Consider the following 115,343-nt stretch of genomic DNA (forward strand, 5'->3'; position numbering starts at 1 on the left):
ACCCGCATGAAACCGCTTCCCCATCAAACGGCCCTGCATGTCAACCAGACAAACCAATACCGTATCAATCTCGCCAGACGAAACCTCAGCCTTCAAATGCTCAAATGTCAGTGTCGCGCTCACGATGCGTCCTCCCTGATCGTGATACCGTTCAGCGCCGGTTCAAGCAGCGCCAGTATGTCCCGGGACATGTTGGCAACCTGTATTTCATTGCCCAAAAGATCATTGCGTACTTCGATCATCACACTGGCCAGCCCCCGGCTCAGCGCATGAAGACGGAGCGAATGCGTTACACCGTCAGCGGGGCCATAGGGCTGATTACGTTCCGTGCGGCGATGCGGGATCTGATCCATATGATCCAGCATGGCATCGACCAGACGGCTGTCCTCGTCATGGAGAAGTCCAAGTTCAACCGCGCGCGGCTTACCAAAATAGACTGGCGTGAAGGAGTGAATAGTCACAACGACTGTATCCGGACCGCGCGCATCCAGAACCTGTGCTACAGCCTGGCAGAACGGGGCATACACTGCCTGGGTACGTGCATCGCGTTGCGATTGATCGAGGCCCACATTGCCCGGCACTTCGATCAGTTCTGATTTCTCGGGCATTGCGCTTGCCGCCTCGGGCGGACGGTTGCAATCATAGACCAATCGCGAGACGGTCGAGGCCACGACCGGAGCATCAAGCGCTGTCGACAGCGCCCGTGTCAGCGCCATTGCGCCCGGATCCCAAGCAGCATGGCTGACGCGCGCGGATGCGGACAACCCCAAATCATCAAACTCTGCCGGAATGCGGTTGCTTGCATGTTCACACAGCAGAACGACGCGCCCAATGCCCGTCTCGTTCAGGATTTCGACTGAATCCGTCACCCTTTGACCTCAGTATCAGCGTCCTGCTCCATCTGTGGGAATTCTTCGATCAGGCGGGTTTCAAGCAACTGCCCGTTGCGATACAGGATCGGATAGGCGACGGCCGCGATGTGACTGTTGAATTCGCGAAAGGCGCGCAGCGTTTCGAGGTGGATGTCGCTGGTTTCAAAGCTTTCTGCGCTGCCATGTTGCAAGCGTTTAAGGTGGCGTTTGCGACTGTCACGCTCGGCCCGCTTGATTTCGGTTTTTTCCAGGCTCAGCAGACGCGCGCTTTCCAGATCGTCCGAGATCAGCACGTTCGAGGCCAGTTTCAGGTTGGCCACAATCCCCTCGTGCATTTCGACCAGCTCTGACCAACCTTCTTTCGAGAACGCGGCCCCCTTTTTGCGCATGTCATCCGCCAATGCCGTCAGGCGTTTGGCCACCACGTCGCCCGCGGTTTCCAGGCGAATGGCATATTCCATTAGGTCCCGCGCAATCTTGGCATTTTCCTTGCCGAACGCATCAGCGGGGATAGCCGCCACATATTGCCGGATACCAGAAAGGCAATCGTTCACATCAGTATCCATGTCCCGAATGGCCCGGATCTGCTCCTTGTCGCCGCTGCGATAAAGCTCCAGCGCAGGCCGGAACATCGAGCCAACCATGTCGCTCATCCGCAGAAGCTCGCGTTTGAGGTTAGACAGGGCCTGATTGGGTCTGCTGAGGGACTCGAGATCAAGTGCGCTGATCGGTTGCCCGGGCTGCGCGCTGCTTTCAGGACTTTTCGGATCGGGCAGCAGTTTTTCGAATGGCGCGCGCAGCATGCCGCAGAACGGCAGGGCCAGAACCAGAAGCGAGGCGTTGAAAATCAGATGTGCATTCACCAGCATCTGCCCGCCTTGCAGATCGCCCAATACTCCGGTTCGCAGCGCCAGGTTGGCAGCAAACAGCGAGACAATTGACCAACTGCCCCGCAGCGCCAGATTAGCGAAGGGAATGCGCCTTGCAGACAGGGCCATGCCGCGTGTCAGCCAAACCGGGATGAAGGCGGACCCGAAATTAGCACCCAACACCAGCGAGAGCCCGGCGGCAAACGGGATCGCCCCGATTTGCACCAGGGTCACACACATCAAGATCGCAGCGACCGAAGAATGCATGACAAAGGCCAGCGCTCCACCGACTAGGAACGCTGTGATGTAATCACGCGCAAGATACTCGGCGATGGCGGGTAGAAAGGCGCTGTCACGGATTGGGTCCATCGCCTCGCGCAGAAAACGCAGTGAGATCAGTATAAATGCGACACCCATCAGAATACGGCCCAACTGGCGCGGTTTCTTGGCCTCTGTCTTGACGAACAGATAGCCGCCGACCGCAAGCAGTAGCGGCACCAACCAATCCAGTTTGAAGGACAGAACCTGAATGATCAGCGCCGAGCCGAGATCGCCACCCAGAACCATCGCGAGCCCGGTCGGAAAGGCCAACATCCCGCCCGCCGCAAATCCGGAGGTCAGCAATGCAACCGCGGCCGAGCTTTGCAAGACGACGGCCATTGTAAGCCCTACCATCGAGGCCTGCACATAGCTGCGCTGCCCCGTCATCACCCGCTGAAACGATGCACCATAGCTACGCTCGATGCCCGTGCGCACCATGCGCACAGCGTAGAGCAGCAGCATCGTTGCACCAGCCAGACTTATGAGGAAACTGACAATCGCCATTCCGTTATCCGTTCACCAGATCAAGCAGCTCGGAATGCAGTTGCGGCGTGGCCGCCGATATGACTCGGCCGTCGGAGTTCAGACCTAGCGGCTTACCCTCCCAATCGCTCATGATCCCGCCCGCAGCTTCAACTACGGCGGAAACCGGCAGATAGTCATAAGGCTGCAGATCATAATCGATGACCGCATCCACATGGCCCATCGCAAGTAGTGCATGCGGGTAGCAGTCATAGGCGAAGCGTCGGGTCTGTCCCGAATTCATCAACCGATCAAACAGGGCCGGATGATCCCGGTAAATCTTGTCGCCTTCGTTGACGAAAAAAACTGCGTCGCTCAATTGGTGTGTAACGCTGACCGAGACAGGCTTGCCATTCAGTGTGGCCCCTTGACCTTTCATGCCGATCAGAAATTCGTTCAGGGCAGGCATGCCGATGACCCCCAACCGGGGAACACCATTCGTGAGATATCCCAACAGGAACCCAAACAACGGATGCCCCGACAGGAATGATCGGGTGCCGTCAATGGGATCTACAATCCAGACATTCTGCCGATCCTGACCTTCGAACCCCTGTTCTTCGCCAAAGATACCGTCATCTGGAAAGTTCTCAGCCAAATATTGTCGCACCACGGCCTCGACACCCTTGTCCGCCTGTGTGACCGGGCTTTCGTCCGCCTTGAACTCAACCCCCAAACGTCCCCGAAAGTACCCGCGCGCAGCCTGCGCAGCGATATTGGCGATTTCGGCGGCGTGAATCGCGATATCTGACGTACCTTCGGGCGTTGCAACGGTATTAGGTGGGGTTAGCATCTGTTTTTGTCCATCATTGCAATGCCTTAAGCAGTATTCAGAGACGCCGTCATGGTACAGGTAAACTGGATGACTAACGGATCGCCATTGCACATGGGTGTTCCGGTTGTATCGTCACTCTGCGATGCTGCATTACGCAACATCTTTTAAGCATCAACGTCACAAAACCCCACACAGCACAGCAACATTAACCCACAAAAAACAACTTATTCAACCAAATTATTCCGTTTTTGGTTGATTAGCGGTTTCGTTTGTGGATTTTTGAGCGGTGGGTATCGCCATTCCGAGGCAAAGCAGGCAATACCGCCGCGTAGTTTTGGCAGGAATACACGCGCAGGGCCAAGGATTCGGTTCAGCGATCAGGAGCACCGGGATATGACAGACAAACACAACGTCCTGTTTATCATTACCGACCAGATGCGGGCGGATTGTTTGTTTGGGGCATTGGAGGCCCATGTTGACCTGCCTCACATGCGCGCGTTGATGGAGGACAGTGTTTCTTTCACGCGGCACTTTTCCGTTACCAACCCCTGCGGGCCATCGCGCGCCTCATTGCTGACCGGGCAATACGCGATGAACCACCGGTCGGTACGAAACGGCACGCCCCTGCGCCACGATGCACCGACCATCGCCAGCGAGATGCGCAAGGCAGGGTATCTGCCGATGCTGTTTGGATATACCGACACATCACAGGACCCGCGCGTGTTTGATGCAAAAGACCCGGCGCTCAGGTCATATGAATTCCACATGGCCGGTTTTCAGGAAATGCTGGAAATGCGGTTGGAGATGTCATTCCCATGGCGTTCTCATCTGAAAAACCGTGGATATGAGTTCGAAAACTATATTGACGTGTTCAAACCGGTCGCACCCGATGGCGGCCAGCCTGCACTGAATGACCCGGCCTTCTACGCAGCCGAGGATAGCGATACCGCCTTTCTAACCGATCGGTTTCTGGAATCCATGCCGGCGTATGCGGATGATGACAGGGGATGGTTTGCACATCTGACCTACATTCGCCCGCATCCACCGCTGGTAGCCCCGGCACCATATAACCGAATGTATGACCCTGCCTCGCTACCATTGCCATCGCGACTGCTAACCGCCGAGGCCGAAGAGGCGTTGCATCCGTTTTTCGCTCCGGCACGGGCCAACAGCACGGTTGCCGGGTTTGTTGAAGGTTTCCCGGACCTTGAACCGACGGACGAGGTAGTGCAGACGCTGCGTTCGATCTATCTGGGTCTTGCCACGGAGGTAGATCATCATATCGGCCGCGTGGTTTCGTTTTTGAAAGAGACAGGGCAGTACGACAACACAATGCTGGTGGTCACCGCAGATCATGGCGAGATGCTGGGGGATCGGCACAGTTGGGGTAAGATGTCGGTTTATGATGCGGCCTATCATACACCCTTGATCGTGCGCATGCCCGATGGAGCCCGTGGTAAACGGGTCGAGGCACCCACGGAATCGATTGATATCGTTCCGACGATTCTCGAGTGGATCGGGCAGACAATACCGGATTCCATGAATGGGCATTCGCTGTTGCCCTTCCTTCAGAGTGAATCCTCAACCCCGGCTGACTGGCGCCGCTATTCATTCTCGGAGTTGGACTTCGCTGATCCGCTGAACCCAACCCGCTGGCAACGCGAACTGGAAACGGGGTTAGAGGACAGCTGCCTGAGCATCCTGCGCGACAACCGGTTTACATTGGTTGAGTTTGCGGCTGATCTTCCGCCCATGCTGTTTGACGGTGAAGGGCAGGGTGAGATGGAGAACGTGGCAGAACATCCTGAACACGCCGCCACATTGGCACGCATGACACGCGACATGTTGCGCCACCGGATGCGGAAAATGGACAAGACCCTGTCAAACTGGATGATCACCCCGGATGGTCCGCGCCATCCGTGACGTTCCTATATGGCTGAGGATCGTCAACCACCCCAGGTTACAGTCATCAGCATATCCTCGAACTCTGCGGTTTCGAAAAACAGCACGATCTCACCCGTTGGGCCTGCGGGTAACGGAACCGTCGCCAACTGACCAACCGCCAGATCGCCCAGTTCCGGACGGCGGGTCAATGTGTCCTGAACCACACCTCCGTCGCTGGTATCAGAACGATCAGACACCGTGATTGTTGCCGGAGCAGCATCCAGACTGCTTTCAGCAAAAAGATCGCACCGTTTGAGCGTCGTGAGGCGACCAGCCGACCAATAGGGATAGTGCTCGGGTCGGAGTGTCAGCCGCAGCTCGTGACGCCCACCCGCAGCGGGTGTTTCGCGGCGGAAGCGTGCCCATTCTGTCGGGAACTCGTGCCGCAGTGAGAATAGCCGCACATTGCCCACAGTCCCGTCTGCCGCGATATCGGCTTTCAGATGATCAACCGCCGCATTGCGCACGGGTCCACCGCCATCCCGCGCAGTGTAGCGCAGGTGCAAGACGACGTCCGAGATCGTGTCATAGTCGAACTGTTGCGGATCGCCCTGCGTTGGGTCCGCCGGCAGCTCTAGCCGCCATTCGCTGACTGCGCCCACATTCTCGAATGGTAAATAGCGATCATCAGGCATGCCCTCGAACTGACCGGTTTCCATCTGTGCCGCACTGAACACATTGCTTTCCGCACTGTGGTTATCGGCAAAGCGGTTGTCTTCGGGTCCCGTGCGAACGTAGCCATCCCCGATGTCCGGTCGCTGCCGGATGCTGCTCTTGAGATGCACAAGTTTCGCATGGGTCCCGATATAGGGCCCGGAAACACAGGGCAGGCTGAGCGCAACACTCTTGATCCGGCGGAAGTAGTGGCCCGGCCCATCCAGATCGAACTGCGCCTCGGGGATTTTAAAGGTACACCGACCTGTTCTTCGCAGATTGACCAGAGCCAACGGATCGATTTGCAGCAGGCTGACATGTTTGGTCAGCTCGTATTCGTTGCGATTGTGCTCGTGATACGCAAGCTCCATCCGCTTGACGTCCAGCAGCAGCGCCTCGCCTGAAAGAAGCCCCTTGCGACCGCCATCCCAATAGTTGAACTGCACCAGAGTTTTCTGATCCAGCTCGGGCCGCATCAGTTCGGCTTTCATGGTCTGCTCGGCGCGTCGCGCGGTATCGAAGGCAAAGCGGTAGTACTCGTAATACAGCTTTGACAACTCGCCTTGCAGCCAGCCATAGAGCTCTTCGTTGGTGTACTTGTCCTGCAAGAAATCGCGGGTTTGCTCTGATAGACGGATTGCCTTCTTCAAGTTCAGATATTCGCGATGCTGCGCCTGTTCCGCGATCAACGATGTCAGAATCTGACGCCCGATCTGCATCACATCATGGGCCGCCAGATTGTGCTGCAATATCCATTCATCGGCGCGACGTTCATAGGCGGCAGTGCGGGCCGCCATCCCGGCCTGATCACGGTTCCAGTCCGCGATCATCCCGGAAACATCCCCCGCGATCCGCATGACCGAGGACAGCACGGTTCCCACCTTAAAATCGATGGTGCCGCCGAGACCCCAATAGTGCAGATCAAGTTTCGGGTCGGGGATCGGGGTAAGGGTTGCTGAAATTGAGTGGAATACCGATTTGGCCAGCGTTGTGTCACGGGCTATTGGCAGCAGAGTATTAAGCTCTTCATCCTCTTTCTTAGACAGGTGAAGGTCTCCGCCCCCGGTCTGACCCGACGTTTGTGCGCCGTCGCCATCGCCCGGGCGCTCAAGATCGGGAAACTCGAGCCGCTGAACCGGGACGTCATATTGCGCAACAAGCGCCTCATACGCTTCATCAAAATTGGCCTTTGTCAGGGTTTGACGGGTCAACTCAAGGGTTTCAGGCGCATTTGGATCAGCCTCCTGACCCAGCAGGCGCTTGTAGTAGTTCAATCGCTCAAGCGCCGCGCCACGACTGCCGATCAGGGCTTGCGTCGCTGCCTCGGTGTTTTTCCATTGAAGGTAACGAAGATCGACCTGCAGTTTCTGCAAGCTGACTTCGTGACCTTGCCGCAACAGGGCAAGTGCCTCGGCGTCGCGTTTTTCCAAGGCGGTCAGCAAGGCCGACCCGATATTGCGGACCTCTCCGGCCAATTCCGCCGCCTTCTCGATCAACACGCGCGAGCGGACGGGGCTGACCGGTTGATTCAAACCCGAAACGACAGAGCCGATATCCAGCCCAGCCGCCGCCGCCTTGACCAGCATTCCGGGATCGATCGGCGGGTCGAACAGGGCAAGCGGACGAACCTGCCCTTCGATATCCATACAGTTGCGGATTTTGAACAGACGGTCGGCAACCGTATCCCAATAACCCAGCAGCTTTTCATTATGCGGGATGCAGAAATACAACGTGCGGGCCATACCGAATAACGGCGCAGCGCTGTCGCTGGTGCCCGCACCTGTTGGCGTTGTGAAATTGAAGGGGAACGCGCCTTCAAGCTCGACCAATGCATTGCCCATCGGATCAAGCCCTTGCGCCCGAAGCTGCGCAAAGGTGCGTGGCGTGGTTGTTCCACCCGCAGGTGACCGCTGCGGCTTGTCGCCCAACAAGTTCGAGGCGAGCACATAGATCTGCAGCGCTTCCATGATGGCTTCGCGCGTGAATTGCTGGAACAGGTTGTCACCCCAGGCAATCAGATTGTCGAGGTACTTCATCACCACGTGCATCATGAATGAAATCGTCCGTGTGCGCGCGACTGCAAAGGGCTGAAACGGGGTGTTTCGCACCGCTTCATACCCATTTAGGATCGCTTCTTTCTCGGCCAGCTCCGCGTCGGTGCATTCGTCGTTTGGTTTGCTGAGCACGGTCAACAACGTATCGATGGATTGAGCTTCGCCCTCGCGAAAGGCAAGGAAACGCCAATAGCGTGTGGGCACCGGTACATCGGGGTCATTCTCGGTCGGATCGAAAATCAGATGGAACCAGCGTTGCGCTTCGGCGAAACGTTGGGTCTTGGACAAGTGCACCGCAATGGTCAGCGGCACATGGAACATCAGTTCCCAATTGTAGTTGGCATAAGGCCCACCCATCCGCGTGTCGATTTCCTTCGGGAACGAATGGATGTCGATCTTGTCGGTTTCCTGCGGGGAATAGAGGGAATTGAAGAATGACTTGCGCAAGCTTTTGTGAAACTCCGGGGACAACATCCCGGGCACACCCTGTATGTTCAGACGCTCGATCAACTCCGACACGAAGGGGTGGAAGAAGTTTTCAAACGTGTAGTTCCAGTGTTTTTCATAGCTGATAAGCTTGATCTTCTGGGGGCCGAAAATGTCCTGATCAAGCAGGTGATGATAGCCGTAAGTGCTGATCTTGCTGGTATCCATGATCAAAGTCCTTTCCGGATCAAGTGCGACGCATGCGGACGGTGCTGCCCATCGGGCCGATGTCGCGGTCGCCAAAGCGGACCGTGCCACCGGTGCCCAGCGCTGTATGGACAAAGGCGTCTTCGGTCACGAATGCACGAAGAGTGCTCAGGTCGGCGCTGCCAAAGCCGGGGATTGCAGTCACCCGTTCAATCCGGTCGGGCTGCTCGGCAAACGGCTCAAACGCCAGCACCATGGTATCGATTGTCGGGTCAACTTCGGCCACGCGGCCAAAATCAAGCCAGGTCACAACTTCGACGATCCGCTGCTTCGTGGACACGTAGAACACATGTCGCGGGTCGGCATAGAAGAACGGCGACTCCCAGGCTTCTCCATTGGTCGGGTGATGCGGCTGTGTGGCCTGATCGGGCGCCTTATTGGACAGCAACCGATGCGTGATCCCGTCATTGGAATAGATCGCTGTAAGGCGGTTTGACCCGGTCGACGTAATACGTTTCGGCAAGAAATGCGGCGCCTTCTTGGGTGAGCGCGTATCGGGTGTGCTAAACGTGTTGTACATAAAGAACGAAACGCCCAGCCAATCCTTGTACGAGATCGATATCCGCATCCCGTTGGTCCATGGGAATGAAGACAGGCGGATGCCTTTGCGGAAATTGCGCATCTCTCGGGCTGGCACGTTTTCGCGCAGCAACAGGGGCTCATCAGGATCCGAACTGCGCGGCGGTTGCCACACGCCATCCACCCGTTCAGTCCAGTTCAGCATGACCTTGACGTCAAAGGTGGGTTCATCAACATCCATCAACGATGACGCCTCAACCTCGGCCAGCGGGCCTGATCCCGCATTGGGTGTTCCTTGTGCCGTGTTTTCCGGCATCATCTTGATCCAGAACAGGAACAGACGATTGTTCCAGACCAGCGGCATGACCGGATTATCCTCGATATCCAGCGGGATTTTCCCCCACGCGCTCCACGAGCCGTAGGCACGGGTTCGGTGATAATAACTGCGCTTGGCCCCGGCGGTCCGCCCGATGACGTGCAGCACATCGTCTGCTGCACCCGGATCGCCCTCGATCTGGTAGAGACCGCATACTTCCAGTTTGGCGACCTCTTCCAGTTTCTGCAGATACCCGATCAGCGAGGTGGCTGCGCGTTCCTCGGTGATGTCACCCTGCAGCAATTCACTCATCGCCTCGCGGAAGAAGGGTGACTGGTCGTCGCGCAATTCCGGCTCCATCCAGTTTTCAGGGTACAGGAAGATTTTCCGGTTTGCCTCCCACACGCGGTAACGCTTCATCCACTCCCAATGCTTGGATCGAAGGCTGGATGCAGCCGCACGGGGTTCAAGGTTCATCAGGCAGCGCTCGGTAAAGATCTGTACCGAGGACAATGCGTGACGAACCCGCGAAGTGAGCATGCACGGCTCCATCTGCACGTCCATCAGGAAGTATTCGAACAATTTTTCGGGCGTGTTGATATGCGCCGCATCCGGACGCCCGCGCAGATCGTGCAGGATATGCGCCACCAATGCATCACGCTGGCGCTTGCGCAGGCGGTCATTGATCGGTTGCAGGATTTTGAGCCAGTCATCCGGGCTGTAACGCGCACGAAGGGCGGCGCGGAAATTCCGCACAATGGGTCCGGTTGGGGCGGGTGTTGCGGCAGCGATAAGCGCTGTCGCCGGAATCCCAAGTGCCGTCAGCCATTCGGCGATGTCATGAAGCCGCTCCAGAACGGCCAGATCGCCAATATCGGCTGGGGTGAGTCCGAAATGTACCAACAGGGCGGCGATATCCACGGGATCCCAGCGCGTGACTTGGAACAACTCAGCCTCGGCGTCGGCTATGGCGACTGCTGGATTCTCGGCTATCGAGACCAGCCGGGCATTTTCAGGGGCATAAGCCGCCTTTAATCGCGCCATGCGCAGGTGGGCCGTTAGCACCCCCATCAGCGCGGCAGAGGTCGGATCATCAGGTGTGCCGGTGACGGGCAGGCTGTTTGGCCAGGCCGCACCCGCAATCTGCAAATCGCCATGTGTCGTCAGGTGCAAGATCTCAGCGACGTCAAGTTTCAGCGTTTCGGACAACCGGGCAATGCGGCGCGTGCGCAAGTAGGCCGCGCCCAGATGCGATACCGGATCAGCCGGGTAGAGATGCGAAGCGCCGATGACCTCAGTTCCTCGGCCCGGTGCACTCCAACGCAACGCCAGTCGGTCGGTCACATTGGCCACGCCCAGCGCGATTTCGACCAAAGTGCCTGCGCGAAGCTCGATCGCGTTGGTGTTTGACCATATGCCGCCCGCCTCGGTCAGAGGAACAGGTTCGCCTGCGATGCTGAGTGTCACGGTCGCGCCCGCATCAGCTTCGACAGCAATGTTGAAGAATCCGTTTTCAGGCGCTTCCAGATATCCCCGTAACTGGATCGAAATCGAAGAACCTGGTGTGGTTTGATTGTCTGGCAGCACTGTTCCAGTGGAGGCGAAATCAATCGCGCCAGATAAGGTTTCGACCCGCGCAGGCGGTGCAGTGTGGGCCGGGCCATCGCTGATTTCAGCACTCAGACCCCCGGATTCGAGCATCAGGGCATCCTCAAGCGCGGAGCTGGCCGGATCAGTCGCCGCATGGAGAACCTCGGCCTTTTCGAACAGGACGGCTGCCAGATCAGCCTCAACCTCGATCGCGGTACCCAGAAGCTGCAGCGCTACCTGGCGTTTCCGTCTTGAGATCAGCTGCGGCAGGATTCCTTCAAGCAGGGCACGATAGGCCTCGGCCTTTGACGCAGTTGAGCTGCGGTATGCGTCGTGAAGCGGGAGCAGCTCGGGGAAGCGGGTGAAGAATGGCTGTGATTGTGCCTCGCTGGCGTTGAACAAAGCGTCAATTGCTGGCGCGAAGGCAGCAGGTGTCCCGGCGACGGCCTGCAGGGCATCTCTGACAGTGGTCGACATCAGCCCGTTGAAAACCAGAACCTTGCGGAAATCGTCATAAGCGATTTGATCGGGCGCCTCGGCCAGGATCACCGGCTCTAGCGCAGGGGCAGAATGGTCATAGGTAACCTCGGCCGAGGATGTGGCTTCCAGATATCCGAAGAACTGCTCGGTCGCTTCGGCCCCATAGACCAGAGCCATGTGGGACCGGGCAATACCGCCATCGGGATCGTCCACCAGAACAAAGTCATTGGTGATCGCCGCAAACCCTGCACGCAGATCGCGCGCCAGGGTCGTGATGTTTTCTGCGGGCGGTGTCGTCTGGCCACTTGGGTCATGGTTCAACAGCAGCGCCAGCGCTGTTTCCAGCGACAGGCCTAGCTCGGACAGGCGATGCACCAGATCGATAACCGTCAACAGAGCGGGTGCAGTGGCGTCTTGCGGGCCATAAGGGTCAAGACCGGTGGCTTGCAGCAAACGCTCCAATCCCGGCACGCTTTGCTCAAGCACGCGCGCCAACCAGCCGCGACGGTAGATTGCGCTGACCGTCTCGATGGTCAGGGGTGTCGTGTCATCGAACCCCAAAACAGCGACGATCCGGTTAAATTCCGGACCCGTCAATGAAAAGGCCGCGCGCAAGGTTTCAACCTCGGGCAGCAACAGGGCCGCAGGGTCTGTAAGCACACCGCCAAAACCGTCCTCGGCAAAGGCGGGGTTTTCGCGAGCAGGCCGCTGGAACATTTCACGGAATAGCGCGGCGGTTCCATTGGTGCTGATTGGTCCAAAGAGGGCCAGGATCGGGCGCAGCGCGTCCTCGGGCCTTAGCTCCAGCGCATCAAGGGCCGACATGGCGATGCCCAACTGTGGCAGGAGCTCGGCAAAACCGGCGTCCATGCGAGCCAGGTCTACCTGCGCGTCGGCACCGTCCGGCATCTGGTTCGTCGGATAAAGCGCCGAGATGATAGCATCCGTGTCGGCAATGCTAAGTTCCAGAACACGCCACAGGCGGACGAACCGGTTAATCCGGTTAAAGTCATTCCATTCAAGGCGGTTGGACAGCGGATCAGGGTCTGGGTGACGCAATTCAAGCGCGCTTAGGTCGCACATATCCGACGGGTCTTGCGGATTTGTAAGCACGATCAGACCCATGATCCGGTCGAAAGTAGTGTCATCAAGCAACCATGCCTCGATATCACCCCCAAAGCGTTCAGGCTCGACCCCTGCCGCCATCCGGCTTTGTAGTTCTGCGAAGTTGATCGCGCCGTCCCGGAAGGCCCGGATATCGTCGAAGCCCAGGCCAAGATGCTCAAGCTTCGGGATCAGCGCGGCTCCGGGGTTCACGAACTCGGTCTTTAGGATGTTCACGAGATCAACCGGCGTGATCTCGGTGCGGCGGCACAGGTCGCGCACGCTTTCCAAGCCATCACGCACTTCGGCTGCGCTGGCACCCGCATCAAAACCATAAAGCGAACGCACTGTCAGATCGGGTCGCGCTGACCCGGCAACCGACACGCTTTCGGTCAGGACGGCGTTGAGACCGCGCGAGATGTTCAAGCGCTGCAGCCAGATGTCGCGCCATCCGTACGGTGCATCGTCCAGCGCGTCTGACGAACGCAAGTCGGCCATAACCCGATGTAAAGGCGCGTCGAAACGATTGAACAGGGCCTTCAGTGCCTCCAACGAACGGTCAAACGGCAATGGGGTGGGGAACTGGGCGGTGGCCAGCGTGGCATAGGCGGCATCGCGTACAAATTGAGGGCTGGCCAACAACTCTTCAGGCGGTGTTTGACCATCGGTCGAATGACCCTGATATCCACCCAAAGACATGCCGTTGACAACGAAATGCTCAAGCACCTCGTTCACCAAGTCGATGTATGGCACAGGCGTCAGAGTGTTTTCGCAAGTCAGAGGCAGGTGTTGAATATCAGGCCGCCGATCAAGCAACACATCAAGTGGATTGGTGAAGCCGTTCGGAATCTCGGTCGCGGGGCGATCGAGAAACAGCAGAAGATCGACAAGATAGGCTGCGGGGCTGAGGACTGACCGGCAATGCTCGCATCCGCAATAATCCATCGAACCGAAAAGCTCTTCTAGTGTGGAGTATGCGAGCACATCGCCAAAATTGTCCGACCCGCCCGGGGTAGGGTTCAAAAACCCGTCAGCAGCGCCCACGCTGGGGCCGATCGCTGGCATCATCCGGTGAGTCATATAAGCGGTGGCCAGATTCAGAACCGCCCCATGAACCTGTTCGGCCTTGCGGTAGATCTGCATCGCGACGGCCTCGTTCAAAACGGCCTTGTGGGCGCGCAGGAACTCATCTTGTGGCAGCGCCACGACCGCATAGGCCGAATCCAACCCTGCAGCCAGCATGGCATTCATACTGCTGTCGTCGGGCGAGATCTGATAGACCCGCTGAATGCGTGAGATTTCGCGCACCACTTCTGGCGGTTCGTCCAGCGCATTTTTTGCAATAAAGCGCGCAACGGGCTGCTGACCTATCTGGAAGGTATCGGCATGTTTTGCGAGGAAATCATGCACGTTATTCGACAGCCCTGTATCGACCAATGGCGTCTCATGCGCCCGGACCATTTCCGCAACAACCGCAGTCGGGAAAGACAGCCGCACCTGAGCGGCCATGAATTCTGCATAGTTGGCGCGTCTTTCGGCGGCATCCCGGCCCTGAACTGCCTCTGGCACGGGGTCGGTATCATCCATGATCGCGGCCCAGGCATCGGCTTTATGAAAACCCGCCTTCACTAGGCCTCCCAACGTACCGTCCGCATCGCCATTGGTGTCACGGTGCAAGCGTTCGACCAGCTTGGAGTTGTTGAGCGTCAGATAGGCAAGCTTGCCATCGGTCTGCAAACGGGTGGCTTTGTCCTGACCCAACTTACCCTCTACCTCGGTCCAGAATGTATCGAGATCATCACCATGCGCCGCATGGAGCGCGGCAAAAGTTTCACGCTCGTCATCCCGCGTCAGCGAAAGTGCAAGCAAAGGCTGCATTCCGGCCAAAGCCCCGGGAGGGGGCGTATCCAGCCGCACGCGCGCGGAAACTTCGGTAAATCGGGCAAGGGAGGCATCTATCTGATCCGCCAGTTTGGCGTCGATCAATCCTTCATCCAGCGCGGATTTCCAGATTTGCGCCACTTTAGCAGGGGGCGTGCGGAAAACCGCGGTGTCATCGGCGGGAACACCTGCACGTAAAAGCGCATAGAACAGGCCAGAGTCGATGCGTTGACCACGCCGTCCAGCGGTCTTGTCAGACAACTGTTGGGATAGCGACGCCAGTGCCACGGCGCGCGCGTCCCAACCTGTTTTATTGGCCAGATATGTGATGTCCTGACGGGTGTCGCTTTCTTCAAGTTTCGACAAGGCACCGTTGAACTGACCAGAGAGCGCCTTGGTCAGTGTGGCGTGTTCTGACAACAGTTTTGCGGCACTTTCAGCAGGCAGAACCACGGAAAGCTCGGAATCCGGTCCGGCGTCATATTCCACCGCCGAAGCGGCAACCACATCGTCATTCAAACGCACCTGCACCTGAAGGTCTGGTGCATCCTTGCCGCGCTTGGTGATCTGATCTCCGGCAAACACAATCTCGAAGGCACCGCGTTTACCGGTTGTAGCCTTCCCCAGTTCAACGTCGCCGCCGACACCTTTGTCGACAACAACAACAGCAAGGCCATCAACAGCCGCACTTTGCGCACTTATGACGCGACCGCTGACACGGTAGGTGCCAAAATCCGTCGGTGTGTCCAGTCGAGCGACCAGATCGTTAATCACAGCCGCCGTTCTTTTGTCGACACTGCCGGTCGGGGACAGATCGGCCTCTTTCTGAACTAGGCGAACGGCTTCAGTTGTGCCCTTTCCGTAGGTCGGTGTGCGGCCATCCTTTTCGCGCGACACGATATCGGCCAGCGCTCGTCGCGCGCTGATATCATTGGCCAGCAGCAAGCCTTCACGCAGCAATGCCAGCAAAGCGGATTGCAGATCGCCCACCGTAGCGCGGCGCATTCTGGGCTTTAGCGGATGCGTAACTTTGGTCATGAGGAGGTACCCTTTCTGACAACTGCGTTCACCATTTCAAATGGCCTTTGATGCCCTGGCCTTGCAGGATCGACATCGTGCCTGCCGCGCCCAGGCCAAGGTATCCAGCGGACCGTCGGAAAAAGCCGCCAACGCCGCCCTGACGATGGCCTGCGTCGATTTCGTCCACCCAAAAATCGGCCGCTTCGCGTGCGGCGGTTTTTTCGCCTTTGATTGCGGAGCGAGCTTCGGTTCCGGCCAGTGCAATTGAGCCGAAAGCTGCGAGTCCGGCGGCAAGGACCGATCCGGCACCACCACCCGTGACGAGCTTGCCCGACACCGAGACCACGTTGAGAGTGCCCGAGGCCGTGCCCTCGACCACATTTGCAGTGCCAACGCCGGTCTCGCCTTCGGCGATTTGAGTGATCCCTGTGCCAACCTGAATGCCGCTGGCCGCCATACCGATCACCATGAGCCCACGGCCCATGACCCCTAGGATGGCGCGGCCCCCGGACAGGGTCTGCGACACTGCCTTGCTACCCCGCATTGCTTTGGCGAGCTTGGAGATTGAGGTGATTTTGCCTTGCTTGTTCACCATGTTCATGGTGTCGACTTTTTGCACCATCGACGCAGTGTCAGGCGCAGCGCCCGGGCGGTAGACTTGCACGGTGCCCTTTATCATGCCGGTATTGGTGTCGAATGAGGTCAACATTCCGTTTCCCTGTTTCGGGATCTCGATCAGCGTCCAATTGCCGTTGCCATGCGCCACCAGGTGAGACCGGACTCCGGCGACCTTCACACCCTGGGCATGGGTGGTGTTGACGTCTGCAAAGGAAACCATGGCAGTGGGCGGGTGCGTGTGTGCGATAGCCGTCGTTCCCTTTGGAATCGAGACCTCGGGCTTGGTGGCCGTGCCCTTCAATATCTTGAACGTGTTGTTCTCTTTGATAAGGGCGAACTCCTGCACGCTGCCTTCGGTGTTCCTGACCTGAGTCGCCAGCGCATCAAGCGTCTCAAGACCCTTCTGCAACGATGCAACTTCAAGGCCTCCGTTGGGCACAGTGGGCGGCGCAGTGCCCTCGGGATCGTTGAGCGTTACCGGGTTGTTATAGGCATAGGCATAAAGGTTCAGCCCGCCTTCAATTCCGATGGGATCGGCGCTGATCCATCGGCCGAGCCAAGGGGCGGCATAGCGGGCACCATGATGGTTAAGCCCGGTTTCGGCATCCCGCTCCATCGCGGTATATCGAAAACGTTTCGGACCTAGGCCAGCGGTGGCAACGCCTTGATAGGTGGTACTGCCAAAGGGGCTGTATTCCTCGTAAGACAGAACATTGCCGTTCTCGTCCAGTTCGATCCCCACACTGCCCACATGGTTACTGTGCTGATAACGAATGACGCGGCTGACCGCACCACCGGCGATCGTCGTCTCAACCAATGCAATACGGCCAGCTTCGTCCCCCACATGCAGGGTCTCTCGGGTCCGCGGGTTTGCACCCGGTTCGCGGATAATGTCGAACCCGCCCAGCGAGATCGTCTCGCGACGGATGGCTCCTGCAGCGGTTTCTGTCACTTTTCGGATGCGGGTCCCGTCAGATGCGTAAACAAAGAATGTGCGGTCCCCCTGATGGGCAAGGCCGTCCGTATCACCCGGTCCAACTGCCTGACGGCGACACATACGCAGCTGGTTGTCGTGATCCCATTCAATCTGATCGAGGTGGGAAAGCCGCAACATGTTACCCATCGCGTCATAGCCATCGCCGCCCTGACTGATGATATCATTCAAGGCACCGACCGATGTTTGACTTAAGCGGTTCGAGGATACCCCCGCGGCCAGATCGCTGTCCTCGCCATAGGTGTAGGTCCGCGTCCAACCGGGCGCCACGGGATCAGAGCCCCGGTGGCGCATCTCAATCAAGTTGCCCGCAATGTCATAGTGAAAACGCTCAAGATAACGGCCAAGGGCGAAACCATCACTGCGGTGTGGCAGCCGGGTTCGCGCGGCATCGTTATAGCTGTGGGCACCGGGTGCGCCGCCTTGCTGGCCCAGATGTTCGCGGCCCGTCGCCTCGATCAAACGATGCAGGGCATCAAACGTATAGTCGTTAGAAGCATCAACACGGCGATTGCGGAAAAAGATCTGCTGTTGCGCGCTGTCGCGGATGTGGGTCACGTGGCCAGACACATCGTAGATCATGTGCTGCGCCTGCAAGTGGCATCCTGGCCAGCCTGCAACTGGCGGTGTCGGACAGTCCGAGCCAAATCCGATTGCATCGCGCCGGGTGATGATGCGTTCGGTGAGACGGGTCAACGGATCATGTAGGATTTCTGTTTCAACCGCGTTGCCATAGGTGATGCGTTCGCGGTCGCCCCAAGGGTTGTATGCAATGCCTGTGACCACGGCATGATCCGCAGTGGCGGGATCCAATAAAGTGTCAGGTGCCGCGGGTCGTGCGTGCCAGGTGTCCACCCGATCAAGCCGCGAGGACGGGTTATAGCGGTACTGCACAACCTGGATGCGCGCGCCCGGCCCTTGCGGTTGCAGCGGCACCAGTTGGACCGGACGGTCCAGCGCGTCAAAGCGGGTTTGCCCTGCGAAAATCTCGGGCTCAGTCGCCACGGATGCGGCCCAATCGAGCGTGGTGCGAAACTCCTGCGCCAGTTGCCGCTGGCTGCGGATTGGGTTGCCTTTGAAATCATGGGCCAGAATTTCCATCGTGCCGGATTGGTCGCGGCTGATCGCAATGCGTTTGCGGCGGTTCAGGGCTTCGGGTGTCGTCAGCGATTCTCCGTAGATCGTTTCATCGATCCGCAGTTCAGGACCCGCATTGATGCTTAGATGCGTGGCGATGGGTCGGCGCAATATATCGAATTCGTGGCGCAGCCGGTGGTCGCGCGCATCCCACGTAAACGCCGTTTCGCCACTTACATCCGTTAGCCGCCAACGGGTACCGCCCTCCATACTGTCGGTCCGAATGGCGGTGCTGAGCATGTCGAAAGCGGTACGCTGAACCTCGCGCCCGAGCTCATCCCAAGTGCGGTGCGTATTGCCTTCGATATCGATTTCGGTCGCAACGCGGTGGGGTGTCTCGGTCGGTAGGGTGCCCGGGGCCGCGTTGCTGTAGAGCGTGCGGTTCGTGGTGAGGCGCGCGATCAGCGCACCACGGGTATCCGCCAAAGCCCGCATCGGTGTGTCATGATAAAGCGCCGATTTCGATGCAGCCTCAGTGGCGCGCTGCCGGTCTTCGGGATCGGGGAAACGGGTAGCCAACGCCTGCACTTGCGCCGGATCGGTTCGCAGCGCGTGCCAAGTGGGTAAATAGGCAGCCTGCGGCAACCTGCGGAAATGGTCGCCAAGATCGGGGTCTTGGGCGGGATCCGAAATCAGTACAGTATCGCCCGGGTCCCATGTCGTCTGCTCCCAAACAGAAAACCGGTGTTTGCTCCATGTATGATCGGGGTTCAGAATCCCGATCTCACGCCCCAATGCGTCGTAGAAGAAAATTGGGCTTACACCAATGCGGATGTCGGACTCATAGGTCGGGCGATCTGTGAAGAACGGTTCGAACTGTCGAACAATATTGCCCTTGTTGTTACGCACTTGCCAGCCGGTACCAACCCAGCGTGGCGACGGCGATGCGGACATAACCGGTCGACCGTCAGGACCCAACAGGATGTTCCCCGAGCCATCACGCGTTGGGACCGGACCGTCTTCGGCCTGAATCTTGCGTTGAATTTCCTGCCCCATCCCATCTGTAAAGGTAAGTTCGGCCAGGAACGGGGTGGTTTGACCCGGCAAAAGATCACTGTCGTGAACCTCTCGATGCAGGGAAAGACCGATGACGGGTGATGGGACAGGATCCCCACGAGAGTGATAATAGGCCCAGGGATCATAAACATAACGCATTGTCGCGCGCCCAAGTGCTGCCAGAGCTTCAGGTCCACGCGGATTAGTCAGCACTTGGGTGCGTGCTGCAGGCACCAGTGTCGGATCAAAGCCATCCAGCCTGTCACCTTCGTCGGGCCCATCGACCTTGCCCATTCGGGCCATGCCGGTCACGCGGCCATAGGCGTCAAAGACCACCTCGCTGCGATTACCGTTCTCATCGGTCAATACCGAGGCTTGCAAAACGCGATAATCCTGTCGGCGTTCGGTGTTTGCGCCAGCTGGACCGGTCGAGCGTACCCCTGCCGACATGCGATTGCCCAATGCGTCCTGCGTTTCCTCGATCAGCAGGTCGAAAGCGTCATAGCGGGCTGTTGTTTCCGTAGGTGTCGCAGGCTGATGGAACGGGTCCCGCAGGCGATGTGGTCGAAAGAAATGCTGACGTGCAAATGCCAGCTCTTGCGCGGGCGTATCACCACTTGAGGGCGACAAAAGCTGACGGTCCGATGGCCGCCACCACTGGCCGTCACCGTCAATCTCGGTGTATCCCGCCTGCGCCATCTCGGCCGCACCAACGCGGCCTCCATAAACCTGCGTGACAAGACCCGGCGTGAAGGCCAGTTGGAAGCTTTGATGGAAAAGCCCCAAACTGCCCATCTGGCCAAGCGGCAGTGGGCCGGCCAGCGTATCATCCCGGAAATACTGACGGCGGTGTTCGATCAGACGACGCTGCACCTGACCCGCGGTTGGGGTCGCTTCATAAGCAAGATCGGCTGCAGCGTTCGCCTCTGTCTCGATCTCATCAAAGGACAAACGCGTACCCGGCGCTGGGCTTAAGCCGGTAAGCTCAAAGCTTTGTTCTTCACATGACACCGGGGCGCGGTAGGTTTGATCTGTCGTGATCAGGTCCGTGACGCGCCGCGTGTGTAATACCGCATGTAACAGCGCCTGACGCGCCTGATCTTCAGGCGTCAGCGTCGGATCAGGTGTTTGCCGGCCATACATGAGATCGACGCGGCGCAGTTCAGTCCCAAACGGGTCAACCTCCAGTATGACCTGATGCTGAAGGCGCGGGTCATCGGGGATCCGCTCATAATGCGCGGTTAGACTTTCCCGGGCATGGGTTAGAAACACGGCATGACGGTTGGGTCCACGGGACTGCAGAAGATGCACAGTCTGCGTTTGCTCGACCACCTGATAGGGGTGACCGTTGGGATAGCCGGGCTCCGCCCTGCCATCGAGCGCATAGGTTTCACGCCGAAGCACCGTGCCGCGAAGCGCGCGCGCAGCCTCGCGGGTTTCTCCGGTTGTCAATCCGGGTGGCAACACCGTGTCTGGCAAAAGCCGCCGTCGCGCTTCAACATCGTCGTCACGCCAAGCGGGTGCGCGCCAGTATTCCCCACGATCCTGCCCATCAAGCAGACCAGCCAAGACATCGGGCAGACTACCTTGGTCGAGATACACGCCGGTATGAAACCATGTTCTGGTCAGTACGGGCGGAACATGAGATGCCGGGTCTTCGTTTGATGCCAGTGGCCCCAGCGCATCTGACGAGAGCGTCGCAAATTCCTCGGTGTCCCATTGTTCGACCATGCCGAACCCGCGAAACTCGCGCTCGACCCCGTCGAAATGACCATGGTGAAAGGCAAAGCGAGATACGAACCGGGTTTGCGCCACACGATCATGTGTAACGATGCGATCAACCACCTGCACCGGGAACGGCAGGCGCGTGGCCCAAGGGCGTCCTTCATAAAGGTCTTGCAGGTAAAACCGCGACGACGAGGCATAGTGCAACTCGGTCTCGCCACCGAAATTGTTGACATATCGGGTCATAAGATGCGGTTTTTGTCCGCCCATCAGATCGACGTAACGCAGTGGCTGACCTGCGTCGCGGGACAAAGTAGAGGACCACACAAGACAGGCGGTGCCCGTTCCAAATAGATCGAGCAGATCAACCGAAGTTTCGGTATCAAGCGGCGGCACATTCCCTAGGCGTCGACGCGGTGCAAGCCGGTTGCCAGACATGTTGAAATAGAGGTCGATACCTTCTGCACCCAGATAGACAATGTCGGTGGTGCCCGAGCCGTCGATATCCGTCAGGCGCAGGCGGCTGCGGTCGAACATTTCGGGGCGATCAAATTGTGGCGCGTCGTCCATCGCCACTTTGGTGCCAAAACGCCCATATCCGCAATTGGGCCAATAGGCGACTTCACCACAGCGGATACGAACCAGATCAGACAATCCGTCGCCGGACATATCCGCCAGAAAAATTGCAGCCTCCGGATCGGAAATCACAAGTCGGGGTCCGTCAGTGTCGTTCCATGGCTGCGCTTGCCTGCGCGCGGGGCCAAACCCGGCCTCGCCTTCAGAGGGGTGCCAGACAAAAGCGGTGTCCTCGGTCAGAAGAATGTCAGCAAGGCCATCGCCAGTCAGGTCAACCATCTTCATGCTGTCATTGGACGCATCTATATGTGGCCAATATTCAAACGCGCGGAAGTCGGACCAACCTGATTGCGCGTCGCGCTCATGGAACCCCGGGGTTGTCCGGTCCATTACCACCAGATCCGGGCGACCATCCCCAGCAAGGTCCATCCATTGACCTGACTCAGCAAATGCAGGCCGCTCGGCAACCAGCACGGGGGCAGCAAAGCGCGCCGTGCCGTTCATTGGCCCAAGGTTGCGAGTGTAATGCCAGGCACCTGGGGTCGAAGTCAAAATTCCACCAACACCGTCACCGTCCAAATCAACCCAGTTTGCCGGATCGGTAAGTCCGGCCGGAGCACCTTCGGTCTGCTCGCGGTCAAGGCCGTGCACAATATCGTTCACTTCAGCTCGGCTATAGGTGAATTCCACCGGTGGAATTGCCTGTCGTCTGTAGGCGAGGAACGTGGCTCCGTTCACATCGAGCGGTGCAACCGTATCGTCCGGAGCGAAGCCCGACTGCGCGACCGCCATGAGGAATGAGCCATAGCGCGTACTGCCGGGGTGCTGACGCTCGTCATCAGTGTCAGCACCGGGAGGGGTGAAATCGTCATAGGAAAACTCGGTTGCCTTCACGAGACCGCGATAGCCCGGTTCGCCCGTCGGCAAGTCGGGGATATCATGAAAGGTCAGAATTCGATGGCAGCGGCGATAGCGCCGAACCTCAAAGCCCGCGCGGTAGCTTGATGTGGGGTCCGGGCGCACTTGCCAATTTCGGCCGGGATCAGCGGATGCATGGACAAGCTCATGCTGCGCGTCCGCCGCCACGTTGGGATCAGGTGCGATTGGCAACAGGTGGTCTTCGCCATAATCGAATACGACCGTGAACAGCCATCCAGCTGCATTCACATCCGGATCAACCAAACGAGAGACTCGATTGCCGTAGCGGATGCGTTTCAGGTACCGCTCGGCTGTGCGGGACCGATTGGCTTCGTGCGCCTGCGCCTGATCGATGCCAACTGCGTCTTCGGCGACATGCTCGTATCGGATGGCGTTGCCTTTGTCGTCAAAGGTCTCGGACAACAACCAGCGAAATACACGGGCGGGGTCGTCCGGGTCTGCCACCCTTGATAGGCCTGACGCGCCATAGATCGAAGTGACGTTTTCGCGCGACGTGACACGCCAATGCGCGATACCCGACGCCTCGTCTGTCCACCGCTCAATGCGGGCAAAAGTGCTTTCGATCCGTGGGCGGAACCTGTGGATGGTCACACCTGGAAACCGCGCGCGATCTTCCCATTGTGGCCCCTGAGAATCGAGCAGCGGCACCAGATCTTCAGACCCAGAAATCAGGAAGACATCCGATCCGGCGGCATCGTCGTATTGGGGCAGGCCTTTTTCCGTTTTTCGCGTGATCTCGGGCAGCGAAAGCGACCATCCAAAGCCGAAGATGCCGCTGCTGGTACCCGCCTCATAGGTCAATTGCAGCTCTGGTGTGAAACCACCACGCCCGGGACTGACAGGAACCGGAATCGTCAAGGACGCAGATCCGGTCACCGGGTTCGAGCTGATCTTTTCGCCTATACCAGAGATTGCACCACCGCCTTTCGGCAGATTGAGCGACAGCACATCTTTGCCAGCGCCATTGTCACCTGAAATGGCGGAAGCTTCCGACCTTTGGGGTCGGGAAATGGGAGTGGAGCCTAACATTCGGCCACCATAAATTCGTCATAAAAATATCAGCGCCACAGGGGTGCTTTACGTAGGGTAAGCAATCGGAAACCGCTGGGTCAATGCAATCAGATGGGATCGGCGATTGTCTGCCATACCGTTCTGGTTGTGTTGTTAAGCACAACCTCGCAAGCCTTGGACAAGGCTACGAAGTTTCATTGCGCCGGCAGTTTATCACCGGGGTTGCGGGACCTGCAGAAACAATAAACCAGTAGGGGTAAGGGCAGGGTACGCGTGCGAATCCGGTTCATGTGGGCCAGCTAGAATCAGCGATCCGACTAACGGACGCGCCTGAGGTAAACGTAATAGGCGCCATCACCGCCATGGCTGATATGTGCGGGTGTTACCTGCAGCACTGCTTGTGCAAGTGGTGGAATAGATAACCAGTGGGGCACCTGATTGCGCAAGACCCCACGCGGCGTTGGAATGGGTCCCGGTTCGTCCCGGTCCTTGCCCTTGCCGGTTATGACAAGCACCAGCCGTTTGCGCTGTGCCTGTGCGGTCAGGATGAACCGAACCAATGCGGGATGGGCTGCGTTCATGCGCATCCCGTGCAGGTCCAGCTTGCCTTCGGGCTTGAGCTTGCCGCGTTTCATGCGACCAAAAGACTTGGTGTCCATCTGCACCGGATTTGTCCGTAAACCTTCGGTGATTGATGGCTTCAGGTTATTCCGTGACGGTTTGGTTGGCGCAGTCTGACCCAGTTCAAAGGCTTCTATCCGCGCCTTGGGCGTTTTGGTCGGTTTGGGCTTGGGCAAGGTAGTGGGGTGCACAGTCTGAGGCAGTTCGGGGTGCAAACGCTCAGCCTGTTTGGCGACCTTGCGCCACAAATCGATCTCTTCCGCAGTCAGTTTGCGCCGGGTCATCAGAACTCATCCGGTAACAGGGCGTAGGCCCTCTGGATCGGCAACAGCACAACCATACGGCCGGGATCCTTCAAGCGACCGGCGGCCTGCCCGGCATCATCCCCTGTGCCAAAGAAAATGTCGGCACGTTGCGCACCCTTGATCGCCGATCCGGTGTCTTGTGCGATCATCAATCGGCGCAGCGGGTTTTTGCCATCCTTTTCTACCCAAACTGGCGCGCCCAAAGGTGTATAAGCCGGATCTGCCGCGATACTGCGCATCGTGGTCACTGAGCGGTTCATGGCGCCTAACGGCCCGAACTCGGGCGCGACACGCGTCACTTCACGGAAGAAAACATACGAAGGGTTGTGTAGTAACAGCTCAGCCCCGGCTTCAGGGTTTTTGCGTACCCAGGTCCGGATCATCTGAGCGCTGACCTGGTGCGCGCCCAGCGCACCCCGTCGGACCAGTTCCGCGCCGATCGAGCGATAGGGATGCCCATTCGCACCGCCATATCCAACCCGCAATGCACCACCATCGGGCAGACGTATCCGGCCCGAGCCTTGAATTTGCAGAAAGAACAGCTCAACAGGGTCATCGACCCACGCTATCTCAAGGCCCCGACCTGTCAGGGCGTCACCGGTCAGCAGGTCACGGCGACTGAGCCACTTGCCCGCCTCTCGCGCCTCGGGCGGCATCCGGTAGAGTGGATAGCGGTATTTGTCAGTTGGGGTTTTCGACCCATCCAGTTCAGGTTCAAAATATCCGGTGAAAAGGGCGTCATCGCCGTCTTCGACCAGAACAGGACGAAAGAACAGCTCGAAAAAAGCCCGCGCCGCGCCAGGTTCATAACTCTGAGCCACGCCACACAGCGCCTGCCAATCAGGATCGTCCAGATCACCACAGGTGTTCAGAAAAACCGAAAGGGCCGCCCCGTGATCGTCGGCGGCCCAGCCATCGAGGTCATCGAATGACAGGATGGATCGCGTCGCCTCGGCTCCGGCGGCGCTGGCAGTGGTCATGACGACCCCCAGAAATAGCGACCGGAGCGCTGCAATCATGCGTCCGTGGCAACAAGCAGCCAGTTCGGATCGTCCGCGCCCATGACACGGGCAAAGGTCCAGCTGTCCTTTTGGCGTTTGACGGTGTTCGGGTTGCCTTCGACAATATCCCCGCCGCGATCGCGCACGACCGACGTCAGCTCACCGATAAAGCGCATGGTGATCTCGGCCTGATTGGTATCCTTATCGAAGCTCGCATCGACCAGAGTGGTTTCACGCACCCCGATGAATTCGGCTTCGATGGTCAGACCTTTGTCTTCACGATCCGCAACAACCGATACAAAACTGTCGAATACTTCTTCGGACAGGAACGGCTGGATTTCGTCCAGATTGCCCTTTTCAAAGCCCATCACGATCATCTCATAGGCGCCGCGCGCGCCCTGTACAAATTCGCTGACAGAAAAACTGGGTTCGACCCGCTTCATTGCGGCCAATGTTTGCGCCTGTTCACTGTCTTCGGCCACATGGTCGGTGATGTCGTGATCTGGCCCGCCTTCAATCACTTCGAAATCACGGCGCGCGCCATTGGTATCAGGCTGTTGCTGAAGGGGCGGTTTCTCAAAACCTTCGCGTGTACCCAACACGCTTTTCAAGCGCAGGATCAGGAAAATGGCAATTCCGGCCAGCACCAGAAGCTGGATCAGGGGTGAGTTCATTTCGTCCTCTTTTCAGAACCCGGGCTTTGTATACGCTGCCCTCTGCCACTATGTAGGTGACAGTCGGGGCCAAGTCCACAGCCCGGACCATGCTAAAGGATACCGCAAATGTACTTGTTCTTGGCTTTTTTATTGGTTCCGATCATCGAGATCGCCCTGTTTATCCAGGTTGGCGGTCTGATCGGGCTTTGGCCGACGCTTGCAATCGTGGTTCTGACCGCCGTTCTGGGCACGGTTCTGGTGCGGACACAAGGTCGCATGGCGCTGGCGAATTTGCAACGATCCTTTGCCGAATTGGACGACCCAACCGAACCGCTGGCCCATGGGGCGATGATCTTGCTGTCTGGTGTTTTGCTGCTGACACCAGGGTTTTTCACCGATGCCATTGGTTTTGCGCTGCTTGTTCCCGGCATCCGGGTCGCAGTGTTCCGCTATCTCAAGTCCAAGGCGACCATCACACATTTTCAAATGGGCACCGGCGCACAATTCAGGTCGGGGCCAAACCCGTTTGATCAGGACGATGTGATAGATGGCGAATTCACCGAGGTTCGCCCTCGCCAGAACTCCGGAAAGCCGTCGAAGTGGGTGGAAGGCCCGCACCAGCATTGAGCTATCCGGCCCAAATTGCTAAGCAGTGCCGAATTTCAATTCCGGAGAAGTTTCATGGCTGACGAAAGCCCTGCAGAAAACACCGCCGCACAGGCAGCCCCTCAGATCCAGATGCGCGTTCTGGGACAGTTCATTCGCGACATGTCCTTTGAAAACGTCATGGCGCAAAAAGGCGTCTCGGGTGACGTACAGCCCGAGATTTCAGTTCAGGTCAATCTGGACGCAAAGAAACGCACGACCGAGCACCAGTATGAAGTCTCGATCAAGCTAAAACTGACATCCAAGGCCAAGGGCCTAGAAGACGTCCTGTTCCTGTGCGAAATCGACTATTGCGGCCTGTTCCACGTGGAAGGTGTGCCCGAAGATCAAATGCATCCGTTCCTGATGATCGAATGCCCGCGCATGCTGTTCCCGTTCCTGCGCCGCATCGTCAGCGACATCACACGCGACGGTGGCTACCCGCCGGTCAACCTGGATAACATTGATTTCGTGGCGCTCTATCGCAACGAACTGGCGCGCCGTCAGGCGGCCGCACAAGAGCAAAAAACCGACGCCTAAGGTTTTGGTCCGCGTCTGGTTCGGGTCAGGCGCGGGTCCACAGGGCGTTCTCGCCCAGCTTTTCAACAAATTTCTGATGTGCTGCGCGCTCATCCTCGGTGATCCGGGATGGCAGGGCATCGGGTCGCGCTGTCGGGCGCCATTCCTCACCACCGCCAGACGCTGCGCTTGCCGACGTTGACAATCCAAAGTCGGGCTGACGGCCTCCGATCAGCTCCAGATACACTTCGGCCAGAATTTCCGAGTCAAGCAGCGCGCCGTGCAGCACCCTGTTTGAGTTATCGATGCCAAACCGGCGGCACAACGCATCCAACGAAGCGGGTGATCCAGGAAACCGCTTACGCGCAATGGCCAGCGTGTCGATTGCCTGATCCATCGGGATCAGCGACACCCCCATCCAGCCCAGTTCGGCGTTCAGAAACTTCATGTCGAACGAGGCGTTGTGGATCACCAGCTTGGCGTCACCCACGAATTCACGAAACCCTTGCCCAACCTTGGCAAAGACAGGTTTGTCCTTCAGCGTCACTTCGCCCTTTTCCGGCGGGCGCGGGTTTTCCAGCAGGTCGGGGCCGATGCCATGCACACCAAATGCCTCTTCCGGCATAGAACGCTCGGGGTTGATGTAGACGTGATAAGTTTCTCCTGTGGCAACGTGGTTCCACAGCTCAACCGCGCCGATCTCGACGATCCGGTCGCCGCTTTCGGGATCAAACCCTGTGGTCTCGGTATCGAGTACAATCTCACGCATCTGCCAACCCTGCCCGTATCTGCCTGACGATATCCTGCACCTGCGCGCGAGCATGGTCCAGAGTATCCGTGACAATCACGAAATCCGACCGCGCGCATTTCTCTTCGTTTGGCATTTGCTTGGAGCGAATCAGCTCAAACTGCGCCTCATTCATTGTGCCGCGCGCCATGACCCGTCTTTTTTGTTCTTCAGCAGAGATTGAAACACAAGCAACAGCATCCATCGCCGCATCACCACCGGTTTCAAACAACAGCGGAATGTCGAATACCAAGATATCGGCGGACGACGAAGATCGAAATGAGGCGCGATCCGCCGCTACCAGAGGGTGTACGATTTTTTCTATTGTTTTTAGCGCGTCAGGATTATCCGCAATGATTTGCTTCAATGCATCCCGGCTGACCGCATCCTCGGCAATGGCGGTGGGAAACGTAATCCGCATGGGCTCAACCGCCGCACCGCCCTTTGCATAGAGCCGATGCACCGCAGCATCCGCATCCCAAAGCGCACAGCCTTCATCTGCAAACATCTGAGCGGTCGTGCTTTTTCCCATTCCGATTGATCCGGTGAGCCCCAGCGCAAAACTCATGCCAAGGCCGCCGCGCGGGTTTCAGCGTCCACTTCGGGGCGAACACCGAACCAGCGTTCAAACCCGGGAACAGCTTGATGCAGCAACATTCCCAGCCCGTCGACCGTTGTACATCCAACCTCTTCCGCCTGTTGTAACAGATGCGTTTGAAGCGGCGCGTATACCAGATCGGTGACAACAGCGCCGGGTTGCAATCCATCCAGTGGAACGCGTAACTCTGGCTGCCCTTGCATACCCAAAGACGTAGTATTCACGACCAGTTCTGCATCTTCGATCACATTTCCCGCCTGCACCCAGTCAACGACCGTAATCCGTTGGCCGAACTCTTCTTTCAAATGATCCGCACGGGTGCGGGTGCGATTGGTCAGCAGGATTTCAGGCACTCCGGCTTCTGCCAGCGCTTGAAGCACCGCCCGTGCAGCACCGCCCGCACCAAATACAACCGCAGGCCCATCCTGCGGGTTCCAATCAGGCGCACCGCTGCGAAGATTGGCCATGAACCCGTAGCCATCCGTATTATCCGCGTGAATTGAACCATCCTCGCGGAATACAAGCGTATTTGCCGCCCCGATGACTGAGGCACGGTCCGAGACATGATCCGCCAACCGCAAAGCAGCCTCTTTATGCGGTACGGTCACGTTGGCCCCAACAAACCCAGCCTTGGGTAGTGTCCGCAGAACGGTTTCCAGATCGGCCGGGGCGACATCCATTGGGATGTAGTGCCCCACCAATCCATAGGTTTTCAGCCAATGCCCGTGCAGTTTTGGCGAGCGGGAATGTGCAATGGGTTGCCCAATCACGCCGGCCAGAGGAACGCGATGCTCCGTCATTGATCGATCACTCCCTTCACGGCCAGAAAATTGAGCAGCTCTAACAGGGGCATACCCAAGACGTTAAAGTAGTCGCCGTCAATGGTGGCAAACAGGCGCACGCCTTCTTCTTCCAGTTTATAAGCCCCCACTGCGTGCCGAATACTGTCCCAGTTCCGCGCCACGTAATCACGTAAATAAGCATCCGAGCTGGCCCGCATCCGCAAACGCACCTGACCTACATGCCGCCAGATGGGCTCACCATCCTGATAGATCACCGCCGCCGACAGCAACATATGTCGCTTGCCGCGCATTGCTTTAAGCTGCGCCAGTGCTTCTTCCGGCGTTTCCGGCTTCGACAGCATCTGACCTTCGAAATCCAGAACCTGATCGCAACCCAGAACCATAGTGCCGGGCACTTTGTCACTGATCTTACGTGCTTTCATTTCGGCAAGCGCATCGGCAACATCACGGGGCGAAGCTCCCTCAGCCATCAGGGCGCGTTTGGCTGTGTCTTCATCCACCCGCGCGATCTGAACCGAAAACGGGACGCCTGCGTTTCCGAGCAACTGCGCGCGGATCACGGACCCTGAGGCAAGGACTATGGGGACAGTCATGTGGAAAACCCCGTGTGCAAATCAATGAGTAGTCTCGAATGGTTTGTATGGCTTTCCGGTTGACACGCAACCCCGGGAATTTGGCGCAAGACTTCCCCGAGTCGCCCGGATCCTGTCCAGACGGGACAAGGATAAGTTGGAATACTCGGATAAGCATCCCGTCCCGGATTGTTCCAATGGTTATCCACAATTCAGTCCGAGCTTTTATCTCATAATTTATTGTTATTAATCATTTTTATTCTTGATCAACAGATTCTGCGCCGATGTGCTTCACTTTTTCCACCTGGGGAAAAAGGCAGGACAAAAAAGTAATCCACCGAATTTGACCTCCCTACAAAACCATCATCCTTTTTCTTTCTTATTTTTTTTATTAGGAGGGTTTCAGGTAAGCCCGGAATACCCAATGACCGATATTCTTTTCGCAATATACCCTTGGGTGAAATCGCTGCACATCATGGCCGTGATTTCATGGATGGCTGGTTTATTCTATCTGCCCAGATTGTTCGTGTATCACGTTGAAAAGGCGCAAGCCGTAGAGGGTGCGCAACAGATTTTCTTTGAAATGGAAGAAAAGCTGCTGCGTGTGATCATGCGCCCCGCAATGGTCGTGGCCTGGATTTGCGGGCTGATCATGGTTTTCACGCCTGGTATTGTCGGATGGGACTGGAGCTGGCCCTGGGTCAAAGGCGCAGCAGTGATCGGCATGACATGGTTTCACCATTGGCTTATGGCTCGGCGCAAGGACTTTGCTGAGGGGCGAAATAAGCTGACTGGGCGGCAGTACCGCATGATGAATGAGGTTCCGACCGTTTTAATGGTTGTTATCGTTTTAGCGGTCGTTGTGAAGTTCTGAGGGCCTGTTTGACTCTTCTTAGGTAAGCGCTTATCTAACGCGTAACGCGCCCGTCCGGGCGAGGTATCTTCCGTTCTGAAATTCCACTCTGGTGCCGCGATCCAAGCGGCCGAGGTTCGTATCATCATGACAACTGAATCCCTGAATCTGGCCGATCTGAAGGCCAAAAGCCCCAAAGACCTTCTGGCGATGGCCGAAGAGCTTGAGGTCGAAAACGCCTCAACCATGCGCAAAGGCGAGATGATGTTCCAGATTCTGCGCGAACGTGCGGATGAGGGTTGGACTGTTGGCGGCGATGGCGTTCTGGAAGTGCTGCAGGACGGGTTCGGTTTCCTGCGCTCACCCGAGGCGAACTACCTGCCGGGCCCGGATGACATCTATGTTTCGCCTGACATGATCCGCAAGCACTCGCTACGCACCGGGGATACGGTTGAAGGTGAGATCAAAGCGCCCGATGAAAACGAGCGTTACTTCGCGCTGACCAACGTCACCAAGATCAACTTTGAGAATCCGGAAAAAGCCAAGCATAAGATCCTGTTCGACAACCTGACGCCTCTGTACCCAGATGAGCGTCTGAAGATGGAAATCGAAGATCCAACCATCAAGGATAAGTCGGCCCGCGTAATTGATCTGGTTTCTCCGATCGGTAAGGGTCAGCGTTCGCTGATCGTAGCGCCGCCGCGGACCGGTAAGACGGTGATCTTGCAGAACATCGCGCATTCCATAGAACAGAACCACCCGGAGTGTTATCTGATCGTCCTGCTGATCGACGAACGCCCGGAAGAAGTGACGGACATGCAGCGTTCGGTGAAGGGTGAAGTTGTGTCTTCAACCTTCGATGAACCCGCGACCCGCCACGTGGCCGTATCTGAGATGGTGATCGAAAAAGCCAAGCGTCTGGTCGAGCATAAACGAGATGTTGTTATTCTTCTCGATTCAATCACAAGACTTGGTAGGGCGTTTAACACTGTGGTGCCATCCTCGGGTAAAGTTCTGACCGGTGGTGTGGACGCTAATGCTCTGCAACGACCCAAGCGGTTCTTTGGCGCGGCGCGGAACATCGAAGAGGGTGGTTCGCTGACCATCATCGCCACCGCCCTGATCGATACTGGCAGCCGGATGGACGAAGTGATCTTTGAAGAATTCAAAGGCACCGGTAACTCGGAAATCGTTCTGGATCGGAAAATCGCCGACAAGCGGGTATTCCCAGCGATCGATATCCTCAAGTCCGGCACAAGGAAAGAAGACCTGCTGGTCGACAAGGGCGATCTGGCCAAGACATTCGTTCTGCGCCGCATCCTCAACCCGATGGGCACAACAGACGCAATCGAGTTCCTGTTGTCGAAGTTGAAACAGACCAAGACAAACGGCGAGTTCTTCGATTCGATGAACACCTGATAGGGTCTGGCACTGACGCGGGGGCTATCAATGGATACGATATTCGCCCTGGCCAGCGCCCAGGGCAAAGCAGGTGTCGCAGTGATCAGGTTGTCTGGTCCGCAGGCGCTTTCGGCCGCTAATGCGCTGGCCGGGGGTGGTTTACCCCTGCGCGGCATGACGGTCCGAACCCTACGCGCGCCTGATGGTTCGCGGCTGGATGAAGGGCTGGTTCTGACTTTTCAGGCTCCGTCTAGCTTTACCGGCGAAGACGTGGCCGAGCTGCAGATTCACGGAAGTATGGCGTCGGTCAACGCCGTGCTGGCATCGCTGTCGGATATGGATAATCTCCGTCTAGCAGAACCGGGTGAGTTCACGCGTCGTGCGTTGGAAAACGGAAAGATGGATCTGGCGCAGGTCGAAGGCCTTGCCGATCTGATCGATGCAGAAACGGAAGCGCAACGGAAACAGGCACAGAAGATTTTGGCTGGTGCCTTGGGCACATTGGCCGAAGGATGGCGGCGGGATCTGATCCGTGCAGCGTCTTTGTTGGAAGCCGTGATTGATTTTGCCGATGAAGAAGTTCCGACAGATGTAACACCAGAGGTTCGGACATTGATCTCGGGTGTGATGGCAGAATTGACCCAGGAAGCCAAAGGTGTTCGGATCGCCGAGCGCATTCGCACCGGCTTTGAGGTCGCCATTGTTGGTCTTCCAAATGCAGGCAAATCGACCTTACTGAATGCGTTGGCAGGCCGGGAAGCCGCGATCACCTCGGAATATGCCGGGACAACCCGCGATGTGATCGAAGTTCGCATGGATTTGGACGGTCTCCCTGTTACGCTGTTGGATACGGCTGGTTTGAGACAGACCGAAGATCACGTTGAAAACCTTGGAATTGAACTGGCGCGCAAACGGGCAGAGGCGGCCGATCTACGAGTATTTCTGTCGGATGAGCCTGATCAGCTAGGTGTACCGATGCAGGCAGATGACATTCATGTTCTGCCAAAATCTGACCTGCGTGAGCCCTTTTCCGGCGGTATATCGGGGAAAACCGGGCACGGGATTGACCAGTTGATAGACAACATATCGCGTGTACTGACTGTTCGAACAGCTAGCCATGGTATTGCAACGCGGGAACGTCACCGTATTGCGATGACTAAAGCATCGGACGCACTTGCGGCTGCGCGAGATGTTCTGGAATCAGGTCCGGACATGTATGATATAGCTGCTGAAGAGTTGAGAACGGCAATTCGGTCGCTTGAATCTTTGGTTGGCAGGATTGATGTCGAAACCCTTTTGGATGAAATCTTCGCAAGTTTCTGTCTGGGAAAATAGGGAGTGTTTCACGTGAAACATTCGAAATTTGATGTTGTCGTCATCGGTGCCGGACATGCAGGTGCAGAAGCCGCACATGCAGCAGCACGGATGGGTGCGAGCACAGCACTAGTCACTCTTTCCGAACGGGACATCGGTGTCATGTCTTGCAATCCGGCAATAGGTGGGTTGGGCAAAGGGCATCTAGTCCGCGAGATCGATGCACTAGACGGGGTCATGGGGCGCGTGGCGGACCGTGCGGGTATCCAGTTTCGCTTATTGAACCGGCGAAAAGGACCGGCCGTTCAAGGGCCGAGGGCGCAGGCGGATCGAGCCCTTTATCGGGCAGCAATGGCGGGGGAAACGCAAAAACAAGACAATCTGTCGGTGATTACCGGGGAAGTGGTTGATTTCCTAATGGATGGCGACCGCGTCACCGGTGTTAAACTGGCAGATGAATCCGAGGTCCCCGCACAGACAGTTATCCTGACGTCAGGTACATTTCTGCGCGGCGTGATCCACATAGGGGACGTTTCAAAACCAGGTGGCCGCATGGGGGATCGCCCATCGATCAGGCTGGCTGAACGCCTTGATGCCTTTGGTTTGCCTACGGCACGACTAAAAACAGGTACGCCACCGAGGTTGGACGGACGAACCATAAATTGGGATATACTTGAACGACAGGATGGCGATGCAGAGCCAACACTGTTTTCATTCATGTCCCAAGCGGTGACAGCGCCGCAAATTGCCTGTGGAATAACTCATACCAATGCTCAGACGCACGGAATAATCGAGAAAAATCTATCGCGATCAGCAATGTATGGAGGTCATATTGATGGTGTTGGTCCCAGATATTGCCCTTCAATCGAAGACAAAATCGTCAGATTTGCGGAAAAGGAGTCACACCAGATATTTCTGGAACCGGAAGGCGTGCGGGATCATACGGTGTACCCAAACGGGATTTCAACGTCTTTGCCCGAAGATGTACAAGTCGAATATGTCCAATCCATCATAGGATTGGAAAACGCGGTAATCTTACAACCCGGATACGCAATTGAATACGACTACGTTGACCCGCGCGTTCTATCTGCGTCTTTGTCTGTGCCCGATGTTCCTGGTCTATATCTTGCAGGACAGATCAATGGGACCACAGGATATGAGGAAGCGGCCGCGCAAGGCCTCGTTGCAGGTTTGAATGCAGCTCTGGAAACACAGGGGCGTGCGCCAATACATTTTACACGCTCAGACAGCTATATTGGCGTAATGATTGACGATTTGACAACACGAGGCGTTGCCGAGCCTTATCGGATGTTCACATCCCGTGCGGAGTTTCGCCTATCACTTCGCGCTGACAACGCAGATCAAAGACTGACCCCGATTGGTGAGCAGTTGGGCTGTGTGGGTGAACTCCGCCGCAAGGTTTTTGCTGAGAAATCAGAAAAACTTGTAAAGGCAAAGAACAAACTGACAGAGACCACATATACGCCAAAGCAAATTCGCGAAGCTGGTATCAGCATAAATCAGGACGGAAACCGGCGCGATGGAATGGCGGTTCTTGCTTTTCCAGAAGTATCGTTTGAAGACATGGTTTTACTCGAACCCGATCTACAGAATACAGACGATGAAATTCGCCGTCAGGTCGAGCGCGATGCGTTGTATGCAAACTATATTGCGCGCCAACAACGGGATGTCGAAGCAATGAAGCGCGATGAGGCGCATGAAATTCCTCGGGATTTCAATTATTTTGCGCTTGATGGTCTGTCGAATGAAATGAAGCAAAAGCTATCGCAGGCGAAGCCTGCGAATATTGCGCAGGCGAGTCGGGTTGAAGGTGTCACACCTGCGGCTTTAACCCTCGTCCTGGCGAAGCTCAGACGCGATGTGAAAGCCAGAAAAGCATGAGTTATCAGAACGCCGTTTCTGCGGAGGCTCTGGATGTTTCACGTGAAACATTCGAACGCCTGGTGATCTATGTATCTCTGCTTGAAAAATGGAACCCAAAAATCAATCTGGTTTCAAGAAATAGTCTTGAAGAGATTTGGATTCGCCATATCAAAGATTCCATTCAAGTTTTTCAGAACGCAGATCGCGTAGATCATTGGGTGGATTTAGGCAGCGGAGGCGGCTTTCCCGGCATGGTCTGCGCCATCATGGCAATTGAATTTGCGCCTGAAACGCGTTTCACATTAGTCGAAAGCGACCAACGTAAATCCGCATTTCTTCGAAGTGCGACCAGAGAGAGTGGCGCCAATTGTTCCGTGATCTCTCGTCGAATTGAAGCCATTGATCCCTTGCATGCGGACGTGCTTTCAGCTCGGGCTCTGGCTGATCTGACCACACTAATGTCATTTTGTGACAGGCATTTAGGTAAAAACGGTACAGCGTTGTTGCCAAAAGGCGCAACCTGGAAAAAAGAGCTGGAAGATGCGCGCAAAGAATGGAAATTCGAGGCTGAACCCATTAAGAGTTCAACAGAACCCCAAGCCGTTATCCTGAAAATCAAAGGAGTTGCACGTGGTTGATCTGTCTCGTCCTGCTGGGCCTCGGATTATCGCGGTTGCTAATCAAAAGGGCGGGGTCGGGAAAACCACTACCGCGATCAATCTGGCAGCCGGATTGGCCGAGGCCGGATGCAAGGTTCTTGTGGTCGATCTCGATCCTCAGGGAAATGCCTCTACGGGTCTAGGGGTCGAAGATCGCGACTGGACGACATATGATCTTCTTCTCGACGATGCACCATTGGAAGCTGTGGTGCAGGAGACCGAGATCGGTAATCTTTTTGTGGTTCCGGCGACCGTAGATCTCAGCTCGGCAGATATTGAGCTGATCTCGAATGAAAAGCGCAGTTATTTGCTGCATGACGCGCTTCGACAGACTGCAATTGATGCCTTCAATCTGGACTTTGTGCTGATTGATTGTCCGCCGTCCTTGAACCTGCTCACCGTAAACGCAATGGTAGCAGCGCATTCCGTCCTTGTTCCATTGCAAAGTGAGTTCTTTGCGCTGGAAGGGCTGTCACAATTGATGTTGACCATTCGCGAGGTTCGTCAGACCGCTAATCCTGACCTCAGAATCGAAGGTGTTGTGTTAACGATGTATGACAACCGCAACAACTTGTCCCGTCAGGTCGAAAAGGATGCGCGTGACAATCTGGGTGAGATGGTATTTAAAACCAAGATACCCAGAAATGTGCGGGTCAGCGAGGCACCATCTTACGCGCTTCCTGTGCTGCAATATGATTCGGGTTCGCTTGGGGCGATGGCGTACCGGCATTTGGCCCGAGAGGTTATGCACAAGAACAACAAGGTAGCCATTTAGGTGGCCGTGAGGAGGGCAACATGAATGCCAGGAAAGGAAAACCCCGAGGATTAGGTCGCGGGCTATCTGCGTTGATGGCTGATGTCGCACCAGAAGCTGACGGTCGGATTGTATCTGAACCCCGCCGTCCGGATCTCACGGTACCGATCGAAAAACTGCAGGCGAACCCAGATCAGCCGCGCCGCCGTTTCGCGCAAGAGCAATTGGATGAGCTTGCGGCCTCGGTCAAGGAAAAGGGTATTATCCAGCCGCTGATTGTCCGCAGCATCGATGGCGGCCAATACGAAATCGTTGCGGGTGAACGGCGCTGGCGTGCTGCGCAGATGGCGCAACTGCATGATATTCCAGTTATTGTTCGCGAATTTGATGACACCGAAGTGCTTGAGGTCGCGATTATCGAGAACATTCAGCGCGCAGATCTGAACGCGGTGGAAGAGGCGGCAGGCTTTAAGCAATTGATGGATCGCTTTGGTCACACGCAAGAAAAGCTGGCCGAAGCGCTTGGTAAAAGCAGAAGCCATATCGCTAATCTGCTGCGTCTTTTGTCACTCCCATTGGACGTGCAATCCCTTGTAATAGAAGGAAAATTATCCGCCGGTCATGCAAGGGCGTTAATCACGGCAGAAAACCCATCGGAGCTGGCGAAACAGGTGGTTCGTGAGGGCCTTTCGGTGCGTGCGACCGAGGCATTAGTGAAAAAGCAGCAAGGTGGGACGGATAAGCCGGCTCCGAAATCCAGAAACCTGAATGCTGGGAAGGACGCAGACACCCGAGCGCTTGAAAAGGATTTGTCTGCGATTCTGGCGATGAAGGTGACAATCAACCATAAGGCCGGATCTGAATCCGGGCAGGTTGTGTTGGCTTATGAGAACCTGGATCAGTTGGATGATCTGTGCGCAAAGCTCAGCCGTTAGGTCGGGTCCAGATAAACAGCATCACAGCGCTGAGAACAATGGCCTGAATGATCAGGACGTGAGAAGGAACCGACAGCAGAACCGATAAGCCAAATACGGCGGCAACCGAAAGGGTGGCCGCCTTTTTTGCACCGGGTCTGATCGCGCCAGAGCTTTGCCAATCGATGATCATAGGGCCAAAGGCTCGATGGCTCAGCAACCAGTTATGCAGCCGTGACGATGAGCGAGCAAAAAAGAACGCGGCCAACAGAAGAAATGGCACCGTCGGCAGCAGCGGCAGAGCGACTCCGATCATGGCAAGCGCAACGCATAATAACCCCAATCCGGCCCAGAGAAATTGCATCTGTTACTCCAACAGCTCTCGGATTACCGCGTTGAGCACGGCGCGCCCGTTTGAAGTGGCGCGCAATTGATTGCGATCAAGGGTTAGCATGCCCAGATCGATCAGCGAATCAAGTTTGTCATGCGAAAGCTCTTCACCTGCAAGCAGAGTGTATCTGTCTATATTTAGGCCCTCGACCAAACGTAGACACATCATAAGGTATTCTGAGGCTTGTTCACGTTGGCTAAGCTCGAACCGATTGCTTTCGCCGTGCCCATTGGAGGCAGCCGTCAGCCATTTGTTTGGTGAAAGATGAGTTTCCGTCGCGAATTTCCGGCGATCCAGGGTGATCCGACCGTGTGCGCCGGGTCCAATACCGATGTAGTCACCATAGCGCCAATAGATGAGGTTATGCCGTGATTCCGCTCTGGGCCGGGCGTGGTTTGAGATCTCATAGGCAGGCAGCCCATGCGCTTCGCAGATTTCCTGCGTCGCCAGATACATATCCGCAGCGTTGTCGTCCTCGGGCAGACCGCGCAGCTTGCCCAGGGCATAGCGATCACCAAAGGCTGTGCCTTCCTCAATGGTCAGTTGGTATAGCGACAGGTGATCAACTGCCATCGATAGCGCCTCGGTCAGCTCAGCACGCCAGGCGTCCAGAGTTTGATGCTGGCGGGCATAGATCAGATCAAAGCTCACACGGTCAAAGCAAGAGCGCGCGATATCGAAGGCAGCGCGAGCCTCGGCAACCGTGTGAATGCGCCCCAGACGACGCAGGTCATCGTCGTTCAAGGCCTGAACACCCATCGAGATGCGGTTCACGCCCGCATCATGATAGGCCGCGAACCGTCCGGCCTCGACCGAGCCTGGATTGGCCTCAAGCGTGATTTCCATATCGTTGGCCGATCGCCAAAGGGCGCGGGCCTTTTCGATGATGGTGGCGACGGTCTCGGGGGCCATCAGTGATGGAGTTCCGCCGCCAAAGAAGATTGTGTTCAAAACCCGGTCAGGAGTTTCGATGGCCGAGCGGCTCAGTTCACTGAGATAACACTCAAGCCATTGTTTTTGATTAATATTCTTGGAAACGTGGCTGTTGAAATCGCAATAGGGGCACTTGGCCTCGCAAAAGGGCCAATGCACATAAAGGCCAAAGCCCCCGTTTCGCCAATCATCCGCCAAAGCAGCCTTTCACGAACATCTCCACCGCGCGCCCGCGATGGCTGATCTTGTTCTTTTTCCAGCGATCCATTTCGGCAAAGGTAATGTCGTGCCCCTCAGGGACAAACATGGGGTCATAGCCGAACCCGTCCTTGCCACGGATCGGCCAAGTCAGGTGACCGGGCGCGATGCCCTCGAACACTTCGTCATGCCCGTCGGGCCAGGCCAGAACCAGTGTGCAGCGAAACTGGGCCATACGCGGGTGGGGGGCGTCTTTCGCCTCTAGCTCATTATGGGCGCGAGTCATCGCCATCAGGAAATCGCGGCCACTGCCGGTTTCGGCCCAATCGGCGGTGTAAACACCGGGTGCGCCGTCCAATGCATCGATGGTGATCCCGGAATCGTCCGACAAGGCAGGTAGGCCGGTCGCCTTTGCAGCTGCGTGGGCCTTGATCCGGGCGTTACCGACGAAAGTGTCCTCGGTCTCTTCCGGTTCTGGCAGGTTCATTTCGCCCGCGCCGACAACCGTTACGCCAAAGGGCTCAAGCAGATGCGCCATCTCCTCGAGCTTGCCTTTGTTGTGGGTGGCGACCAGCAGTCGATCACCTTCGAACCTGCGAGTCATGCGGTTGCAGCTTTCTGGGCAGCAGCAAGTTCACCCACGCCTTTCTCGGCCAGATCCATCAGTTGATCCATTTGCGCGCGGCTGAAAACGGATCCTTCGGCGCTCATCTGCACTTCGATCAGCTTACCCGAGCCGGTCATGATGAAATTGCCGTCAACGCCAGCTTCGCTATCTTCGGGATAGTCCAGATCTAGCACGGGCTGACCGGCATAAATTCCGCATGAAACGGCGGCAACAGGGTCTAATAAAGGGTCAGAGATCACATCGCCTGTTTTCATCAGCTTGTTCACGGCCAGACGTAGCGCTACCCAACCGCCAGTGATCGAGGCACAGCGGGTGCCGCCGTCGGCTTGAATGACATCGCAGTCGACGGTGATCTGACGCTCACCCAACGCAACCCGATCCACACCGGCGCGGAGGGCGCGGCCGATCAGGCGTTGAATCTCAACCGTGCGGCCACCTTGCTTGCCGCTGGCAGCCTCGCGCCGCATCCGCGTATTGGTCGCGCGGGGCAGCATGCCATATTCAGCGGTGACCCAGCCCAGGCCCGAGCCTTTGATGAACGGTGGCACGCGATCCTCGATTGTGGCGGTGCATAGCACATGGGTGTCGCCCATCTTGATCAGGCAAGAGCCTTCGGCATGTTTGGTGAACCCCGTTTCAATTGAAACGGCGCGCATTTCGTTTAGGTCACGTCCTGAGGGTCGCATGAGAAATCCTTTATCTGCTGGGTTGGGGATACCGTCCTGCGGCGTTACGATGCAAGCCCGATTGACCTTTCATTTGCCTGCGATTTAATGACGATCCAGCAGAGGGCCGCCGATGAGCGAAGCAAGCAAAATTCTGGATGAGATGAATGACCGGTCGCGCGAGGTGTTCCGGTTGATTGTCGAAAGCTATCTGGAAAGCGGTGAACCCGTGGGCAGCCGGACTCTGACGCGCACATTGTCCGAGAAAGTCAGTGCTGCGACCGTACGCAATGTGATGCAGGATCTTGAATTTCTGGGTTTGCTCGACAGTCCGCATGTCAGCGCTGGTCGAATTCCAACACAGCAGGGGCTGCGCATGTTCGTGGACGGATTGCTAGAAATGGGCGATCTGGGTGCGGATGATCGGCAAAAGCTGGACGAAACACTAGGCTCTAACGCAGGCGATGTGGGTGGTATGCTCGATCGCGTCGGCGCGGCGCTATCACACGTGACACAAGGGGCTTCGCTGGTTCTGACGCCAAAGCATGAGGCCGAGATCAAGCATATCGAGTTCGTCTCGCTTGGTCATGACCGGGCCTTGGTGGTTTTGGTGTTTTCGGACGGGCAGGTAGAAAACCGGCTGTTTACACCTCCGCCTGGGCAGACGCCAAGCTCGATGCGCGAGGCCGCAAATTTCCTGAATGCACTGATCGAAGGACGTACGCTTGGCGAAGTGCGGCGGCAGATGCTGTCGCAGATCGACGCGCGGAAACAGGAAATCGATGTTCTGGCGCGTGAGATGGTCGAGAGCGGCATTGCCGCTTGGGACGGGGACGGCGGCGACTCGGCCCGGCTGATCGTGCGCGGGCGGGCGAATCTGTTAAATGAGCCGGGTCAGGCAGAAGAACTTGATCGAATCCGCACCCTGTTTGACGACCTTGAACGCAAACGCGATATCGCCGAATTCCTTGAATTGACCGAAGAAGGCGAAGGTGTGCGCATTTTTATTGGCTCTGAGAACAAACTTTTCTCACTTTCGGGTTCCTCTTTGGTGGTGTCTCCATATATGAACGCTGATCGTAAGATAATCGGTGCGGTTGGGGTCATTGGACCCACACGTCTGAATTACGGGCGAATCGTACCAATCGTGGATTATACGGCGCAACTGGTCGGCAAGCTGATTTCCGACCGGAGCTAGAGGGTAAGAGATGGCAGAGCCCAAGAACGAAGATTTTCTGGACGACATCATGTCCGCCGAGGCGGAAGAGTTTGCCGAAGATTTTGCTGAGATCAGCGATGAGGCGCTTGAGGTCGATCAACTGCGTGCTGAGCGCGATGATTACAAAGACAAGTTCATGCGTGCGCTGGCCGATGCCGAAAATGCGCGCAAGCGTGGCGACAAGGCGCGTCGGGATGCGGAACAATATGGCGGGTCAAAACTGGCCCGCGACATGCTTCCGGTTTACGACAATATGAAACGCGCGCTTGAGGCCGCGACGGATGAGCAGAAAGAGGTTGCCGCCGGCTTGCTGGAAGGTGTCGAGCTGACCATGCGCGCGCTGAAGGATGTGTTCCAGAAGCATGGGATCGAGGTGATTACGCCACAGGTCGGGGACAGGTTCGACCCGAATGTACATGAGGCGATGTTCGAGGCCCCGGTGCCCGGAACCAAAGCCGGCGACATCATTCAGGTGTCGGCAGAAGGCTTCATGCTGCACGACAGGTTGTTGCGTCCGGCGCAGGTTGGGGTGTCGTCAACGCCCGCAAGCTGAACAGTTCCTGGGTCAACCGGGTTCGAGGCGGTCAGGATCTGGCCGCCTCTTTCAGTTTGTAGATCAAGTCCAAGGCTTCGCGGGGGCTGAGTTCATCTGGAAGGATGGTTTCCAGCATATCAGCAACGGGCGAGGTTTTTGGCGCAGGGGGAGGCGGCGGCGCAGCTGAAAACAGGGGCAGATCGTCGATCAGTGCTTTCTGCTTACCGCCTTCACGTTCGGTTTTTTCTAATTGATCCAACACGATACGGGCGCGGTCCACAACCGAGGCGGGCAAGCCAGCCAATTGTGCAACCTGGACGCCGTAAGACCGATCGGCAGCGCCTTTATGTACCTCGTGCAGAAAGATGACTTCACCCTCCCATTCTTTGACTGCAACGGTCGCGTTTTCTACACCGTTCAGACTTCCAGCGAGTGCAGTTAATTCGTGGTAGTGGGTGGCGAACAATGCGCGGCATTGGTTTGCCGCGTGTAGGTGTTCCAGTGTGGCCCAGGCAATGGAAAGGCCGTCGTAGGTCGCGGTGCCTCGGCCGATCTCATCAAGGATTACGAGCGCGCGGTCGTCGGCCTGATTCAGAATAGCTGCGGTTTCGACCATTTCGACCATAAAGGTCGAGCGGCCCCGCGCCAGATCGTCTGACGCTCCGACGCGGCTGAACAATTGACTGACTAATCCGATTTGCGCCCGTTCCGCCGGAACATAGCTGCCCATCTGCGCCAGTAGGGCGATCAGCGCATTCTGGCGCAGGAAGGTTGATTTACCGGCCATGTTGGGGCCGGTGAGCAACCAAATTGCAGCGCCTGCATCGGCGCTCAGATCGCAGTCGTTGGCGATGAAAGCATCGCCGCTTTGCTGCCTCAGGGCATGCTCGACCACCGGGTGACGGCCTCCTTTGATGTCGAATGCGCGTGACCCGTCGACCTTTGGACGGCACCAGCTTTCGCCGCGAGCCAGATCGGCGAGTGCAGTGGTCAAATCCAGCTCAGCCAGTCCGCGCGCGGCTTGATTCAATCGGGCGGCAAGATCCAGAACGGCCCCAGAAAGCCTTTGATAGAGCCGTTTTTCGATCTCTAGCGCGAGATTTCCGGCATTCAGAATCCTTGTTTCGATCTCGGACAGCTCCACCGTGGTGAAGCGCACCTGATTGGCGGTGGTTTGGCGGTGGATATAAGTCTCGCTAAATGGCGGGTTCAACATTTTCTCGGCATGGGTTGCCGTGGTCTCGATGAAGTAGCCAAGCACATTGTTGTGTTTGATCTTCAGTGAAGTGATGCCGGTATGCTCGGCGTATTTCTGTTGGAAACCTGCGATGAACGAACGGCCTTCGTCACGCAAGGTGCGCGCTTCGTCCAATTCGCTATCAAACCCGGGGGCGATAAAGCCGCCATCGCGGGCCAGCAAGGGTGGATCGGCAACCAATGCTTCGTCCAGCAAGGTCAACAGATCGTCAAATCCGACAAGGTTCTGGACAGCAGTGGCCAGCAGAACAGGCAGATCCTGTGAGGCACAGGTTTCGGCAATTGTTGCGGCTTGTTCCAATCCATTGCGGATAGCAGCCAGATCACGCGGGCCGCCCCGGTCCAGCGAAAGCCGGGACAGGGCACGATCCAGATCAGGTGTTTTGCGCAAAGCTTCGCGCAGGTCCGAGGCGATCAGGCTGTCTTCGACTGCGAAAGATACCGCGTCCAGCCGGGCGTGGATCACGTCCAGATTGCGTGATGGGCTTGATAGACGCTGTTCTAGCAGCCGCGCGCCACCTGGCGTAACGGTGCGATCGACCACCGACAGCAACGACCCGGCGCGCCCGCCCGAGAGCGACCGGGTCAGTTCCAGATTGCGCCGCGTGGCAGCATCGATCTGAACCACACGATCTTCGGATTCCTTTAAGGGCGTTTGCAGCAGGGGCAGTTTGCCCTTTTGCGTGATCTCCAGATAATCGATCAGCGCGCCCATGGCCGAAACCTCGGCGCGCCCGAAGTTCCCAAATGCATCCAGAGCGCCCACGTGAAACAACCCGCAGATGCGTTTCTCGGCTGCAGCGCTGTCAAAACTGGCGCGTCCGACAGGCGTAAGCGATATGCCAAGGTCCATGACTGTTTCATGCAGCTTTTCCTCGGACCCATCGGCCACGATCAGCTCAGATGGGGCCAGCCGAGCGAGTTCAGGGCTCAACCGGATTGACGTCAGCGGCATCACGTGAAACGCACCGGTTGAGATATCGGCCCAGGCCAGTGCGGCTTCGTCCCGAACCTCGGCATAGGCGGCCAGAAAGTTGTGCCGCCGCGCCTCTAGCAGGGCATCTTCGGTCAGTGTGCCGGGCGTCACCAGACGCACAACACCGCGCTTTACCACCGATTTAGAGCCTCTTTTCTTGGCTTCCGCCGGGCTTTCCATCTGCTCGCAGACCGCGACGCGGAATCCTTTGCGGATCAGGGTCAGCAAGTAGCCCTCGGCAGAATGCACCGGCACGCCGCACATCGGGATATCGTCGCCATTGTGTTTGCCGCGCTTGGTCAGCGCGATATCCAACGCCTCAGCCGCGTTCACCGCATCCTCGAAGAACATCTCGTAGAAGTCGCCCATGCGGTAAAACAGCAGTGCATCTACATGAGCCTCTTTGATCTCAAGGTACTGCGCCATCATCGGCGTGACTGTGGACAAATTCGGCCCCCTTCTGGCGTGTTCCGGGCGCGACCTTACAAATCCCGCATCTTCAGTAAAAGGTGAAAACTCATTCTCGTTGAGGCGCGGCCCCGCCTGCGTTATGAGGCAAAAGCCCCAAAGTCATGGAAACGACCTGTAAGATGCCCAAAGCGAAGATCACCAAAGAAGAGGCGCTGGCCTTTCACCTAGACCCGACCCCCGGCAAGTGGGAGGTGCAGGCCACCGTACCCATGACCACGCAGCGCGATCTTTCGCTAGCTTACAGCCCTGGCGTTGCGGTTCCCTGTGAAGCCATCGCTGAAGCACCAGAGACGGCGTATGACTATACAAACAAAGGCAATCTGGTTGCCGTGATCTCTAACGGTACCGCCGTTCTGGGCCTTGGAAATCTGGGTGCGCTGGGCTCAAAACCGGTGATGGAAGGCAAATCGGTCCTGTTCAAGCGGTTCGCTGATGTGAACTCGATCGATATCGAGCTGGATACCGAAGACCCTGACGAGTTCTGTCGCGCTGTGCGCCTGATGGGTCCGACCTTTGGCGGTATCAATCTGGAAGATATCAAAGCACCCGAATGTTTCATCATCGAACAACGCTTGAAGGAAGAGATGGATATCCCGGTCTTCCACGATGATCAGCATGGCACAGCAGTGATTTGTGCGGCGGGCCTGCTTAACGCATTGCACATCTCGGGCAAAAAGATCGAAGATGTAAAAATCGTCCTGAACGGGGCTGGCGCTGCAGGAATTGCCTGTATCGAACTGCTCAAGGCCATGGGTGCACGGCACGAGAATTGCATCGTCTGCGACACCAAAGGCGTGATTTATCAGGGCCGGACCGAGGGCATGAACCAGTGGAAGTCGGCCCATGCCATCACGACTGATCTTCGCACTTTGGAAGAGGCCATGAAGGATGCGGATGTATTTCTGGGCGTGTCGGTCAAAGGGGCGGTGACACAAGACATGGTCGCCAGCATGGCTGACAATCCGGTGATTTTCGCCATGGCGAACCCTGACCCGGAAATCACCCCGGAAGAGGCGCACGAGGTGCGCGTTGATGCGATCGTCGCGACGGGCCGTAGCGATTATCCGAATCAGGTGAATAACGTTCTGGGTTTTCCCTACCTGTTCCGTGGTGCGCTGGATATTCATGCCCGTGCGATCAATGACGAGATGAAAATCGCCTGCGCCCACGCTCTGGCGCGATTGGCGCGTGAAGATGTTCCGGATGAGGTCGCAATGGCGTATGGCAAGTCGCTGACTTTTGGGCGCGACTACATCATTCCAACGCCTTTTGATCCGCGCCTGATCCACCGTATCCCGCCTGCGGTTGCCAAGGCTGGTATGGATACCGGCGCGGCGCGACGTCCGATCATCGATATGGACGCTTATGAGCTGAGCCTGAAATCCCGCATGGACCCGACGGCCAGTATCCTGCGCGGCTTGAACGCGCGGGCGCGTCAGGCGCAAAGCCGGATGATCTTTGCCGAGGGTGACGATCCGCGCGTATTGCGCGCGGCCGTAATGTACCAACGCTCGGGCTTTGGTAAGGCTTTGGTTGTGGGCCGGCCAGACGACGTAAAGGAAAAGCTCGAATCCGCTGGTCTTGGGGACGCGGTGCGTGAAATTGATGTGGTGAATGCCGCCAATACCGCGCATCTCGAGGCCTATAAGGATTTTCTGTATCAGCGCCTGCAGCGTAAGGGCTTCGATCACAAAGATATTCACCGACTCGCTGCACGGGATCGGCATGTGTTTTCGTCTTTAATGCTGGCGCATGGTCATGCGGATGGTCTGGTGACAGGGGCCACTCGTAAGTCGGCGCATGTGCTGGACCGTATCAACCATGTGTTCGATGCGGATGCCGCCCATGGCGCGGCGGGGGTTACCGCATTGCTGCACAAAGGACGGATCGTTCTGATTGGCGACACGCTGGTGCATGAATGGCCGGACGAAAATGATCTGGCCAACATCGCAGAACGTGCCGCTGCCGTGGCGCGCCACATGGGGCTAGAGCCCCGGGCGGCCTTTGTCAGTTTCTCGACCTTCGGTTACCCGGTGTCTGAACGTGCTGAGAAGATGCACCGTGCTCCGGCGGTGCTGGACGAGCGCGGCGTCGATTTCGAGTACGAGGGCGAGATGACGGTTGATGTGGCCCTGAATGTTGATCAGCAGGAAGCCTATCCGTTCCAACGACTGACCGGACCAGCCAATATCCTGATTGTTCCTGCACGACACTCGGCCTCGATTTCGACCAAACTGATGCAGGAAATGGGCGGCGCCACCGTGATCGGCCCGATCCTGTCCGGCGTCGACAAGCCGATCCAGATCTGTTCGACGGTCTCGACCGCAAATGACATTCTGAACATGGCCATCCTGGCCTCCTGCGATATCGGGTAAATCATGACAATCTGGAACCTTGGCTCAATCAACGCGGATATGGTCTATGCCCTGCCGCATTTGCCCGAAGCGGGTGAGACACTGGCGGCCAGCGGGCTACAGAGGTTTCTGGGTGGCAAGGGCGCCAACATGTCTGTGGCGTCTGCACGAGCTGGATCGCGGGTATCCCATATCGGCGCGGTGGGCGCGGATGGCCTTTGGGCGCGGGATCGGCTGACCGAGTATGGCGTGGACACGCGGCATATTGCCGAGGTGGATGTGCCGACCGGTCACGCCATCATCGCAGTAGATGCGCAGGGAGAAAACCTGATCGTTCTGTATCAAGGCGCCAACCATGCCATCTCGAACGACCAACTTGGGCAGGCATTGTCCTCGGCGGTTTCAGGTGATCTTCTGGTGATGCAGAACGAAACCAATGCGCAGATTGAGGCCGCTAAACTAGGTTGCGAAATGGGGCTGACTGTCTGCTACGCCGCCGCCCCATTTCAGGCAGACGCAGTTCAAGTGGTTCTACCTTATTTGGATTTTCTGATCCTCAACGAAGTCGAGGCCGAGCAATTGCAGGATGCAACGGGTCTCGCCCCTTCAGACCTGCCGGTCGAACATGTGATCGTCACCTTTGGCTCAAAAGGTGCGCGCTATTATCAGCAAGATCATCAACCCCAAGCGTTTCAGGCCCATAAGGTCAACGCTGTGGATACCACCGGGGCAGGTGACACATTCACCGGCTATGTGTTGGCTGGAATGGACCGGGGTATGCCGATGGCGCAGGCGATTGCCCAAGCAAACCGCGCCGCGGCCCTGATGGTCACGCGGCACGGCACCGCAGATGTCATTCCTGATCTGAAAGAGGTGCGCGAAGCGCAGTTTGACTAGGACCCTGCAAAGGGCGCTTCGTTGCCCCACAATTGTTTGACCCGCGCATCGCGGCCGCAGGCTTCGCGGTAGGCCTTATAGGCGTTCTTTTGGCGCTTGGGACCAAAGCGGGTCAGTACCAGCTTGCTACCTTTGTAATAATCCTGGTGATACGCCTCGGCTGGATAAAACGTTCCGGCTTGCAGGATCGGCGTGACCACAGTCTGCCCCAGCGCGTTTTGTGCGCTGGTCTTGGCTTGCTGCGCCTGCGCCTTTTCCCCTTTATTAGAGACGAATATTGCTGTGCGATAGCTGTCGCCGCGATCGCAGAACTGGCCACCCGCATCCGTGGGATCGACTGAGCGGAAGAACATGTTCAGCAAGGTTGCACGGGAAACGCGGGCGGGATCGAATGTGATCTGGACCGCCTCGTAATGCCCTGTTCCGCCTTTCGAGACCTGATCATAGGTGGGGCTATCCGTCTTGCCACCGGTATAGCCCGAGACCGCGCCGATCACGCCGGGCACGGACTCGAAATCGGATTCCACACACCAGAAACAGCCACCGGCGACTGTTAGCGTTTCAGTGCCAGCGGCCGGAGCAGGTAAGGCGCGCAGCATTGCTGCCAACAAGATCAGCACAAACAGAAGTGAAGGTTTCAGGCAATCAAGGTAAGTGATCCGGGTCATGGCAGGTCTCCTTCCGAAACCAAGCTGCCCGCAGATTTTTGTGCTTGCAATGCGCTGACATGATTTGTCACGCGCTGGTGAGACGAGTTTATCAGCCCAGCAGTTGCCCCAGCTTCATCGCAACACCCATGTTGCCCGAGATTTTCAGCTTGCCCAGCGCAACCCCGGTCATTGGGTTCAGCTTACCGGTCAGCAACTTAGAGAGGTTCTCGCGCGAGATGCGGATGGTGCAGTCTGTGTCCCGATCCTGGGTTGAGGCAGTATTCTCCGCCAGAACGATCACGCCCTCGTCGCCACAATCGAACTTAAGCGATCCGTCAAAGTTTTTGCCGTTCAAACCCTTTTGAATTCCGTCGGCGATGTCTTGCAGCATTATTCGTCCTTCCCTGATTGACGTATGCGTAAAGACAATCGCCTGATCCGGGCAAGCCCGACCCGACGGAAACCCGGCAAAGAAAAACCCCGGTGCCTGATCAGACACCGGGGCCAGATCTAAAATTCTAAACGCTTACTTGCTCAGCCGTTTGTCACGCGCGGCCAGAAGCTTTAGGCGCAGTGCGTTCAACTGGATGAAGCCTGCCGCATCTTTCTGGTCATATGCACCGGCGTCTTCCTCAAAGGTCACGTGCGCCTCGGAGTACAGCGAATGATCCGACCAGCGGCCCACGGTTGAGGCAAGACCTTTGTACAGTTTCACGCGAACGGTGCCGGTGACATGCTCTTGCGACTTGTCGATCGCCGCCTGCAGCATCTCACGCTCGGGGCTGTACCAGAAGCCGTTATAGATCAGCTCGGCATATTGCGGCATCAGCTGGTCCTTCAGATGCATCGCGCCGCGGTCCATGGTGATGGACTCGATCCCACGATGCGCTTCCAGCAGGATGGTGCCGCCGGGGGTTTCGTAAATACCGCGCGATTTCATGCCCACGAACCGGCCTTCAACCAGGTCCAAACGACCGATGCCGTGCTTGCCGCCAAATTCGTTCAGCTTGGTCAGGATGGTCGCGGGGCTCATCGCCTCGCCATTGATGCTGACCGCATCGCCTTTTTCAAAACCGATCTCGATAAATTCCGGCTCGTTCGGCGCCTCCTCGGGGTGGACGGTGCGCTGATAGACATAGTCTGGTGCCATATCGGCGGGGTCTTCCAGCACTTTGCCCTCGGACGAGGTGTGCAGCAGGTTGGCATCGACCGAGAACGGGGCCTCACCACGCTTGTCCTTGGCGATCGGGATCTGGTTGGCCTCGGCAAATTCCAACAGCTTGGTACGGCTGGTCAGGTCCCACTCACGCCACGGCGCGATCACCTTGATGTCGGGATTCAGTGCGTAAGCGGCCAGCTCAAAACGTACCTGATCGTTGCCCTTGCCTGTTGCGCCATGGGCGACAGCGTCAGCACCGGTCGCTTCGGCGATCTCGACCAGACGTTTCGAGATCAGAGGCCGTGCGATCGAGGTGCCCAGCAGGTACAGCCCTTCGTACTGTGCATTGGCGCGGAACATCGGGAAGACAAAGTCGCGGACGAATTCCTCGCGGATATCTTCGATATAGATGTTCTCGGGCTTGATCCCCAGCAGCTCGGCTTTCTTGCGGGCGGGCTCCAGCTCCTCGCCCTGACCCAGATCGGCGGTGAAGGTTACGACCTCACAGCCATACTCGGTCTGCAGCCATTTCAGAATGATCGAGGTATCAAGGCCACCGGAATAGGCTAGAACAACTTTCTTGGGCGCGGACATCTGACTTCCCTTTATGCGTAGAACGACTGGCCCCTAACGGGTTTTGGGCGTGGGGGCAAGCTGTGTGGATTGACGCAGCCCGGGAATTGGGGTGAAACGGGCGGATAGAGAACAAGGATTGGTTGAGAGGGCGGTATTTATGCTGGGATTAGAGATTTTCGTGCATTCGGTGAGGATGGTTCTTAGGAACCTGACGCAGGCGCTACAGATTTCAGTCGTACCGGCGCTCATTGGCGGCTTTTTAGCCATCGGCCTGTTCTTCCTGTTTGGCATCCCTTTCGAAGAATTCAACAGTGAAACCAATGGCTTCCCTGAAGGCGTAACGGCCGCGTCCTTCACCGGATTTCTGCTCTGCCTTATGGCCGTTGTCTTTGGGGTCATGCTGTGGATTGTCGTGTCGTGGCACCGTTTTGTTCTACTTGAGGAATATCCAAGCGGTTTGGTTCCGCCTTTCAGGTTCGACCGTGTGCTCGCCTATTTCGGACGCCTTCTGATGCTCGGCCTAATCGCTCTTATCATCATGATACCGGGAGCGCTGATCATGGGCATGATGGCGCAATCCTCTGTGGCGCTGGGAATTCTGGTTTGGCTGGGTTTGATCATCTTTCTCACGATCGGATTCTATCGGGCCTCCCCGATTTTACCCGGCGCAGCGATCGGAAAACCAATAAAGCTGTCTGAAGCGTGGCAAGCAACCTCGGGCGCAAGCGGAGCCATCGCACTTCTGGTTGTCTTGTCCATCCTCTTCCAAATATTGCTTCAGCTACTGGCGTCTTTGCTGCTTTTCGTCCCGATCATAGGTGTCTTGATTGTCTTGTTTGCGAGCATGCTGATCGTCCCCTTGATCAATGTCAGTATCCTGACGACGATCTATGGTGTGTTCATCGAAAAGCGCGAGCTGGCCTAAGCCCGTACACATATGTATTCCTTGCCCTTTCGACGATGATGGGGCAGGGAATCCAACATGACTGATTTCACGACCCGCGCCCGCGCTGCCGAAAAGGCAATGCGCTCAGTGTTTCCAGCAACTCCGTTGCAGCGGAATGCTCATCTATCCGATCGATACGGCGCGGATATCTGGCTCAAGCGCGAAGACCTCAGCCCGGTGCGGTCGTATAAAATCCGCGGTGCGTTCAATGCGATGCGCAAGCAGCAGGGGCAGGACCTTTTCGTTTGCGCCAGCGCTGGCAACCATGCGCAGGGCGTGGCCTATATGTGTAAGCATCTGGGTGTGCGGGGTGTGATCTTCATGCCGGTGACCACGCCGCAGCAGAAGATCCAAAAGACGCGCATTTTCGGCGGCGACAATATCGAGGTTCATCTAATCGGTGACTATTTCGATGACACGCTGGCTGCGGCGCAAAGCTGGTGCGCAGAACAGGGCGGGTATTTCCTGTCTCCGTTCGATGATGCGGATGTGATCGAGGGGCAGGCCTCATTGGCGGTTGAGATCGAAGAGCAATTGGGCCAAGTGCCCAATCATGTAATTCTGCCGGTTGGCGGCGGCGGTATGTCTTCGGGGGTGGCGACCTGGTTCGGGGACCGGGCGCATTGCCTGTTCGTGGAACCGGCCGGCGGGGCGTGTTTGCGCGCGGCGCTGGCAGCGGGGCACCCGGTGGCGCTGGATCATGTGGATACATTTGTCGATGGCGCAGCAGTAGGCCGGATTGGTGAGAAACCGTTTGAATTGCTGAAATCGCGGCATCTGTCGGATGTGCTGACTTTGTCCGAAGACCGCATCTGTACCACCATGATCGAGATGCTGAATGTCGAGGGCATCGTTCTGGAACCTGCCGGTGCGTTGGCGGTTGAGGCTGTGGGTGACGTGCAAAGCTTTGTGCGTGGCAAGACGGTGGTCTGTGTCACCTCGGGCGGGAATTTCGATTTCGAACGCTTGCCCGAGGTCAAAGAGCGTGCGCAGCGTTATTCCGGGGTCAAGAAATACTTCATCTTACGCCTGCCGCAGCGTCCTGGCGCTTTGAAAGAATTTCTGGGTATTCTGGGGCCCGAAGACGATATCGCACGGTTCGAATACATGAAGAAATCGGCGCGCAATTTTGGTTCGGTGCTAATCGGGATCGAAACCCGCAAGCCAGAGAATTTCATGCGCCTGTTTGCGCATCTGGATGAAACCGGGTTTACTTATACGGATATCACCGAAGACGAGACGCTGGCACAGTTTGTGATCTAGCGCAGGTTTTCGGCCAGACCGGCCTGAAACAGTTTTTTCGACTCGTCGTAGGCCGCGATAATCGCCAGCAAATCAACGGCGGCGCTTTCACCTGCGGCTGCGCGTCGCTCACCGTCTTGGCACAGTTTCGAGAAACTATCAAAGCCAAGACTCAGCGCGCTGCCCTTCAGGAAATGCAGGTTCTGTTCGATCTCGGACCGGGTAGTGTCATCGCGTAGCTTAGTGATAACTTCCTGAACCTCGTCCAAAAAGATTTCGACAACCTCGGTGAACTCGTCTGCGCCGACTTCATCACGTAACTGTCTGACTCTGGACCACTGAATCATGCCACCCTCTTGCGATTGCATATTGTTAGACCGTCGCGGGTAAAGATGGGGTTAAATCGCGGCGATTTGGTTTTTCATAGGATGTTAAGCTGAGAGGCATAGCGTTGCGACAACTGGAGAGTTGAGCAAGTACAGGGACTTCATGGTGCCGGATGCCAGTCAAGTAGAGGCCCGGGTCGAGCTGGATTTTGGCGCGATCCGCAAGGTTCTTGTTGTGGACGACAGCCGTCTGCAGCGGCGCATTCTGGTGGCCTCGCTAAAAAAGTGGGGATTCGAGGTTCTTGAAGCCGACAGTGGTGAAGCCGCGATAGAGCTTTGCACCTCGGACCCACCTGATCTTGTTCTAAGCGACTGGGTCATGCCAGGTATGGGCGGGCTTGAGTTCTGTCGCGCCTTCCGAGAGCTGGACAGTGAGCAATATAGCTATTTCATTCTTCTGACCTCAAAAAGCGAAAAGCAGGAGGTCGCGCGCGGTCTGGATGCTGGGGCAGACGATTTTCTGATCAAGCCGCTTGAGGCTGATGAGCTGCGTGCGCGCATATCGGCCGGGGCGCGTATTCTTGACATGCAACGCGAATTGTCCCGAAAAAACCAGTTGATCGAAACAGCGCTGAACGAACTGAAGCTTGCCCATGATGCGATCGATAAAGATCTGATGCAGGCCCGAAAGATTCAGGACTCGCTGGTGCCCGAATTGAAGGGAACCTTTGGCAACTCACAGGTCAGCCTGCTTCTGAAACCTTGCGGTCATATCGGCGGTGATCTGGTGGGGATGTTCTCGCCCGGTGTCAATCGGCTGGGGTTTTACAGCATCGATGTCTCCGGCCACGGGATCACCTCTGCGATGATGACGGCACGGCTGGGCGGGTATCTGTCCAGCACGCATTTCGATCAGAACATTGCGATGGAGCGTCGTTTCAATAAATTCTACGCCCTTCTGCCACCCGAAGAGGTTGCGTCGTTGCTCAACTCGCGTCTGATCGCCGATGCCGGGATCGAAGAATATTTCACCATGGTCTATGCCATCATCGATCTGCGCAACGGACATCTGAAAATGGTGCAGGCCGGACACCCGCATCCGCTGTTGCTGCGCCGTGATGGTAATACCGAATTTCTGGGAGAAGGCGGGTTGCCCATTGGTCTGCTGCCCGAGGCGCAGTTTCAGCAGACGGAAACCTATATGCAACCGGGCGACAAGCTGCTCTTGCATTCGGACGGGTTCACCGAATGCCAGCTCGCCGACGGCAGTTTGCTGGATGATGACGGGTTGAAGGCGATGGCTGTTGAATGCGCCGCCGATCACGGTGGACCGGAATTCCTGGATGATATGTTCTGGCGTCTTACACAGGTGATGTCACCGGACAGCGGAATTGCGGATGATGTCTCTGCAGTGTTTTTTGAATATAACGGACCTTAAAGCCCATGCAGGTGGCGCTGGGCGAAATGGGCGTCGCCCTCGTTGCCCAACAGATGAACGGCATCTGCGGTCTCCATCCAAATGGCCTCGTGAAGGTCTTCGGTCGGAGGGCCTAGGCGTCTGACCGGGTGGGCGCGGTAAATCAGGCAGACCTTCTCGGCCCACAGATCGTATTCCGGCATGTAGGTATATCGACGAAACGCACCCACTCTCCGGGGCGCGGCGATCAGCCAGCCGGTTTCTTCGTAAACCTCACGGTGAAGCGCTGTAATGGGTGATTCCCCCGGATCGATGCCGCCGCCCGGCAGCTGCAGATCGGGTCCGGGTTCCAGCTGACAGGTCAGCAGCAATCGGTTGCCTTGTGGCAATAGGGCATAAACGCCGGCCCGCCGGGTGTATTTTCGCTCTGCCTCGGGGCTTTCACCGAACCGTCTGATCATGTAAGGCCCCTTTCAACCCAAACTGTTCAACCTATATGGTGGCGGTATGCCAACCTGTGGCGCTTAAGGAAACCCCATGTCTATTGGAACCAAAATCGCGTGGGACGATACCGTCCTGCCCTTTCAACTCGATATACCCGACATGCGAGGCCGCGTGGCCCGGCTGGACGGCGTGTTGGGCGGCATCTTGAAACAGCACGACTACCCGGAGGTGGTCGAGGCGCTGGTGGCCGAGATGGCCCTGCTGACTGCATTGATAGGGCAAACAGTATCGCTGCGCTGGAAGCTGTCTCTGCAGGTGCAATCCAAGGGCGCAGTGCGGATGATCGCAACCGATTATTATGCGCCACAGGTCGAGGGTGAACCCGCGCAGATCCGCGCCTATGCGAGCTTTGACCGCGACCGGCTGACCGATGCAGCCCCTTTCGATCAGGTGGGTGACGGGTACTTCGCCATCATGATTGACCAAGGTGAAGGTACACAGCCTTATCAGGGCATCACCCCACTGGCCGGGGGATCACTGAGCGCGTGTGCGGAAGCCTATTTCGCGCAGTCCGAACAGCTGCCGACCCGGTTTTCGCTGAGCTTTGGCAAATCGACCGAACCCGGCGTCGGTGAACACTGGCGCGCTGGCGGGATCATGCTGCAGCACATGCCCAAAGCCTCGCCCTTTGCCGCTTCCGGGGAGGGCAGCGGAGAGATCCTGTCTGCCTCGGATTTGGTGGATGGTGAAGAGGGCGAGAACTGGGATCGCGTCAACATCCTGCTCGACACCGTGGATGATCTGGAGATGATCGGGCCATCCGTCGCGCCAACCGACCTTCTGGTGCGTCTGTTTCACGAGGAACAGCCTCGCGTCTATGATGCACAGCAGGTAAAATTCGGTTGCACTTGTTCCGAAGATCGCGTGCGCCAAAGCCTGTCGATCTATTCGGCGCAGGATATTGCGACAATGACCACGGACGAAGGCACCGTCACAGCAGACTGCCAATTCTGCGGTGCGCACTATGTGCTGGACCCTGCGACCGTCGGGTTCGAGGCCGAAGGCCGGGATGGCGCGTGATCTGATCACAGACCTGACCGAGGCGCTGAGCCGTGACGGGTCCGGGTCCAGTGACTTTGATCTGAACCCGGAAACGGTGCTGCCGGCGGGGCGCAAACTGCGCCCTGCAGGCGTGTTAGTGCCTGTTTCCGTAACGGGAGACGCACCCAGATTGATCTTGACCAAACGCTCTTCGGCGTTGAAACACCATCCGGGCCAGATCGCCTTTCCGGGTGGAAAACAGGATGAGGGCGACATCGACGTTACTGCGACAGCTTTGCGCGAAGCACAGGAAGAAATTGGTCTTCCGCCAGAACTACCCAGTATTCTGGGTCATCTGCCGACTCATGAAACCGTGACGTCCTTTTCGGTCACGCCGGTTGTTGCGATCCTTGAAGCCAGTTTTGAACCAGTCGCCGAACCGGGCGAGGTGGATGAGATCTTCTTCGTTCCGCTTGCGCATGTCCTGAACCCAGAGAATTATGTCGTCGAGTCGCGCCGTTGGCGTGGACAAAGACGGTATTACTATGCTGTGCCCTATGGCCCCTATTATATCTGGGGTGCGACGGCACGGATGCTGCGGGGATTGGCAGCGCGGATGAGTGAATGAAGCGGATCACAGAAGATTGGTTAACCGACCAAGCCACGCAGGATGTATGCACCGCCCTGACCAACGGCGGGGCGCAGGCGCTATTCGTCGGTGGTTGTGTGCGCAATGCTCTGCTGAAGGCGCCGGTTTCTGACATTGATATCGCCACAGACGCTAGGCCTGAACACGTCGTGGAACTGGCGCAGAAAGCTGGGCTGAAGCCGATACCAACAGGGATAGACCATGGCACCGTGACGATTGTCAGCAAAGGTATCCCGCACGAGGTCACGACGTTTCGCCGTGACGTCGAAACGGATGGTCGGCGTGCTGTCGTCGCCTTTTCCGACAAGGTCGAAGAAGACGCCGCGCGTCGTGATTTCACCATGAACGCGCTTTATGCCAAACCTGACGGCACAATCCTTGACCCGCTGAACGGTCTGCCGGATCTACAGGCGCGTCGCGTGCGGTTCATCGGGGAGGCCTGTGATCGCATCCAAGAAGACTACCTACGATCGCTCAGATATTTCAGGTTTCATGCTTGGTACGGGGATGCGGACGGTGGCTTTGACCCCGCTGCACTGGATGCAATAGCTGCAAATTTGGACGGGTTAGAGACACTTTCGCGCGAACGGGTCGGGGCCGAGATGCTTAAACTGCTCGCAGCGCCTGACCCCGCGCCGTCGGTTGCCGCCATGCGCGTCACTGGCGTTTTGGCGCAGCTTTTGCCCGGGGCTGATGACCGGGCGCTGGCGATCCTGGTTCAGCTGGAACAAGACGCCCATGCAGCGCCCGAAGCGATTCGTCGTTTGGCCGCGATTGCATCGCCCGAAGTGGCCAAAACCCTGCGTCTTAGCCGCGCGCAACTGCAGCGTCTGGCTCGGATGCGCGACGAAGCGATGGCGACGACCAGTGTCGCAGAATTGGGTTATCGCTATGGGTCGGAAGGCGGATTGCACGAGACACTTTTGCGTCATGCATTTCTTGAACAGCCTTGGTCCGAAGACCTGAACCGAGCTTTGCAAAAAGGGTCCGCGGCCAGTTTCCCGATCAAGGCGGCGGATTTGATCCCCGCCTTCTCGGGCCCCGCGCTGGGCGCAAAACTGGCCGAGCTTGAGGCGCGTTGGATCGCGTCGGATTTCGCGCTTAGCCGCGAAGAATTGCTGGCCGACTGATTTGAAGTCTCAAAAAGGGATGACAAACCCGATTTGATTTGGCAGGGTGCGCCTGACTCATATGGAGGGAGGAATGCGAATGTATTACGGGATCTGGTTCGGCTAAAGCCCGGAACACTTTGACCCGTAGGGGTGGTGTTCTGGCGCCATCTTTCTTCGCATGACCTATTTTCTGCTCAATCGGAGCACTCTCCATGTTTCGCTACTTCGAAAATCTCATTGACCCTTTTGTTGCCTATGAACAGGTTGACAAGCCACCGACGCGGCTGTGGCCTTTCATGCTGGGATACTCGCAGCCTTTCAAACGCGTTTTTGTATTGGCCGCGCTGATGTCCGTGGTCGTTGCTGCTGTCGAGGTCGGGCTGATCTTTTATATGGGTCGCGTTGTGGACCTGTTGGGCAGTTCTCCTGCTGAATTCTGGCAGGCGCACGGGACTGAATTGGTCGTGGTTGCCGCCTTGATCCTGTTTATTCGTCCCATCCTTCAGCTTGTTGACGTTTTGCTGCTCAACAACACAATCCTGCCGAACTTTGGCACTCTGATCCGTTGGCGGGCGCATAAACATGTTCTGCGTCAATCGGTTGGCTGGTTCGAGAATGACTTTGCCGGGCGCATCGCAAACCGGGTTGTTCAGACCCCGCCCGCCGCGGGCGAGGTGGTGTTTCAGGTCTTTGACGCGATTTCATTCTCGATCGCCTACATGATCGGCGCGGCCATTTTGCTGATGGCAGCTGATCCGCGCCTGTTGCTGCCGTTGCTGATTTGGCTGGTGTTCTATGGGGCCTTGGTGCGGTGGACCGTCAAGCGGGTCGGCCCCGCGTCGCAGGCGGCGTCGGATGCAAGATCTACCGTGACGGGCCGGGTGGTGGATAGCTATACCAACATCCACTCCATCAAGATGTTTGCCCATGACACTCAGGAACAGGACTATGCGCGCGAGGCGATTGCGGAAACCCGCCGCACTTTCCAGATCGAGATGCGGATTTTCACCATTATGGATGCCGCGCTGGTTGCATTGAACGGTGTGCTGATCGTGGGAGTCGTTGGTTGGGCGATCTTGCTTTGGACGCAAGGTAGCGCAACGGTCGGTGTGGTGGCCGCCGCCACAGCCTTGACGCTGCGGCTGAATGCCATGACCGGGTGGATCATGTGGGCGCTGACCAGCTTCTTTCGCGAATTGGGTATCGTTGCCGAGGGTATGCAGACCATCGCGCAGCCCATCGATCTGTTGGACGAACCTGATGCGAAACCTTTGCGGCTGGGTAATGGCCAGATCGAAATACGCGATCTGTCTCATCACTATGGACGGGAAACCGGTGGTTTGGATCACGTCAACTTGACCATCCGGCCAGGCGAAAAGATCGGCCTGATCGGTCGCTCAGGTGCCGGAAAATCGACCCTAGTAAAGCTGCTTTTGCGGTTTTACGACGTCGAGAAGGGTGCGATCCTGATCGATGGCCAGGATATCTCGAAGGTCACGCAGGACAGTTTGCGCAGCCATATTGGCATGGTTCAGCAGGACAGTGCTCTGTTGCACCGCTCGGTTCGGGCCAATATCCTCTATGGTCGGCCTGATGCGACCGAAGAACAGATGATTGCCGCTGCGAAACAGGCCGAAGCGCATGAGTTCATCCTCGATCTGCAAGACCCGGAGGGCCGCACTGGCTATGATGCGCATGTGGGCGAGCGGGGCGTGAAACTGTCGGGCGGTCAGCGGCAGCGTGTAACGCTGGCGCGGGTGATCCTGAAAGACGCGCCGATTTTGCTATTGGACGAGGCGACATCTGCCCTAGATTCCGAAGTCGAAGCCTCGATACAGGAAACACTCTACGGCATGATGCAAGGCAAGACCGTGATCGCCATCGCGCACCGGCTCAGCACGATTGCTCAGATGGATCGCATCCTTGTGATGGATGGCGGCCGGATCGTTGAACAAGGTGGTCATTCCGATCTGTTGGCGCAAGGAGGGCTTTACGCTCAGTTCTGGGCGCGGCAATCTGGAGGCTTCCTAAACCCGGAGGCCGCTGAATGAGGATTGCCGACCTCATCCAACCGTTCAAAGACACAGAAACGCCCCCGCCGCAAACGCTGGGGGCGTTCATCCGTTGGAGCTTGTCCGGCGCCTGGCCGATGCTGTTCGTCGCAGCCGCCTTCTCGGCGATCGCGGGTGCGATGGAGGCTGGCACCGCCTGGGTCCTGGGCCGCGTCATTGATCTGACCACCAACAGCAGTCCCGAGACGTTTCTGACCGGCGGCAATCTCGCGATCATTTTGGGTGCTGTCGCATTCTTCATGCTTCTACGCCCCGCACTGTTCGGCCTGTCGTCGGTGGCAAATAACTACATCGTCATGCCCAACATCACGCCGTTGGTTTTGGCAAAACTGAACCGCTGGACGCTGGGCCAGTCTGTGACCTATTTCGATGACGATTTCGCCGGACGTATCGCCCAAAAACAGATGCAGACATCGAACGCCATGACGCAAGTGGTGTCCGAAACAATCAGCGCTATTGTCTTTGCTATTGCCTCACTTGCAGGCTCATTGCTTTTATTAGGGTCTATTCACCCGCTTGTGATGCTGCCATTTGTTGCCTGGCTTGTTGTCTATTTCCTGCTGGTGCGCTGGTATCTTCCACGCATACGCGTACGCTCCGCCGCGCGGGCGGGGGCGCGGGCGATGGTGTCGGGGCAGGTGGTCGATACGATCACCAACATCAAGACCGTCAAGCTGTTTGCCCATTCCGAGTTCGAAGATCATACCGCCCGAAATTCCATGGTCGACCTGCGTGAACGGTCGCTGGAATTCGGCAAGCTATCGGCCAGTTTCCGGTTCATCCTAATGACTCTGGCGGGGGTGCTGCCGGTCCTGTTGATCGGCGCGACACTGTGGTTGTGGCAGGCGGGCATCGCGACGGCCGGGGACATCGTGGCGGCCGGGGCCGTGGCGATACGCATCTCGCAAATGACCGGCTGGGTCAGTTTCACACTGATGGGCCTTTACGCAAATGTCGGTGAGATTGAAAACGGAATGCACACACTGACCAAGCGCGTTCGGGTCGAGGATGCTCCGAACGCATCGACACTTGTGGTCTCAGAGGGCGAGATTGCCTTTGACAACGTCAGCTTTGCCTATGGCCGCGATATCGGTGGTGTTGCTAATCTTAATTTCACCGCCGCACCGGGTGAAAAGTTGGGCATAGTCGGGGCCTCAGGTGCTGGGAAATCCACTTTGGTTTCACTTTTGCTAAGGCTTTATGACGGGGAACATGGCGTTATTGCCATCGACGGGCAGAATGTCTCTCACGTGACTCAGGACAGCCTGCGGCAACAGATTGGGATGGTCACGCAGGAAACCGCGATGTTCAATCGTTCGGCGCGCGAGAACATCCTCTATGGTCGTCCTGACGCGACTGAAGATGAGCTGATAGAGGCCGCGACCAAAGCCGAGGCGCATGAATTCATACTCGGTCTCGAAGATGCGCAAGGACGCAAGGGCTATGACGCGCATCTGGGCGAACGCGGCGTGAAGCTGAGCGGCGGGCAACGACAGCGGATCGCTCTGGCTCGCGCTATCCTGAAAGACGCACCGATATTGGTTCTGGACGAGGCGACGTCGGCATTGGATTCCGAGGTCGAGGCAGCGATTCAGACGGCACTGCACCGGGTGATGCAGGGCAAGACCGTGCTGGCTATTGCCCACCGCCTGTCCACGCTTAGCGAGATGGATCGGATTATTGTTCTGGACCACGGTCACATCGTTGAAAGCGGGACGCACGAGGCTCTGCTGGAGCGTGGCGGGTTGTACGCCCGGTTCTGGCATCGCCAATCGGGCGGCTTCATTCAGGCCGAGGCTGCAGAATAAAGGGTTTTGTTGCGCTCAAACCCCAGTTATCAGGCCTCCATGACGCAGCAATACATAATAAACCGCCTTGGACATCAGGGCGACGGAATCGCCGATGGTCCGATCTATGCGCCACGCACTCTGCCGGGTGAAGTGGTCAGCGGTACGTTGCTGGGTCAGTTTCTGAACGATATTCGGGTCAAAACACCCTCGGATCAGCGGGTCAAGGCACCCTGCCGTCATTACAAGGCCTGCGGCGGCTGCCAGTTGCAACATGCGACCGATAATTTTGTCGCCGAGTGGAAAATTGAGGTGGTGCGCAACGCGTTGGCCGCGCAGGGGCTCAATGCCCTGATGCGGCCCATTCACACTTCGCCTGAACGATCCCGCCGTCGGGCCACCATCGCCGTACGGCGCACCAAGAAGGGTACGTTGGCCGGGTTTCATGGTCGCGCTTCTGACACGATTACCGAAATCCCGGATTGCCATTTGCTGCACCCAACCTTGATTGCGGCCATCCCGGTGGCCGAAGCCTTGGCGTTGTTGGGTGGCAGTCGGAAAGGTGTGTTGGCCGTAACGCTGACCCTGTCCGAAGGCGGTTTGGATGTTGCGGTCAAGGGCGGCAAACCGCTGGATGGACCGTTGGAGCTGGCGCTCGCGCAAGCGACCGAGCATCACGGCCTAGCCCGGCTTAGTTGGGATGATGAGGTTATCGCCATGCGTGTACCTCCGATCCAACGCTTTGGAACCGCTGGCGTCACCCCACCGCCCGGAGCGTTTTTACAAGCCACAAAAGACGGAGAACAGGCTCTATTACAGGCTGTTTCCGACGCTACGTCGGGGGCAAAGCGGATTGTCGATCTGTTCGCCGGATGCGGGACATTCTCTCTGCCGCTGGCACAGACTGCTGAAGTTCATGCAGTCGAAGGTGAGGCCGAGATGACGAAGGCCTTGGATCAGGGCTGGCGCAACGCGCAAGGTTTGAAACAGGTCACAGTCGAGGCCCGAGACCTGTTCCGCCGCCCGCTCATGCCCGATGAACTCAAGAAATTCGACGCCGTTGTGCTTGACCCGCCGCGCGCTGGGGCCGAGGCGCAGGTGGCCGAGCTGGCGCAGGCCATGCGCCCGGTGGTTGTTTATGTCTCGTGCAACCCGATCACCTTTGCCCGTGACGCAAAAATGCTGGTTAACGCCGGATATGCCCTTGAATGGGTACAGGTGGTTGACCAATTTCGATGGTCGTCACACACCGAACTTGCCGCTCGGTTCATTTTGAACAAATAACCCTGAGATAAGGACCGCCCGCATGGTGATCGCCCAACGACTGCTGCCCATCATCGAAGCACCGGCTTTCGGGAAATTCATCACCGGTGTGATCCTGTTCAACGCGGTACTGCTGGGGATGGAGACATCGCCCACGCTGATGGACGCAGCGGGCCCGCTGATCGTGACGTTGGACAAGCTGTGCCTTACCATATTCGTCATCGAAATCGTCATGAAACTGATCGCCACAGGGCGCCGGTTCTTCACCAGCGGCTGGAATGTGTTTGATTTCGTGATCGTGGGCGTGGCCCTAGTTCCCAGTGCAGGGGCGCTTTCAGTTCTGCGAGCACTGCGTATCCTCCGGGTCCTGCGCGTCATCTCGGTCGCGCCGCGCCTGCGCCGAGTGGTCGAAGGCTTCATCTCAGCCCTGCCGGGCATGGCCAGCGTGTTCCTGCTGATGGCGATCCTGTTTTACATCGGCGCTGTGATCTCAACCAAGCTTTTCTCGGGCACGTTCCCCGATTGGTTCGGCGATCTGGGTCTGTCGGCCTATACGCTGTTCCAAATCATGACGCTGGAAAGCTGGTCCATGGGCATTGTCCGCCCTGTGATGGAGGTGTATCCCTACGCTTGGCTTTTCTTTGTTCCCTTCATCATGGTGACCACCTTTGCGGTGGTGAACTTGCTGGTCGGTCTCATCGTGAACTCGATGCAGGATGCCCACCATGCCGAGGATGAGGTCAAGACCGACGCTTATCGTGACGAGGTTCTTGAAAGGCTGGAATCGATCGAACGCCGCCTGACGGAACAGTCGAACAGCAAAAAGTGATTTAAGTTTCGCGAAAATCTGGCATAATAATTGACAAAAAAGAGCATCAGGCAGTGAAAATAATGGATCGTCGAGCATTCGGAATGGGCGCAATGGCAACGCTGAGCCTTTCAGCGTGTGCCTCAGCCAAACCCAGATTTCTTTCTTATCGCGGGCCCGAGGTGACCTCGATGGTCATCAACAAAGGTGCACGCAAGCTGTATTTGCTCCATAACGAGCAGATTTTGCGGGAGTATGATATCGATCTAGGATTTGCGCCCAACGGCACGAAAAACAAAAAAGGCGATGGTCGTACGCCCGAGGGTACCTATCTGATCGACCGCCGCAATCCGCGCAGCAGGTATCATCTATCGTTGGGTATATCGTATCCCAATTCGGAAGACTTGGCTAAAGCCAAGGCCGCAGGTGTTGATCCGGGCGGCGACATCTTCATTCACGGACAACCCAATCTGCGATCCGAGTTCAAGCGGGCTAAGAAGACCCCGGATTGGACGGCAGGTTGTATTGCGGTCAAGAATGATGAGATCGAAGAGATCTACGCCATGGTGAATGAAGGAACCGTGATTACCCTGCGCCCCTAAGCAAGGTTCAAAGCGGTTTCCAGTCACCAAATCCAAATACAGTATAGTCGCGCTGGTATGCTTCCTTCGCCAGCGCTTCAAGCCGTGCGTCGTAAATCTGATCAAGTGCAAACGGCGCGTCCGGCTTGGCCCTGTTTGGGGTTGGCGGGGCTGTATGCCCAACTTTGTAGGCAAGGTCGGGCAAGGCGGTTTCCATCTCATCCTCGCGCAGGATCAGGTCGGGCATGGTGAAACCGGCCATGCCTTCCAGCGTCTGCGCCTGTCCGCACCATTCCCCATCCACACGGATCGGGGTTTGACCCGCCAGAATACTGCGCAGCATGCCCAGAAAGGCCGCGAACGCCTCGGAATGCTGATCGCGGGTATAATTTCTGAGATCACCCTTGGCAGGCAGCGGCACCTTGTACCGTCGGCTCAGCATATTGCGAATGCTGACATATGCGCCGGGACCTGTGTGCAGAATACGGTCGCAGAACACAGCGTGCGCGCGCGCCAGCGGATGGCGCAGCACCGTGAATTTGCGGTGACCGGGATGATCCTGCATCCATTGACGGGTCTGTTTTTGATTGCGGCCGGTGATCAGGTCGGCTTGAGACACCCCGTCTAGATCGGCAATCCACTGCACCACTTCAGCCTCGGGGCCGCCGCGCACCGGAAGGTACATCAGCGAAGTTTGCGCAGCACCCACATAGCGCGAAACAGCCGGCCCGCGGTGCGGCTCGTAACTTGGGATATGGTGTAGCTTGAAGCGGTCACGTTGCGACAGGGCCAGCTCCATATCATCCGGATTGGTCACTTTCGACAGGGCAGGCGCCGGGTTTTGGCGTTTGAGATGCTGGTTCAGTTCTTCAAGACGTGCGCTGACGCCCAGCCATCCGGCAAGGCCGTTCAGAACGTCCAGATTATTCAGATCGTCATAGTCGATATAGAACGGTGTTTGCCCGGTGGTCTGCAGATGTTTGAGCACTGTTTGTTGAAATGCTTGCCGCTGGTCGAGCTGTTCGGCGAATTCTTCGGCATCGAAGGTGATTTGCGCCTCCCGCCGTTGCTTGATGTTCACCAACCGCCACTGCTTTGTTTCCAAGGCGATTTTCCACGATATGTAGCTATCCAGAGGGTTGCGCATCAGAATGATTTTGGCGCAGCGCGGATCATCCAGCGCCGGTGGCAGCGCCCGCGCATCGTGGTCGCTGAAAAAGCGAAAGCCGTTCATCTCGCCCGGCGCGTTTCGGATGGCGTCGATCAGCGCCATCGGGTCGCGTTCACGATCTTCCAGGGTAAAGCCCAGAACGCTGTCCAGTTTTGGCAGGCCGACGAAATAGGGGTTAAACGCTTCTCCGTGACACGTGACGCCATCCAGCGTGTTCAGCTGTAATTCAAGCAGGTTCGAACCGGTCCGCATATCGGCCAGAACGATGAAATAATCGAAGCGGCGGGTCATTTTATGTTACTGCACCAAATAGGGCTTCTTAAACGATTTGGACTGTGCGCCAAACACGTCATTCACAGGGAAATCCCCCATCAGATAGGGATGCATCCCCTGGTTCTTGAGGTTTTGCAGGAACTTTCCGAACCCGGTCAGATCGACCATCGTTGGTGCCTCGGTCAGATGCGTGGGTTTGGGCGCGCCCATGTCTTCCAGAACGGTCTGCAGTTGCTCCATCGGGGATTCCACAAACTCCGCCATTGTCCATATTCGAATGCGCGTCTTTGCGCGGGCGGCATCCAGCAGCTTGAGCTGTTTGCTTTCGATCTGTTGTAGGCGGGCAGCTTCGCACCGGATATCGGCAAAATTCAGGTTCGAACGGAACAATGGAACCGCCCAGGCCCCCGAGATGACCGCAATATGTGCATTCTGGTCTTGCGTCAGGAATTCATTGATTTTCTGAAAATCCGTTGGCCCGAATTGAAAGCACTGACGCTCGCCTCGTGTATTCCAGATGAGGTTCGACAGAAAGGCCGAGGGGTTATAGTCGCGTAGCGTGGCGCAATCGCTGAGCGCACCGTTGATGATCGTCTCATCTTCGGCAAATTGCGCCCGTTCGGGACCGAACAGGTGCCCATGCACCCGCCCGCCGATGGCGTTTGTCAGCCAAGGTTCGAAATCCTCGAACAACTCGGTAAAGCCTTGAAACACCGAATAGGGAAAGGCTGTCAGGCTGCGCTCCGTAGCCGCGCGAGGGAAGCGGCTTTGCATATAAAGACCATCACGACCGCGAACGCGCCGCTCGACCGCTTTGGAAAACACCCGGTCGATCTTGCCGGGGTTGGGCTCGGCCGGGGTCAGTGCGCCTTCGTGGTCGGTCAGGAAGGTCTGATACAACCGGTTCGCGCTGTGCCAGACTTTGCGCGCCACGAAACAGTCGGACCGGCGCAGCAATTGTAGGTGATCGTCGTAGAACATGTGCGGCCGACCTTGATAGTCGAACTTCGACAGAGTCAGCGATCGGCTTTCGATATGGGTGGAATAGAGCCGTGCCAGTGTCTGAAAATAGCTTTCATCGGGAATCCAGACCTGGCGGAAATAGCGATCATATTCGGCGCGCTTAGGATCCTGAAGAATGGCCGACAAGGTTTGGCGGGTCAGACACCACCACTGGCTGCCCATATGGGGCACCAGACCGTCTGGAATTCTGCGGCGCAGACCGAGGGCGCGTTGCAATCGCACGTAATTGTCAAACAGTTTTCGTTGCCTGCGCCATGAGAAGGGGAACCTCAGGGTGAAACGCTCCAGGTCCAGGCCGCCGATCGTCCAGCTCACGTCGCGCGTGGTGGCGCTTTCGATGAAATCGACACGGGGTCGGTCGGCCAGATAGTCGATCAGATCAGCGACCGGACGCAGCGGCAGACACGCGCCTGAAGACAGATATACATGCCGGACGTTCGGAAACTTCTCCAACATAAGCGATGCGGCGGATTGTGATGCGGCGACAATACCCCAGCCGCCCCATTCACAGACATGGCGTTTTGAAAACAGGATCAGCGGTTCATCCGAACAAGCGGCGACAAAACCGGAATAAGCCGGATCGCCGACTTTCTGATCTACATGAATGACCACAGGACAGCCCGAGGCGGCCCAATGGCGTGCCACCTGCTCAACCCGATCCAGCGCGGTGTGCACCAGCATTACGATGCCCAAGGTGCTCATGCCCAGTTCCCCTTGGACATCAGGCCGAGGATCTCAATCTGTCGCCAGTTGATGTATTTCTCGGACCATTTGTTCCAGAAAACCGGATTATCCTCTAACTGCTTGGCATAAGCCTTGTACTCGCCCGACGCAGCATAGTGCTGTCCGCGCAGCAACTCTTCTTTAGCTTTTTCCCCAAGCGTATTGATCAGCTTTGCATGCAGCAGCGCCCCGCTGGTTTTTTCACCGCCCTGCTCTTCATAGACCTGATTGAGCCCGCGCGGCAGCAAGGCGTGGGTTGAGCTGACATAGGCGTAGCGCCGGTGCCATTTCACAAGAGGTATCTTGTTCAGGGCCGGAGCCTTCAGGGGATTGTTCTGAAAGAAAACCCGTGCGCGTGCACCGCCTTGAATCCACAGATTCCCATAGGTCGGGTTGCGGGTAATCATGAAGTTGCCTGAATCGAACCAAGGCGCGACTTCAAAGGGGTTCTGGCCCTCATGATAGGGCGCATCCATGATTCCGGTTTCGGGATACATGTCGATCAGCATGGTGCCGAAACTGCGCACACCAGTATCGTCCAGCCAGTCGGTCAGGGCGCGGATCGGGCGGGTATCGCAAAAAGGATAGATAAAGAATTCATCCGGATCGACCGTCAGAACCCAGTGCTTATGCGCATAGCGGCGCAGCAGGTAGTTGGACCAATCCAGACCAAAGGTCGCATTCTTGTAACCTACATCCGTCCACCACAGCGAAACGTCCGGCTGGCTGCTCAGGTATTCGTGGGTGCCGTCATCGCTGTTGTTGTCCACGCACAGGAAGTGATTGATGCCAAGCTTTCGATAGTAGTCTAAGAAATAGGGAAGGCGGATCTTTTCGTTCCGCATCACGCTCATCAACAAGATGTCGTTTTCTTTGATCTTGTTGGTGTTATCTTGCACCGCTTTCAGATCCCGACGCCGACGTAGGCAACGCAGCAGGCGGCGCTTGCGCCGCAATCTCATGCGATAGGAATCCAAAAGGCTCACGCGGCTGCCCAACCTTTTTTGATACGCGCGTCTGCCCGGGGCCGCCTGAGGCCTGAGTGGTGCCGGACATTAACGTTTTATGACATCTCTGCACCTTGTGAGGCAACGGGTTTAAATCCGGTTTACTTCCCCCCTGTGGCAGGAAATCCGCCCGCGTTTATGAGCCCAAGGTCTTGTAACTGTTGCCAATCACCTAGTTTGACCGAGTCAGAAGTCCAAAGATCAGGCCCGCTGATGATCCCGTCATAATAGGCGTCGAACCGATCGGGGTCATGAAAATGTTGCCGCCTCTGTTTTTCGATCCGCGATTTGTCGACAACCTCGGGCAGGAATTTCGTGTGTAACAACACGCCCGAGGCGGTCTGCCCACCCGGACCGTCATATTCAAAATTCAGGAACCGGGGCAGCGCGGAATGGCACGAATTCACATAGGCCATATGCCGTGACCACCGGGTCAGAGGGATTTTGTTCAGGGTCGGTGATTTTTGGGGCTGATCTGCAAAAAACACCCGCTCGCGTACGCCTCCCTGAACCCAAAGGTTGCCCATCGGCCTTTGGCGCTGGGCACGATAGGGGCCGGGGTCAAACCAGTTCAGGCAATCGGTTGGATCGGAATGCGGATCATAACTTTGCTTGCCCAGCCGACCTTTGGGATAGAGGTCCAGCATCATCGCCCCAAACGTGGTTTGACCGCGCGCGTCCAGCCATGCAGCTAAATCGCGCATCGTATGGGTGTTGTGATGGGCGTAGATCAGCAACTCATCGGCGTCGACCATCAACGTCCAGTGGTCGTGCCCAAATTTCCACTGCAGCCAAGTCAGCCAATCCAACCCGAACCGAGACGCGCGATAGCTCGCCGTAGTCCGCCACAGCGACACATCCGGCTGTTTAAGCAAATACGGGACCGAGCCGTCATCGCTGCCATTATCCACCATCAGAAAATGATCAACGCCCAGCGTGCGATAATGGTGAAAGAACCACGGCAGACGGCTGATCTCATTCCGCAGTGTAGTAAAGGCCAGAATGGCGCTGGGCGTGATCTTTTGCGTGTTGTCAGTCAACGACTTCAGTTGATGGCGGCTGCGAAAAGATCGCCACAACAGCCGCTTGCGTTTCAGGCGCAGCTTGTAGCGCTGCACCCAGGTAAGCGGCTGATCCTCAAGGTTCACTTGGTATAGCTGCCATTCTGATGCCAACGCCAGGCATCCGTGATCATCGTCTCTAACGTTGATCTTTTTGGTGTCCAGCCCAGCTCTTCCTTGGCTCGGACCGAGCCTGAAACTAGACGTGTGCAATCCCCGGCCCGGCGCGGGCCGATGCTGTAGGGTACCGCACGGTTGGTGACGGCCTTGGAATGCTCGATGACTTCCATCACCGAAAACCCCGACCCGGTGCCCAGATTGAACACGCGGCTTTCTTTGCCTTGCTCAAGCCATTTCAAACCCAGTACATGTGCATCGACCAGATCACAGACGTGTACATAATCGCGGATGCAGGTGCCGTCGGGTGTATCGTAATCGGTGCCGAATACAGTCAAGCCACCCCGCTTGCTATCGATGGCGTCCAGCATCAGCGGCACCAGATGGGTTTCTGGTTGGTGAAACTCTCCAACTTCGGCATCCGGGTCGGCCCCGGCCACGTTGAAATAGCGGAAGATCACGTGCTTCAGGCCATATGCGGCTTGGAAATCACGTAAGATGTCCTCGATCGCTCGTTTCGAGGCACCATAGGCATTCAATGGCTGCTGCTGAGTGCTCTCGTCCAGCACAACGTTGTCATGTTCGCCATAGGTGGCGCAGGTCGACGAGAACACAAAGTTCAAACATCCCGCATCCACAGCCGCTTGTATCAGTGTCAGCGAACCGGTGACATTGTTCGACCAATACGTTCCGGGCTCAGCCATCGCTTCGCCGACCTGACTGAGGGCGGCGAAATGTATCACGGCGGCGGGTTGGTATTTGGCGAACACTTCGTCCAGCCGGGCGCGGTCCAGCAGGTCGCCCTGCTCGAATGGGCCGAATTTCACCGCGTCCTGCCATCCGGTGACAAGATTGTCATAGGTTACGGGCGTATACCCCGCCCTTGCCAGTGCCTTGCAGGCATGAGAGCCGATATAACCTGCACCACCTGTAACCAGAATATTTGTCATTCAAGCCCCATAGCGGCCATCATTTCTTCGATCTTGGCCACGTCCTGCGGGTTGTTCAGCTCCCAGAACTGACGACCTTTGGCTTCAACTTCGACACACAGAACCTTGCGGCCGTTTTCCATGAAGCGCAGCTGTTCCAACCCTTCCAGTGTCTCCAGCGGACCGCTAGTCCAGCCCGGATAAGCAGTCAGAGCGTCAGGCCGATAGGCATAAACTCCGACGTGGTGGAATACCGGTGTCGGGTCACTGCTGGCATAGGTCTCGGCTGTGAAAGGGATCACTTCTTTCGAGAAGTAAAGCGCGCTGTGATCATTGCCGAACACCGCTGTAGTGCCCCCGACCCGGCCTTGCTTGCGATCGTTCAGTAATCCGTTCAGTGCGTCCCCGTCACAGCGCAGCACGGGGGTGGCCACACCCGCATCTGGCGCGTTGCGCAGACCCGAGATCAGGTCTTCAACAAACCAATGCGGGGTCAAAGGCGCATCCCCTTGCAGGTTGACGACGATGTCATAACCGCCACCCAGAGCCGAGTGCGCCTCGGCGCAACGTTCGGTACCGTTGCGGCAGGTGTCTGAAGTCATCACCACCTCGGCACCGAACCCCTCTGAGGCTTCGCGGATACGGTCATCGTCGGTTGCCACAACCACGCGATCTACGCCTGACACGGAAATCGCAGCGCGCCAGGATCGTTCGATCAGAGTCATGCTGGTTCCGTTTGCCCCGGTCAGCGGAACCAGAGGTTTGCCTGGATAGCGGGTCGAAGCGTAGCGCGCGGGAATGGCAATCAATACTGACATCAGGCTTCCTTCAGCTCAACGCCCGGAGCATAGGCGATGAAAAATGGATTGGCATAGCCGTCTTTGCCATAGGTCAACGGCGAATGGTCGTCAAAGCGCACCACTTGTCCGCCCGCACCGGCCAAAACCGCGTGGCCCGCAGCGGTGTCCCACTCCATGGTGCGTCCAACACGGGGGTAGAGGTCGGCCTCTCCCGTCGCCACCAGACAGAACTTCAGCGACGACCCGGCGCTTTTGCTGTCGCGCACCTGATATTTGTTGATGTAATCCTCGGTCGCCTGATCCCGATGCGATTTGGATGCAACGATCATCAGCGCCGAATTGTTCGGTTTAGAGACTGATATTGTCGTTAGCGCGCCCGGCTGATCTTTGTCCAGATCCCCGATTTCTTCAACCGATTGCCCGTCAGCTTGCGTATAGAACATCCGGCCCCGTGCAGGGGCGTAGACCACGCCACGCGTCGGTACGCCGTTTTCGACCAAAGCGATATTTACGGTAAAATCGCCGCGCCGATTTATGAACTCCTTGGTGCCGTCCAGTGGATCAACAATCAGAAAGGTCTCGCCCTTTTCGGAATGCGAAGCTGCCTGTTCCTCGGTCACCAGCAGGATATCTGGAAAAGCCTCGCGCAATCCGGCCGAGATCAAAGCATCCGCCGCCTCGTCCGCCTCGGTTACCGGGCTTGAGTCTGACTTGACCTTGACGTCGAAATCATCCGCTTCGTAGATCTGCATGATCTTGTCGCCTGCCTGCAAGGCCAGCCGCCGGATGACGGGAATAAGCGCGTCATAAGTCACAAAAAAGCTCCGTTCCTGTGGTTTGTTGATCAGGGCATCTCACGGACTTATGATGCTATGGATACGGAACAGCAAGAATTTCGTGCCAATTTGCGGCTGACACAGCAGGAAAGAGTAGTCGAGTGTTTCACTTCAAGAGAAATCAGTCATTGCTGGGCGGGGCTTTCACCACCGCCGAGCTGATATTCCATGCAGTAGTTCGCAATATCCGGTCGCAGCACTCCAACGCGGTGATGGCAATCCTGATCAACATTGTTCAGGTCGTCCTTCTGGTGACGGCGTTTTATATACTTATGACGCTAATTGGTCGAATGACTGGCATGGCCAAAATCCGGGGCGAGATGGTTTTGTTCCTGCTCTCCGGTGTTTTTTTGTTCCTGACGCATATCAAGTCTGTCACTGCAATCGCCGGGGCTGGATCCGGCAACAATCCGATGACTCTGCACTCGCCAATGACAATGATGGTGATGTTGTCAGCATCTGCCTTCGGTATACTTTATACGCAGCTTATCTCGATCCTTGTCATCCTGTTCGTCTACAGCGTAGCCGTCTCGCCTCTTGTGATCCAAGAGCCCGGCGGTGCATTTGGGATGCTTTTGCTGGCCTGGTTCACGGGATGCTCGGTCGGTTTAGTGTTGTTGGCGCTGAAACCCTGGTTTCCCAATACGGTAAGCATCCTGAAAAATGTGTACCGTCGATTGAACATGATATTTTCGGGCAAGATGTTCGTTGGCAACGCGCTAGGTGGGTTCATGCTGACCTTGTTTGCCTGGAACCCACTGTTTCACATCATCGATCAATGTCGTGGTTTTGTGTTCCGAAATTATTTTCCCCGGAACACCAGTTGGGAATACGCGCTTTGGGTCGGAATAGTTTTAACAATGATCGGCCTGCTGGGTGAGTTCTATACCCGCAGGCAGGTCTCGAAAAGCTGGGATGCGCGACGCTGATATTTGCTGTGCGTGCTGTATTCTGAAAACCTGTTCCCGGATATTGGATCGCACTTCACATTGCGACTCTCAAAGTCAGGTTGATGCGTCCGCCCTTTGGCAAAAGTTTGGATGATCCAAACCGGATGCGATCCACCCCGTGATAGGTCAAGCGTGCCGGGCCGCCCATGATCGCCACATCGCCCGAGCTCAGCCAGATCGACTCGGTCTTGCCGCCCCGCGTGGTGTTACCGATACGGAACAGCGCGTCATCGCCCAATGAAATCGACAGCACGGGCCACGAGAAATCGGCCTCATCCTTGTCCTGATGCAGGCCCATCTTGGCGCCTTCACCGTAATAGTTGATCAGACAGCAATCGGGCTGGCGATCCGCGCCGGTCAGGTCCTGCCAGATGGTCAAAATCTCATCTGGAATCGCGGGCCATGTCATGCCCTTTGGGTGCGTGCCCTGATACCGATAGCCCGCCCGGTCAGTGACCCATCCCAGCGCCCCGGCCGAGGTCATGCGCACTGACATTTCCTTGCCCGAAGGCGTCACGGGCCGATAAAGCGGTGCCACTTTCAGAATCGGCCTTAGCAGGTCAACTAGATGCGACTGCGCCGCCGCATCCAAATAGCCTTTCCGAATATCAAATCCGCGCAATAACAGCCGCGCCATTCCAGAATCCCCAAACCTTGCCAAAACCTTGCCAAAAAGGCCACAGATTCCCGAAAACCTGCGTTTCTGAACGCTTGCAGGCCCCTGTTCTCGCCCTTATATACGCCTCGACGCGCGATGGTGTAGTGCTGTCGCGCACATCAATCGGGGGCAGGATGCCGCAACGGGTCCAACCCTCGGGACATCGCCTTGAATGGAAAGGGATTGAAAATATGGGAAAAGTAATCGGGATTGACCTCGGTACCACCAACTCGTGTGTGGCCATCATGGACGGCTCGCAGCCGAAGGTCATCGAAAACGCCGAAGGGGCGCGGACCACGCCCTCGATCGTCGCTTTTACAGAAGATGAGCGTCTGGTCGGTCAGCCTGCAAAACGTCAGGCGGTCACCAACCCCGACAACACGATCTTTGGCGTCAAGCGTCTGATCGGTCGTCGTGTGGATGATGCAGAAGTCGAAAAAGACAAGAAAATGGTGCCCTACGCCATCGTTGATGGCGGCAATGGCGACGCGTGGGTTGAAGCCCGCGGTGAAAAGTACTCCCCAAGCCAGATCTCGGCCTTCACTCTGGGCAAGATGAAGGAAACCGCAGAAAGCTATCTGGGTGAGGAAGTCACGCAAGCAGTCATCACCGTTCCGGCATACTTCAACGATGCTCAGCGTCAGGCCACCAAAGACGCCGGTAAAATTGCCGGTCTGGAAGTGCTGCGGATCATCAACGAGCCGACAGCGGCTGCTCTGGCCTATGGTCTGGACAAGGAAGAAACCCAAACCATCGCGGTTTATGACCTTGGTGGTGGTACTTTCGACGTAACCATTCTGGAAATCGACGACGGCCTGTTCGAGGTGAAGTCGACCAACGGCGATACCTTCCTGGGTGGTGAAGACTTTGACATGCGCATCGTCAACTACCTGGCGGATGAGTTCAAAAAGGAACACGGTGTCGACCTGTCTGCCGACAAGATGGCCCTGCAGCGTCTGAAAGAAGCCGCTGAAAAAGCCAAGATCGAGCTATCCTCGACCTCGCAGACCGAAATCAACCAGCCGTTCATCTCGATGGGTTCGAACGGTCAGCCGCTGCACATGGTCATGAAACTGACCCGCGCCAAGCTGGAATCGCTGGTTGGCGACCTGATCAAGAAGTCGATGAAGCCTTGCCAGGCTGCCCTGAAAGACGCAGGCCTGTCGGCTGGCGACGTGGATGAGGTTGTTCTGGTCGGTGGTATGACCCGGATGCCGAAAGTGATCGAAGAGGTCACCAAGTTCTTCGGTAAGGAGCCGCACAAGGGTGTGAACCCGGACGAAGTTGTTGCTATGGGTGCCGCCATTCAGGCCGGTGTTCTGCAGGGCGACGTCAAAGACGTGGTTCTGCTGGACGTGACCCCGCTGTCGCTGGGCATCGAAACGTTGGGTGGAGTGTTCACCCGCCTGATCGACCGCAACACCACGATCCCGACCAAGAAGTCTCAGGTCTTCTCGACCGCCGAGGACAACCAGAACGCCGTGACCATCCGCTGTTTCCAGGGTGAGCGCGAAATGGCTGCGGACAACAAGATCCTCGGTCAGTTCAATCTGGAAGAGATCCCGCCCGCACCGCGCGGCATGCCTCAGATCGAGGTGACTTTTGACATCGACGCCAACGGCATTGTCTCGGTTTCGGCCAAGGACAAAGGCACCGGCAAAGAGCAGAAGATCACCATTCAGGCCTCGGGCGGTCTGTCGGACGAAGATATCGACAAGATGGTTAAGGATGCCGAGGAAAACGCCGAGGCGGACAAGGCGCGCAAAGAGCTGGTCGAAGCCAAGAACCAGGCCGAAAGCCTTGTCCACGCGACCGAGAAATCGATCGAGGAACATGGCGACAAGGTCGACCCGTCGACCGTCGAAGCGATCGAACTGGCTGTTGCCGCGCTCAAGGATGAGCTGGAAACGGACAATGCCGACAAGATCAAGTCGGGCATCCAGAACGTGACCGAAGCGGCCATGAAACTGGGTGAGGCGATCTATAAGGCACAGGCGGAAGAGGGCGAAGATGAGCCCGCAGCCGCAGATGCCGCGCCGGGTGACGATGACATTGTCGACGCCGAGTTCGAAGATCTGGACGACGACAAGCGTAACTAACGGGTAACCGGGCCAATTTGGGCCGGTCCGGTTGCCGGGCCGGCCCGATTACGTTGAGGCAGAAGGAAATACTGATGTCCAAACGCGACTATTACGAAGTGCTCGGCGTGTCCAAGGGCGCTTCTGCGGATGAGATCAAGAAAGGCTTTCGCTCGAAAGCCAAACAGCTGCATCCCGATCGCAACAAGGACAACCCCGATGCCGAAGCGCAGTTCAAAGAGGCCAACGAGGCTTACGATGTTCTGCGCGATGCTGACAAGAAAGCCGCTTATGACCGCTTTGGTCACGCCGCGTTTGAAAACGGCATGGGCGGTGGCGGCGGCCGTCCCGGTGGCGGCTTCGGTCAGGGCGATTTCTCCAGCGCGTTCTCTGACGTGTTCGACGACCTGTTCGGCGACTTCATGGGTGGCCAGCGTGGGGCAGGCGGGGGCCGTCGCGCCGCACGCGGTTCAGACCTGCGCTATAACCTGCGGGTCACGTTGGAAGAGGCTTATGCAGGCCTGCAGAAAACCATAAACGTTCCTACGGCTGTGGCCTGTTCCTCTTGCGAGGGAACTGGTGCCGAAGGTGGTGTTGAACCTACCGCATGTCCGACTTGTTCCGGCATGGGCAAGGTTCGCGCGCAACAGGGCTTTTTCACGGTTGAGCGCACCTGCCCGACCTGCTCTGGTTTGGGTCAGATCATTAAGAACCCTTGTAAGTCGTGCCAAGGTGCGGGGCGCGTTGAAAAAGATCGCGCATTGTCCGTGAACATCCCTGCCGGTGTCGAGACCGGCACCCGGATTCGTCTGGCTGGTGAGGGTGAGGCCGGAATGCGTGGTGGTCCTCCGGGTGACCTCTATATTTTTGTCGAAGTTTCCGAGCACAAGCTGTTCGAACGTGACAGCGTGAACCTCTATTGCCGTGTGCCAGTCAGCATGGCCAAGGCAGCACTTGGCGGTTCGATCGAGGTGCCGACCATCGACGGTGGTCGCGGTCGTGTACAGATTCCTGCCGGCAGCCAGTCGGGTCGCCAGATGCGCCTGCGTAGCAAAGGCATGCCCGCTCTGCGTGGCGGAGGCATCGGGGATATGTTCATCGAACTTGCCGTGGAAACTCCGGTCAATCTGACCAGTCGTCAGAAAGAACTTCTGCGTGAGTTTGACGATTTGGGTGAGGATAACCATCCGGAATCTAAAAGCTTTTTCTCTTCTGTAAAGTCCTTCTGGGATGGCATGAAGGGTTAAACGGTTAAGCAGGGGGGCTCTGCCCCCATCGCCCTTTGGGCGACCCCCCCCGAGATATTTATGGCCAGATGAAACAGGGGATCCGTGTGTTGCCGATCCGGCGGGCAGGGATAGAGCGCGTTAACTTTTCGGAAACCGATTCTGCGTCAGAGTGGTGTTATGACCCAAGACGCCTTTGCCGAAGCCCCCATGCTGTTCGATACGGATGAAGCACCGGCGCAGCCGCTGCCCGTTGGTCGGTTACCCTCCTACATCAAAGACCATCGCAAGCGGCTGCGCGAAAGGTTCATGTCTGGCGGATCAGCAGCGATGCCGGATTATGAACTGCTGGAACTTGCTCTGTTCAGATCCATCCCGCGTCAGGATGTGAAACCGCTGGCGCGCGCGCTGATGGATGCGTTTGGTGATTTCAATCGTGTGTTGACTGCACCCGAGGAACGGCTGCGTCAGATCAAAGGCGTTGGGGACACGGTGATTACCGATCTGAAAATCCTTGAGGCCTGTGCCCATCGCATGGCGCGTGCCCGGGTGATGCAACGGCATGTGATCTCGGGATGGGATGCGCTTCTGGACTATTGTCACACCACGATGGCGCACCGCGAGATCGAGCAGTTTCGTGTGTTTTATCTAGATCGCAAGAATGTGCTGATTGCGGATGAAGAGCAGGCCAAAGGCACGGTGGATCATGTGCCGGTCTATCCGCGAGAGGTCGCGAAGCGGGCGCTGGAACTCAATGCCTCGGCCCTGATCCTGGTCCATAATCATCCGTCTGGTGATCCGACGCCATCGCAATCGGATATCGATATGACCAATCGGATTCAGGATGCATGTTCCGCCCTTGGGCTGACATTGCATGATCACCTGATCATCGGCAAATCGACCGAATTGAGTTTCCGCTCGAATGGCTATCTGTAAGGGCTATTGGACCCAAACTTCGACCCGACGATTCACCTTACGGCCCCATTCGGTGTCGTCGCAGGCCATCGGCATGGCCTCGCCAAAGCCCTCGACACTGATTTCGATGCTGTCGGGGAGGCTGGTTTCGACCGATGCCAGCACTGCGTTTCGGACGGTTTTGGCACGCTGCAGGGCAATACGTGAATTTGCGACCGCCGCGCCCTCGCCGTCACTAAACCCAACAAAGATCAATTGACGCGCCTCCAACGTTCCGCTTTCCAAAGCTTGCGCAAGGTTCAAGATGTTTGACCGGGACTGAGCATCGGGTCGCGACGACCCCGGTTCGAACCGAAATGACAAAGATAGCCGCGAAAGTGGACGGAGGGTTTCGATCATGCGCTGCAACTCTTCCAACCCGACCTCAGCTCCACCGGTGCTGATCGCATTGGCCAGCCGATCGCCTTGCAGCCCAACCTGGATTGTTTCAAGGGATTGATCGACAAATCCGGCTTGCCGGATGACCATCTGTGCGGCGCTGCTTTGGGTATAGGCCAAAAACTGTCGCGCGACTTTGGGCAATCGTCTTTGTGGCAAATAGAAAAACATGGGTGAGGTCAGCGGATAATCTTCGGTCTTGACCGATTGCCGTGTTGCCGACAGGGCATGTCCGCACCCACCGGTCAGAGGCAGGGCGCGCACAGTCCCGGCCTCGGCAAGACTGGCGACGCCGAGCGCGAACGGGTCGTTCGAGACCGTGCGCACCAGATTGCTGTTTCGATCGTGGCGCGTGACCTGAGCGGTCATATGCGCGTTGGCAGGTGCTAACAGCAAATCCTCGACCGCCTGATCCAGCCCGGAACCGACCTGTGGCAGATGCAGAGAGATCGGCGCATCAGGCCCACCGAGATCGCCCCAATTTGCGACCTCGGCGGTGAAAACCTTCACCAGATCAGCAAGCGATATCTGGCGCACGGGATTGTCAGCCGACACGATTGGCACGATTGCATCCAGAGCCAAGACGCGCGACCGACGGGTTTGCGTCAGATCTCCGAGCCCAGCGGCTTTGGTCAACTCCAGTTCGTCTGATCGAATTTCCCGCTGCGCCAACACGACATCTGCGTTGTTCTCAACCAGATCGATAAAGCCGTCAGCCGTATCCGTTGCACGAAATATGAACCTCGCCAAAGGCGCCTGCCGATCAGGCTGATTCAGGGCGTAGACCCGCAGGTCTCCGGTGCCCTCGGGCTGTGACAGGGTTAACCCTTCCTCGATGGCAAAGCCCTGTGCAAGCGCGGGCAGCAGTGTCTCGGCGATTACTGATGAGCCAGAGAAACGAACTTCGGCCACAAAATCCGTCAGGTTGGGGCAAGCTGGGCCGTCGCAGGTGACCCCCGATCCATCGACCGTCAGCTCTCCGAATTGCGTATCGACACGGTAGAATTCACCGTCGTAACCAAGAAGGGTGCCGACCACTTCTACCTTGCCGTCATGCGAGGTCAAAGTGATGTCCTGCGCGAATACGCTTTGTGCCAAGGATAAGGCAAAAAGCGCGGCGAACGCCGCACGAAGAATGTTCATTGGAAACCGTAGATCTGCCTGCTGCTTATTTGGCAGCGATTGTCAGGTCTGAGAACAGATTATTCAACACCAGAAAATCGCCAGCTGCCTCACAACCGGGCATATCCAGCGACAGGTCGCGTGAGCGTAGCCGTTCCGCGCGCCATTCCAATGATTGCACGTTTAGGGGCTTGCCGCAATTTGCTTCAGTGACCTCAGTTTCAACCGACAGTGTGATACTTCCGGCCTCGGTTGCGGTCTCGATGGGGTATGAATAAACCTCGATGTTGCGCGCGACGTCCGAACCGCCCTGACCCAGATGGATCACCGAGCCCGCGCCGCCGGTCTGGGACCCTGACCACACGTGGCCTTCTTCCCCGTAACCTGCGCCGAATTCCAGCGCATGAAGCTGCAGATCGGTTTCGCCCTGCCACTGCAAGGCAACCCGGTTGAAGCTGTTGATCTCGGGCACATGCGTCGTCGCAACAGTGCCTTTCTCATCCGGCAGCGAGATCAGGAAAATAGCGTATTCTGACAGCGCCGGGATGGTCAGGTTCAAGCCGCCAAGCGCATCGGTCTCGGTGCTGAAAACCAGCCCGTTGTGATGAACCTCGATGGTCTCATTGGCGTGGCAGGGGGCCTTGACCCGCAGCCGTACGTTGGCGCCGGGCACAGCCATGGCGCGCGCGCTCATATCGCAATTCGAAGGCAAACGGCTGGTTTCTGGCGCTGAGCGTATGGATTGAGATAGATCCTTGGGACGCGTTTCTGTCGGGGAAGAAGAGGTCAGGACAACGCTTTCCAGTCCGGTCAGGTCCGAGTCCTGTTCCGAGATCGAAGCGACGCGTTCACCGCTCGGCTCAGCATTGGGTTGCTGCGCCGATCCGCTTTGCATCAAATATCCAATGGCCAGAGCGCAGGCAACGGTTCCGCCCGTGGTCACGTAGTTCTTAATGACAAACAAGACACCCTCCCCAGTTGAAGGAGCGAGTCGCAATTTGCTTCCCAATCAAGGCCAATATGTGGCCGTGAGGCGGACTCATTGTGGTGGAAAGCAGGTGACGTTAAGTCAACCTGCCGTGGCAATGTTTGAATTTTTTCCCCGAGCCACAGGGGCAAGGATCATTGCGTGACGGGTTACCCCAAGTCGAAGGATCATCCTCAACAAAACCCGGACGACTGTCACCATACGCTTCAGCTTCGGCGATCGCCTCAGCATTCCCGGCAGCTTGATCCACAGCTTTCTGCGCCTGTGCCTGTTGCGCCGCCATCTGCGCGAGCATTTCCTTCTGTTCTTCTTCGCTCAGCGGGCGCACGCGCGACAATTGCTGAGTGACGGTTTCGCGCAAGGAATCAAGCATCCCTTCGAACAGCTGGAAGCTTTCGTTCTTGTACTCGTTCAGCGGATCGCGCTGTGCATAGCCACGGAAACCCACGACCGAGCGCAGATGCTCCAGCGTCAAAAGATGTTCGCGCCATTTGCCATCGATAGTCTGCAGCAGAACCTGCTTTTCGATGTTGCGCATGTTTTCCGGGCCAAAGGCCACGGCCTTCTGCGCCATCATCTCATCGGCGGCCTTGATCAGACGTTCGCGGATTTGCTCGTCATCCACGCCTTCCTCGGCGGCCCAGTCCTGAACCGGCGCATCGATGGTTAGCTTGTCTTTGACCGCTTCGTGCAGACCTTCTGTATCCCATTGATCTGCATATGATTTTGGCGGCATGAATTCGTCGATCATATCGTCGATCACCTGCTCACGCATATCAGACACGACATCCGACAGATCATCCGCTGACATGATTTCACGCCGCTGGCTGAACACGACTTTCCGCTGATCGTTCATCACGTCGTCGAATTTCAGAACGTTTTTGCGCATGTCAAAGTTGCGACCTTCGACTTTGGATTGCGCCCGTTCCAGCGATTTGTTCACCCAGGGGTGAATGATTGCCTCGCCCTCTTTCATGCCCAGCGTGGTCAGGACCTTGTCCAAACGTTCCGAACCGAAGATGCGCATCAGGTCATCTTCCAGGCTCAGGTAGAACACGGTGCGGCCCGGGTCACCTTGGCGTCCCGAACGCCCGCGCAGCTGGTTGTCGATCCGGCGGCTTTCATGACGTTCGGACGCCATTACGTAAAGACCACCGGCCTGCAGCACCTTTTCCTTTTCTTCCGCGTGCTTGGCTTCTTCTGCCGCACGCAACTCGGCCGGGTCAGCCTCGGGGTTTTCGGCCAGCGCCTGCAGTACCTTCATCTCGACATTGCCGCCCAGCTGAATATCGGTGCCGCGGCCCGCCATGTTGGTGGCGATGGTCACCGCACCCAGACGGCCTGCATCGGCCACGATCTGGGCTTCCTGTTCGTGCTGACGGGCGTTCAGCACATTGTGCTCGATACCCTCCTTAGTCAGCATCTGGCTGATCACTTCGGACTTTTCGATCGACGTGGTGCCGACAAGAACCGGCTGACCTTTTTCACCGGCCTTTTTGACCTGTTCAATAATGGCACCGTATTTTTCGGCTGTCGTGCGATAGACCTGGTCGTCTTTGTCCTCACGCGCGATTGGCTTGTTGGTCGGAACCTCGACCACACCCAGACCATAGATTTCCTGAAATTCTTCCGCCTCGGTCAGCGCAGTGCCGGTCATGCCGGACAGCTTGTCATAGAGGCGGAAATAGTTCTGGAATGTCACGCTGGCCAGAGTCACATTCTCGGGCTGAATCTGTACGCCTTCCTTGGCTTCGATGGCTTGGTGCAGACCTTCCGACAAGCGGCGGCCCGGCATCATCCGACCGGTGAATTCGTCGATTAGCACCACATTGCCATCCCGAACGATATAGTCCTTGTCGCGTTGGAACAGTTTATGCGCGCGCAGGCCCTGATTGACATGATGCACTACAGTGGTGCTTTCGGGGTCGTACAGCGAATGCCCCTCGGGCAGCAGACCCGCTGAAAGCAGTTGCTGCTCCAAAAACTCGTTGCCTTCATCGGTGAACGTCACGCTGCGGCTTTTTTCATCGAGCGAGTAATGATCGTCCTGCAGCGTCGGGATCACGGTATCGATGGCAGTATAAAGGTCCGATCGGTCTTGTGCCGGCCCCGAGATGATCAGCGGTGTCCGCGCCTCATCAATCAGGATCGAGTCGACTTCGTCGACGATCGCGAAATTGTGGTGCTTCTGATAGACCTGTTCCAGATCGGCCTTCATGTTGTCGCGCAGATAGTCGAAGCCCAACTCATTATTTGTGGCATAGGTGATGTCACACTTGTACGCCGCCATCTTCTCGGCATCCGGTTGGCCCGACCAGATCACACCGGTCGTCATGCCAACGGACGCAAACACCTTGCCCATCCATTCCGAGTCGCGCTTGGCCAGGTATTCGTTCACCGTGACCACATGCACGCCCTTGCCGGTCAGAGCATTCAGATAGGCGGGGAAGGTGGCGACCAGGGTTTTGCCTTCACCCGTTTTCATTTCCGAGATGTTGCCCTGGTGCAGGAACAAACCACCCATCAACTGCACATCAAAGGCCCGAAGACCCAGGGCGCGCTTGGCCCCTTCGCGGACATTGGCAAATGCTTCCGGCAGCAAGTCATCCAGCTTTTCACCGTCCAGCGCTCGTTTGCGCAGCTCAGCGGTTTTCTCGATCAGGCCATCGTCGGTCAGGATCTCGAACTCCGGCTCCAGCGCATTGATCTTTTCGACCAGCGGGCGGGCCGCCTTGATCTTGCGGTCGTTCGGTGTTCCGAACACCTTTTTGGCGAGCGTTCCGAGTCCCAGCATGTTCACTCCAGCGGATCTGTTTTTTTCTTGGTTGCGACAGGCTTGCCCACCTTGCGCGCAGCCCCTAGATACGGGGGGTGAAAGGCGGCCCTGTCCAAGGCTTCAAAGCGATGTAAGGGGCAGGTTCCACAGTGTCAACGCTGCGCCCTGTCGCGGCAAAGAAATAGGATAATTCCATGCCCAAAGGCCTCACTTTACTGCCATCGCTTGCGCTTGCTGCCGTGATGGCGTTGCCGCTGGCCGCCCAGGACGCACCGGATGCCAACACCGTGGTTGCCCGCGTGAACGGCGACGAGATCACATTGGGTCACGTCATCGCCACCGCCTCGGCGCTGCCGGCGCAGTATCAGCAGCTTGAAGATGAGGTGCTATATGATTTCATCCTCGAGCAACTGGTCCAGCAGCACCTGCTGAGCCTTGAACAGGAAGAGCTGAATACACTCAACGCCCTTCGACTGGAAAACGAAACCCGGTCCCTGCGCGCCGTGCAAACCGTCGAAGCGCTGACAGCCGCCAGTGTCACTGATGAGGCCATACAGGCCGCCTATGACACGCAATTCGCCGAGTTTCAGGGCGAAGACGAGTTCAATGCCAGCCACATTCTGGTCGAATCCGAAGACGAAGCCAAAGCTGTCAAAGCCCAACTGGAAGAAGGTGCAGATTTCGCTGAGCTAGCGAAAGAAAAATCCACAGGACCCTCTGGCCCCAATGGCGGTGCGCTGGGCTGGTTCGGCAAAGGCCAGATGGTGCCCGAGTTTGAAGGTGCCGTGCTTGGCCTTGAAAAGGGTCAGGTCTCGGACCCGGTGCAAACCCAGTTCGGTTGGCACGTGGTCACGCTGAACGACAAGCGCAAGACCGAGGCCCCCGAATTGGCGGTCGTGCGCGATGAATTGGCTCAGACCATTCGGCAAGAAGCAATTCAGGCCAAGATTGACGAGTTGACGCAGCAAGCGCAGATCGAGCGTCCCGCGCTCGAGGGCGCCGGCCCCGAGGTCATGCGCCAGCTGGAGCTGCTGCAGGAGTAACCCCGTGGCCACGATAACCAAGGTTTCACCGCTGGCCCCGGCGGCCTTCCCCGAAATGCCCGCGATCGACGGTGTGCGCTTCGCCACTGTCGAGGCTGGTGTCCGATATCAAGGCCGCACCGATGTGATGCTGGCCGTTCTTGATCCGGGCACCTCGGTGGCCGGGGTATTCACCCGCTCGGCCACCCGTGCGGCCCCCGTTCTGGATTGTCAGGACAAGATCGGCGGGCCCGGCGACGGGCCTGCAGCGATCCTTGTGAATTCGGGCAACGCCAATGCGTTTACCGGCCATTACGGGCAGACCTCAGTGGCCGAGGTGACACAAGCCGTTTCCAAAGCTACCGGAGTCGCGGTAGATCGGGTTTTTACCTCGTCGACCGGTGTCATCGGCGAGCCGCTGCCCCATGACCGCATCGTTGCACAGCTTGAGGCGTTGAAGGCGGGCCTCAGCCGTCACGCGATCGAGGACGCGGCGCGCGCGATCATGACCACCGACACCTTCCCGAAGGGGTCGTCGGCGCAGGTCGATATTGGCGGCCAAACAGTCTCTATTGCGGGGATAGCGAAGGGTTCCGGCATGATCGCGCCCGATATGGCGACGATGCTGGTTTATATCTTCACCGACGCTCAGATCGAGCAGACAGCGCTGCAGGCGATGCTAGGCGCGCAGACCGACCGGACCTTCAACTGCATCACCGTGGATAGCGATACCTCGACATCCGACAGCCTCTTGCTTTGCGCCACCGGGGCATCGGGCGTCGATGCCGCCGGCAATGCCGCTTTCGCGCAAGCGCTGGAAACAGTGATGTTGGACCTTGCGCAGCAAGTGGTCCGCGACGGCGAAGGGGCCACGAAATTCGTCGAAATTCGTGTGACCGGCGCCGCCACGGATGCTGATGCCAAAACTCACGGGCTGGCTATCGCCAACTCCCCGCTGGTCAAAACCGCCATAGCGGGCGAGGACCCGAATTGGGGCCGCATCGTCATGGCCATCGGCAAATCCGGTGCTGCTGCAGACCGCGACCTTTTGAGCATATCGTTCGGAGACATCCTTGTGGCTAAAAAAGGCTGGGTCAGCCCCGACTACCGCGAGGAAGACGCTGCGGCCTATATGAAAGGTCAGGATTTGGTGATCGCAGTCGATCTGGGACTGGGTCAGGGCGCTTCCACCGTCTGGACCTGCGATCTGACCCACGGATATATCGAGATCAACGCGGATTATCGCTCGTGATGACAGTATTGGTGTCTGCTGTCGCTCTGATCGACATCGAGGGCCGCGTCCTGCTGGCCCAACGTCCCGAGGGCAAATCCATGGCCGGTCTCTGGGAATTCCCTGGCGGCAAAATCGAACCCGGCGAAACCCCCGAGGCCGCCCTGATCCGCGAGTTGCACGAGGAACTGGGCATCGACACCTGGGCCTCGTGCCTCGCCCCGCTGACCTTTGCTAGCCACAGCTATGACGATTTCCATCTGCTTATGCCGCTATTTGCCTGCCGGAAGTGGGAAGGCATCCCACAGTCCAAGGAAGGCCAGGCGTTGAAATGGGTGCGGGCAAATGACCTGCGGAACTATCCGATGCCCGCGGCGGATGTCCCGTTGATTCCGATTTTGCGGGATTGGTTGTAGTGTTTTCCATATATTTCGAGAAAAAGTTGTGAAGAATATTTCTGCAGTTTTGATTTTTGTTTCTACGACTGCGTACGCGGGCGAAAGGGAAGAACTCGTCGCGGCTCTGATGCAAGGGGGAAGCCATCAATTCGAAGATGAACACCGTGAAGTTCAGGTTGATGGGTGTCAAATGACCACCTTTAGGTGGCGCGAAATACCCAACCATGGCTGGGTTCTCTGGACTTCATTCCAATTCGATATGATTGACGCTCAACTCAATGAGGACAATCGTTTTCCTGGAAAGAAGTACGCCTATGGCAAGCTTTACGACGGTACACCTGAGGTAGGTTTGGCGCTGTACGGATTCACAATGCGAGATGGCACGCTTACTAGACAAGAACGATCGGTGTTAAGAGAGCCCTCGTCGGATACGTCTCCTTCTCCTAGAGGTGACGGAAATAGCCACTACTACGAGTGGCGAGATAGCATGGTGATTTCGATGACTGGGCCCGGTGTGGAAACAAAAGCTATTACGTTTACAGAGGCTTATGACGCATACGTCAGCAAGTACTGCTCCTTCTCAAGTTAACATTCCTGTATTTCTTAGCTCGTAGGAATTATCAATTGATGTAACTGGAACCAAAGTCACTCATGCCGTTAAACGGCCACTCTTCGCCAACGCATGACAGCTGGTAAGCCTTCTTGCGCGTTTCGTACAACTCGAAAGATCACCCGTCCATCCCTGTTACAATTCGTAAGAATTGAGAAAACATCAGGCAAAACTTGACGCTGATCGTTACGACGTCCCTTATCGGGGCATTGGCGTTCGGGCACCATCCCGAACCCGCCATTTCCGACCCGGGGAGGGGTCGGGTGGGGAGGAGAGAAAGATTGGCTCAGACGCAGTCGGGCGCTGAAGGGATGGACTCTCTTCCGGCGCTATTACACCGCAATGTGACCCAGTTCGGGGATGTCCCGGCCTATCGGGAAAAGGAATTCGGGATCTGGCAATGCTGGACCTGGGCGGAAGCCGCCAAAGAAATCCGTGCCATCGCGCTTGGGTTTCTAGAACTTGGCGTTGAAAAGGGTGACCATATTGCTGTGATTGGTCGGAACCGTCCCGCCCATTACTGGTCGATGGTTGCCGCTCAGATGGTAGGCGCGGTGCCGGTGCCTCTGTATCAGGATTCGGTCGCCGAAGAGATGGCCTATGTGCTGGAACATTGCGGTGCGAAATATGTCGTCTGCGGTGATCAGGAGCAGGTCGACAAGGTCATTGAAATTCAGGAAAACCTGCATCAGGTCAAACACATACTCTACACCGACAAGCGGGGGATGCGGAAATACGACCACTCGCAGATGAACGCGCTTGAGGACATCATGGCCGAGGGTAGCGCCGGTCATGCACGGTTTGACGCCGAACTGGACAAGCGTATCGCTGCGATCACCTATGACGATACCTGCGTGATGCTCTATACCTCGGGCACCACGGGCAAGCCCAAAGGCGTGGTGCTGTCGAACCGGAATGTTATCGAAAGCGCTAAGAACTCGGCGGAATTCGATCATCTTACCCGGAACGAAGACATCCTGTCTTACTTGCCGATGGCTTGGGTTGGCGATTTCATATTCTCGATTGGTCAGGCTTATTGGTGCGGCTTCTGCGTGAACTGCCCCGAAAGCGCCGACACGATGATGACAGACCTGCGTGAAATCGGGCCGACCTATTTCTTTGCTCCACCGCGGGTGTTCGAAACCCAGCTGACCAACGTGATGATCCGGATGGAGGATGCGGGCAAGCTGAAGCAGCGCATGTTCCATTATTTCATGGCCCATGCCAAGAGGGTTGGTGGATTGCTGCTGGACGGCAAGCCGGTGGGCTTTGGCGACAAGTTGAAATATGCGTTGGGCAATCTGCTGGTCTATGGGCCACTCAAGGATACGCTTGGCTATGGCCGGTTCCGTGTGGGCTATACGGCGGGTGAAGCGATCGGGCCGGAAATCTTTGATTTCTACCGCTCTTTGGGCATCAACCTGAAGCAGCTTTACGGTCAGACCGAAGCGACCGTGTTCATCACCGTGCAGCCGGATGGCGAGGTACGGGCGGATACGGTTGGTGTTCCGGCGCCGGATGTCGAGCTGAAGATCGATGATAAGGGCGAGATTCATTACCGCTCACCCGGCGTGTTCGTCGAGTATTACAACAACCCGGATTCGACGGCCTCGACTAAGGATGCCGAAGGTTGGGTGGCGACGGGGGATGCCGGGTTCATCGAGGAGAACTCCGGCCATCTGCGGATCATTGACCGTGCCAAAGACGTGGGCAAGATGGCTGATGGTTCGATGTTCGCGCCGAAATATGTCGAGAACAAGCTGAAGTTCTATCCCGATATTCTTGAAGTCGTGCTGTTCGGGAATGGCAAGGATCGATGCGTGGCTTTCATCAATATCGACCTGACGGCGGTCGGAAACTGGGCGGAACGCAACAACGTGGCCTACGCGTCCTATCAGGAACTTGCGGGACATCCTCGTGTGTTAGAGACGATTCGGAGCCACGTTGAAGAGGTAAACAAGTCGGTCGCGGCGGATGAAATGCTATCGGGCTGTCAGGTGCATCGCTTTGTGGTTCTGCACAAGGAACTGGATGCCGATGATGGCGAGATGACTCGGACCCGCAAGGTGCGGCGTGGGTTTGTCGAGGACAAATTCAGCGACATTATTGCGGCGCTGTATGACGGGTCGTCGAGCGTTTCGACCACGACTGAAGTGACCTATGAAGATGGTCGTAAGGGATCGATTTCTGCGACGTTGGAAATTGTCGATGCGCCAGTGGTTCCGGTCGCGCAGCACAAGGTGGCGGCGGAATGAGTGGGCTGACGCGCGCCGCTCGACCTGCGGTCATCGCCCCGCCCGCCGTCCCGTTTTTGTGTCAGGGAGGTTCTGATGCTGGATAACTCCGAAGGATATGTCACCGAAGACGGCCGCAAGATCGGCGGTGTGGTGATGGAGATGAAGAACATCACCCTGCGCTTTGGCGGCGTGGTGGCCATTAAGGATATCTCGTTCGACATCCGCGAGGGTGAGATCCGGGCAATCATCGGGCCAAACGGGGCGGGTAAGTCCTCGATGCTGAATGTGATCTCGGGGTTCTATGTCCCGCAAGAAGGTGAGGTCTGGTTTCACGGCTCCAAGCGCCCTCCGATGCGGCCGTTTGAGGTGGCGCAGCAGGGGATCGCGCGGACGTTTCAAAACATCGCTCTGTTCGAAGGGATGAGCGTGTTGGATAACGTGATGACCGGGCGTTTGGGTTTTATGAAGACCAATATTCTTCAGCAAGCGCTGTGGAAGGGCAAGGCCGAGGCAGAAGAGACCGAGAACCGCGAGGCGGTCGAGAAGATCATTGATTTCCTTGAGATTCAGCACATCCGCAAAACGCCGGTGTCCCGCCTGCCTTACGGGTTGAAGAAACGCGTCGAACTGGCGCGCGCGCTGGCGGCGGAACCGAAACTGCTGCTGCTGGATGAGCCGATGGCCGGGATGAACGTCGAAGAGAAAGAGGACATGAGCCGCTTTATCCTCGACGTGAATGACGAGTTTGGCACCACGATTGCGCTGATCGAGCACGATATGGGCGTGGTAATGGATCTGAGCGACCGTGTGGTTGTGATGGATTACGGCAAAAAGATTGGTGACGGCACCCCGGATGAGGTGCGCAACAACCAAGAAGTCATTGATGCCTATTTGGGGGTCAGCCATGACTGAGGTCCGGGCAGAATTGGGGAGGGGCTGGCATGCCTGAACAATTAATCTTCGCGATGGAGGTCATCCTCAACGGTCTGATGGCTGGGGTGCTGTATGCGCTGGTCGCGCTGGGCTTTGTGTTGATCTACAAGGCGTCGGGGATTTTCAATTATGCCCAAGGGGTTATGGCCCTGTTTGCGGCGATGACGCTGGTCGGAATCATGAACGGGCAGGTGCCTTTTGCGCACCTGATCAACGCGACTTTCGGCACGCACGTCTATAATTTTGGTTGGAATGTGCCCGCGTTGCTTGCGATTATTCTGACCATGGCCGTGATGGTGTTGCTGGCCTGGTGCGTGCAACGGTTCGTCATGCGCCATCTGGTCGGGCAAGAGCCGATCATCCTGTTCATGGCGACCATTGGTCTGGCCTATTTCCTTGAGGGCGTCGCCGACCTGATGTGGGGGTCCGAGATCAAGACGCTGGATGTGGGTCTGCCGCAGGGTATCAACCTGTGGATTGACGAGACGACCTTTAATATCTTCGACTACGGTTTCTTCATCGACAATCTGGACATCGTGGCCACGATCATCGCAGCACTTCTGGTGGCGGCTCTGGTCGCGTTCAGCCAGTACACCAAGCAGGGTCGGGCGATGCGTGCGGTTGCGGATGACCATCAGGCGGCGCTATCGGTCGGGATTTCGCTGAACTTCATCTGGATCATGGTCTGGTCGGTCGCCGGGTTTGTGGCGCTGGTCGCGGGCATCATGTGGGGCACCAAATCGGGCGTTCAGTTCTCGCTGTCGCTGATCGCGCTGAAGGCGCTGCCGGTGCTGATGCTAGGCGGGTTCACCTCGATCCCCGGAGCCATCGTCGGTGGCCTGATCATCGGTGTGGGTGAGAAACTGTTCGAGTTCGCCATCGGCCCAATGGTTGGCGGTGCGACTGAGAACTGGTTTGCCTATGTATTGGCGCTGATATTCCTCGTGTTCCGACCTCAGGGCCTGTTCGGCGAGAAGATCATCGAGAGGGTGTAGGGCGTGACCAAGCTGATTGCCATCATCAACGTGATCGCATGGGCGGGGTTTTGGGCCTTCGGCTACATCGCCCTGACATCGAGCGATCTGACCGAGGGCCAACTTGTGATCGCTGTAATTCTGGCCTTTGCCGGGCTGGTCATGGGCATCCTGGCTTACATGAAACTGGTGCGCGCTTCCGAGGCCACCGGATATGCCAAAGGGTCCAATCAACTGGACGCCGCTGCCCGCAATCGGGCGCAGGAAGAATGGGGAAAGTAAGACATGTTCTATCGTGAGGCCGGGGATTTCAAAACCTCATATATCGCCGACAGCCAGACTTTCCCGATCAAGTTTGACCGGTATCGGTACTATGTCGTTCTGGCGGTGGCGTTCGGAATAATTCCGTTCATCATCAACGATTATTGGGCCAATGCGCTGCTTCTGCCATTCCTGATCTATGCCATCGCTGCGATCGGGCTGAACATTTTGGTGGGCTATTGCGGGCAGGTCTCGCTGGGCACCGGCGGGTTCATGGCAGTGGGGGCCTATGCCTGCTACAAGCTGATGACGGCCTTTCCCGATGTCAGCATGTTCATCCATGTGATCCTTGCTGGAGGGATCACTGCGATTGTTGGTGTTTTGTTTGGTCTGCCATCTCTGCGGATCAAGGGATTCTATCTAGCAGTCGCTACGCTGGCGGCGCAGTTCTTTCTTGTGTGGCTGTTTAACCGGGTGCCGTGGTTCTACAACTACTCGGCCTCTGGCCAGATCAATGCGCCGGAACGCGATGTGTTCGGCATCATTATCACTGGCCCGAATGCTCCGGCATGGGCGACTTATCTGTTCTGCCTGATCTTCCTGACCGTCTGCGCCATCATCGCGCGTAACCTGACCCGCGGCACCACTGGTCGTACCTGGATGGCAATCCGCGACATGGACATCGCGGCCGAGATCATCGGGGTGAACCCGCTCAAGGCCAAGCTGACAGCTTTTGCCGTCAGCTCGTTCTTTGTGGGCATCGCCGGGGCGCTGTTCTTTGCGGTCTATCTGGGCGCGGTCGAGGTTGGAGAAGTGTTCGGCATTCAAAAATCGTTCCTGGTGCTGTTCATGGTGATTATCGGCGGATTAGGGTCTATTTTTGGGTCCTTTGCCGGTGCCGCCTTCCTCGTGCTGCTGCCAGTCGTTTTGAAACTGCTTGGCGTCGATCTGCTGGGCTGGCCCACAGATATCGTGGCGCACCTGAACCTCGTCATCGTCGGTGCTCTGATCATCATGTTCCTGATCCTCGAACCGCACGGTCTGGCGCAGCTGTGGCGTGTGGCGAAAGAGAAACTCAGACTCTGGCCGTTCCCGCACTAAGGACCGGCCCAACGAAAAGACGGGTGTGAAACCCGAAACCCAACATCGGATCAACCAAGGGAGGAGACACCCGATGAAAAAGAAACTGGCAACCCTGGCGCTGGGCGCCGTGATGGCCGCAGGTCCGGTCATGGCCGACCTCGTATTCCCGTCGCTCAGTTACCGGACCGGGCCTTATGCGGCCGGCGGTATCCCATTTGCGGACGGATATGCCGACTACTTCACACTGCTGAACGAACGCGATGGCGGTATCGGCGGTGTTGCGGCCAACGTGATCGAATGCGAGACCGGATATAACACGGAAAAAGGCGTGGAATGTTATGAATCGACCAAGGGCGAAGGTGCTTTGGTCTATCAGCCCCTGTCCACCGGAATCACCTATCAGTTGATCCCTAAAGTGACCGCAGACGGCATTCCGCTGCACACAATGGGTTATGGCCGCACCTCGGCGGCGAACGGTAAGGTGTTCAGCAACGTGTTCAACTATCCTGCCAACTACTGGAACGGGGCGTCGGGCGCGATCAACTATCTGCTGGACGAAAACGGTGGCGACTTGAGCGGCAAGAAGATCGCGCTGGTCTATCACAACTCGGCCTATGGCAAGGAACCGATCCGTACGCTGGAAACACTGGCTGAAAAACATGGCTATGACCTGACCCTGTTGCCGGTCGACCACCCCGGTCAGGAGCAGAAGTCGCAGTGGCTGCAAATCCGCCGGGAAAAGCCCGACTATGTGATCATGTGGGGCTGGGGCGTGATGAACCAGGTCGCCGTGCAAGAAGCCGCCAATATCCGCTTCCCGATGGAGAACTTCATCGGTGTCTGGTGGTCCGGGGCCGAGTTTGATGTTGAGCCTGCGGGTGATAAGGCCACCGGTTACAAAGCGCTGACCTTCACCGGTCTGGGCGACGACTATCCTGTCTATGACGACCTGAAGAAATATGTCGTCGATGCGGGCAAAGCTGCAGGCGCCGGTGATCAACTGGGTACGGTGCAGTACAACCGCGGCCTCTATGCTGCGATGCTGGCCGCAGAAGCAGTGAAAACCGCGCAAGAGATGCACGGCACTGCCGAGATCGACGCAGCGATGATGCGCGATGGCATGGAGGCGCTGGAGATCACCAACGCCAAGATGGAAGCGCTGGGTATGGCCGGTTTCGGACCTGAATTCGCGGTCTCATGCGAAAACCACGGCGGCCCAGGCCTTGTCGGCGTTGTTCAGTGGGATGCAGCGGCGGGTACCTGGAACTCGATTCAGGGCTTCGAACCGACTGACGCTGAGGTCATCAACGCACTGATCGACGAAGACTCGGGCGCATATGCTGCTGAGAACAATATTTCTCAGCGCTGCGAATAAGGTGCTCTGAACCAAACGGGGCGGCGGATCGCTGCCGCCCCGAACCCCACACTCGCACAAGGACACGCGCTGATGTTGGATGCGGCACAAACCACTGACGTGCAGGCGGAAACCCTGCTTGAGGTCAACAATATCGAGGTGATCTACAACCATGTGATCCTTGTTCTGAAAGGCGTCAGCCTGACTGTGCCCAAGGGCGGCATCACAGCCCTCCTGGGTGGCAATGGTGCGGGCAAGACAACCACATTGAAGGCCGTGTCGAACTTGCTGCATTCGGAACGGGGCGAGGTCACCAAAGGCTCGATTAAATATCGCGGCGAGGGCGTGCATGAAAGCGACCCGGCTGCCTTGGTTGAGAAGGGCGTCATTCAAGTCATGGAAGGCCGCCACTGTTTCGAACACCTCACAGTCGAGGAAAATCTGCTGACCGGTGCCTATACCCGGAAGGACGGGTCTGCCGCGATCCAGCAGGACCTTGAATTGGTTTACAATTACTTCCCACGCTTGAAGGAACGCCGTCGTAGTCAGGCCGGTTATACTTCGGGCGGTGAGCAGCAAATGGTTGCAATGGGCAGGGCTCTGATGTCGCGCCCCGAGACCATCCTTCTTGATGAACCCTCAATGGGTCTGGCTCCGCAACTTGTCGAAGAGATTTTTGGCATAGTAAGGGACCTGAACGAGAAGGAAGGCGTGTCCTTCCTGCTGGCCGAGCAGAACACAAATGTGGCTCTAAGGTTTGCTCATTACGGTTATATTCTGGAATCTGGCCGCGTGGTGATGGACGGCCCCGCCGCTGAATTGCGCGAAAACCCGGACGTAAAGGAATTTTATCTCGGCATGTCTGACGAAGGCCGCAAGAGCTTTCGAGACGTGCGCTCATACCGCCGCCGCAAGAGATGGCTGTAAGCGGGTGGAGGATATTTCAGTGACCTATTTTGATAAGCTTGAAACCCGATCCGCTGACGAGCGCACCGCTGATCACGCGCGCGCCTTGCCAGAACAGATTGCCCGCGCGCAAAAAGCGCCCGGATATGCCGGCATCCTGTCCAACGTGGACGCCGGCACAGTGACAGACATGCAGGCGCTGGCACAACTGCCGGTTCTGCGAAAATCCGATCTGACAAAGGCGCAGGGCACCCGACCTCCGTTTGGAGGGTTCACCGTCAAACCGGCGCGGAATTTCCAGCATGTCTTTCAATCTCCGGGGCCAATCTATGAACCCGGCAGCACTGATCACGACTGGTGGCGCATGGGCCGGTTCCTGAATGCTGCTGGGGTTGGTCCGGGCGATATCGTTCAGAACTGTTTTGGCTATCACCTCACCCCCGCGGGCATGATCTTTGAAAGCGGCGCACAGGCCGTTGGCGCGTCGGTCCTGCCTGCAGGTACAGGTCAGACCGAGTTGCAGGTGACCGCTGCGCGCGATGTGGGTTGCACCGCATATGCAGGTACGCCCGACTATCTGAAAGTCATTCTGGATAAAGCCGAAGCCATGGGCGTCGCGCTGAAATTTTCCAAGGCCGTTGTGGGTGGCGGGGCGCTGTTTCCAAGCCTACGACAGGATTACGCCGATCGGGGCATCGTCTGTCTGCAATGCTACGCGACCGCTGATCTGGGCAACATAGCTTATGAAAGCCCTGCGATGGAGGGTATGATCATCGACGAACACGTGATCGTTGAGATCGTCACCCCCGGCACAGGAACCCCGGTTGCACCTGGTGAAGTAGGTGAGGTGGTTGTGACCACGCTGAACCCCGATTACCCGTTGATCCGTTTTGCCACCGGTGATCTGTCGGCGATCATGCCCGGAGAGTCTCCGTGCGGGCGCACAAATATGCGTATCAAAGGCTGGATGGGTCGCGCCGATCAGACCACTAAGATCAAGGGCATGTTCGTCCGCCCCGAACAGGTGGCCGCGCTGGTCGACAAGCATGATGAAATCGTCAAGGCGCGTGTCATTGCGGCGCGACAGGGCGAGATGGATACCATGACCGTTCAGATCGAAAGCCCCTGCGAGAACGATGGTGCCTATGCAAAATCGGTGGTCGAAGTCCTGAAACTGAAAGGCGCGATTGAAGTTGTGGCGCCGGGCTCATTACCAAAAGATGGCTTGGTGATCGAGGATCAGCGCGTTTATGAATAGGGATCTGCGGCGAACATAGCCGCAGTTTTTGTTAGTCCGCCCACTGGTGTTTCTTAGAGTTTTAGTCGATTAAAGGCAGACCCTACGGGATTCTCAGTCAGACGCCATGGCCGAAGTCGAATATTCAGAACACGGAACGCATAATCGCGGCGCACTAGGCACACGCTTTGTGGGCGGCATTGCCTATGTCGTGGCAGCCGCCTGTCTGTTGCCAATGGTGGCGGTTGTTCTGGCGGCGGTGACCGGTGGCACCGACACAATTTCCCATTTGTTAGAGACTGTTTTGCCTGGCTATGCGCTGACCACGGTGATCCTGGTGGTGCTGGTCGCAGCAGGGACGTTTTCGATTGGCGTCGGCGCTGCGTGGCTGGTCACGATGACCCGCTTTCCCGGAGTGCGGTGGCTGGAAATCGCTCTGGTCCTGCCGCTGGCCTTTCCGGCTTATGTGCTGGCCTATGCCTATACCTTCATTCTGGATCACCCCGGAATCGTTCAGACCACGCTGCGGGATGTGACCGGCTGGGGCCCGCGCGACTATTGGTTCCCCGAGATTCGCTCGACCGAGGGTGCGGCGGTGATGTTGATCCTGGTGTTGTATCCCTATGTCTATTTGCTGGCGCGCGCGGCGTTTCTGCAGCAAAGCGCCACGGCCTTTCTGGCGGCCCGGGCGCTGGGCAACGGCCCCTGGCATGCCTTTTGGCGCGTATCCCTGCCGATGGCACGCCCGGCGATTGCGGGGGGCGTCTTGCTGGCGGTTATGGAAACCATCGCCGATTTCGGCACAGTCGCCTATTTTGGAGTGCAGACTTTTGCCACTGGCATCTACACAAGCTGGTTTTCCATGGCTGATCGCGCTGCTGCGGCGCAACTCGCCCTTTGTCTGTTGGGTTTTGCGCTTGTCATGGCCGTGGCCGAGCGGACACAGCGCGGCAAAGCCAAATACTATCAGGCAGGCAAGCGCCACGCAGGTCTGCCAGCGGCGCAACTCAAGGGATGGCAATCACTTGCGGCATTTCTGCTATGCGCAATTCCCGTCCTGTTCGGATTTCTTCTGCCTGTGGTTATCCTGGTGCAGATGGGGTTGGAATCCGAGCAGAACCTGCTGTCGCGCCGATATATCGGGTTCATACAAAACTCGCTGACACTGGCGGGGGCTGCGGCGGTTATCACCGTCAGCGCGGCGATTTCGATAGGATTCTTCCAACGCCTGCGCCCCGGGCGCGGGTCCGCCATGGCGGCTTATGTGGCGCGGTTGGGCTATGCGGTGCCGGGTGGCGTGATCGCCGTGGGGCTGATCGTCCCCTTTGCGGGATTCGACAACGCACTGGATGCGTGGATGCGCCAAACCTTTGGTATCTCGACCGGACTGCTGGTCACTGGATCCATCTGGTTGTTGATCGCGGCCTATATGGTGCGCTTTTTGGCCGCCGCGCTCAGCGCCTATGAAGGTGGGCAGAGTACCGTTCACGCCAATATGGATGCCGCCGCGCGGTCACTGGGTCAAACCCCGTTAGGAACGCTGCGCCGGGTACATCTGCCGATCCTTACGCCTTCATTGCTGACGGCACTGTTGATTGTCTTTGTGGATGTGATGAAAGAGCTGCCCGCGACCCTGATCATGCGGCCTTTTAACTTCGACACGCTAGCAGTGCAGGCCTATCGTCTGGCCTCGGATGAGAGGCTTGAAGGTGCAGCGGTTCCGTCGCTGGTTATTCTGGCTGTCGGGTTGCTGCCGGTGATCTTGATTTGCCGTCAGGTTGGGCGCAGATAGCGGGCGGGCGATCCAAAAATACAACACCTTGATGCCAGTGGGCTTGATTCGACGGCGATTTCCGGCAAGGCTTGTCATATGAACATGCAGCCTCCCAGCCGGTTCGGGTCCGGCTCTGCCCAGATGCCGGTCGCGTTTGACCGGCGCGAGATGTCTCAAATCCTGTCTGTTTATGGCCGAATGGTTGCTGCCGGTGAATGGCGCGACTACGGAATCTCGAACCTGCGGGATATGGCGGTGTTTTCGATCTTTCGGCGCACGGCGGAACATCCCATTTACAGGGTCGAGAAGCACCCGCGTCTGCGGCTACGTCAGGGCATGTATTCCGTGGTCGGCATGGATGGGCGTATTTTGAAGCGCGGGCACGATCTGCGCGCGGTTCTGAGGGTTCTGGAACGCAAGCTTATCCGTGCGGTTGACCTGGATTAGAGCCTTTTGTGCGCTGTAACCGGCCCGTCACCCTGGGCAGCGATCCGGGCAATCGCTTGATCCATCGGTTCGAGCGCGACGGCCATGTGATAGGCGTTGGCGTGAAGTAGAAGGTTTTCGGCGGCAACCCAGGCAACATGGCCTTTCCAGAACAGCAAGTCTCCGCGCCGTGCGGGATCGCCCTCGGGCACCGATCCACCAACTTCGCGTTCCTGATCGCCGCTGTCTCCGGGACAAGGAACGCCGCAGGCGAGCAGTGCGAGCTGCACGAGGCCCGAGCAATCCAGCCCGAATCGACTGTTACCACCCCAAAGATAAGGGGTGCCGAGAAAAAGTTCGGCCGCGGTAACGGGATCGGTCAGCAGGGAATAGGCGGGCACGGCATGCACCCCCGGAATGAACCCGATTGGCGTTTCCAGAAACCCGCTCTCCTCAGACAGAGCCCTGATTTTGCTTCCAAAGCTCAGCGAGGTCAGATCGCGGCTTTTAATATCGGGCTTCTCATAGGCATGGGTCGAAGCGGCGACGATCCAGTGAGTCTGTGGCTCAATTGGTCCCAGATGGTCCGTCGCCACCCATCCGGTATAGCCGTCCTTGCTGGCTGAGATCTCGCTCCAGCCGTTTTGGTCGTCCAAAACAGTGACCGTGTCGCCGAACAATAATTGCCGGTCGCGCGGACCGTCAGGGTGGCGCAGCAGGTCTATGACCGGTTGAATGATGCGCGCCTGAGTCATAGGCCAAGGATCTCTGGCAAAGCACCCAGAAGGGCACGCGGGCCTTGGCCCAAACCACCCTTGCTGCGACCGGGTTCCTTACTGCGTTGCCACGAATAGATGTCAAAATGCATATAGCGACTTTCGGCAGCGAACCGGCGCAGGAACAGTGCCGCGGTGATAGAGCCTGCAAATCCACCAGAAGGCGCATTGTCGAGGTTAGCGATGCCGGGTTCGATCATCGCTTCATAGGGGTCATGAAAAGGCATACGCCAGACCGGATCAGCGGCAGCCCGGCCAGCATGCGCCAGCACGTCCGCGGCTTTGTCGTCATCGGTATAAAACGGGGCCAGATCAGCGCCCAATGCAACCCGGGCCGCGCCAGTCAAAGTGGCCATCGAGATGAGCAGGTTTGGTGCCCCTTCATGCGCCAGAGCAAGGGCATCGGCCAGCACCAACCGACCCTCGGCATCAGTGTTGTTTATCTCAACCGTTAGCCCATTGCGCGCCGTCAGGATGTCGCCGGGGCGGAAAGCATTGCCCGCTACTGCGTTTTCGACCGCCGGGATCAGGACCCGTAATTGCACCTTCAGATCCAGCGCCATGATCATACGGGCCAGACCCAGCACATTGGCCGCTCCGCCCATATCTTTTTTCATCAACCCCATCGAAGCACCGGGTTTCAGATTCAGGCCGCCGGTATCGAAACAGACCCCTTTCCCAACTAATGTTAGTTTTGGCCCGTGGTCACCCCAGTTCATCTCGATCAGACGCGGGGCCTGTTCGGCAGCACGCCCGACCGCGTGGATCATCGGAAAATTCTGTTCCAGCAACGCATCGCCTGTGATGACCGAGATGTCTGCGCCGTGTTCCAGTGCCAGTGCCTCAACCGCGTGTTGTAATTGCACCGGGCCCATGTCCGAAGCGGGTGTGTTGACCAGATCCCGTGTCAATGCCTCGGCATTGGCCATGATTTCGATCCGCCGGGCATCTACGCCCTCGGGCGCGATCAGCGTGGCGTTAGCCGGGCTTTGCGCTGCATAGCGATCAAAGGCATATCCCGTCATCAGCCAGCCCAGGCATTCAGCCTCAAGCACATCTGCGGGAACGCCCGAGGCGATATGATAGGTGCCCTTGGGCAGCGATTCTGCGGCAGCGGCTAGCGGAAATCGCTTGCGTACCCGTTTTGCCGCGCTGCCATATCCCGCCATGGCAAACTGCGGATTACCATCTGTGCCGGGCACCAGAAGTGTTTGACCCAGAGCTCCGGAAAACCCATCGGCCGCAACCCAAGCTCGGATATGATCCGGCTGATCGGTCAGCCAGCTTTCAAAATCTGATTGCTCTAACACATGTAGTGGCAGCGATGGGTCGGAGGCAGGGGCGAAGGACAGGGTCATGCGTGTCTCGGCTGGTTGGATTTTCGCCCAGACTATCTGTCTGCGGCGCACTCGCAACCCCCTCTCAGATAGATAGATCTTGTTGGTCCCAGACGGCAGTCAGCGATCGCTCGCCCACCCGGATCAGGCGGCTCAGAGTCGCCCCTGTCGCGACCGCATCGCCAGCGTCGACAGTACAGGCTACATCGCCTGCCACACGTGCCAGTGCTGTCATGCCGATTTGCTCGGATATGGCTACGAGAGATTTTGCGCATTTGCGCAGCCCGGCCCAATCGCGTTGCCGCCAAAACCGTTCACAATTCGACAGCCGCAACGCCAGTTCTTCAACCGTGCGGCACAGCACGTCCATGGCGTTGGTGTCGCCGAGCTGATTGTACAGGCTGCTCAGGCGGTCCGGGTCCAGACGCACGGGTTCCTTCTGTTCCAGTGTGATAATCTTGTCCACCACATTCACCCCAATTGAAATGCCCCCACGGCACAGTCAGAGATTGGCGGCAAAATACTTTGCAAAACCTTGCACCGGTTCAAAAGAATGGGTCGAATTTTCTGAGAATTCAGGCTTCCACGCGGTTCTGTGGGCAAAACCGGGCGAGAGTCCGGTCACACCTCTTGCGTTGACGCTCACTTGCTGCCAGTACCATAGAAACCGGACAGAGAAGGACAGGATCATGCCGATTACCACTGACGAGCTGGCCGCTGCCCGTACCGCCTGGGGCGATGGGTTGATTGCGATCTCCAAAGCTTTTGAAGACGGTGGGATCGATGCGGCCCGTTCCGTTGCCGAGGGTGTTCTGGATGCGGCATACGGCTATAATCTGGGTCCGGTCCTGTTCAAACCAACTATGGCATCCGGAGATCAAACCTTTCGCCCGACTCGCCACGGTGCACTGGCCTATTTTGTCGGTCACGATGCCGAATTTCCACTTGATGGCGGTTTCGGAATCAAGGGTTGGCGCGAAATGGCAAGTGAGACATCGGCCAGCTTCGTCGAAGGCGATGTCGCCATGTGGATGGGCAAGGTCATTCTGACGGATAGCCAAGGTAACATCACGCAAGTCGACAAAAGCTTCGGCTACAAAAAAGACGCTGACGGAGTGCTTCGCATCGTGCTGCACCATTCGTCGCTGCCTTACCAGCCGCCGGCCTAATCCTGCGGGCCATACGATCGGGCCTCTGAAATTACGTCGATTTTTTGATATGTTTCCGATGATGTTGTCAGAATTGGATCGAGCTCATGAAATTGATTAAACGCATTCTCGTCACCCTACTGGTGATCATTCTGGCGCTTGTCGGAGTATCATATCTTTTGCCTGGTCAAGCCGAGGTGTCCCGCAGCATCACAATCGACGCACCAGCCTCGGCGATCTTTCCCTATGTGAATTCGATGCAGGAGACCGAGAAATGGTCCCCCTGGCTGTCCCGAGACCCCGAAACCAAGCTGAGCTATAGTGGCCCGGAAGCGGGCGTCGGAAACACGCTGAACTGGGCCTCGGACAACCCGCAGGTGGGAATCGGCTCGCAGGAAATCACCGAGAGCACCACGGATCAGTCTGTGCAAACTGCACTGGATTTTGGCCCGATGGGGGCAGCCACCGCCTCGTTCCATTTGCGGCCAGAAGGATCAGGCACACAGGTTACCTGGGGATTCGTATCCGACCTTGGTATGAACCCCATGTCCCGCTGGATGGGCCTAATGATGGACAATTGGGTCGGCGGAGATTACGAGCGCGGGTTGGAGAATTTGAAGACGCTGGTTGAGGGACAGGGGTGAAGGATCAGGCAGGAGGCATCTCTCTGATGACTGCTTTGAGGCCATACCAGAAACGATTGATGAACTGTACGTGCGCTCATAGCAGTCCATTTGCCGCGCAGGAGTTTGAGTTCAAGCCATCGTGCAGCGCAAATAGCCGCCGCTGATGCGGTGTTCAACTCGGTTCAGGCCCATACAGAACGGGGCGTGGATCGTTTGGTCCTTCGCTTCAACGCCATTTGTAGTACCTACCATTTTGACGACAGCTTAATCGGGGCGACCACCGACAACCCGTCTGTTATTGAATATCAAATCGTGAAGACCGTAGGTTCGAATGTGCAAGTTGGTTTCTCGAAAGCCACAGATTCGATTTTGATGCTCTGAACATTTGGAAAGGTGTGTTTATGAGGCGAACGGTATTGATGTTAGCTGTTTTGGCATTAGCGGGATGCGCTTCAACCACCACTCCTCCATCAGCACCTATTCCAAACCCCGGTCGCGCGAGCGCGCCCGTCAGTTCACAACAGGCACAAATAAGGTTCCGTCAGGTCGCCTCACGAATAGAACCTGTGGCAGAACGAGAATGCCGCCGCCGCACTAAGAATGTGAATTGTGATTTTTTGATCCGCATTGATCCAGACAAAAAAGCACCCTCAAACGCGTATCAGAGTTTAAGCAAGTCGGGGCGCCCCGTTATCACAATGACTCAAGCGCTGATACGGAATGTAAACAACACTGATGAACTTGCATTTGTTATGGCGCATGAGGCCGCTCACCACATTCAAGGGCATTTGGCGCGACAGGCCCAAAATGCGGCGGCTGGTGCGGTGCTTTTGGCCGGTCTAGCAACAATTGCGGGGTCAGGGCCGAATGACATTGCCGCAGCACAAGACATTGGAGCCTTTGTTGGCGGCCGCAGCTATTCAAAGAACTTTGAATTGGAAGCTGATCGACTAGGCACTGTAATAGCCTACAAAGCGGGTTATGATCCACTCAAGGGTGCGCTGTACTTCGCACGAGTTCCTGATCCTGGTGATCGCTTTCTGGGGACGCATCCCCCAAACTCTCAAAGATACCATGCGGTAAAAGCGACAATGTCCCAGATCGGTGGCTGACCAACTGGTGCTGGATAGGCAATGGCAACGCATGCACAGGGCGGCTTTGCCCCGCAATATTGCCATCTCTGCCCGTCCACAAAATAATAAACCCCACTGGCGGTGCAGCGGGGTTTAATAGAGTCATAACCAACTGGCGAAGGTTACCCCTTCTTCAGAACTTCACGGCCCAGCAATTCTGCAATTTGAACAGCGTTCAAAGCCGCGCCTTTGCGCAGGTTGTCCGAAACGCACCACAGGTTGATGCCATTCTCAACCGTCGAATCCTGACGGATGCGGCTGATGAACGTGGCGAAATCGCCCGCACATTCGATGGGCGAGACGTAACCACCGGCTTCACGCTTGTCGATTACCATGATGCCCGGTGCTTCGCGCAGGATGTCGCGGGCTTCGTCTTCGTCGAGGAACTCTTCGAACTCGATATTCACCGCCTCGGAGTGGCCAACGAATACCGGAACGCGAACGCAGGTTGCGGTGACCTTGATCGACGGATCGACGATCTTTTTGGTCTCGACAACCATCTTCCACTCTTCCTTGGTCGAGCCGTCTTCCATGAAGACGTCGATTTGAGGGATGACGTTGAAAGCGATCTGTTTCTGGAACTTCTTCGGCTCAACCTCGGTCGTGGGATTATAGATGGTCTTGGTCTGATCCCAAAGCTCATCCATGCCTTCCTTGCCGGCTCCCGACACCGATTGATAGGTCGAGACGACCACGCGCTTAATGCGTGCACGGTCATGCAGCGGCTTCAGCGCGACCACCATCTGCGCGGTCGAGCAGTTTGGGTTGGCAATGATGTTTTTGTTTTTATAGTCGTGGATCGCCTCGGGGTTACATTCCGGCACGATCAGCGGAATGTCCGGGTCATAGCGATAGAGCGAGCTGTTATCGATCACCACGCAGCCAGCCGCTGCCGCCTTGGGGGCGTAAACCTTTGTGGCCTCGGAACCCACGGCAAACAGCGCCATGTCCCAACCAGTGAAATCGAATGTGTCCAGATCTTTGGTAGTGAGCGTCTTGTCGCCAAATGTCACCTCAGTACCCAGCGAACGACGGCTTGCCAGAGCAGCAAGTTCATCGACAGGGAACTGGCGTTCCGCCAGGATGTTCAGCATTTCGCGGCCCACGTTGCCCGTGGCGCCGACGACTACGACGCGATAGCCCATTTCATGTCTCCAAAGTTAAGGACGCGCGTTCATAGCCGCGTTGCGGCAAAGAAAAAAGAGGGGTTTCGGCTTATTTCACCCCGTCACACCGATTTGACACAGTTCAGTACCGTTCAGGGTTGTTTCAGCAACGATCGATAAACCTCGATAATCGCCTGCGCTTCGCCTTCGATTCGAAAATTCTGTTCGACATGGGCGCGGGCGACTTGCCCGGCGGAAGCCAGCGCTGCGCGGTCCTGCACCATATCCTCCAGCGCGTCGGCCAGTGCAGGGGCATTGTCTTTCTCGACCAGTCTTCCGGTCTCACCATCCTTGATTTGCGCACTGAACGCTCCGACCCCGTGACTGGCTATGGCGGGCACGCCCGAGGCCATCGCTTCAAGCGGTGTAAGGCCGAACCCTTCGTGCCGTGCGGGCGCAACGAACAGATCGAGCGCGCGATAGGTCTCGACGATCTCATCCCAGGGGCGCTCACCTAGAAAATGAACGCGGTTGCCCAGCCCGGCGTCCTGCAGCTTTTGCTCCTGCTCAGCCTGAAACGCCTCAAATTCGTTGGTGGTACGCCCGGTGAAGATCACATGCGCATCGGGGTGATTAGGCAGCACCTTCAGGGCGGCATCGACCAACAAGTCGACCCCTTTCTGAGGGCGGATGCGGCCAAAGCAGCCGATCAACAACCCGTCTGGCAGGCCAAGCTTTTGGCGCAGGGCGTGTTTGTCCTCGGCGGGGTGAAATAGCTCGGTGTTGACGCCATGCATGATGACAGTAGCGGGATGCTCCAGAAAGGAAGCGGCCTGAGGCGTCGTCGCGATCAACGCGTCCATTTTCGAAATCAGCCGCTTGGTGAACCCGGAATGATCACGTTGCGCGGCTGAGGTGAATAGCAGTTTGTAGTTGCGTCGAAGCACCGAACGCAAGACCAGACCCATCAACATCTCGGTATTCCGGCGTGCATGCCAGACGCGTTTTCGATTGGGCAGAAACAAAAGTTTCCAGAGTCTGATATGCGGCAAATCATCAGGTAGACCCGGGCCGGTGGCACGGATGCCGATCATTTTCTGCTGGATTGGCAGCAGTCGGATCACCGTCGTTGTCACGCCCGACAGGGAATGCTTCAGATTGGGTGCAATCACCTCAATGTCCTGCACGGGCGGTCTCCGGTTTCAGTCCACGCTGTCCCGACTGAATAGATAGATCAAGCAGCCAATGGCAAGAGTGACCGCGAAAAAGCCGAAGATCGCCGTATAAGGTGCTGAGGGGCTGATCCCGGCGCTGGCCGCATGGATGCGCCCGGTGGCAAATTGCGCCAGACCGACGCCGCCGACGCCAAAAAGGTTCAGCAGGGTCACGCCCCGCCCGACCAGATGCGGCGGCACGAAGGCCCGGCCATGGGCCATGATCACCGGAAAACTGGCGCCCAGAAAGCCGATCACCGCCAACAGCAGCACCGAGACCCAAACGCCGCTGTTAATCCACAGGCACAGCAGGCCCAGTGCTGCGACTCCCAAGGTATTACCGCCCAGGATCACCCATTTCCGGGTGCCCAGGATACGGTCCAGCGGCCCATAGGCGAAGGTTCCCGCGATCATCGCGGCCCCCATGATCAACGTTGCCGTCCCGATCTGAGCGGTGCTGAGCCCGAACACGTCATTCAAATACGGCCCGGCCCAAAGCCCTCGGATCGCACCCGATGGCGCATAAGACACAAGCATGAGCGGCAGAATGGTCCACAGCGCAGGTTCTTTCAGCAGGTCCAGAAGTGATCCTTTTTGCTCGGTTTTTACCTTTTCAGGGTCATGCACCGTCAGCCAGATCCCTGCAGCCACCGCAGCAGAGATAATCGCCAGACCGGCCAGCGTAGCGCGCCAGCCCATCAGCTCGACCGCCAGCGCCGTGGGGTATGAGGCGACCAGATTGCCGACAGATCCCACGCCCAGCATCACGGCGGCGAGCGTGGCGAATTTGGCAGGTGGAAACTCTCGTGCAAAGATATAGTAGGATGCCATCAGAACCGGCGAGCATCCTACCCCGATCAGCGCCATGGCGAGCGCCACATGGAACGGGGTCGTTGCGACCGCGAACAGGCCAGCCCCGCCAGCCCCGCCGATCAGTAGCAGCACCGCAGAACTGCGCCGAGGACCGACGCGGTCCAGTGCCCAGCCCACCGGAATCTGCATCGCCGCAAAGATTAGAAACCAAAGACCTGAGGCAAAGGCGAGGTCTTCGGGTGTTGCGCCGATATCGCGTCCCAGATCGGTGCTTAAAACTGCCAGAAAAGCGCGGAAAAACTGGCTGAGTACATAGGCCAGACACAAGATCACCAAACCTGCCTGCATTTCTTGACCTATTGTCTAGCTGCCTCGCCCCGATGCTTGGCACGCCGCGTTGATCGGCACAAGTGCCATGATTGAATCGATTGGGGCGGACATTCTTCACAATTGAGCTATCATCACTGCAGATTTTGGATTTTCCGAGTGTGTTATGACCCTCTCAGACTCTGTATTTTATGACTCCGTCCCCATTTCGGACAATTTCCTCAGCCTCAGTGACCCCGCGCAGTTCACACCTTTGCCCGAGACATGGGTGCTGGGCGTCGCCGATATCGTAGATTCTACCGGTGAAATCGCGCGGGGCCGGTACAAGACCGTCAACATGGTGGGGGCGGCCGTGATTTCAGGCATGATCAATGCGCTGGGCGGGCGCATATTCCCGTATGTCTTCGGTGGTGATGGTGCTGGATTCGCCGTATCGGGTGAGGATGCCGAGATCGCGCGGGATACGCTGGCAACATTGCAAAGCTGGGCCGAAACGGAATTCGCAATCACTCTGCGTGCAGCGCTGGTTTCGGTGGCCGACATCCGCGCCGCTGGACGTGATCTGCGTGTTGCTCGCTTTGCGCCGTCCACCGGCGTTGACTATGCGATGTTTACCGGCGGGGGACTGGCCTGGGCCGAGGCTCAGATGAAATCCGGGCAACTTGTTGTTCAACCAGCCGGACCTGACGCGCAGCCCGATCTGACCGGCCTATCCTGTCGTTGGTCCAACAGTCCAGCGAGGGTTGGTCAGATCGTTTCACTGGTTATTCAGCCTACATCAGAGTCTAATGAGGCTGAATTCGCCGCCCTGACTCAATCCATCCTGTCCGTCGCCGAAGGGCTAGAACGCGCCGGTCACCCGGTTCCGGCCAAAGGACCTCCGATGAGTTTCCCTCCGCCCGGCGTCGATATCGATGCCCATGTCTCACGCGCGGGTCGGAATCTTCTGATGCAGAAAACACGCTTGATGATCGGGAATATGTTGATCGGCTTGTTGTTCAAAACCGGGATGCGCCTGGGTCAATTCGAACCCAAGCATTACAAAGAGATGGTCAGTCGCAACGCTGATTTCCGAAAGTTTGATGACGGTCTGAAAATGACGCTGGATTGTGACTCGAGCACGTTGGAAAAGCTCACTCAGATGCTGGAAGACGCGCAAACAAAAGGCAAAATCAGATATGGCATGCACGCCCAGCAAGAGGCGATGATGACCTGCTTTGTTCCCTCGGCCATGCGCGACGACCATGTGCACTTTGTTGACGGGGCCTCGGGGGGATACGCGCAGGCTGCAGCGTCAATGAGGGCCTAAAGCCCTCGAGCGATTTCTGTGATCACGTCATAGGCCATCATCACGTCCTGTTCTGTGGTTTCAAACTGACCGGCCTGAAAGCGGATGACCAGATCGCCATCCACGCGGGTCTGTGTCAGGTAGATCCGCCCATCATCATTGATTGCATTCACCAGCCGCAGGTTCAGATCATCCAGATCGTCGGCCCCATCCGGCTCGTATCGGAAGGTCCAAAGAGACCACATTGGAGGCGTCACGATCCGAAAATCCGGCTCTGCTGCTAAACGGTCATGCAGCGCGCGCGACCAATTGACGTGATTCCGCAGCCGTTCGCGCAGCCCCTCCAGCCCATAGGTGCGGATGACGAACCACAGTTTCAGCGCGCGGAACCGACGTCCCAATGGCACCGACCATTCCGAGTAATTGATGATCCCGTCCTTGCCGTGGGTTTTCAGATATTCCGGGCTGATCGCAAGCGTCCGGACCAGATCATCGGGGTTTTTCAGGAAATGCGCACAGCAATCGAATTGCACGCCCAGCCACTTATGGGGATTGAATACAATGCTGTCGGCCTGATCGATTCCCGGCCAGTAGTGACGATATTCGGGGCAGATCATCGCCGACCCCGCCCAGGCTGCATCGACATGGGTATAAAGGCCGTATTTCTGTGCGATCGCCAGGCAGTGATCCACTGGATCAGTTGCCCCGGTTCCGGTCCCTCCAACACAAAGGATCACGCCCGCCGGGTGGAAACCAGACTCTAAATCTGATTGAATCGCTGCTTCAAGCGCATCGGGGTTCATTCCACGCCAATCACCTTGCACGGGGATGCGCACCAGATTGTCCTGTCCAATCCCCGCAACCCAGATGGCGCGGTCGATTGAGGTATGAACCTCGGAAGAGCAATAAATGCGCAGTGGCTTTTGACCGAACAGCCCCAGCGTGTTGCCCTGCCAGTTCATCGCCTTCTCGCGCATGGTCAGCACAGCCGCCAATGTCGCAGATGACGCCGAATCCTGAATGACCCCGGCAAAACCTTTGGGCAGGTCCAGCGCTTCGCGCAGCCAGTCCATCATTCGTGTTTCCATCTCGGTTGCGGCGGGCGAGGTCTGCCACAGCATACATTGCGGCGCGATGGCGCTGGCCAGGAACTCGGCCAGAACAGACGGGGCCGAGGCGTTCGAATTGAAGTAGGCGAAGAACCGAGGGTGTTGCCAATGGGTAATGCCGGGCATCACGATTTGTTCGAAATCATGAAAGATGTCCTCGATCGGCTCGCCCTGCTCAGGGGGATGCGCGGGCAGAGCGTTCAGGATATCGCCCGGCTCGGTCCGGGCGCGCACGGGCTTGTCGCCCACCGTCAGGTGATAGTCTTGCGTCCACTCGGCAACCTTCTTGCCCCAATCGGAGAATTCATTCCATTTCATCTTATCCGCCTCGGTAGCCTTTTTGTCAGTATCATATGCTAAACAAGTTAAGTAAAGTCCAGTAAACGAAACTCAACCACAACCAACGTTCTATTGCGAAATATTTGGAATTGCGCGAAAATTCCATATGTCAAAGAACTTACCACAGACGTCCCGATCATTGCCGATAGCGTTGTTGCGCGCTCGGGAAAAGGTGATGGGGCCTATTCGTGGTGTGCTAACGGATGCTGGCGTCACCGAGCAACAATGGCGCGTTCTGCGCGTTTTGCAGGAAGAAGGACCTCAGGAGCCTACTCAGATCGCCGAGCGCGCCTGCCTCTTGTTGCCCAGCCTGACGCGCATTCTGAAAAAGCTCGAAGACAGCAAGCTGATCATGAGGCGGCCGGATACCAAAGACCGCCGCCGACAGATTGTCGAAATCAGCGAGAATGGGTTGCAAATTATCGACGCAAATCTGGCGGAAATGTTGGAGCTGGCGGAATACACCCGCTCTTTGCTCGGGGCAGAGCAGCACGAGAAGTTGCTGGACCTTCTGGTAGAGCTTCACCAGCTGGAAGGCTGAGCGCAATGCTCAGAACAGGCTCTAACCAAACTGCTTGTCGTCGTTCAGACCTCGTTCAGGGCCCCAAACGATAAGCATTGTGGGCGGAGAAGGTAATATTCGTTGCCCGTAGATGGTTCGCGTCGTAGCCTCATCCTTACCTTTAACAAACGGTTCAATGCAGATGGATGGGCCCAAACCGCCAGAACCGGCACCGCCTGCACATATTGCAAAGCAGGATTTGAGCGAGCGAGTGGGCGCGCGTGTACGCCGGGCGCGTCAAATGCGAGGCATCCCGCGCCGGATCCTGTCTGAGAACTCGGGCGTTTCCCCACGCTATTTGGCGCAGCTTGAGGCGGGTGAGGGCAACATCTCGATCGGCGTGTTGCACCGTGTCGCACAGGCACTGGATTACAAAGCCGAATGGTTGATTGGTGAAGATGATCCGTGGGATTCGGATGCTTTGCAGATAGTTGAGCTTTTCCGACAAGCCAGCGACGATGTCAAAGATAGTGTCAGGCGTGCATTGCAACCACACCCAGATGAGGATGCACGTGCGCATCGGGTTTGTCTGATTGGATTACGCGGAGCGGGTAAGTCAACTCTTGGCGCTATGCTGGCTGCCGCACAAAGACTGCCGTTTGTTGAACTCACAGCCATGATTGAAGAGATGGCCGGCATGCCCATGTCTGAAGTGATGGCGTTCTACGGGCAAGAAGGGTATCGCAATCTGGAAGCGCAGGCGCTGGATCGGGTGATTGCAGAGCATGATCGGGTCGTGCTGGCAGTCGCGGGCGGGATCGTATCAGAGCCTTCGACCTATGCGACCCTGCTTGGCCGGTTTCACACCATCTGGCTGCGCGCGTCACCGACCGAGCATATGGACCGCGTGCGCGCCCAAGGCGACGAACGCCCGATGGCTGGAAATCCCAAGGCGATGGAGCAGCTCAAGAACATATTGGCCAGTCGCGAGGCTTTGTATGGGCGGGCAAATGCGCAGCTGGATACATCGGGCAGGGCGCCCCATGTTTCGCTGAACGAGCTGCGCCTACTGATTGAGGAACAAGGTTTCCTGATCGAAAAATTGGGTTCTATTTAGGATCTTTCAGCCAATCCTTTTCAAATTCCACCCCGTCCAGTTCCGCAAATCGCCGTACCCGGTCCAATTCGGCCTGCAGGCGGCGGGTTCTTGCGTCAGACCAACGCACCGACCGTTCTGGCCATACGGATCGGACTTGCAACAGTCCACGGTCTCGCTGGGCCTTCATGTCGATGCGTCCGATCAACCGGTGCCCTTCAAGCAACGGAAAGACATAATAGCCGTAGGTACGCTTGGGTTCGGGTACGAACACCTCGATCCGATAGTGGAATCCGAACAACCGCTCGGCCCGGTTCCGGTCACGCAACATAGGGTCAAAAGGGCTGAGAACTCTGATCCGGCCCGGCGCATCGGGCAGCTCTGTAGCGTGTTCACATAGACCGGTGCGGGCGAACACTTTTCGTTCCCGCCCGTCTGCGCATTCGACGCAGATCTCTTCGATTTCACCCTGTGTTAGAGCCTGTTGGCACCAGGATTTTGCCTCGGCAGCGCTTACTGTATCCCAGAACGCGGCAAGCTCTCCCGATGTGGCGAACCCCAGCCGGTCGAGTGCGGCGTTACACAACCAATCCACAGTTTCATTTGCGTCGCAATGCAAATTGCCGGGGCAAAGTTGAGTTTCTATAACCCGCTCTGTCAGGTCATAGCGTTTCTGGAACCCATCGCGTCCAACCACGGTCAGCGCGCCGGATCGCCAGAGATATTCCAGCGCGGTCTTGGATGGATGCCAGTCCCACCAACCGCCAGATCCCTTTTTCTCGTCTTTTCCGACATCGGACGAGCCAACCGGACCATGGTCGCGGATATGTTGTAGGACGGTTTCGAACTTTTGCTCAAACCCGTCACGCCGCCAGTTCTTCCAGCGGGCTTTCAGCATCTCTGCATCCCGCAGGAACCGCAGATGCCAATGGCGATAGAATTCCATCGGGATCACCGCGGCGTCATGTGTCCAATGCTCAAACAGCGCGCGGTCGCGTTCATAGAGGTGTTTGAGGTGGCGCGCACGATAGCTTGGCTTGCGCGCATAAAGGATCATGTCATGCGCGCGGGCGACGGTGTTGATACTGTCGAGCTGGACAAATCCCAAACGATGGATCAGCTGCAACAGGTCTTCGCCTTTGGAGCCACCAGCGGGCTGCTCCAGAAGCGCATGCCGATCCATGAACAGCGCTCGCGCCGCGCGGTTGTCCAGACGTTGCAGCGCCATCTGGCGTTATCGCCGTTTCAGCGTGTCGCCATAGCTGATCTTGGGGGTCAGGGTAACGCGGGTTTCAACCTCGGATTCCGGATCGGCCAACTTCGCCGCAATGATCTCGGCCGCGGTGCGCCCAATCTCGGTCCGGCAGGCATCCATCGTGGCCAGCTTGCGCGGCAGCCCCTGCAGCAGCTCTACATTGTTGAATCCGGCTAAACCGATCTGACCGGGCACGTCGATCCCTTGATCCAGCAAATACAACAGCCCACCCGCACCGATCATATCGTTGGAATAATACAGAAAATCCAAATCAGGCGATCGTTCCAGCATCGCTTGTGTCATCTCGCGCCCCTTGGCCAGCGCCGAGCCACCCGAATAAAATTCACGGTCCTCGATCTCGATCCCGTGCTTGCCCAGCACTTCGGTGAAGCCTTCGAACCGTTTGCGTGCACGGTGATCCAGAGGCATCTTGGTGCCCATAAACCCGATATGCTCATAACCCGCCTTCAGGATTGCCTGCGCCATCTCGCGCCCGGCGCGGCGGTGTGAGATTCCCACCATCGCATCCACCGGCTTGCCATCGGTATCCATGATCTCGACCACTGGTATGCCGGCGGAATCCAGCATGGCGCGCGCGGCTTCGGTATGCTCCAGCCCGGCAATGATCACGCCTGAGGGCCGCCACGAGAGCATCTCGTACAGCACTTTTTCTTCTTTTTCTGGCAGATAGTCCGTGACGCCAACCACCGGTTGCAGTTCAGTATCTTCCAGCACCTGATTGATACCGGTTAGAACTTCGGGGAAGACCATATTTGACAATGACGGGATGATCACAGCGACCAGATTCACCCGGCTTGACGCCAATGCTCCCGCGATCTTGTTGGGCACATATCCCAGCTCTTTTGCGGCGGCTAAAACACGGGTACGGGTGGCATCCGACACATCCCCGCGATTACGTAGCACCCGGCTAACGGTCATTTCGGATACTCCGGACGCTTCCGAGACATCACGAAGGGTAAGCGGGCGTTTTGTTTCTGTTGTCACCGAGATACCTGCATTGTTTGTTTGGCCGATGGTAGCGTGAACAGGGCGAATTGTTCAACTGTTGTGCAAAGCCCATGACAATCTGAAAAAACCCCGCTAGAGAAAACGGCGCGCGGCCCCGTGGCTCAACTGGATAGAGCAGCCCCCTCCTAAGGGGCAGGTTGCAGGTTCGAATCCTGCCGGGGTCGCCAAGCTTTTCTGAACGTACCCGATTAAATGCGTTACAGATCAAGCGTTCTAATTCTCTGCCTTTTGGGAGACGAAGGAATTATACCCTCGTCACTTCTTGCCGGGTGTGCCGTCGAATTTCTTTTCGATGTCGCTCCAACAGTCGATGTAATCGTCCTGCAGTGGTGCCTCATTGGCGGCGAACGCTGTGAGATGCTGCGGAAAGCGGGTTTCGAACATGAAGGACATGGTGTTTTCCAGCTTGTCTGGCCCTAGGTTTGAATTCGACGCCTTTTCAAAGGCTTCGCGATCCGGTCCATGGGGCAGCATCATGTTGTGCAGACTCATACCACCGGGAACAAAGCCCTGCGGTTTAGCATCATATTGGCCGTAAATATTGCCCATCAGTTCGGACATGATGTTCTTGTGGTACCAAGGCGGGCGGAAGGTATCTTCCATGACCATCCAGCGCTCGCGGAACAGAACAAAGTCGATATTTGCGGTGCCGGGCTGGCCTGAAGGTGCGGTCAGAACGGTGAAGATCGACGGATCCGGATGATCGAACAGGATGGCTCCGACCGGGCAATAGGTACGCAGGTCGTATTTAACAGGTGCATAGTTGCCATGCCACGCCACCACGTCCAGCGGGCTGTGACCGATCTTGGTCTGGTGAAATTGGCCGCACCACTTGACGGTCACGGTCGAGGGCACCTCGCGGTCCTCAAACGCCGCGACCGGTGCTTTGAAATCACGCGGGTTGGCCATGCAGTTGGCACCGATCGGACCGCGGCCCGGCAGTTCGAATTTCTGGCCGTAGTTTTCACACACGAACCCGCGCGCAGGGCCTTCCAGAACCTCGACCCGATAAACAAGGCCGCGGGGTATGATGGCTATTTCCTTGGGTTCGAGTTCAATGATTCCCAATTCGGTGTAGAATCGCAGAACACCCTCTTGCGGCACCACCAGCAGTTCGGAATCAGCCGAGAAGAAGTATTCATCCTCCATCGACGTGTTCACCATATAGATATGGCTGGCCATACCGACCTGAGTGTTCACATCCCCGGCGGTGGTCATGGTGTGCATGCCCGTGACCCAGGTCGTCTGTTCACCGGTATGGGGCACCGGATCCCAGCGGTATTGGCCCAGGCTTACGACGTCGGGATCGACATTGGGGGCCGATTTCCAATAGGGCACATAAATTTTTTCATAACGGTGTGAGTGCTTTACCGACGGGCGGATACGATAGCACCAGGTGCGTTCGTTCTGATGCGATGGGGCCGTGAAGGCGGTGCCTGAAAGCTGTTCACCATAGAGGCCGTAATTGCATTTCTGCGGGCTGTTCATGCCCTGGGGCAGAGCATCAGGAAGCGCTTCGGTTTCATAATCGTTGCCAAAGCCCGGCATGTACCCTTCGTGCGGCCCTTTCAAGGATGGGGCAACTGTCATGCGTTCATTCTTGGTCAGCTCATTCATTTTGCACGTTCCTTCCGGACAGATACGATCGAATTTAATGGGTGTGGTAATAGTTGACTTTGTAACTAACAAGCGCGACGGGAAGGTATCTTCAAAAAAGATGAGTTTGATTTGCAGGAAATTGCCATAGCCTTGCACCATGTCCTTCTTCGACTGGCAAAAGGTAGTGCAACAGAGATTGTTAATTCCGGTACCTGCGGGTCAATTTTCGGGGTCAAACAGAGAAATTGACTCAGACAGGCCAAACCAGTCTGATTGTACATCAGTCAAGTGACCGGAAGTGCCAGGGGTTCAAATTTTATGGAGATTTTGGTGCCCAGGAGAGGACTCGAACCTCCACGTCCATACGGACACTAGCACCTGAAGCTAGCGCGTCTACCAATTCCGCCACCTGGGCAGGTGTCGTGGAGGGGCGTTTAAGCTGACTGGCAGTGGGCGTCAACCAGATTCGGGGGTGTTTTTGAAAGTTTTTTGATGCGTGCCCCAACTTCTGGTTAACGCGACGGATTTTCAGAGAAGCGCGGCGTTATTGCGCCTTGTTCGACGGGCTCGTGGGCGCTAGATCAATTCAGACCAAGACAGCAGGAGCGCCATCATGTCG

General features: G+C 57.1%; 95 protein-coding genes and 2 tRNA genes (1 of these 97 running past the window's edge). 51 read left to right on the forward strand and 46 right to left on the reverse strand.

What is annotated here, in order from left to right; genetic code table 11:
- Positions 1-119: 119 nt before the first annotated feature.
- From ACR0NM_RS17800 to ACR0NM_RS17810, 3 genes are read right to left on the reverse strand one after another with little or no spacing between them, the layout of a single operon-like run.
- A complete protein-coding gene (locus tag ACR0NM_RS17800) occupies positions 120-869 on the reverse strand; it encodes an N-formylglutamate amidohydrolase (protein WP_480615950.1) in 750 nt (249 codons plus the stop codon).
- Complete coding sequence (locus ACR0NM_RS17805; RefSeq protein ID WP_480615952.1) at positions 866-2,566, reverse strand: Na/Pi cotransporter family protein; 1,701 nt, start codon at positions 2,564-2,566, stop codon at positions 866-868. The genes ACR0NM_RS17800 and ACR0NM_RS17805 overlap by 4 nt, the downstream gene beginning before the upstream one ends.
- A 4-nt stretch (positions 2,567-2,570) precedes the next feature.
- The gene (locus ACR0NM_RS17810; protein WP_170626926.1) at positions 2,571-3,374 is read right to left on the reverse strand and encodes an inositol monophosphatase family protein; all 804 of its coding nucleotides are present in this window, start codon (positions 3,372-3,374) and stop codon (positions 2,571-2,573) included.
- Positions 3,375-3,749: 375 nt separating this feature from the next.
- Here ACR0NM_RS17810 and ACR0NM_RS17815 point away from each other — a divergent pair, with 375 nt between their 5' ends.
- A complete protein-coding gene (locus ACR0NM_RS17815; RefSeq protein ID WP_480615954.1) occupies positions 3,750-5,279 on the forward strand; it encodes a sulfatase-like hydrolase/transferase in 1,530 nt (509 codons plus the stop codon).
- Positions 5,280-5,302: 23 nt separating this feature from the next.
- Here ACR0NM_RS17815 and ACR0NM_RS17820 read toward each other — a convergent pair whose 3' ends face one another.
- From ACR0NM_RS17820 to ACR0NM_RS17845, 6 genes are all read right to left on the reverse strand, one after another.
- Complete coding sequence (locus tag ACR0NM_RS17820) at positions 5,303-8,662, reverse strand: Tc toxin subunit A-related protein (RefSeq protein WP_480615956.1); 3,360 nt, start codon at positions 8,660-8,662, stop codon at positions 5,303-5,305.
- Between the two features lie 19 nt (positions 8,663-8,681).
- Positions 8,682-15,629, reverse strand: coding sequence for a neuraminidase-like domain-containing protein (locus ACR0NM_RS17825; protein ID WP_480615958.1), 6,948 nt, complete (start codon positions 15,627-15,629; stop codon positions 8,682-8,684).
- 28 nt (positions 15,630-15,657) lie between these two features.
- Positions 15,658-23,625, reverse strand: a complete 7,968-nt coding sequence (locus ACR0NM_RS17830; RefSeq protein WP_480615960.1) for a SpvB/TcaC N-terminal domain-containing protein — start codon at positions 23,623-23,625, stop codon at positions 15,658-15,660.
- Positions 23,626-23,924: 299 nt separating this feature from the next.
- Positions 23,925-24,512: a Smr/MutS family protein gene (locus ACR0NM_RS17835; RefSeq protein WP_480615962.1), complete on the reverse strand. Its 588-nt coding sequence runs from the start codon at positions 24,510-24,512 to the stop codon at positions 23,925-23,927.
- Entirely contained in the window at positions 24,512-25,552 is a 1,041-nt protein-coding gene (mltA, locus tag ACR0NM_RS17840) for a murein transglycosylase A (protein ID WP_170408811.1), read from the reverse strand. The genes ACR0NM_RS17835 and mltA overlap by 1 nt, the downstream gene beginning before the upstream one ends.
- Positions 25,549-26,208 carry a Tim44/TimA family putative adaptor protein gene (locus tag ACR0NM_RS17845; RefSeq protein ID WP_480562834.1) on the reverse strand — a complete coding sequence of 220 codons (660 nt, stop codon included), beginning with the start codon at positions 26,206-26,208 and terminating at the stop codon, positions 25,549-25,551. Before ACR0NM_RS17845 ends, mltA begins: the two co-directional genes overlap by 4 nt.
- A gap of 108 nt (positions 26,209-26,316) precedes the next feature.
- On the opposite strand from ACR0NM_RS17845, the gene ACR0NM_RS17850 reads away from it, so the two are divergent.
- Together ACR0NM_RS17850 and secB are read left to right on the forward strand one after the other, a co-directional pair.
- Positions 26,317-26,817 carry an FxsA family protein gene (locus ACR0NM_RS17850; RefSeq protein WP_170399458.1) on the forward strand — a complete coding sequence of 167 codons (501 nt, stop codon included), beginning with the start codon at positions 26,317-26,319 and terminating at the stop codon, positions 26,815-26,817.
- A gap of 54 nt (positions 26,818-26,871) precedes the next feature.
- Positions 26,872-27,375, forward strand: a complete 504-nt coding sequence (gene secB / locus ACR0NM_RS17855; RefSeq protein WP_170399455.1) for a protein-export chaperone SecB — start codon at positions 26,872-26,874, stop codon at positions 27,373-27,375.
- A 25-nt stretch (positions 27,376-27,400) separates the two neighbouring features.
- Here the strand turns inward: secB and dnaQ are convergent, their stop codons facing one another.
- The 4 genes from dnaQ to ACR0NM_RS17875 are packed head-to-tail and all read right to left on the reverse strand — an operon-like array spanning position 27,401 to position 30,135.
- Complete coding sequence (gene dnaQ / locus ACR0NM_RS17860) at positions 27,401-28,123, reverse strand: DNA polymerase III subunit epsilon (protein WP_170399452.1); 723 nt, start codon at positions 28,121-28,123, stop codon at positions 27,401-27,403.
- On the reverse strand, positions 28,116-28,709 hold the full coding sequence (coaE, locus tag ACR0NM_RS17865) for a dephospho-CoA kinase (RefSeq protein ID WP_480615964.1): 594 nt from the start codon (positions 28,707-28,709) through the stop codon (positions 28,116-28,118). Before coaE ends, dnaQ begins: the two co-directional genes overlap by 8 nt.
- Positions 28,706-29,539, reverse strand: coding sequence for a shikimate dehydrogenase (locus ACR0NM_RS17870; RefSeq protein ID WP_170399446.1), 834 nt, complete (start codon positions 29,537-29,539; stop codon positions 28,706-28,708). The genes coaE and ACR0NM_RS17870 overlap by 4 nt, the downstream gene beginning before the upstream one ends.
- A complete protein-coding gene (locus ACR0NM_RS17875) occupies positions 29,536-30,135 on the reverse strand; it encodes a Maf family protein (RefSeq protein WP_480615966.1) in 600 nt (199 codons plus the stop codon). Before ACR0NM_RS17875 ends, ACR0NM_RS17870 begins: the two co-directional genes overlap by 4 nt.
- 403 nt (positions 30,136-30,538) lie before the next feature.
- Between ACR0NM_RS17875 and hemJ the strand changes: the two genes are divergently transcribed.
- The 7 genes from hemJ (at position 30,539) to ACR0NM_RS17910 (ending at position 37,914) form a co-directional block, all read left to right on the forward strand.
- Complete coding sequence (gene hemJ / locus ACR0NM_RS17880; protein ID WP_170408805.1) at positions 30,539-30,988, forward strand: protoporphyrinogen oxidase HemJ; 450 nt, start codon at positions 30,539-30,541, stop codon at positions 30,986-30,988.
- Positions 30,989-31,114: 126 nt separating this feature from the next.
- Complete coding sequence (gene rho / locus ACR0NM_RS17885; protein WP_480615968.1) at positions 31,115-32,386, forward strand: transcription termination factor Rho; 1,272 nt, start codon at positions 31,115-31,117, stop codon at positions 32,384-32,386.
- 30 nt (positions 32,387-32,416) lie between these two features.
- The gene (gene mnmE / locus ACR0NM_RS17890; protein ID WP_480615970.1) at positions 32,417-33,703 is read left to right on the forward strand and encodes a tRNA uridine-5-carboxymethylaminomethyl(34) synthesis GTPase MnmE; all 1,287 of its coding nucleotides are present in this window, start codon (positions 32,417-32,419) and stop codon (positions 33,701-33,703) included.
- Positions 33,704-33,715: 12 nt separating this feature from the next.
- The gene (gene mnmG / locus ACR0NM_RS17895) at positions 33,716-35,584 is read left to right on the forward strand and encodes a tRNA uridine-5-carboxymethylaminomethyl(34) synthesis enzyme MnmG (RefSeq protein WP_480615972.1); all 1,869 of its coding nucleotides are present in this window, start codon (positions 33,716-33,718) and stop codon (positions 35,582-35,584) included.
- The gene (gene rsmG, locus ACR0NM_RS17900) at positions 35,581-36,204 is read left to right on the forward strand and encodes a 16S rRNA (guanine(527)-N(7))-methyltransferase RsmG (RefSeq protein ID WP_480615974.1); all 624 of its coding nucleotides are present in this window, start codon (positions 35,581-35,583) and stop codon (positions 36,202-36,204) included. The genes mnmG and rsmG overlap by 4 nt, the downstream gene beginning before the upstream one ends.
- Positions 36,197-37,000 (forward strand): ParA family protein, encoded by an 804-nt coding sequence (locus ACR0NM_RS17905; protein ID WP_223117310.1) that lies wholly within the window; start codon positions 36,197-36,199, stop codon positions 36,998-37,000. Before rsmG ends, ACR0NM_RS17905 begins: the two co-directional genes overlap by 8 nt.
- A 20-nt stretch (positions 37,001-37,020) precedes the next feature.
- Positions 37,021-37,914 (forward strand): ParB/RepB/Spo0J family partition protein, encoded by an 894-nt coding sequence (locus ACR0NM_RS17910; RefSeq protein WP_170399423.1) that lies wholly within the window; start codon positions 37,021-37,023, stop codon positions 37,912-37,914.
- On the opposite strand, the gene ACR0NM_RS17915 is transcribed toward ACR0NM_RS17910, so the two are convergent.
- Genes ACR0NM_RS17915 through rph form a run of 4 tightly spaced genes read right to left on the reverse strand, consistent with a single transcriptional unit; the run spans position 37,904 to position 40,729 of the window.
- Complete coding sequence (locus tag ACR0NM_RS17915) at positions 37,904-38,257, reverse strand: YbaN family protein (RefSeq protein WP_480615976.1); 354 nt, start codon at positions 38,255-38,257, stop codon at positions 37,904-37,906. The genes ACR0NM_RS17910 and ACR0NM_RS17915 overlap by 11 nt on opposite strands.
- Before the next feature lie 3 nt (positions 38,258-38,260).
- Positions 38,261-39,415, reverse strand: a complete 1,155-nt coding sequence (gene hemW, locus ACR0NM_RS17920; protein ID WP_480615978.1) for a radical SAM family heme chaperone HemW — start codon at positions 39,413-39,415, stop codon at positions 38,261-38,263.
- Positions 39,405-40,019 (reverse strand): RdgB/HAM1 family non-canonical purine NTP pyrophosphatase, encoded by a 615-nt coding sequence (rdgB, locus tag ACR0NM_RS17925; protein WP_480615980.1) that lies wholly within the window; start codon positions 40,017-40,019, stop codon positions 39,405-39,407. Before rdgB ends, hemW begins: the two co-directional genes overlap by 11 nt.
- Positions 40,016-40,729, reverse strand: coding sequence for a ribonuclease PH (gene rph, locus ACR0NM_RS17930; RefSeq protein ID WP_170399411.1), 714 nt, complete (start codon positions 40,727-40,729; stop codon positions 40,016-40,018). Before rph ends, rdgB begins: the two co-directional genes overlap by 4 nt.
- Positions 40,730-40,841: 112 nt before the next feature.
- Between rph and hrcA the strand changes: the two genes are divergently transcribed.
- Together hrcA and ACR0NM_RS17940 are read left to right on the forward strand one after the other, a co-directional pair.
- Positions 40,842-41,906: a heat-inducible transcriptional repressor HrcA gene (gene hrcA, locus ACR0NM_RS17935; protein WP_170399408.1), complete on the forward strand. Its 1,065-nt coding sequence runs from the start codon at positions 40,842-40,844 to the stop codon at positions 41,904-41,906.
- 10 nt (positions 41,907-41,916) lie between these two features.
- Positions 41,917-42,480 (forward strand): nucleotide exchange factor GrpE, encoded by a 564-nt coding sequence (locus ACR0NM_RS17940; RefSeq protein WP_170399405.1) that lies wholly within the window; start codon positions 41,917-41,919, stop codon positions 42,478-42,480.
- Between the two features lie 31 nt (positions 42,481-42,511).
- Here ACR0NM_RS17940 and mutS read toward each other — a convergent pair whose 3' ends face one another.
- The gene (mutS, locus tag ACR0NM_RS17945) at positions 42,512-45,124 is read right to left on the reverse strand and encodes a DNA mismatch repair protein MutS (RefSeq protein ID WP_480616067.1); all 2,613 of its coding nucleotides are present in this window, start codon (positions 45,122-45,124) and stop codon (positions 42,512-42,514) included.
- 161 nt (positions 45,125-45,285) lie between these two features.
- Here mutS and ACR0NM_RS17950 point away from each other — a divergent pair, with 161 nt between their 5' ends.
- Both ACR0NM_RS17950 and ACR0NM_RS17955 read left to right on the forward strand, forming a co-directional pair.
- Positions 45,286-47,541, forward strand: coding sequence for an NADP-dependent malic enzyme (locus ACR0NM_RS17950; protein ID WP_170466734.1), 2,256 nt, complete (start codon positions 45,286-45,288; stop codon positions 47,539-47,541).
- A 3-nt stretch (positions 47,542-47,544) separates the two neighbouring features.
- The gene (locus tag ACR0NM_RS17955) at positions 47,545-48,417 is read left to right on the forward strand and encodes a ribokinase (RefSeq protein ID WP_480615982.1); all 873 of its coding nucleotides are present in this window, start codon (positions 47,545-47,547) and stop codon (positions 48,415-48,417) included.
- Here ACR0NM_RS17955 and msrA read toward each other — a convergent pair.
- The 3 genes from msrA to ACR0NM_RS17970 all read right to left on the reverse strand — a co-directional run bounded on the left by msrA (position 48,414) and on the right by ACR0NM_RS17970 (position 50,820).
- Complete coding sequence (gene msrA, locus ACR0NM_RS17960) at positions 48,414-49,085, reverse strand: peptide-methionine (S)-S-oxide reductase MsrA (RefSeq protein ID WP_170399396.1); 672 nt, start codon at positions 49,083-49,085, stop codon at positions 48,414-48,416. The genes ACR0NM_RS17955 and msrA overlap by 4 nt on opposite strands.
- Positions 49,086-49,176: 91 nt before the next feature.
- Complete coding sequence (locus ACR0NM_RS17965) at positions 49,177-49,458, reverse strand: SCP2 sterol-binding domain-containing protein (protein WP_170598637.1); 282 nt, start codon at positions 49,456-49,458, stop codon at positions 49,177-49,179.
- A 135-nt stretch (positions 49,459-49,593) separates the two neighbouring features.
- On the reverse strand, positions 49,594-50,820 hold the full coding sequence (locus ACR0NM_RS17970) for an argininosuccinate synthase (protein WP_480615984.1): 1,227 nt from the start codon (positions 50,818-50,820) through the stop codon (positions 49,594-49,596).
- Positions 50,821-50,959: 139 nt separating this feature from the next.
- On the opposite strand from ACR0NM_RS17970, the gene ACR0NM_RS17975 reads away from it, so the two are divergent.
- The gene (locus ACR0NM_RS17975; RefSeq protein ID WP_170649042.1) at positions 50,960-51,727 is read left to right on the forward strand and encodes a hypothetical protein; all 768 of its coding nucleotides are present in this window, start codon (positions 50,960-50,962) and stop codon (positions 51,725-51,727) included.
- A 57-nt stretch (positions 51,728-51,784) separates the two neighbouring features.
- A complete protein-coding gene (gene ilvA, locus ACR0NM_RS17980; protein ID WP_480615986.1) occupies positions 51,785-53,011 on the forward strand; it encodes a threonine ammonia-lyase IlvA in 1,227 nt (408 codons plus the stop codon).
- On the opposite strand, the gene ACR0NM_RS17985 is transcribed toward ilvA, so the two are convergent.
- On the reverse strand, positions 53,008-53,337 hold the full coding sequence (locus tag ACR0NM_RS17985) for an Hpt domain-containing protein (RefSeq protein WP_223118324.1): 330 nt from the start codon (positions 53,335-53,337) through the stop codon (positions 53,008-53,010). The two genes, ilvA and ACR0NM_RS17985, sit on opposite strands and share 4 nt — an antisense overlap.
- A 142-nt stretch (positions 53,338-53,479) precedes the next feature.
- Between ACR0NM_RS17985 and ACR0NM_RS17990 the strand changes: the two genes are divergently transcribed.
- Complete coding sequence (locus ACR0NM_RS17990) at positions 53,480-54,754, forward strand: SpoIIE family protein phosphatase (protein WP_170466766.1); 1,275 nt, start codon at positions 53,480-53,482, stop codon at positions 54,752-54,754.
- Here the strand turns inward: ACR0NM_RS17990 and ACR0NM_RS17995 are convergent.
- A complete protein-coding gene (locus ACR0NM_RS17995; RefSeq protein WP_170734069.1) occupies positions 54,751-55,194 on the reverse strand; it encodes an NUDIX hydrolase in 444 nt (147 codons plus the stop codon). The two genes, ACR0NM_RS17990 and ACR0NM_RS17995, sit on opposite strands and share 4 nt — an antisense overlap.
- Before the next feature lie 76 nt (positions 55,195-55,270).
- Between ACR0NM_RS17995 and hslO the strand changes: the two genes are divergently transcribed.
- From hslO to ACR0NM_RS18035, 8 genes are all read left to right on the forward strand, one after another.
- The gene (hslO, locus tag ACR0NM_RS18000; RefSeq protein ID WP_480615988.1) at positions 55,271-56,257 is read left to right on the forward strand and encodes an Hsp33 family molecular chaperone HslO; all 987 of its coding nucleotides are present in this window, start codon (positions 55,271-55,273) and stop codon (positions 56,255-56,257) included.
- Complete coding sequence (locus tag ACR0NM_RS18005) at positions 56,247-56,846, forward strand: CoA pyrophosphatase (RefSeq protein WP_170399354.1); 600 nt, start codon at positions 56,247-56,249, stop codon at positions 56,844-56,846. Before hslO ends, ACR0NM_RS18005 begins: the two co-directional genes overlap by 11 nt.
- The gene (locus ACR0NM_RS18010; RefSeq protein WP_480615990.1) at positions 56,843-57,997 is read left to right on the forward strand and encodes a CCA tRNA nucleotidyltransferase; all 1,155 of its coding nucleotides are present in this window, start codon (positions 56,843-56,845) and stop codon (positions 57,995-57,997) included. Before ACR0NM_RS18005 ends, ACR0NM_RS18010 begins: the two co-directional genes overlap by 4 nt.
- Positions 57,998-58,191: 194 nt before the next feature.
- Positions 58,192-60,030, forward strand: coding sequence for an ABC transporter ATP-binding protein (locus ACR0NM_RS18015; RefSeq protein ID WP_170636716.1), 1,839 nt, complete (start codon positions 58,192-58,194; stop codon positions 60,028-60,030).
- Entirely contained in the window at positions 60,027-61,859 is a 1,833-nt protein-coding gene (locus ACR0NM_RS18020; RefSeq protein ID WP_170802764.1) for an ABC transporter ATP-binding protein, read from the forward strand. The genes ACR0NM_RS18015 and ACR0NM_RS18020 overlap by 4 nt, the downstream gene beginning before the upstream one ends.
- A 39-nt stretch (positions 61,860-61,898) precedes the next feature.
- A complete protein-coding gene (locus tag ACR0NM_RS18025) occupies positions 61,899-63,122 on the forward strand; it encodes a class I SAM-dependent RNA methyltransferase (RefSeq protein WP_480615992.1) in 1,224 nt (407 codons plus the stop codon).
- Between the two features lie 22 nt (positions 63,123-63,144).
- Entirely contained in the window at positions 63,145-63,930 is a 786-nt protein-coding gene (locus ACR0NM_RS18030) for an ion transporter (RefSeq protein WP_170515151.1), read from the forward strand.
- A 62-nt stretch (positions 63,931-63,992) separates the two neighbouring features.
- Entirely contained in the window at positions 63,993-64,511 is a 519-nt protein-coding gene (locus ACR0NM_RS18035) for a L,D-transpeptidase family protein (protein WP_170408782.1), read from the forward strand.
- 7 nt (positions 64,512-64,518) lie between these two features.
- On the opposite strand, the gene ACR0NM_RS18040 is transcribed toward ACR0NM_RS18035, so the two are convergent.
- From ACR0NM_RS18040 to cysQ, 7 genes are all read right to left on the reverse strand, one after another.
- Positions 64,519-65,952 (reverse strand): nodulation protein NodH, encoded by a 1,434-nt coding sequence (locus tag ACR0NM_RS18040; protein WP_480615994.1) that lies wholly within the window; start codon positions 65,950-65,952, stop codon positions 64,519-64,521.
- 6 nt (positions 65,953-65,958) lie between these two features.
- A complete protein-coding gene (locus tag ACR0NM_RS18045) occupies positions 65,959-67,659 on the reverse strand; it encodes a DUF5927 domain-containing protein (RefSeq protein WP_480615996.1) in 1,701 nt (566 codons plus the stop codon).
- A complete protein-coding gene (locus tag ACR0NM_RS18050; protein ID WP_170408823.1) occupies positions 67,656-68,642 on the reverse strand; it encodes a glycosyltransferase family 2 protein in 987 nt (328 codons plus the stop codon). The genes ACR0NM_RS18045 and ACR0NM_RS18050 overlap by 4 nt, the downstream gene beginning before the upstream one ends.
- Positions 68,643-68,788: 146 nt before the next feature.
- Positions 68,789-69,862: a glycosyltransferase family 2 protein gene (locus ACR0NM_RS18055; protein ID WP_480615998.1), complete on the reverse strand. Its 1,074-nt coding sequence runs from the start codon at positions 69,860-69,862 to the stop codon at positions 68,789-68,791.
- The gene (galE, locus tag ACR0NM_RS18060) at positions 69,832-70,815 is read right to left on the reverse strand and encodes a UDP-glucose 4-epimerase GalE (RefSeq protein WP_480615999.1); all 984 of its coding nucleotides are present in this window, start codon (positions 70,813-70,815) and stop codon (positions 69,832-69,834) included. Before galE ends, ACR0NM_RS18055 begins: the two co-directional genes overlap by 31 nt.
- Positions 70,812-71,612, reverse strand: a complete 801-nt coding sequence (locus tag ACR0NM_RS18065) for a 3-deoxy-manno-octulosonate cytidylyltransferase family protein (protein WP_480571673.1) — start codon at positions 71,610-71,612, stop codon at positions 70,812-70,814. The genes galE and ACR0NM_RS18065 overlap by 4 nt, the downstream gene beginning before the upstream one ends.
- The gene (cysQ, locus tag ACR0NM_RS18070; protein WP_170567268.1) at positions 71,612-72,409 is read right to left on the reverse strand and encodes a 3'(2'),5'-bisphosphate nucleotidase CysQ; all 798 of its coding nucleotides are present in this window, start codon (positions 72,407-72,409) and stop codon (positions 71,612-71,614) included. The genes ACR0NM_RS18065 and cysQ overlap by 1 nt, the downstream gene beginning before the upstream one ends.
- Positions 72,410-72,531: 122 nt before the next feature.
- Here cysQ and ACR0NM_RS18075 point away from each other — a divergent pair, with 122 nt between their 5' ends.
- Positions 72,532-73,359, forward strand: coding sequence for an ABC transporter permease (locus ACR0NM_RS18075; RefSeq protein ID WP_170567266.1), 828 nt, complete (start codon positions 72,532-72,534; stop codon positions 73,357-73,359).
- A gap of 55 nt (positions 73,360-73,414) precedes the next feature.
- Here the strand turns inward: ACR0NM_RS18075 and ACR0NM_RS18080 are convergent, their stop codons facing one another.
- Positions 73,415-74,017 carry an alpha-ketoglutarate-dependent dioxygenase AlkB family protein gene (locus ACR0NM_RS18080; RefSeq protein ID WP_480616001.1) on the reverse strand — a complete coding sequence of 201 codons (603 nt, stop codon included), beginning with the start codon at positions 74,015-74,017 and terminating at the stop codon, positions 73,415-73,417.
- Between the two features lie 212 nt (positions 74,018-74,229).
- Here ACR0NM_RS18080 and dnaK point away from each other — a divergent pair, with 212 nt between their 5' ends.
- The 3 genes from dnaK to radC all read left to right on the forward strand — a co-directional run bounded on the left by dnaK (position 74,230) and on the right by radC (position 78,278).
- Entirely contained in the window at positions 74,230-76,137 is a 1,908-nt protein-coding gene (gene dnaK / locus ACR0NM_RS18085; RefSeq protein WP_170399312.1) for a molecular chaperone DnaK, read from the forward strand.
- Between the two features lie 74 nt (positions 76,138-76,211).
- Positions 76,212-77,363 carry a molecular chaperone DnaJ gene (gene dnaJ, locus ACR0NM_RS18090; RefSeq protein WP_170399308.1) on the forward strand — a complete coding sequence of 384 codons (1,152 nt, stop codon included), beginning with the start codon at positions 76,212-76,214 and terminating at the stop codon, positions 77,361-77,363.
- A gap of 159 nt (positions 77,364-77,522) precedes the next feature.
- Positions 77,523-78,278 carry a RadC family protein gene (gene radC, locus ACR0NM_RS18095; RefSeq protein WP_480562850.1) on the forward strand — a complete coding sequence of 252 codons (756 nt, stop codon included), beginning with the start codon at positions 77,523-77,525 and terminating at the stop codon, positions 78,276-78,278.
- A 3-nt stretch (positions 78,279-78,281) separates the two neighbouring features.
- Here the strand turns inward: radC and ACR0NM_RS18100 are convergent, their stop codons facing one another.
- The 3 genes from ACR0NM_RS18100 to secA form a co-directional block, all read right to left on the reverse strand.
- Positions 78,282-79,838, reverse strand: coding sequence for a phosphate ABC transporter substrate-binding/OmpA family protein (locus tag ACR0NM_RS18100; RefSeq protein WP_480616003.1), 1,557 nt, complete (start codon positions 79,836-79,838; stop codon positions 78,282-78,284).
- 25 nt (positions 79,839-79,863) lie between these two features.
- Positions 79,864-80,781, reverse strand: a complete 918-nt coding sequence (locus ACR0NM_RS18105) for a hypothetical protein (RefSeq protein ID WP_480439475.1) — start codon at positions 80,779-80,781, stop codon at positions 79,864-79,866.
- Between the two features lie 100 nt (positions 80,782-80,881).
- Positions 80,882-83,599 (reverse strand): preprotein translocase subunit SecA, encoded by a 2,718-nt coding sequence (gene secA, locus ACR0NM_RS18110; RefSeq protein ID WP_480616006.1) that lies wholly within the window; start codon positions 83,597-83,599, stop codon positions 80,882-80,884.
- 176 nt (positions 83,600-83,775) lie between these two features.
- On the opposite strand from secA, the gene ACR0NM_RS18115 reads away from it, so the two are divergent.
- From ACR0NM_RS18115 to ACR0NM_RS18180, 14 genes are all read left to right on the forward strand, one after another.
- Entirely contained in the window at positions 83,776-84,624 is an 849-nt protein-coding gene (locus tag ACR0NM_RS18115; protein ID WP_480616008.1) for a peptidylprolyl isomerase, read from the forward strand.
- Between the two features lie 4 nt (positions 84,625-84,628).
- Entirely contained in the window at positions 84,629-85,855 is a 1,227-nt protein-coding gene (argJ, locus tag ACR0NM_RS18120) for a bifunctional glutamate N-acetyltransferase/amino-acid acetyltransferase ArgJ (RefSeq protein WP_480616010.1), read from the forward strand.
- Positions 85,852-86,250, forward strand: a complete 399-nt coding sequence (gene mutT / locus ACR0NM_RS18125) for an 8-oxo-dGTP diphosphatase MutT (protein ID WP_480616012.1) — start codon at positions 85,852-85,854, stop codon at positions 86,248-86,250. The genes argJ and mutT overlap by 4 nt, the downstream gene beginning before the upstream one ends.
- A 28-nt stretch (positions 86,251-86,278) precedes the next feature.
- Positions 86,279-86,821 (forward strand): hypothetical protein, encoded by a 543-nt coding sequence (locus tag ACR0NM_RS18130; protein ID WP_480616014.1) that lies wholly within the window; start codon positions 86,279-86,281, stop codon positions 86,819-86,821.
- Between the two features lie 332 nt (positions 86,822-87,153).
- A complete protein-coding gene (locus ACR0NM_RS18135) occupies positions 87,154-89,097 on the forward strand; it encodes an AMP-binding protein (RefSeq protein WP_170515561.1) in 1,944 nt (647 codons plus the stop codon).
- Between the two features lie 75 nt (positions 89,098-89,172).
- The gene (locus ACR0NM_RS18140) at positions 89,173-89,991 is read left to right on the forward strand and encodes an ABC transporter ATP-binding protein (RefSeq protein WP_170399285.1); all 819 of its coding nucleotides are present in this window, start codon (positions 89,173-89,175) and stop codon (positions 89,989-89,991) included.
- Positions 89,992-90,020: 29 nt separating this feature from the next.
- Positions 90,021-91,007: a branched-chain amino acid ABC transporter permease gene (locus tag ACR0NM_RS18145; RefSeq protein WP_170408767.1), complete on the forward strand. Its 987-nt coding sequence runs from the start codon at positions 90,021-90,023 to the stop codon at positions 91,005-91,007.
- A gap of 3 nt (positions 91,008-91,010) precedes the next feature.
- Positions 91,011-91,268 carry a hypothetical protein gene (locus ACR0NM_RS18150; RefSeq protein WP_170408766.1) on the forward strand — a complete coding sequence of 86 codons (258 nt, stop codon included), beginning with the start codon at positions 91,011-91,013 and terminating at the stop codon, positions 91,266-91,268.
- A gap of 3 nt (positions 91,269-91,271) precedes the next feature.
- On the forward strand, positions 91,272-92,348 hold the full coding sequence (locus ACR0NM_RS18155; protein ID WP_170627000.1) for a branched-chain amino acid ABC transporter permease: 1,077 nt from the start codon (positions 91,272-91,274) through the stop codon (positions 92,346-92,348).
- Positions 92,349-92,421: 73 nt separating this feature from the next.
- Complete coding sequence (locus ACR0NM_RS18160; protein WP_170627002.1) at positions 92,422-93,705, forward strand: ABC transporter substrate-binding protein; 1,284 nt, start codon at positions 92,422-92,424, stop codon at positions 93,703-93,705.
- Between the two features lie 72 nt (positions 93,706-93,777).
- Complete coding sequence (locus ACR0NM_RS18165) at positions 93,778-94,611, forward strand: ABC transporter ATP-binding protein (RefSeq protein WP_170399269.1); 834 nt, start codon at positions 93,778-93,780, stop codon at positions 94,609-94,611.
- 19 nt (positions 94,612-94,630) lie between these two features.
- A complete protein-coding gene (locus ACR0NM_RS18170; RefSeq protein WP_170426281.1) occupies positions 94,631-95,848 on the forward strand; it encodes an acyl-CoA synthetase family protein in 1,218 nt (405 codons plus the stop codon).
- Between the two features lie 106 nt (positions 95,849-95,954).
- Positions 95,955-97,619 carry an ABC transporter permease gene (locus ACR0NM_RS18175; RefSeq protein WP_170515416.1) on the forward strand — a complete coding sequence of 555 codons (1,665 nt, stop codon included), beginning with the start codon at positions 95,955-95,957 and terminating at the stop codon, positions 97,617-97,619.
- A 78-nt stretch (positions 97,620-97,697) separates the two neighbouring features.
- Positions 97,698-98,048 carry a DUF2794 domain-containing protein gene (locus tag ACR0NM_RS18180; protein ID WP_170399260.1) on the forward strand — a complete coding sequence of 117 codons (351 nt, stop codon included), beginning with the start codon at positions 97,698-97,700 and terminating at the stop codon, positions 98,046-98,048.
- On the opposite strand, the gene ACR0NM_RS18185 is transcribed toward ACR0NM_RS18180, so the two are convergent.
- The 4 genes from ACR0NM_RS18185 to ACR0NM_RS18200 all read right to left on the reverse strand — a co-directional run bounded on the left by ACR0NM_RS18185 (position 98,045) and on the right by ACR0NM_RS18200 (position 100,831).
- Positions 98,045-98,782 carry an NlpC/P60 family protein gene (locus tag ACR0NM_RS18185; protein WP_170627008.1) on the reverse strand — a complete coding sequence of 246 codons (738 nt, stop codon included), beginning with the start codon at positions 98,780-98,782 and terminating at the stop codon, positions 98,045-98,047. The two genes, ACR0NM_RS18180 and ACR0NM_RS18185, sit on opposite strands and share 4 nt — an antisense overlap.
- Positions 98,779-100,161, reverse strand: coding sequence for a leucyl aminopeptidase family protein (locus tag ACR0NM_RS18190; RefSeq protein WP_480616069.1), 1,383 nt, complete (start codon positions 100,159-100,161; stop codon positions 98,779-98,781). Before ACR0NM_RS18190 ends, ACR0NM_RS18185 begins: the two co-directional genes overlap by 4 nt.
- Positions 100,162-100,225: 64 nt before the next feature.
- Complete coding sequence (locus tag ACR0NM_RS18195; protein WP_480616016.1) at positions 100,226-100,615, reverse strand: hypothetical protein; 390 nt, start codon at positions 100,613-100,615, stop codon at positions 100,226-100,228.
- Between the two features lie 27 nt (positions 100,616-100,642).
- The gene (locus ACR0NM_RS18200; RefSeq protein ID WP_170627010.1) at positions 100,643-100,831 is read right to left on the reverse strand and encodes a hypothetical protein; all 189 of its coding nucleotides are present in this window, start codon (positions 100,829-100,831) and stop codon (positions 100,643-100,645) included.
- Between ACR0NM_RS18200 and ACR0NM_RS18205 the strand changes: the two genes are divergently transcribed.
- The 3 genes from ACR0NM_RS18205 (at position 100,830) to ACR0NM_RS18215 (ending at position 103,026) form a co-directional block, all read left to right on the forward strand.
- A complete protein-coding gene (locus tag ACR0NM_RS18205; protein WP_170399250.1) occupies positions 100,830-101,309 on the forward strand; it encodes a phosphoribosyl-AMP cyclohydrolase in 480 nt (159 codons plus the stop codon). The genes ACR0NM_RS18200 and ACR0NM_RS18205 overlap by 2 nt on opposite strands.
- Before the next feature lie 86 nt (positions 101,310-101,395).
- Positions 101,396-101,932: an SRPBCC family protein gene (locus ACR0NM_RS18210; protein WP_480616018.1), complete on the forward strand. Its 537-nt coding sequence runs from the start codon at positions 101,396-101,398 to the stop codon at positions 101,930-101,932.
- 401 nt (positions 101,933-102,333) lie between these two features.
- Positions 102,334-103,026, forward strand: coding sequence for a M48 family metalloprotease (locus tag ACR0NM_RS18215; protein WP_480444271.1), 693 nt, complete (start codon positions 102,334-102,336; stop codon positions 103,024-103,026).
- Positions 103,027-103,169: 143 nt separating this feature from the next.
- On the opposite strand, the gene ACR0NM_RS18220 is transcribed toward ACR0NM_RS18215, so the two are convergent.
- The 3 genes from ACR0NM_RS18220 to ACR0NM_RS18230 form a co-directional block, all read right to left on the reverse strand.
- Positions 103,170-104,192 carry an aspartate-semialdehyde dehydrogenase gene (locus tag ACR0NM_RS18220; RefSeq protein ID WP_480616020.1) on the reverse strand — a complete coding sequence of 341 codons (1,023 nt, stop codon included), beginning with the start codon at positions 104,190-104,192 and terminating at the stop codon, positions 103,170-103,172.
- 113 nt (positions 104,193-104,305) lie between these two features.
- Positions 104,306-105,340 (reverse strand): glycosyltransferase family 4 protein, encoded by a 1,035-nt coding sequence (locus ACR0NM_RS18225; RefSeq protein ID WP_480616022.1) that lies wholly within the window; start codon positions 105,338-105,340, stop codon positions 104,306-104,308.
- A 15-nt stretch (positions 105,341-105,355) separates the two neighbouring features.
- Entirely contained in the window at positions 105,356-106,528 is a 1,173-nt protein-coding gene (locus ACR0NM_RS18230) for an MFS transporter (RefSeq protein ID WP_480616024.1), read from the reverse strand.
- A gap of 145 nt (positions 106,529-106,673) precedes the next feature.
- On the opposite strand from ACR0NM_RS18230, the gene ACR0NM_RS18235 reads away from it, so the two are divergent.
- Positions 106,674-107,816, forward strand: a complete 1,143-nt coding sequence (locus tag ACR0NM_RS18235) for a DUF3095 domain-containing protein (RefSeq protein WP_170737282.1) — start codon at positions 106,674-106,676, stop codon at positions 107,814-107,816.
- On the opposite strand, the gene ACR0NM_RS18240 is transcribed toward ACR0NM_RS18235, so the two are convergent.
- Complete coding sequence (locus tag ACR0NM_RS18240) at positions 107,813-109,222, reverse strand: pyridoxal phosphate-dependent decarboxylase family protein (RefSeq protein ID WP_480616026.1); 1,410 nt, start codon at positions 109,220-109,222, stop codon at positions 107,813-107,815. The two genes, ACR0NM_RS18235 and ACR0NM_RS18240, sit on opposite strands and share 4 nt — an antisense overlap.
- Before the next feature lie 127 nt (positions 109,223-109,349).
- Between ACR0NM_RS18240 and hpaR the strand changes: the two genes are divergently transcribed.
- The gene (gene hpaR / locus ACR0NM_RS18245) at positions 109,350-109,784 is read left to right on the forward strand and encodes a homoprotocatechuate degradation operon regulator HpaR (RefSeq protein WP_170648971.1); all 435 of its coding nucleotides are present in this window, start codon (positions 109,350-109,352) and stop codon (positions 109,782-109,784) included.
- A gap of 163 nt (positions 109,785-109,947) precedes the next feature.
- Positions 109,948-110,862: a helix-turn-helix transcriptional regulator gene (locus ACR0NM_RS18250; protein WP_170649075.1), complete on the forward strand. Its 915-nt coding sequence runs from the start codon at positions 109,948-109,950 to the stop codon at positions 110,860-110,862.
- On the opposite strand, the gene ACR0NM_RS18255 is transcribed toward ACR0NM_RS18250, so the two are convergent.
- On the reverse strand, positions 110,855-112,069 hold the full coding sequence (locus tag ACR0NM_RS18255; RefSeq protein ID WP_480616028.1) for a winged helix-turn-helix domain-containing protein: 1,215 nt from the start codon (positions 112,067-112,069) through the stop codon (positions 110,855-110,857). The two genes, ACR0NM_RS18250 and ACR0NM_RS18255, sit on opposite strands and share 8 nt — an antisense overlap.
- 6 nt (positions 112,070-112,075) lie before the next feature.
- Positions 112,076-113,101 carry a LacI family DNA-binding transcriptional regulator gene (locus tag ACR0NM_RS18260; protein ID WP_223117273.1) on the reverse strand — a complete coding sequence of 342 codons (1,026 nt, stop codon included), beginning with the start codon at positions 113,099-113,101 and terminating at the stop codon, positions 112,076-112,078.
- Positions 113,102-113,215: 114 nt separating this feature from the next.
- Between ACR0NM_RS18260 and ACR0NM_RS18265 the strand changes: the two genes are divergently transcribed.
- Positions 113,216-113,292: transfer RNA gene (locus ACR0NM_RS18265), tRNA-Arg, on the forward strand.
- Positions 113,293-113,380: 88 nt separating this feature from the next.
- On the opposite strand, the gene hmgA is transcribed toward ACR0NM_RS18265, so the two are convergent.
- Together hmgA and ACR0NM_RS18275 are read right to left on the reverse strand one after the other, a co-directional pair.
- Complete coding sequence (gene hmgA, locus ACR0NM_RS18270; protein ID WP_480616030.1) at positions 113,381-114,742, reverse strand: homogentisate 1,2-dioxygenase; 1,362 nt, start codon at positions 114,740-114,742, stop codon at positions 113,381-113,383.
- 310 nt (positions 114,743-115,052) lie between these two features.
- Positions 115,053-115,139: transfer RNA gene (locus ACR0NM_RS18275), tRNA-Leu, on the reverse strand.
- A gap of 198 nt (positions 115,140-115,337) precedes the next feature.
- On the opposite strand from ACR0NM_RS18275, the gene ACR0NM_RS18280 reads away from it, so the two are divergent.
- Positions 115,338-115,343: the beginning of a complex I NDUFA9 subunit family protein gene (locus ACR0NM_RS18280; RefSeq protein WP_480616032.1), read on the forward strand. The gene runs 978 nt beyond the window's last position; only the first 6 of its 984 coding nucleotides appear in the window; it begins with the start codon at positions 115,338-115,340; its stop codon lies off the right edge, out of view.

Source organism: Ruegeria sp. AF2 (assembly GCF_056542025.1).

Excerpts from the sequence above, each read along its gene's own strand:
- ACR0NM_RS17985 (WP_223118324.1), bottom strand. The coding sequence starts at position 53,337 with ATGATTCAGTGGTCCAGAGTCAGACAGTTACGTGATGAAGTCGGCGCA.
- ACR0NM_RS18175 (WP_170515416.1), top strand. The coding sequence starts at position 95,955 with ATGGCCGAAGTCGAATATTCAGAACACGGAACGCATAATCGCGGCGCA.
- ACR0NM_RS17810 (WP_170626926.1), bottom strand. The coding sequence starts at position 3,374 with ATGCTAACCCCACCTAATACCGTTGCAACGCCCGAAGGTACGTCAGAT.
- ACR0NM_RS17825 (WP_480615958.1), bottom strand. The coding sequence starts at position 15,629 with ATGACCAAAGTTACGCATCCGCTAAAGCCCAGAATGCGCCGCGCTACG.
- mltA (WP_170408811.1), bottom strand. The coding sequence starts at position 25,552 with ATGATTGCAGCGCTCCGGTCGCTATTTCTGGGGGTCGTCATGACCACT.
- mnmE (WP_480615970.1), top strand. The coding sequence starts at position 32,417 with ATGGATACGATATTCGCCCTGGCCAGCGCCCAGGGCAAAGCAGGTGTC.
- ACR0NM_RS18180 (WP_170399260.1), top strand. The coding sequence starts at position 97,698 with ATGAACATGCAGCCTCCCAGCCGGTTCGGGTCCGGCTCTGCCCAGATG.
- ACR0NM_RS18065 (WP_480571673.1), bottom strand. The coding sequence starts at position 71,612 with ATGTCAGTATTGATTGCCATTCCCGCGCGCTACGCTTCGACCCGCTAT.
- ACR0NM_RS18165 (WP_170399269.1), top strand. The coding sequence starts at position 93,778 with ATGTTGGATGCGGCACAAACCACTGACGTGCAGGCGGAAACCCTGCTT.
- ACR0NM_RS17875 (WP_480615966.1), bottom strand. The coding sequence starts at position 30,135 with ATGACTGTCCCCATAGTCCTTGCCTCAGGGTCCGTGATCCGCGCGCAG.
- ACR0NM_RS17870 (WP_170399446.1), bottom strand. The coding sequence starts at position 29,539 with ATGACGGAGCATCGCGTTCCTCTGGCCGGCGTGATTGGGCAACCCATT.
- ACR0NM_RS18020 (WP_170802764.1), top strand. The coding sequence starts at position 60,027 with ATGAGGATTGCCGACCTCATCCAACCGTTCAAAGACACAGAAACGCCC.
- hpaR (WP_170648971.1), top strand. The coding sequence starts at position 109,350 with ATGTCAAAGAACTTACCACAGACGTCCCGATCATTGCCGATAGCGTTG.
- hmgA (WP_480616030.1), bottom strand. The coding sequence starts at position 114,742 with ATGAATGAGCTGACCAAGAATGAACGCATGACAGTTGCCCCATCCTTG.
- ACR0NM_RS18035 (WP_170408782.1), top strand. The coding sequence starts at position 63,993 with ATGGATCGTCGAGCATTCGGAATGGGCGCAATGGCAACGCTGAGCCTT.
- ACR0NM_RS17805 (WP_480615952.1), bottom strand. The coding sequence starts at position 2,566 with ATGGCGATTGTCAGTTTCCTCATAAGTCTGGCTGGTGCAACGATGCTG.
- hslO (WP_480615988.1), top strand. The coding sequence starts at position 55,271 with ATGTCTATTGGAACCAAAATCGCGTGGGACGATACCGTCCTGCCCTTT.
- mutS (WP_480616067.1), bottom strand. The coding sequence starts at position 45,124 with ATGATGGCGCAGTACCTTGAGATCAAAGAGGCTCATGTAGATGCACTG.
- ACR0NM_RS17910 (WP_170399423.1), top strand. The coding sequence starts at position 37,021 with ATGAATGCCAGGAAAGGAAAACCCCGAGGATTAGGTCGCGGGCTATCT.
- ACR0NM_RS18100 (WP_480616003.1), bottom strand. The coding sequence starts at position 79,838 with ATGAACATTCTTCGTGCGGCGTTCGCCGCGCTTTTTGCCTTATCCTTG.
- ACR0NM_RS18145 (WP_170408767.1), top strand. The coding sequence starts at position 90,021 with ATGCCTGAACAATTAATCTTCGCGATGGAGGTCATCCTCAACGGTCTG.
- coaE (WP_480615964.1), bottom strand. The coding sequence starts at position 28,709 with ATGAGTTTTGCGCTGGGGCTCACCGGATCAATCGGAATGGGAAAAAGC.
- ACR0NM_RS18025 (WP_480615992.1), top strand. The coding sequence starts at position 61,899 with ATGACGCAGCAATACATAATAAACCGCCTTGGACATCAGGGCGACGGA.
- rsmG (WP_480615974.1), top strand. The coding sequence starts at position 35,581 with ATGAGTTATCAGAACGCCGTTTCTGCGGAGGCTCTGGATGTTTCACGT.
- galE (WP_480615999.1), bottom strand. The coding sequence starts at position 70,815 with ATGACAAATATTCTGGTTACAGGTGGTGCAGGTTATATCGGCTCTCAT.
- ACR0NM_RS18115 (WP_480616008.1), top strand. The coding sequence starts at position 83,776 with ATGCCCAAAGGCCTCACTTTACTGCCATCGCTTGCGCTTGCTGCCGTG.
- radC (WP_480562850.1), top strand. The coding sequence starts at position 77,523 with ATGACCCAAGACGCCTTTGCCGAAGCCCCCATGCTGTTCGATACGGAT.
- dnaQ (WP_170399452.1), bottom strand. The coding sequence starts at position 28,123 with ATGCGTGAGATTGTACTCGATACCGAGACCACAGGGTTTGATCCCGAA.
- ACR0NM_RS18210 (WP_480616018.1), top strand. The coding sequence starts at position 101,396 with ATGAAATTGATTAAACGCATTCTCGTCACCCTACTGGTGATCATTCTG.
- ACR0NM_RS17850 (WP_170399458.1), top strand. The coding sequence starts at position 26,317 with ATGTACTTGTTCTTGGCTTTTTTATTGGTTCCGATCATCGAGATCGCC.
- ACR0NM_RS17990 (WP_170466766.1), top strand. The coding sequence starts at position 53,480 with ATGGTGCCGGATGCCAGTCAAGTAGAGGCCCGGGTCGAGCTGGATTTT.
- ACR0NM_RS18200 (WP_170627010.1), bottom strand. The coding sequence starts at position 100,831 with ATGATCCTGTCCTTCTCTGTCCGGTTTCTATGGTACTGGCAGCAAGTG.
- ACR0NM_RS18255 (WP_480616028.1), bottom strand. The coding sequence starts at position 112,069 with ATGGCGCTGCAACGTCTGGACAACCGCGCGGCGCGAGCGCTGTTCATG.
- ilvA (WP_480615986.1), top strand. The coding sequence starts at position 51,785 with ATGACTGATTTCACGACCCGCGCCCGCGCTGCCGAAAAGGCAATGCGC.
- ACR0NM_RS18080 (WP_480616001.1), bottom strand. The coding sequence starts at position 74,017 with ATGGCGCGGCTGTTATTGCGCGGATTTGATATTCGGAAAGGCTATTTG.
- hemJ (WP_170408805.1), top strand. The coding sequence starts at position 30,539 with ATGACCGATATTCTTTTCGCAATATACCCTTGGGTGAAATCGCTGCAC.
- ACR0NM_RS18135 (WP_170515561.1), top strand. The coding sequence starts at position 87,154 with ATGGACTCTCTTCCGGCGCTATTACACCGCAATGTGACCCAGTTCGGG.
- ACR0NM_RS17965 (WP_170598637.1), bottom strand. The coding sequence starts at position 49,458 with ATGCTGCAAGACATCGCCGACGGAATTCAAAAGGGTTTGAACGGCAAA.
- ACR0NM_RS18185 (WP_170627008.1), bottom strand. The coding sequence starts at position 98,782 with ATGACTCAGGCGCGCATCATTCAACCGGTCATAGACCTGCTGCGCCAC.
- ACR0NM_RS18050 (WP_170408823.1), bottom strand. The coding sequence starts at position 68,642 with ATGAGATTGCGGCGCAAGCGCCGCCTGCTGCGTTGCCTACGTCGGCGT.
- rho (WP_480615968.1), top strand. The coding sequence starts at position 31,115 with ATGACAACTGAATCCCTGAATCTGGCCGATCTGAAGGCCAAAAGCCCC.
- ACR0NM_RS17845 (WP_480562834.1), bottom strand. The coding sequence starts at position 26,208 with ATGAACTCACCCCTGATCCAGCTTCTGGTGCTGGCCGGAATTGCCATT.
- ACR0NM_RS18205 (WP_170399250.1), top strand. The coding sequence starts at position 100,830 with ATGCCGATTACCACTGACGAGCTGGCCGCTGCCCGTACCGCCTGGGGC.
- hrcA (WP_170399408.1), top strand. The coding sequence starts at position 40,842 with ATGAGCGAAGCAAGCAAAATTCTGGATGAGATGAATGACCGGTCGCGC.
- ACR0NM_RS18250 (WP_170649075.1), top strand. The coding sequence starts at position 109,948 with ATGGATGGGCCCAAACCGCCAGAACCGGCACCGCCTGCACATATTGCA.
- secB (WP_170399455.1), top strand. The coding sequence starts at position 26,872 with ATGGCTGACGAAAGCCCTGCAGAAAACACCGCCGCACAGGCAGCCCCT.
- dnaK (WP_170399312.1), top strand. The coding sequence starts at position 74,230 with ATGGGAAAAGTAATCGGGATTGACCTCGGTACCACCAACTCGTGTGTG.
- ACR0NM_RS17835 (WP_480615962.1), bottom strand. The coding sequence starts at position 24,512 with ATGACCCGGCGCAAACTGACTGCGGAAGAGATCGATTTGTGGCGCAAG.
- ACR0NM_RS18235 (WP_170737282.1), top strand. The coding sequence starts at position 106,674 with ATGACCCTCTCAGACTCTGTATTTTATGACTCCGTCCCCATTTCGGAC.
- ACR0NM_RS17995 (WP_170734069.1), bottom strand. The coding sequence starts at position 55,194 with ATGATCAGACGGTTCGGTGAAAGCCCCGAGGCAGAGCGAAAATACACC.
- ACR0NM_RS17970 (WP_480615984.1), bottom strand. The coding sequence starts at position 50,820 with ATGTCCGCGCCCAAGAAAGTTGTTCTAGCCTATTCCGGTGGCCTTGAT.
- ACR0NM_RS18220 (WP_480616020.1), bottom strand. The coding sequence starts at position 104,192 with ATGGGCTATCGCGTCGTAGTCGTCGGCGCCACGGGCAACGTGGGCCGC.
- ACR0NM_RS17915 (WP_480615976.1), bottom strand. The coding sequence starts at position 38,257 with ATGCAATTTCTCTGGGCCGGATTGGGGTTATTATGCGTTGCGCTTGCC.
- rdgB (WP_480615980.1), bottom strand. The coding sequence starts at position 40,019 with ATGACTCGCAGGTTCGAAGGTGATCGACTGCTGGTCGCCACCCACAAC.
- ACR0NM_RS17940 (WP_170399405.1), top strand. The coding sequence starts at position 41,917 with ATGGCAGAGCCCAAGAACGAAGATTTTCTGGACGACATCATGTCCGCC.
- ACR0NM_RS18215 (WP_480444271.1), top strand. The coding sequence starts at position 102,334 with ATGTTAGCTGTTTTGGCATTAGCGGGATGCGCTTCAACCACCACTCCT.
- ACR0NM_RS18045 (WP_480615996.1), bottom strand. The coding sequence starts at position 67,659 with ATGAGCACCTTGGGCATCGTAATGCTGGTGCACACCGCGCTGGATCGG.
- ACR0NM_RS17830 (WP_480615960.1), bottom strand. The coding sequence starts at position 23,625 with ATGTTAGGCTCCACTCCCATTTCCCGACCCCAAAGGTCGGAAGCTTCC.
- ACR0NM_RS18240 (WP_480616026.1), bottom strand. The coding sequence starts at position 109,222 with ATGAAATGGAATGAATTCTCCGATTGGGGCAAGAAGGTTGCCGAGTGG.
- ACR0NM_RS18010 (WP_480615990.1), top strand. The coding sequence starts at position 56,843 with ATGAAGCGGATCACAGAAGATTGGTTAACCGACCAAGCCACGCAGGAT.
- ACR0NM_RS18160 (WP_170627002.1), top strand. The coding sequence starts at position 92,422 with ATGAAAAAGAAACTGGCAACCCTGGCGCTGGGCGCCGTGATGGCCGCA.
- msrA (WP_170399396.1), bottom strand. The coding sequence starts at position 49,085 with ATGACCCGGATCACTTACCTTGATTGCCTGAAACCTTCACTTCTGTTT.
- ACR0NM_RS17955 (WP_480615982.1), top strand. The coding sequence starts at position 47,545 with ATGACAATCTGGAACCTTGGCTCAATCAACGCGGATATGGTCTATGCC.
- ACR0NM_RS18005 (WP_170399354.1), top strand. The coding sequence starts at position 56,247 with ATGGCGCGTGATCTGATCACAGACCTGACCGAGGCGCTGAGCCGTGAC.
- ACR0NM_RS18040 (WP_480615994.1), bottom strand. The coding sequence starts at position 65,952 with ATGACCCGCCGCTTCGATTATTTCATCGTTCTGGCCGATATGCGGACC.
- ACR0NM_RS17820 (WP_480615956.1), bottom strand. The coding sequence starts at position 8,662 with ATGGATACCAGCAAGATCAGCACTTACGGCTATCATCACCTGCTTGAT.
- ACR0NM_RS18155 (WP_170627000.1), top strand. The coding sequence starts at position 91,272 with ATGTTCTATCGTGAGGCCGGGGATTTCAAAACCTCATATATCGCCGAC.
- ACR0NM_RS18015 (WP_170636716.1), top strand. The coding sequence starts at position 58,192 with ATGTTTCGCTACTTCGAAAATCTCATTGACCCTTTTGTTGCCTATGAA.
- rph (WP_170399411.1), bottom strand. The coding sequence starts at position 40,729 with ATGCGACCCTCAGGACGTGACCTAAACGAAATGCGCGCCGTTTCAATT.
- ACR0NM_RS17975 (WP_170649042.1), top strand. The coding sequence starts at position 50,960 with ATGCTGGGATTAGAGATTTTCGTGCATTCGGTGAGGATGGTTCTTAGG.
- ACR0NM_RS18190 (WP_480616069.1), bottom strand. The coding sequence starts at position 100,161 with ATGACCCTGTCCTTCGCCCCTGCCTCCGACCCATCGCTGCCACTACAT.
- secA (WP_480616006.1), bottom strand. The coding sequence starts at position 83,599 with ATGCTGGGACTCGGAACGCTCGCCAAAAAGGTGTTCGGAACACCGAAC.
- ACR0NM_RS18140 (WP_170399285.1), top strand. The coding sequence starts at position 89,173 with ATGCTGGATAACTCCGAAGGATATGTCACCGAAGACGGCCGCAAGATC.
- ACR0NM_RS18030 (WP_170515151.1), top strand. The coding sequence starts at position 63,145 with ATGGTGATCGCCCAACGACTGCTGCCCATCATCGAAGCACCGGCTTTC.
- ACR0NM_RS17950 (WP_170466734.1), top strand. The coding sequence starts at position 45,286 with ATGCCCAAAGCGAAGATCACCAAAGAAGAGGCGCTGGCCTTTCACCTA.
- dnaJ (WP_170399308.1), top strand. The coding sequence starts at position 76,212 with ATGTCCAAACGCGACTATTACGAAGTGCTCGGCGTGTCCAAGGGCGCT.
- ACR0NM_RS17815 (WP_480615954.1), top strand. The coding sequence starts at position 3,750 with ATGACAGACAAACACAACGTCCTGTTTATCATTACCGACCAGATGCGG.
- ACR0NM_RS18230 (WP_480616024.1), bottom strand. The coding sequence starts at position 106,528 with ATGCAGGCAGGTTTGGTGATCTTGTGTCTGGCCTATGTACTCAGCCAG.